The sequence below is a fragment of the Xanthomonas sp. AC360 genome, from assembly GCF_979258225.1.
Genome location: NZ_OZ409846.1, coordinates 629,447 through 744,789 on the forward strand (window position 1 = coordinate 629,447; position 115,343 = coordinate 744,789).

94 protein-coding genes, 2 tRNA genes, 3 rRNA genes, 2 other RNA genes and 2 pseudogenes (2 of these 103 running past the window's edge) are annotated in these 115,343 nt (G+C 64.7%); 41 read left to right on the plus strand and 62 right to left on the minus strand.

All coding sequences use genetic code 11. The features are described 5' to 3' along the window. Nucleotides 1-417, minus strand: partial view of a GNAT family N-acetyltransferase gene (locus ACZZ0O_RS02755; protein ID WP_055847672.1) — the 5' portion only. Its footprint begins 105 nt before the window's first position; only the first 417 of its 522 coding nucleotides appear in the window; the start codon lies at nt 415-417; its stop codon lies beyond the left edge, outside the window. A 241-nt stretch (nt 418-658) separates the two neighbouring features. Between ACZZ0O_RS02755 and ribA the strand changes: the two genes are divergently transcribed. From ribA to ACZZ0O_RS02775, 4 genes are all read left to right on the plus strand, one after another. Continuing rightward, complete coding sequence (gene ribA / locus ACZZ0O_RS02760; RefSeq protein WP_463592157.1) at nt 659-1,792, plus strand: GTP cyclohydrolase II RibA; 1,134 nt, start codon at nt 659-661, stop codon at nt 1,790-1,792. Nucleotides 1,793-2,062: 270 nt separating this feature from the next. Continuing rightward, nucleotides 2,063-2,134, plus strand: a non-coding RNA gene (locus tag ACZZ0O_RS02765) — sX9 sRNA. Between the two features lie 225 nt (nt 2,135-2,359). Next, complete coding sequence (locus ACZZ0O_RS02770) at nt 2,360-2,836, plus strand: PH domain-containing protein (RefSeq protein WP_055850214.1); 477 nt, start codon at nt 2,360-2,362, stop codon at nt 2,834-2,836. Further along, nucleotides 2,833-4,341, plus strand: a complete 1,509-nt coding sequence (locus ACZZ0O_RS02775; protein WP_463592158.1) for a PH domain-containing protein — start codon at nt 2,833-2,835, stop codon at nt 4,339-4,341. Before ACZZ0O_RS02770 ends, ACZZ0O_RS02775 begins: the two co-directional genes overlap by 4 nt. 96 nt (nt 4,342-4,437) lie before the next feature. Here ACZZ0O_RS02775 and ACZZ0O_RS02780 read toward each other — a convergent pair whose 3' ends face one another. Then, nucleotides 4,438-5,496, minus strand: a complete 1,059-nt coding sequence (locus tag ACZZ0O_RS02780; protein WP_463592159.1) for a CDP-glycerol glycerophosphotransferase family protein — start codon at nt 5,494-5,496, stop codon at nt 4,438-4,440. Here ACZZ0O_RS02780 and ACZZ0O_RS02785 point away from each other — a divergent pair, their 5' ends adjacent. Next, nucleotides 5,497-6,321, plus strand: a complete 825-nt coding sequence (locus ACZZ0O_RS02785; RefSeq protein ID WP_463592160.1) for a glycosyltransferase family 2 protein — start codon at nt 5,497-5,499, stop codon at nt 6,319-6,321. It abuts the gene before it with no gap. A 199-nt stretch (nt 6,322-6,520) separates the two neighbouring features. Here the strand turns inward: ACZZ0O_RS02785 and ACZZ0O_RS02790 are convergent, their stop codons facing one another. From ACZZ0O_RS02790 to def, 5 genes are all read right to left on the minus strand, one after another. After that, on the minus strand, nt 6,521-7,798 hold the full coding sequence (locus ACZZ0O_RS02790; protein ID WP_463592161.1) for an O-antigen ligase family protein: 1,278 nt from the start codon (nt 7,796-7,798) through the stop codon (nt 6,521-6,523). 152 nt (nt 7,799-7,950) lie between these two features. After that, nucleotides 7,951-9,672 (minus strand): ArnT family glycosyltransferase, encoded by a 1,722-nt coding sequence (locus tag ACZZ0O_RS02795; RefSeq protein ID WP_463592162.1) that lies wholly within the window; start codon nt 9,670-9,672, stop codon nt 7,951-7,953. Between the two features lie 49 nt (nt 9,673-9,721). Beyond that, nucleotides 9,722-11,032, minus strand: a complete 1,311-nt coding sequence (gene rsmB, locus ACZZ0O_RS02800) for a 16S rRNA (cytosine(967)-C(5))-methyltransferase RsmB (protein ID WP_463592163.1) — start codon at nt 11,030-11,032, stop codon at nt 9,722-9,724. Next, nucleotides 11,032-11,955, minus strand: a complete 924-nt coding sequence (gene fmt / locus ACZZ0O_RS02805) for a methionyl-tRNA formyltransferase (protein ID WP_463592164.1) — start codon at nt 11,953-11,955, stop codon at nt 11,032-11,034. The genes rsmB and fmt overlap by 1 nt, the downstream gene beginning before the upstream one ends. A 303-nt stretch (nt 11,956-12,258) precedes the next feature. Next, a complete protein-coding gene (gene def / locus ACZZ0O_RS02810; protein ID WP_115514054.1) occupies nt 12,259-12,771 on the minus strand; it encodes a peptide deformylase in 513 nt (170 codons plus the stop codon). Between the two features lie 131 nt (nt 12,772-12,902). On the opposite strand from def, the gene ACZZ0O_RS02815 reads away from it, so the two are divergent. From ACZZ0O_RS02815 to ACZZ0O_RS02855, 9 genes are all read left to right on the plus strand, one after another. Next, nucleotides 12,903-14,039, plus strand: a complete 1,137-nt coding sequence (locus ACZZ0O_RS02815; RefSeq protein WP_115554731.1) for a LysM peptidoglycan-binding domain-containing protein — start codon at nt 12,903-12,905, stop codon at nt 14,037-14,039. 71 nt (nt 14,040-14,110) lie between these two features. After that, entirely contained in the window at nt 14,111-15,247 is a 1,137-nt protein-coding gene (gene dprA / locus ACZZ0O_RS02820; RefSeq protein WP_463592165.1) for a DNA-processing protein DprA, read from the plus strand. 43 nt (nt 15,248-15,290) lie between these two features. Next, nucleotides 15,291-15,764, plus strand: coding sequence for a DUF494 family protein (locus ACZZ0O_RS02825; RefSeq protein ID WP_003484452.1), 474 nt, complete (start codon nt 15,291-15,293; stop codon nt 15,762-15,764). A gap of 40 nt (nt 15,765-15,804) precedes the next feature. Next, on the plus strand, nt 15,805-16,527 hold the full coding sequence (locus tag ACZZ0O_RS02830) for a pilin (RefSeq protein WP_463592166.1): 723 nt from the start codon (nt 15,805-15,807) through the stop codon (nt 16,525-16,527). A gap of 40 nt (nt 16,528-16,567) precedes the next feature. Continuing rightward, nucleotides 16,568-17,899 carry an RDD family protein gene (locus ACZZ0O_RS02835; RefSeq protein WP_463592167.1) on the plus strand — a complete coding sequence of 444 codons (1,332 nt, stop codon included), beginning with the start codon at nt 16,568-16,570 and terminating at the stop codon, nt 17,897-17,899. Between the two features lie 182 nt (nt 17,900-18,081). Continuing rightward, nucleotides 18,082-20,595 carry a DNA topoisomerase I gene (locus tag ACZZ0O_RS02840; RefSeq protein ID WP_323516798.1) on the plus strand — a complete coding sequence of 838 codons (2,514 nt, stop codon included), beginning with the start codon at nt 18,082-18,084 and terminating at the stop codon, nt 20,593-20,595. A gap of 8 nt (nt 20,596-20,603) precedes the next feature. Then, nucleotides 20,604-21,167: an L-threonylcarbamoyladenylate synthase type 1 TsaC gene (tsaC, locus tag ACZZ0O_RS02845; RefSeq protein ID WP_463592168.1), complete on the plus strand. Its 564-nt coding sequence runs from the start codon at nt 20,604-20,606 to the stop codon at nt 21,165-21,167. 376 nt (nt 21,168-21,543) lie between these two features. Further along, nucleotides 21,544-22,317: a DUF4124 domain-containing protein gene (locus ACZZ0O_RS02850; protein ID WP_463592169.1), complete on the plus strand. Its 774-nt coding sequence runs from the start codon at nt 21,544-21,546 to the stop codon at nt 22,315-22,317. After that, nucleotides 22,314-22,967, plus strand: a complete 654-nt coding sequence (locus ACZZ0O_RS02855; RefSeq protein ID WP_463592170.1) for a DUF4124 domain-containing protein — start codon at nt 22,314-22,316, stop codon at nt 22,965-22,967. The genes ACZZ0O_RS02850 and ACZZ0O_RS02855 overlap by 4 nt, the downstream gene beginning before the upstream one ends. Before the next feature lie 537 nt (nt 22,968-23,504). Here the strand turns inward: ACZZ0O_RS02855 and ACZZ0O_RS02860 are convergent. Beyond that, entirely contained in the window at nt 23,505-24,281 is a 777-nt protein-coding gene (locus ACZZ0O_RS02860; RefSeq protein ID WP_463592171.1) for an SDR family oxidoreductase, read from the minus strand. A 107-nt stretch (nt 24,282-24,388) separates the two neighbouring features. On the opposite strand from ACZZ0O_RS02860, the gene ACZZ0O_RS02865 reads away from it, so the two are divergent. Then, nucleotides 24,389-24,604: a hypothetical protein gene (locus tag ACZZ0O_RS02865; protein WP_463592172.1), complete on the plus strand. Its 216-nt coding sequence runs from the start codon at nt 24,389-24,391 to the stop codon at nt 24,602-24,604. A gap of 148 nt (nt 24,605-24,752) precedes the next feature. On the opposite strand, the gene sppA is transcribed toward ACZZ0O_RS02865, so the two are convergent. Continuing rightward, nucleotides 24,753-26,654, minus strand: coding sequence for a signal peptide peptidase SppA (gene sppA, locus ACZZ0O_RS02870; protein ID WP_463592173.1), 1,902 nt, complete (start codon nt 26,652-26,654; stop codon nt 24,753-24,755). A gap of 84 nt (nt 26,655-26,738) precedes the next feature. After that, nucleotides 26,739-28,115, minus strand: coding sequence for an MATE family efflux transporter (locus ACZZ0O_RS02875; RefSeq protein ID WP_055847614.1), 1,377 nt, complete (start codon nt 28,113-28,115; stop codon nt 26,739-26,741). Nucleotides 28,116-28,387: 272 nt separating this feature from the next. Between ACZZ0O_RS02875 and ACZZ0O_RS02880 the strand changes: the two genes are divergently transcribed. Then, entirely contained in the window at nt 28,388-29,545 is a 1,158-nt protein-coding gene (locus tag ACZZ0O_RS02880) for a DUF3667 domain-containing protein (RefSeq protein WP_463592174.1), read from the plus strand. Between the two features lie 151 nt (nt 29,546-29,696). Here the strand turns inward: ACZZ0O_RS02880 and ACZZ0O_RS02885 are convergent, their stop codons facing one another. Then, entirely contained in the window at nt 29,697-30,287 is a 591-nt protein-coding gene (locus ACZZ0O_RS02885; protein WP_463592175.1) for a DUF3106 domain-containing protein, read from the minus strand. Continuing rightward, nucleotides 30,274-31,304, minus strand: a pseudogene (locus tag ACZZ0O_RS02890) (hypothetical protein). Before ACZZ0O_RS02890 ends, ACZZ0O_RS02885 begins: the two are co-directional and overlap by 14 nt. Nucleotides 31,305-31,763: 459 nt before the next feature. On the opposite strand from ACZZ0O_RS02890, the gene ACZZ0O_RS02895 reads away from it, so the two are divergent. Continuing rightward, complete coding sequence (locus tag ACZZ0O_RS02895; RefSeq protein ID WP_463592177.1) at nt 31,764-33,986, plus strand: primosomal protein N'; 2,223 nt, start codon at nt 31,764-31,766, stop codon at nt 33,984-33,986. Nucleotides 33,987-34,237: 251 nt separating this feature from the next. Here ACZZ0O_RS02895 and ACZZ0O_RS02900 read toward each other — a convergent pair whose 3' ends face one another. The 3 genes from ACZZ0O_RS02900 to ACZZ0O_RS02910 are packed head-to-tail and all read right to left on the minus strand — an operon-like array spanning nt 34,238 to nt 36,311. After that, nucleotides 34,238-34,891, minus strand: a complete 654-nt coding sequence (locus tag ACZZ0O_RS02900; protein ID WP_463592178.1) for a glutathione S-transferase family protein — start codon at nt 34,889-34,891, stop codon at nt 34,238-34,240. Between the two features lie 2 nt (nt 34,892-34,893). Next, on the minus strand, nt 34,894-35,721 hold the full coding sequence (locus ACZZ0O_RS02905; RefSeq protein ID WP_463592179.1) for an NYN domain-containing protein: 828 nt from the start codon (nt 35,719-35,721) through the stop codon (nt 34,894-34,896). Next, entirely contained in the window at nt 35,718-36,311 is a 594-nt protein-coding gene (locus ACZZ0O_RS02910) for a hypothetical protein (RefSeq protein WP_463592180.1), read from the minus strand. The genes ACZZ0O_RS02905 and ACZZ0O_RS02910 overlap by 4 nt, the downstream gene beginning before the upstream one ends. 117 nt (nt 36,312-36,428) lie before the next feature. On the opposite strand from ACZZ0O_RS02910, the gene ACZZ0O_RS02915 reads away from it, so the two are divergent. Further along, nucleotides 36,429-37,721, plus strand: a complete 1,293-nt coding sequence (locus tag ACZZ0O_RS02915) for an NAD(P)/FAD-dependent oxidoreductase (RefSeq protein WP_463592181.1) — start codon at nt 36,429-36,431, stop codon at nt 37,719-37,721. A gap of 52 nt (nt 37,722-37,773) precedes the next feature. Beyond that, entirely contained in the window at nt 37,774-38,388 is a 615-nt protein-coding gene (locus ACZZ0O_RS02920; protein WP_055847585.1) for a trimeric intracellular cation channel family protein, read from the plus strand. A gap of 146 nt (nt 38,389-38,534) precedes the next feature. On the opposite strand, the gene rpoH is transcribed toward ACZZ0O_RS02920, so the two are convergent. The 6 genes from rpoH to rhlB form a co-directional block, all read right to left on the minus strand. Further along, complete coding sequence (gene rpoH, locus ACZZ0O_RS02925) at nt 38,535-39,410, minus strand: RNA polymerase sigma factor RpoH (protein WP_463592182.1); 876 nt, start codon at nt 39,408-39,410, stop codon at nt 38,535-38,537. A gap of 198 nt (nt 39,411-39,608) precedes the next feature. Further along, nucleotides 39,609-40,334: a uracil-DNA glycosylase gene (gene ung / locus ACZZ0O_RS02930; protein ID WP_115563027.1), complete on the minus strand. Its 726-nt coding sequence runs from the start codon at nt 40,332-40,334 to the stop codon at nt 39,609-39,611. Then, nucleotides 40,331-41,173, minus strand: a complete 843-nt coding sequence (locus ACZZ0O_RS02935) for a response regulator (protein WP_055847573.1) — start codon at nt 41,171-41,173, stop codon at nt 40,331-40,333. The genes ung and ACZZ0O_RS02935 overlap by 4 nt, the downstream gene beginning before the upstream one ends. Nucleotides 41,174-41,181: 8 nt before the next feature. Then, complete coding sequence (ftsX, locus tag ACZZ0O_RS02940) at nt 41,182-42,132, minus strand: permease-like cell division protein FtsX (RefSeq protein ID WP_463592183.1); 951 nt, start codon at nt 42,130-42,132, stop codon at nt 41,182-41,184. After that, nucleotides 42,129-42,815, minus strand: a complete 687-nt coding sequence (ftsE, locus tag ACZZ0O_RS02945; protein WP_003484499.1) for a cell division ATP-binding protein FtsE — start codon at nt 42,813-42,815, stop codon at nt 42,129-42,131. Before ftsE ends, ftsX begins: the two co-directional genes overlap by 4 nt. Before the next feature lie 75 nt (nt 42,816-42,890). Further along, nucleotides 42,891-44,609 carry an ATP-dependent RNA helicase RhlB gene (gene rhlB / locus ACZZ0O_RS02950; protein WP_055847567.1) on the minus strand — a complete coding sequence of 573 codons (1,719 nt, stop codon included), beginning with the start codon at nt 44,607-44,609 and terminating at the stop codon, nt 42,891-42,893. Nucleotides 44,610-44,807: 198 nt separating this feature from the next. Between rhlB and trxA the strand changes: the two genes are divergently transcribed. Both trxA and rho read left to right on the plus strand, forming a co-directional pair. Then, nucleotides 44,808-45,149 carry a thioredoxin TrxA gene (gene trxA, locus ACZZ0O_RS02955; RefSeq protein ID WP_046964286.1) on the plus strand — a complete coding sequence of 114 codons (342 nt, stop codon included), beginning with the start codon at nt 44,808-44,810 and terminating at the stop codon, nt 45,147-45,149. 217 nt (nt 45,150-45,366) lie between these two features. After that, nucleotides 45,367-47,241: a transcription termination factor Rho gene (gene rho / locus ACZZ0O_RS02960; protein ID WP_463592184.1), complete on the plus strand. Its 1,875-nt coding sequence runs from the start codon at nt 45,367-45,369 to the stop codon at nt 47,239-47,241. Nucleotides 47,242-47,481: 240 nt separating this feature from the next. Here rho and ACZZ0O_RS02965 read toward each other — a convergent pair whose 3' ends face one another. Genes ACZZ0O_RS02965 through ACZZ0O_RS02975 form a run of 3 tightly spaced genes read right to left on the minus strand, consistent with a single transcriptional unit; the run spans nt 47,482 to nt 51,108 of the window. Further along, nucleotides 47,482-48,354 carry an energy transducer TonB gene (locus ACZZ0O_RS02965; protein WP_463592185.1) on the minus strand — a complete coding sequence of 291 codons (873 nt, stop codon included), beginning with the start codon at nt 48,352-48,354 and terminating at the stop codon, nt 47,482-47,484. A 59-nt stretch (nt 48,355-48,413) separates the two neighbouring features. Next, entirely contained in the window at nt 48,414-50,153 is a 1,740-nt protein-coding gene (gene aceK, locus ACZZ0O_RS02970; RefSeq protein WP_323539410.1) for a bifunctional isocitrate dehydrogenase kinase/phosphatase, read from the minus strand. A 13-nt stretch (nt 50,154-50,166) separates the two neighbouring features. After that, nucleotides 50,167-51,108 (minus strand): LysR substrate-binding domain-containing protein, encoded by a 942-nt coding sequence (locus ACZZ0O_RS02975; protein WP_115514078.1) that lies wholly within the window; start codon nt 51,106-51,108, stop codon nt 50,167-50,169. 102 nt (nt 51,109-51,210) lie between these two features. Here ACZZ0O_RS02975 and ACZZ0O_RS02980 point away from each other — a divergent pair, with 102 nt between their 5' ends. After that, nucleotides 51,211-51,495: a hypothetical protein gene (locus ACZZ0O_RS02980; protein WP_463592186.1), complete on the plus strand. Its 285-nt coding sequence runs from the start codon at nt 51,211-51,213 to the stop codon at nt 51,493-51,495. 79 nt (nt 51,496-51,574) lie between these two features. On the opposite strand, the gene ACZZ0O_RS02985 is transcribed toward ACZZ0O_RS02980, so the two are convergent. The 5 genes from ACZZ0O_RS02985 to ACZZ0O_RS03005 form a co-directional block, all read right to left on the minus strand. Continuing rightward, complete coding sequence (locus tag ACZZ0O_RS02985) at nt 51,575-53,806, minus strand: NADP-dependent isocitrate dehydrogenase (protein WP_463592187.1); 2,232 nt, start codon at nt 53,804-53,806, stop codon at nt 51,575-51,577. Nucleotides 53,807-54,181: 375 nt separating this feature from the next. After that, on the minus strand, nt 54,182-54,736 hold the full coding sequence (locus ACZZ0O_RS02990; protein WP_463592188.1) for a hypothetical protein: 555 nt from the start codon (nt 54,734-54,736) through the stop codon (nt 54,182-54,184). A gap of 107 nt (nt 54,737-54,843) precedes the next feature. Further along, nucleotides 54,844-55,137, minus strand: a complete 294-nt coding sequence (locus ACZZ0O_RS02995) for a LysM peptidoglycan-binding domain-containing protein (RefSeq protein WP_463592189.1) — start codon at nt 55,135-55,137, stop codon at nt 54,844-54,846. Nucleotides 55,138-55,240: 103 nt separating this feature from the next. After that, nucleotides 55,241-56,056 (minus strand): NADPH-dependent 7-cyano-7-deazaguanine reductase QueF, encoded by an 816-nt coding sequence (gene queF, locus ACZZ0O_RS03000; RefSeq protein WP_463592190.1) that lies wholly within the window; start codon nt 56,054-56,056, stop codon nt 55,241-55,243. Nucleotides 56,057-56,225: 169 nt separating this feature from the next. After that, nucleotides 56,226-57,542, minus strand: a complete 1,317-nt coding sequence (locus ACZZ0O_RS03005; RefSeq protein WP_115529067.1) for a M20 family metallopeptidase — start codon at nt 57,540-57,542, stop codon at nt 56,226-56,228. 306 nt (nt 57,543-57,848) lie between these two features. Between ACZZ0O_RS03005 and ACZZ0O_RS03010 the strand changes: the two genes are divergently transcribed. The 3 genes from ACZZ0O_RS03010 (at nt 57,849) to ACZZ0O_RS03020 (ending at nt 65,703) form a co-directional block, all read left to right on the plus strand. After that, nucleotides 57,849-59,090: an efflux RND transporter periplasmic adaptor subunit gene (locus ACZZ0O_RS03010; protein WP_463592191.1), complete on the plus strand. Its 1,242-nt coding sequence runs from the start codon at nt 57,849-57,851 to the stop codon at nt 59,088-59,090. Between the two features lie 93 nt (nt 59,091-59,183). Beyond that, nucleotides 59,184-62,432: an efflux RND transporter permease subunit gene (locus tag ACZZ0O_RS03015; protein WP_463592192.1), complete on the plus strand. Its 3,249-nt coding sequence runs from the start codon at nt 59,184-59,186 to the stop codon at nt 62,430-62,432. Nucleotides 62,433-62,562: 130 nt separating this feature from the next. Continuing rightward, a complete protein-coding gene (locus tag ACZZ0O_RS03020) occupies nt 62,563-65,703 on the plus strand; it encodes an efflux RND transporter permease subunit (RefSeq protein WP_463592193.1) in 3,141 nt (1,046 codons plus the stop codon). Between the two features lie 887 nt (nt 65,704-66,590). Here the strand turns inward: ACZZ0O_RS03020 and hglS are convergent. The 11 genes from hglS to ACZZ0O_RS03075 all read right to left on the minus strand — a co-directional run bounded on the left by hglS (nt 66,591) and on the right by ACZZ0O_RS03075 (nt 75,316). Beyond that, a complete protein-coding gene (hglS, locus tag ACZZ0O_RS03025) occupies nt 66,591-67,958 on the minus strand; it encodes a 2-oxoadipate dioxygenase/decarboxylase HglS (protein ID WP_115555142.1) in 1,368 nt (455 codons plus the stop codon). Nucleotides 67,959-68,107: 149 nt separating this feature from the next. Beyond that, nucleotides 68,108-68,725: a hypothetical protein gene (locus ACZZ0O_RS03030; protein ID WP_463592194.1), complete on the minus strand. Its 618-nt coding sequence runs from the start codon at nt 68,723-68,725 to the stop codon at nt 68,108-68,110. Between the two features lie 29 nt (nt 68,726-68,754). Then, nucleotides 68,755-69,336, minus strand: a complete 582-nt coding sequence (locus ACZZ0O_RS03035) for a hypothetical protein (RefSeq protein ID WP_463592195.1) — start codon at nt 69,334-69,336, stop codon at nt 68,755-68,757. Nucleotides 69,337-69,592: 256 nt separating this feature from the next. Further along, a complete protein-coding gene (locus ACZZ0O_RS03040; protein ID WP_115563040.1) occupies nt 69,593-70,351 on the minus strand; it encodes an HAD family hydrolase in 759 nt (252 codons plus the stop codon). 37 nt (nt 70,352-70,388) lie between these two features. Further along, nucleotides 70,389-70,793, minus strand: coding sequence for an EF-hand domain-containing protein (locus ACZZ0O_RS03045; protein WP_193552637.1), 405 nt, complete (start codon nt 70,791-70,793; stop codon nt 70,389-70,391). A 238-nt stretch (nt 70,794-71,031) separates the two neighbouring features. Further along, nucleotides 71,032-71,388, minus strand: coding sequence for an EF-hand domain-containing protein (locus ACZZ0O_RS03050; protein ID WP_055850209.1), 357 nt, complete (start codon nt 71,386-71,388; stop codon nt 71,032-71,034). 225 nt (nt 71,389-71,613) lie between these two features. Then, the gene (locus ACZZ0O_RS03055) at nt 71,614-71,991 is read right to left on the minus strand and encodes a hypothetical protein (RefSeq protein WP_323522603.1); all 378 of its coding nucleotides are present in this window, start codon (nt 71,989-71,991) and stop codon (nt 71,614-71,616) included. A 191-nt stretch (nt 71,992-72,182) separates the two neighbouring features. Then, nucleotides 72,183-72,377: a CPXCG motif-containing cysteine-rich protein gene (locus tag ACZZ0O_RS03060; protein ID WP_055847510.1), complete on the minus strand. Its 195-nt coding sequence runs from the start codon at nt 72,375-72,377 to the stop codon at nt 72,183-72,185. 144 nt (nt 72,378-72,521) lie between these two features. After that, nucleotides 72,522-73,196, minus strand: coding sequence for a M15 family metallopeptidase (locus ACZZ0O_RS03065; RefSeq protein ID WP_463592196.1), 675 nt, complete (start codon nt 73,194-73,196; stop codon nt 72,522-72,524). 228 nt (nt 73,197-73,424) lie between these two features. Beyond that, complete coding sequence (locus ACZZ0O_RS03070) at nt 73,425-74,342, minus strand: hypothetical protein (RefSeq protein WP_463592197.1); 918 nt, start codon at nt 74,340-74,342, stop codon at nt 73,425-73,427. 173 nt (nt 74,343-74,515) lie between these two features. Further along, nucleotides 74,516-75,316, minus strand: a complete 801-nt coding sequence (locus ACZZ0O_RS03075) for an N-acetylmuramoyl-L-alanine amidase (protein WP_463592198.1) — start codon at nt 75,314-75,316, stop codon at nt 74,516-74,518. A gap of 499 nt (nt 75,317-75,815) precedes the next feature. Between ACZZ0O_RS03075 and ACZZ0O_RS03080 the strand changes: the two genes are divergently transcribed. The 6 genes from ACZZ0O_RS03080 to ACZZ0O_RS03105 all read left to right on the plus strand — a co-directional run bounded on the left by ACZZ0O_RS03080 (nt 75,816) and on the right by ACZZ0O_RS03105 (nt 81,773). Then, nucleotides 75,816-77,222, plus strand: a complete 1,407-nt coding sequence (locus ACZZ0O_RS03080; protein WP_463592199.1) for an SH3 domain-containing protein — start codon at nt 75,816-75,818, stop codon at nt 77,220-77,222. Beyond that, complete coding sequence (locus tag ACZZ0O_RS03085) at nt 77,219-78,316, plus strand: dipeptide epimerase (protein ID WP_463592200.1); 1,098 nt, start codon at nt 77,219-77,221, stop codon at nt 78,314-78,316. Before ACZZ0O_RS03080 ends, ACZZ0O_RS03085 begins: the two co-directional genes overlap by 4 nt. 304 nt (nt 78,317-78,620) lie before the next feature. Further along, entirely contained in the window at nt 78,621-79,397 is a 777-nt protein-coding gene (locus ACZZ0O_RS03090) for a L,D-transpeptidase family protein (RefSeq protein ID WP_463592201.1), read from the plus strand. Further along, nucleotides 79,394-80,701 (plus strand): APC family permease, encoded by a 1,308-nt coding sequence (locus ACZZ0O_RS03095; RefSeq protein WP_463592202.1) that lies wholly within the window; start codon nt 79,394-79,396, stop codon nt 80,699-80,701. Before ACZZ0O_RS03090 ends, ACZZ0O_RS03095 begins: the two co-directional genes overlap by 4 nt. A gap of 86 nt (nt 80,702-80,787) precedes the next feature. After that, nucleotides 80,788-81,285 (plus strand): hypothetical protein, encoded by a 498-nt coding sequence (locus ACZZ0O_RS03100; protein WP_463592203.1) that lies wholly within the window; start codon nt 80,788-80,790, stop codon nt 81,283-81,285. Nucleotides 81,286-81,440: 155 nt separating this feature from the next. Beyond that, nucleotides 81,441-81,773 (plus strand): hypothetical protein, encoded by a 333-nt coding sequence (locus tag ACZZ0O_RS03105; RefSeq protein WP_228324696.1) that lies wholly within the window; start codon nt 81,441-81,443, stop codon nt 81,771-81,773. 54 nt (nt 81,774-81,827) lie between these two features. Here ACZZ0O_RS03105 and yiaA read toward each other — a convergent pair whose 3' ends face one another. After that, nucleotides 81,828-82,262 (minus strand): inner membrane protein YiaA, encoded by a 435-nt coding sequence (gene yiaA, locus ACZZ0O_RS03110; protein ID WP_055847483.1) that lies wholly within the window; start codon nt 82,260-82,262, stop codon nt 81,828-81,830. A 181-nt stretch (nt 82,263-82,443) separates the two neighbouring features. Here yiaA and ACZZ0O_RS03115 point away from each other — a divergent pair, with 181 nt between their 5' ends. After that, nucleotides 82,444-83,622: a PQQ-dependent sugar dehydrogenase gene (locus tag ACZZ0O_RS03115; RefSeq protein WP_055847481.1), complete on the plus strand. Its 1,179-nt coding sequence runs from the start codon at nt 82,444-82,446 to the stop codon at nt 83,620-83,622. Nucleotides 83,623-84,054: 432 nt separating this feature from the next. Here the strand turns inward: ACZZ0O_RS03115 and ACZZ0O_RS03120 are convergent, their stop codons facing one another. The 3 genes from ACZZ0O_RS03120 to tsaD form a co-directional block, all read right to left on the minus strand. Further along, nucleotides 84,055-86,226 (minus strand): glycoside hydrolase family 3 N-terminal domain-containing protein, encoded by a 2,172-nt coding sequence (locus ACZZ0O_RS03120; protein WP_463592204.1) that lies wholly within the window; start codon nt 86,224-86,226, stop codon nt 84,055-84,057. 160 nt (nt 86,227-86,386) lie between these two features. Beyond that, a complete protein-coding gene (gene folB, locus ACZZ0O_RS03125; RefSeq protein WP_115529083.1) occupies nt 86,387-86,764 on the minus strand; it encodes a dihydroneopterin aldolase in 378 nt (125 codons plus the stop codon). Nucleotides 86,765-86,846: 82 nt separating this feature from the next. Next, complete coding sequence (gene tsaD / locus ACZZ0O_RS03130; protein ID WP_463592205.1) at nt 86,847-87,905, minus strand: tRNA (adenosine(37)-N6)-threonylcarbamoyltransferase complex transferase subunit TsaD; 1,059 nt, start codon at nt 87,903-87,905, stop codon at nt 86,847-86,849. A gap of 278 nt (nt 87,906-88,183) precedes the next feature. On the opposite strand from tsaD, the gene rpsU reads away from it, so the two are divergent. From rpsU to ACZZ0O_RS03155, 5 genes are all read left to right on the plus strand, one after another. Then, a complete protein-coding gene (gene rpsU / locus ACZZ0O_RS03135; protein ID WP_002808376.1) occupies nt 88,184-88,399 on the plus strand; it encodes a 30S ribosomal protein S21 in 216 nt (71 codons plus the stop codon). A gap of 252 nt (nt 88,400-88,651) precedes the next feature. Continuing rightward, complete coding sequence (locus tag ACZZ0O_RS03140) at nt 88,652-89,098, plus strand: GatB/YqeY domain-containing protein (protein ID WP_463592206.1); 447 nt, start codon at nt 88,652-88,654, stop codon at nt 89,096-89,098. A gap of 435 nt (nt 89,099-89,533) precedes the next feature. After that, complete coding sequence (locus ACZZ0O_RS03145) at nt 89,534-90,496, plus strand: YihY/virulence factor BrkB family protein (RefSeq protein WP_463592207.1); 963 nt, start codon at nt 89,534-89,536, stop codon at nt 90,494-90,496. Between the two features lie 84 nt (nt 90,497-90,580). Then, nucleotides 90,581-92,329, plus strand: a complete 1,749-nt coding sequence (gene dnaG, locus ACZZ0O_RS03150) for a DNA primase (RefSeq protein ID WP_323516845.1) — start codon at nt 90,581-90,583, stop codon at nt 92,327-92,329. Next, a complete protein-coding gene (locus ACZZ0O_RS03155) occupies nt 92,329-92,826 on the plus strand; it encodes a phosphatase domain-containing protein (RefSeq protein WP_463592208.1) in 498 nt (165 codons plus the stop codon). Before dnaG ends, ACZZ0O_RS03155 begins: the two co-directional genes overlap by 1 nt. A 45-nt stretch (nt 92,827-92,871) precedes the next feature. Here the strand turns inward: ACZZ0O_RS03155 and ACZZ0O_RS03160 are convergent. Beyond that, a non-coding RNA gene (locus tag ACZZ0O_RS03160) (sX9 sRNA) lies at nt 92,872-92,948 on the minus strand. 87 nt (nt 92,949-93,035) lie between these two features. On the opposite strand from ACZZ0O_RS03160, the gene ACZZ0O_RS03165 reads away from it, so the two are divergent. Beyond that, nucleotides 93,036-94,082 (plus strand): bile acid:sodium symporter family protein, encoded by a 1,047-nt coding sequence (locus ACZZ0O_RS03165; protein ID WP_055847460.1) that lies wholly within the window; start codon nt 93,036-93,038, stop codon nt 94,080-94,082. A 236-nt stretch (nt 94,083-94,318) separates the two neighbouring features. After that, nucleotides 94,319-95,899, plus strand: coding sequence for a thioredoxin family protein (locus tag ACZZ0O_RS03170; protein WP_463592209.1), 1,581 nt, complete (start codon nt 94,319-94,321; stop codon nt 95,897-95,899). Between the two features lie 66 nt (nt 95,900-95,965). Here the strand turns inward: ACZZ0O_RS03170 and cyoE are convergent, their stop codons facing one another. From cyoE to ACZZ0O_RS03190, 4 genes are read right to left on the minus strand one after another with little or no spacing between them, the layout of a single operon-like run. After that, a complete protein-coding gene (gene cyoE, locus ACZZ0O_RS03175; protein ID WP_463592210.1) occupies nt 95,966-96,862 on the minus strand; it encodes a heme o synthase in 897 nt (298 codons plus the stop codon). 2 nt (nt 96,863-96,864) lie between these two features. After that, nucleotides 96,865-98,028 carry a COX15/CtaA family protein gene (locus ACZZ0O_RS03180; RefSeq protein ID WP_055847452.1) on the minus strand — a complete coding sequence of 388 codons (1,164 nt, stop codon included), beginning with the start codon at nt 98,026-98,028 and terminating at the stop codon, nt 96,865-96,867. Nucleotides 98,029-98,038: 10 nt separating this feature from the next. Continuing rightward, nucleotides 98,039-98,614, minus strand: a complete 576-nt coding sequence (locus tag ACZZ0O_RS03185) for a hypothetical protein (protein ID WP_115554777.1) — start codon at nt 98,612-98,614, stop codon at nt 98,039-98,041. A 27-nt stretch (nt 98,615-98,641) separates the two neighbouring features. Further along, nucleotides 98,642-99,367, minus strand: coding sequence for an SURF1 family protein (locus ACZZ0O_RS03190; RefSeq protein WP_463592211.1), 726 nt, complete (start codon nt 99,365-99,367; stop codon nt 98,642-98,644). Nucleotides 99,368-99,427: 60 nt separating this feature from the next. Here ACZZ0O_RS03190 and ACZZ0O_RS03195 point away from each other — a divergent pair, with 60 nt between their 5' ends. Then, nucleotides 99,428-99,646, plus strand: a complete 219-nt coding sequence (locus tag ACZZ0O_RS03195) for a twin transmembrane helix small protein (protein ID WP_005996896.1) — start codon at nt 99,428-99,430, stop codon at nt 99,644-99,646. Between the two features lie 103 nt (nt 99,647-99,749). Here the strand turns inward: ACZZ0O_RS03195 and ACZZ0O_RS03200 are convergent, their stop codons facing one another. The 6 genes from ACZZ0O_RS03200 to ACZZ0O_RS03225 are packed head-to-tail and all read right to left on the minus strand — an operon-like array spanning nt 99,750 to nt 104,517. After that, entirely contained in the window at nt 99,750-100,625 is an 876-nt protein-coding gene (locus ACZZ0O_RS03200) for a cytochrome c oxidase subunit 3 (protein ID WP_463592212.1), read from the minus strand. Nucleotides 100,626-100,662: 37 nt separating this feature from the next. After that, nucleotides 100,663-101,259, minus strand: coding sequence for a cytochrome c oxidase assembly protein (locus tag ACZZ0O_RS03205; RefSeq protein ID WP_115514114.1), 597 nt, complete (start codon nt 101,257-101,259; stop codon nt 100,663-100,665). Continuing rightward, complete coding sequence (locus ACZZ0O_RS03210) at nt 101,256-101,429, minus strand: hypothetical protein (RefSeq protein ID WP_003484652.1); 174 nt, start codon at nt 101,427-101,429, stop codon at nt 101,256-101,258. Before ACZZ0O_RS03210 ends, ACZZ0O_RS03205 begins: the two co-directional genes overlap by 4 nt. After that, nucleotides 101,410-103,014, minus strand: a complete 1,605-nt coding sequence (gene ctaD, locus ACZZ0O_RS03215; protein ID WP_046964238.1) for a cytochrome c oxidase subunit I — start codon at nt 103,012-103,014, stop codon at nt 101,410-101,412. The genes ACZZ0O_RS03210 and ctaD overlap by 20 nt, the downstream gene beginning before the upstream one ends. 41 nt (nt 103,015-103,055) lie before the next feature. Beyond that, a complete protein-coding gene (gene coxB / locus ACZZ0O_RS03220; protein WP_311239990.1) occupies nt 103,056-104,024 on the minus strand; it encodes a cytochrome c oxidase subunit II in 969 nt (322 codons plus the stop codon). Nucleotides 104,025-104,040: 16 nt separating this feature from the next. Further along, a complete protein-coding gene (locus ACZZ0O_RS03225; protein WP_055847435.1) occupies nt 104,041-104,517 on the minus strand; it encodes a DUF2244 domain-containing protein in 477 nt (158 codons plus the stop codon). Nucleotides 104,518-104,795: 278 nt separating this feature from the next. Between ACZZ0O_RS03225 and putA the strand changes: the two genes are divergently transcribed. Next, nucleotides 104,796-107,996, plus strand: a complete 3,201-nt coding sequence (gene putA, locus ACZZ0O_RS03230; protein ID WP_463592213.1) for a bifunctional proline dehydrogenase/L-glutamate gamma-semialdehyde dehydrogenase PutA — start codon at nt 104,796-104,798, stop codon at nt 107,994-107,996. Nucleotides 107,997-108,396: 400 nt separating this feature from the next. On the opposite strand, the pseudogene ACZZ0O_RS03235 reads toward putA, so the two are convergent. From ACZZ0O_RS03235 to tyrS, 7 genes and pseudogenes are all read right to left on the minus strand, one after another. Continuing rightward, a pseudogene (locus ACZZ0O_RS03235) lies at nt 108,397-108,903 on the minus strand (DNA-formamidopyrimidine glycosylase family protein); the annotation flags it as partial. A gap of 494 nt (nt 108,904-109,397) precedes the next feature. Further along, nucleotides 109,398-109,512, minus strand: a 5S ribosomal RNA gene (gene rrf / locus ACZZ0O_RS03240). Between the two features lie 169 nt (nt 109,513-109,681). Next, nucleotides 109,682-112,562, minus strand: a 23S ribosomal RNA gene (locus ACZZ0O_RS03245). A gap of 228 nt (nt 112,563-112,790) precedes the next feature. Continuing rightward, nucleotides 112,791-112,867: transfer RNA gene (locus ACZZ0O_RS03250), tRNA-Ile, on the minus strand. A gap of 19 nt (nt 112,868-112,886) precedes the next feature. Next, nucleotides 112,887-112,962: transfer RNA gene (locus tag ACZZ0O_RS03255), tRNA-Ala, on the minus strand. A 94-nt stretch (nt 112,963-113,056) separates the two neighbouring features. After that, nucleotides 113,057-114,603 (minus strand): 16S ribosomal RNA (locus ACZZ0O_RS03260). The 16S, 23S and 5S rRNA genes sit together here with 2 tRNA genes alongside, the layout of an rRNA operon. Nucleotides 114,604-115,331: 728 nt before the next feature. After that, on the minus strand, nt 115,332-115,343 hold the 3' end of the coding sequence (gene tyrS / locus ACZZ0O_RS03265; RefSeq protein ID WP_463592214.1) for a tyrosine--tRNA ligase. Its footprint extends 1,200 nt past the window's final position; 12 of the gene's 1,212 nt are visible here — the last part of the coding sequence; the start codon falls outside the window, past its right edge — the gene reads right to left on this strand; it ends in the stop codon at nt 115,332-115,334.

A 115,343-nucleotide genomic window follows, 5' to 3' on the forward strand; every position in this document is an offset into this window, starting at 1 on the left:
GGTGAAGCCGAACTGTTCGTGCAGCGCGACGCTGGCCTGGTTGCTGGCGTCGATGCCACCGACCAGCACATGCACGCCACGCTGCTCGGCCGCGGCGATCAGCGCTTGCAACAACGTGCGCCCCAGGCCTTTGCCGCGATGGTCCTGGTGCACATAGATCGAATGTTCGACGCTGTACTTGAACGCCGGCCAGGCGCGAAAGGTGCCGTAGCTGGCAAAGCCCATCAGCGTGCCATCGGCATCTTCGACACCGATCACCGGAAAGCCGCCCGCACGCTTGGTGGCGAACCAGCCGACCATGCTCTCCGGCAGACGCGGCCGGTAGTCGTACAACGCGGTCGAGTTGGCGATGGCCTCGTTGAAGATGTCCAGGATCGCGCTGGCGTGACGCGCTTCGCTGCAGTCGATAAGACGCATGGGATCCGCTGAGCTGAGAGGTGATCGAATTAGAAAGCATTGCCGGGCGCTGAACAACGCGCGCGGCGCACAACCAATCGGCGCCTGTGCTGTCACTCAATCGCAGCCACTGGATGCAGCGTTCCACCCGATGGTGGCAACCGCCAGTTGCGAACCACGCGACAATGGCGGCATGCGGCCGGCACTGGCGCGGCGGCGTCCGCCTTGAAGCGGCCGTGGCAATCCCCATCTGGAGTCGTGCATGAGCAGCCCCGTCCCCTCCCCCAGTGCACAGGCCTTCGGCGACCCGGCAGCCATCCGCTGCGAGCGCGCCGCATCCGAGTTGCGCGCCGGCCGGCCGGTGCTGTTGACCGCCGCCGATGGGCAGGCGCGTGCGGTATTGGCGTTGGACAGCAGCACGGCGCAGTCGTATGCCGCGTTCGCACGTGCCGCACAGGGCCGTCACTATCTGTTCGTCACGCCGACCCGCGCCCAGGTGCTGGGGCTGACCGCGCCGCAGGGCGCGCGCGTGGCCCTGGCCGACTACAGCTACGACCAACTCGCCGCATTGGCCTATCTGCGCGACACCCCGGTGCCGGCGCAGTGGGCGGCCGGCGATGCGCTGGATGCCGGTGGGGTGGAGATCGCCCGGCTGGGATTGCTGCTGCCTGCCCTGCTGGCCGTGGAGCTGCGCGACGTGCACGCCCACGCCGCCTTTGCCGGATGCCAGTCGCTGAGCCTGGACGACCTGAGCAGTGGCTGCACCAAATCGGCAGCGGCCGGCTTTGAGCTCGTCACCCGCACGCCGGTGCCGTTGCGCGGCCTGGGCATGAGCGAATTCGTGGTGTTCCGCGGCGGCGTCGCGCAGCGTGACCAGGTGGCGATCGTGGTGGGCCAGCCCGACCTGTCGGGCGCGGTACCGGTGCGCGTGCACTCGTCGTGCCTTACCGGCGACCTGTTCGGCTCGCTCAAGTGCGACTGCGGCGACCAGCTGCGACACGGCCTGGCCAAGTTGAAGGATCTCGGCGGCGGTGTGCTGCTGTATCTGGATCAGGAAGGCCGCGGCACCGGCATCGCCGCCAAGATGCGCGCCTACGGCTACCAGCATGCCGGCCTGGACACCATCGATGCCGATGCGCAGCTGGGCTTCGGCCCGGACGAGCGCCGCTACGGCAGCGCGGTGGCGATGTTGCGCGGCCTGGGCATCGGCCGCATCCGCCTGCTGACCAATAACCCGGCCAAGGCCGAGCGGCTGCGCGCCGCGGGGATCGCTGTCGAAGATCGCATCCCGATCACCGGCGATATCACCCCTGAAAACGAGCAGTATCTGCGCACCAAGGCCACGCGCGCCGGCCATGCGCTGGATGTGGATGCGCTGATTCTGGCTGCGCAGTAAGCGCGGGCAGCAGGCTGCCTGGCTAGGTGCCGCTGGCACGCAGGCGGTGCGTGCCGGGGCCGATGCATCCGGCCATCGGCGCCTGATGCGTGCCTACTTTTGATGTCTGCTTGACGAAGTTCCTTGTTTCGATCGCCATCGCTGCGTGCCATCGGCGTGGGTGTCGGTCTGGGAGACCCGCCGTGTAGCGCAAACGCGCGCACTGATGAGGATCGCCTAACGAAACGACTGCGCACCCACCAGGCGGGCGCGGCCGGTGATCGGTGCTGCATGTACACACACTCCGGTTCTGAGCGTGCCGTCCACACCCACCTGACGACTGCTCGCTACGTTTCGTTAGCCGGTCAAAGGGCAATCTCGACTCCCGAACGTGTTTGCCCGCTGCACCACGACGTCCTCTGTCAGCCGTCCAACCCAGTTCCCCGCAACCCAAGGCCAGAGCGGATGCGCCCTGACCGGGCACCCGGCTATGCTTGCGCACCGCTTCTGCAGGCACGCCTCGTGCACGACGCTCCACCGCCGCACCCCGACATCCTGGTCAGCGCCGCGCCTGCCGACACACCGCCGGTGGACCACGCGCACTGGCAGCAGTTGCCACGCCGTGGCGCCTACGTGGCCGCGGTCAATGGCGCACTTGGCGGTGGCTGTGCCGGCCTGATCGCGGCCGGTGTCATCGTCACTGCGCTGCACGCCTGGCACTACTGGCCGGCGGTGCTGGGCGTGACGCTGGTGCTGGCGATGCTGTGCGCATGGCTGGCGGTCAAACGGCACCGACTCACGCTGTGGAAACTCGACCAGCATGGCCTGGCGCTGCAACGCGGGCATCTGTGGCAGAGCGACACGCGCGTACCGATCTCGCGCGTGCAGCACGTGGATCTGCGCCGCGGCCCGATCGAACGCGCCACGCGCCTGACCACGCTGGTGGTACACACCGCCGGCAGCCGGCTCAATGCGGTGGCGCTGTCCGGCCTGGATCAGGCCGATGCCGAACATCTGCGCGACCGCCTCGCCCGCCAGCTCGATCACCACGACGACGCGCTGTGAATGCCATCGAGCACCCCGGCCACGACGAGCAGCGCCTGCATCCACTGTCGTGGGTGTTCGTGCTGCTGCAGCAGATTCGCCAGTTCCTGATTCCGTTGGTCGCCTTGGTCGTGTTCGGCAGCCGCGACGGCAGCCGCGATTTTGCCGACCACATCGCCACCGCCGTGGTGATCGCCGTGCTGGTGGCGATTTCGGTGCTGCGTTACTTCACCTATCGCTATCGCATCGGGCAAGACAGCGTGGCGATCCGCAGCGGCCTGCTGGAGCGCAGCCGGCGCGACATTCCATTCGCCCGCATCCACAACGTGGTGGTGCATCAATCGCTGCTACACCGGTTGGCCGGCGTGGCGGAAGTGCGGCTGGAATCGGCCGGCGGGCACAAACCCGAAGCGGAAATGCGCGTGCTGCGACTGGACCAGGCGCTGGCGCTGGAAGATCTGATACGGCGCCGCGCCCACCACGCCGATGCAGCTGCAGCTGCCGTGCAGACCGACGACCGCACCACCTTGTTGCGCCTGCCGATGGGCGAAGTGATTCGGCTGGGCCTGATTTCCAACCGCGGCATGGTGGTGGTCGCCGCCAGTTTCGGCGTGATCTATCAGATGATTCCGCGCCGGGTGGCGTCCAGCTTTATCGAGACCAATGGCGAGATCGCATACCGCTACGTCAGCCAGATCCATCCGGGCGCGGCGGTGACCACGATCCTGGTGGCGATCGCCGCCGTGGCGGTGCTGCTGGCCATGCGCGCGCTCTCGGTGGCCCTGGCCGTGGCGCAATACCACGGCTTTCATCTCAGCGAATCGGAGCGGCGCCTCACCGTGGAGCGCGGCCTGCTGACACGTATCCGCAGCAGCGTGGCACTGCGACGGATCCAGTCTTGGACGGTGTACGAAAGCCGGCTGCATCGCCTGTTTGGCCGCCGCCAGTTGCGCGTGGATACCGCCGTGACCAACACCGGCGACAACCACGATAGCGCGCTGAAAGAGCTGGCACCGATCGCCGAGCCGCAGCGGTGCGATGCCTTGTTGCAGCGTCTGCTGCCGGGTATTGCGTGGCCGCCGGCGCAGTGGCAGGCGATCGCCACGCATTGCTGGTGGCGGCTGAGCCTGCCGACGCTGCTGATGTTGCTGCCGCTGGTGGCCGGGCTAGCGTGGCAGTTCGGCAGTCAGGCTGCGTGGCTGCTGCTGTGGCTGCCGTGGAGCGCCTTCAAGGCGCATCGCCAAGTGCACCGCATGGGCTATGCGGTGGACGCGCGCTATGTGGCGGTGCGCGGCGGCTGGTGGAAGCGCTGGTGGCGGCTGGCCGAACTGGACAAGCTGCAGGCGCTGCAGCTGCAACGCTCGCCACTGGATCGCCTGACCGGCACCGCCACGCTGTGGCTGGACACCGCCGGCGCCAGTCCCACCGGCCCGGCCTTGCGCTTGCGCTTTGTGCCTTTGGCGCAGGCGCAGGCGCTGCAAACGCAACTTGGCGCCGCGCTGGCACGGCGCAAGCTGCGTTGGTGATTGGTGATTGGTGATTGGTGATTGGTGATTGGTGATTGGTGATTGGTGATTGGACCAGCCTCGCTGATCGGCAGGGAGATCGCCCACGACCGACGATCAGCGCTGCGCCGGACCCCAATAGCCGAGCTCGCGCCGAATCTGCAGGCCACGCCACAGGGCGCCCAGCGGCTTGCGTCGCAGCGTGCCGAGCTTGCCGGCGATGAAATCCTCAGTGGCGGCAATCACCCGTTCGGACGATCTGCCATCGCGATACGGATGGATCGCATCGGCATAACTGGCCAGCGCGCTGCGTAGTTCGGCATCCGGCGCCAGCGCGCGCGCCAGTTGCTGCGGCAACTGCGCCGGCTGCTGAAAGTCCAGCATATGCGGCTGCGGCACGCGGTTGCGGAAGGTCACCACCGGTTTGTGCTGCACCACGAACTCGGAGACGATCGACGAGGTATCGGAGACCAGCACATCGGCCGCACGCTGCGCCGCCACGACCTCTTCGGGCTCGACGAACCGCGCATTGGCACCAGCCAGCGCGCGATAGCGGTCGAACAATTCCGGCGCGCATTTTGGATGCAAGGTGAGCAGCCAGTAGTGCGCACCGCGCGCGATATCGGCGGCGATTTCCTCATACAGCACAGGTGCCGCACTCAGGCGCTCGGTAAAGGTGGAACCGAACAGGATCACCGGCCGCCCGTTAGCGGGCGTACGCAGCGTGGCGCTGTGCCCGCCGTCATCGCGAAACACCGGATCGAGTTTGGGCCAGCCGGTTTCCACCACCGCAAAATGGCCTTCGCGCGCCGCCAGTGCACGAAACGGCGCAGTGGTGGCCGGGCCTTGCGTGCAATACAGATCGAACAAGCCGCGCACGCGGAAATGGCCGCGATTGTCCTCTCGCTTTTGCACGTTGAAGCCGTGGAAAAGCTGCACCTTGGCGCCAGAAATAAACGGCGGCACCCAGTTGGCCGCACTGAACACCGCACGCGGACGCAGGGCCAGCGCCTCGCGCAACCCCACTTCGCGCACGCCCGGCAGCACCAGTCCGCGTGCACCGCCTTCATACCAGGCGGCAACCGTGTCGCCGCGGGCCTGTAATGCCTGCGCCAATGGCGCCAGAATAGGCAACGCGTAACGCTCCGTTGCGAACAGCAGGTAATCGGCCATCACATGTCCTCTTCGACCGCACCCGACGAACGGCCTTGCATTAGCGCCTGCATTATCGCGTTCAACGAGGCCGATCGCCTACGCGACTGCCTGACCTCGCTGGCGTTCTGCGATGAGATCCTGGTGGTCGACTCCGGTTCCAACGATGCCACCGCTGCCATTGCCAGCGCGCATGGCGCGCGCGTGCTGCAACGCGCCTTCGATGGCTACCGCAGCCAGAAGGCGTATTGCGTCGCGCAAGCCGGCCACGACTGGGTGCTGTGCCTGGATGCGGACGAACGCATCAGCGACAGCTTGCGCGCATCGATCCTGGCGGCACGCGATGCCGGCTTTGCCGACGCGGCCGGCTACCGTTTTGCGCGGCTCTCCGAGTATTTCGGCCGCTTCTTGCGCCACGGCAATGCGTATCCGGACCGCGTGCTGCGCCTGTTCGACCGACGCCGTGGCGGCTGGCGCGGCAAGCGCGAGATCCACGAAGCGGCCAGCGTCGATGGTGCCGTGGTCACCTTGCGCGGCGACCTGGTCCACTACCCCTATCGGTCGCTGATGCAGCAGCTGGCCAAGACCCAGCGCTACGCACAGATGATGGCCGAGCACGACTACGCCCGCGGCAAGCGCGCGACCTGGAGCAAGCTGGTGTTGGCGCCGGCCTGGCGCTTCTGGCGCGGCTATCTGCTGCGCGGCGGGTTTCGCGATGGCTGGCACGGGCTGATCTACGCCTACGTGCGTGCCAACTACGTGCGCCAGAAGACCATCATGCTGTGGCTGCTACAGCACAACCAGCCGGTACAGGACCCGCCGCGTGCTGCGGATCAACACATCGACTGAGCGCGGTCAGCACGGCTGCTGCGCTCATCGCCAGGCGGCGCGACCGATGCGCTCGGTGGCCACGTACCCGTCGCGCAGATGAATCGCTTCGCATGGGCGGGCAGACGCATGACGGCTTGCCCAGGTCTGGATGCTTGTTGGCCGCGCTCAGCCGATCAGGTTCCGAACACGCAAAGCGTGTCCGACTCACCACCGCTCGCTACGCGTTGCCGACAGCCTTCGGTATTGCCGGCTGTGCCTGACGCGCGGCCAGACCCACCAATACGCCGACCATCGCCGAGTAGAAGCTTGCCGACACCTGATGCGCGAACATCGACTGGGTCAATCCGCACAGCGCATAGCTGATCACGATCATCACCCCGGCCGCCGCCGGCCCGCGGAACTGCACCTGCCCGCTGCGTCGATGCAAGCGCACGAACACCCACAGCGGCACGCCATAGACCGCAATCAGCAGCAACAGCCCGGGCACGCCCTGGGTGGCACCCCATTCGGCCAGATCGTTATGCGCATGGCCCAGATGGCAGCGCAGCAGCCAGGTGCCGCTGGCACAGACCGGCAACTCGCGCATCGCATCATCGAACCGACCTACACCGACGCCGGTCAGCGGATGCGCGCGCAAGGTATCCCAGGCCACATGCAGGCGTTCGATGCGGGCCCCGGCAGACGAATCGCTGTCGCCCACTTCGTAGCGTTGCAGATCGCTCTGCAACTCGCCCAGGCGCATCTGGTCGGTCAATGCGGGCACGCTGACGACCACACCCACCGCCAGCACCGCGCCACCGACGAAGGTCAGCAGCCGCATGCGCGCGCTATGCCACGGCGCGCCCCAGGCCAGCACGCCCACGGTGGCCAGCAACGCCAGCCACACGCCGCGGCTGCCGCTGAGCACGATCACCACCACCGCTGCGACCGCCGCAGCGACCAGCCAGCGCACAGCGCCGACCGGACGACAAAACGCCACCACCACCAGCAACATCAGCGCGATGTCGGCAAACACAATCGCATTGGTAAAGCCTTCTGCACGGTCGGCGCCATTCATCACCTGCAGCAATGCGATCAACATGGCTGCAAACACCCCGGCTAATGCGCCCCGCCACAGCCAGACCTGGCGTGGTTGCAAGGCGTAAGCCCATAACGCCGCCCAGGGCAGCACCAGAAAGCGCGAGCGGTTGTCGACATCGCGCAGGCCGTGCTCGAACAAGGCGATCGACAGCAGCGACATTGCGATCACGACCACCGTCAGCCACCCCACCGCGCGCAACGCGCCGCTGCGCGCCGCGATGCCGGCACCCAGGCTGCGCCAGCCGACCAGCGAGCCAAGCAACAGGCACAGGCCGAACGGCAGCAAGCCGCTGGGCATGCTCACCACCAACGCGGTCAGCGTGAACACCCCCAGCTCGGCGATGCCCACGCCCGCGCGCGATGCCACGGGTGCGGACTGCGGGAGCGAAGTGGGCTGGGTACGCAGTGAATTCATTGAAAGATCGGTGGCGGAAGGGGGCGAGACAGGCACTGCGCGTCAGCGACGCCGCCCAAGCTAACGATGTCCCGCATGAATGACTGCTAGACAATCGCCAGTCACTGCAGTGGCGTGATGCAGGCAGGACCTGAAATGCGCGCGTGAAGGGCTCATTCGACGTCCAGGTTGCCCTGTTCCTTTTCTTCGACCGCGCGCTCCGTGGAGCTGGCCACGCAGTCGCCGCGCACCGCATCGCCCGGTACCAGCCACCAACGACGTCGATTGGCCACACCGACCAGCTGGCTGCGACTGCGGTCTACGCAGCCCAACAGCGCTGTCTCCTGCGCCATCAGCCAACGCTGCCCCGGTTGCTCGGCCTGCCAGGCCACGCCGCGTCGCAGCTGTTCTTCCCATGGCACCTTGAAGCCGAAGGTCTGCGCCGGGCGGTCGGCCATCAGCAGGTTCTGCTCCTTCCACGCCACCAGGCCGAGCTGGGCATCCGGGCCGATACGGCGCCCGACCTCGCGCATCACCGCACCGGCCGAACTGGAATCGTTGAAGATCGGGTAGCAGACCAGCCCGAACGCCACCCACCACGCGCCCAGCAGCGACACCACCGCCAGCGCGGAGCGGCGCACGCGCAACAGCAGCAGGCTCGCCACGCCCCAGGTGCCCACCGCCAGCAGAAGCCAGCCCAGCGGGTCGGTGGCTTCGCTGCCGACCCCGCGGCTGTCCATGATCTTCTGCTCGAATCCGGGGTGCCCGATCAGCATCGCCGCCCCGCCTGCGGCGAAGACCACAGTCAGCAGCAGCGCAAAACCGAACAGCACCCGCTGCACCCCGACCCGGCGCAGCAAACCCGCGGCCAACGGCGCCAGCGCCAGACAGAACATCGGCAACGCCGGCAGGATGTAGACATCGCGCTTGCCGCTGGGGATGGTGAAGAACACCAGCACCAGCAACCACCACGCCAACGGCAGCAGATAGCGCGCATCGCGCCGGCGCAACCGCCGCCGCCACGCCGGAATCGCCCATGGCAACAGCAGGACGGTCGGCATCCACATCGTGGCCATGCTCTGCAGGTGGTACCAGATCGGCTGCGCGTGATCCCACGAACTGGCGTAGCGCTTGGCGGTCTGGCGCAGCAGGATGTCGTTGAGATACACGCGGTATTCGGGCTGGCCGGCGGTCAGCGCGGTGACCATCATCGGCACGAACCACAACGCGATCGCCACGAAGAAGAACAGCGGCCCGAGCCAGAAGCGGCGGTCGCGCACATGCACGCGCACACCCGGCCAACCGCGTGCGGCGGCAATGCCGGCCGGGATCAGCATCAGCAGCGCGATGATGCCCACGCCCTTGGTGATCACACCCAACCCGGCGGCAAACCAGCCCAGCGTCCACCAGCGCCAGGCCGGGCCCATCAACAGGTGCCGCAGCAGCCCGTAATTGGCCAGGGTGATCCAGAACACCACCAGCGGGTCGATCTGCGCCTTCTTGGCCTGAAAGGTGAAGTGCAGGGTGAACAACAGCAGCCACGCGGCATACACCCCCACTCGCCGGGTCCACAGCCGCCGTCCCAGGTCGTACACACAGGCCAGCGTGCCCAGCGCCGCGAGCAGCGACGGCAGCAGGAACGCCACCCGCCAATTGCCCAGCAGCGTGTAGAACAGCGCCTGCAGCCACATCAGCATCGGCGGCTTGTCCGAATACAGCTCGTTGCCGCGATGCGAGAACAACCAGTCCCCGCTCAGCACCATCTGCTTGGCGACCAGCGCAAAACGCGGCTCGTCCGACGGCCAGGGGTCACGCAACCCCAGTCCGGCACCGATCACCAGCACCGCGGTGATGGCCAGCAACCAGAAATCCTTTGAAGCACGGGTCTTGAGCATGGCGGGCGGCAATGGGACGCGAAAAGGGAGCGCCGGCATCGGCGCGCGATCAGGACGCTTTTAGCAAAAGCGCGTAGAAGAAACCGTCGCAGTGCTGCTCGCCGGGAAACCGCTGACGTCCCGGGCCCGCCGCATGGCCGAACTGCGCACCCAAGGGCTGCGCCTGCGCATCGGGCGTGCGTTGCAGGAAGGCCTCGACCTGCCCCTGGTTCTCGCGCGCCAGCAGCGAGCAGGTGGTGTAGAGCAGCTGGCCGCCCGGACGCAACGTGCGCCACGTCGCATCCAGCAAGCGCGCCTGCAGGGCGCACAGCGCATCGATGTCGTCGGCGCGGCGGTGCAACAGCACATCCGGCTGACGACGCACCACGCCGGTGGCCGAACACGGCGCATCCAGCAGTACCGCATCGAAGGGCTGACCGTCCCACCATGCCGCCGGATCGGACGCATCGGCGGCATGCAGCGCGACCTGCGCGTTCGGCACGGTGCGCTGCAACGTCTGTTGCACGCGTTCCAGCCGGCGCGCATCCACATCCAGTGCGGTGAGCTGCAACTGCGGGTAACGCTCCAGCAGATGCGCCGCCTTGCCACCGGGCGCAGCGCAGGCATCGAGTACCCGCGCCGCCGGCGTCAGCGTCAGCGCGTCGGCCACTTGCTGCGCGGAGCCGTCCTGCACCGAGACCTCGCCGTCGGCAAAGCCCGGCAACTGGCTCACCGGCACTGCACTGTGCAACCGCAGCGCATCAGGCAGCACCGTGTCGATCTGTGCGGCGATGCCCACCTCTGCCAGCAGCGCCACATAGGCGGCTGGGTCGGTGCGCCCGCGATGCACGCGCAGCCACATCGGCGCCATCTGCGCGCTTGCGACGAAGATCGCTTCGGCCTGCTCGCCCCAATCGGCACGCAGCTGCTTGCGCAACCACGACGGCCAACCGGCATCGTCCGAGACTGCCGGAAATCCTTCGCGCTGCGCACGCCGCAGGATCGCGTTGACCATGCCGGCCTGGCGCGGCCGGCCCAGCGCGCGACACGCCTCCACGGTGGCCGACAGCGCCGCGTGCGCGGGCAGTTGCAGCACGTCGAGCTGAGCGAAGCCGGCCATCAACAATGCCTTGAGTTCGGCATCGCGCGGCGGCAGCGGGCGTTCCAGCCATTGCCGCAAGGCGACGTCGTAGGCCGGGCGGCGCCGCAGCACTGCAAAACAGATCGCCTCCACCAGCGCGCGATCGCGCGGATCGGCAATGCCAGGCAGCGCAGCGGTCAGTTCGGCCTTCAACGAACGGCCCTGGTCGAACACGGCTGTGAGCACCTTCGCGGCTGCCAGCCGTGAGGCGACGCCGGCCGCCGCGGTGTCGGCGGCCATCAGCGCAGCGCCGGCAGGTCGCGGCGCGCGTTGAGGTAATCGGCAGCGGTGATCGCCTTGCCGCCCTCACGCTGCAACACGCGCACCCGCAGCGCGCCCTGCCCGCAGGCGATATCGATGCCCTGCTTGCTGGCGGCCAACAAGGTGCCCGGCGACTGTTGATGGGCCAACTCGAGCGCAACCGCGCCATGCAGACGCACCCGCTCGCCGGCCAGCGTGGCTTCGGCCACCGGCCACGGATTGAACGCACGCACGCGCCGCGCCAGTTCCTGCGCCGGCTGCGCCCAGTCCAGCCGCGCCTGCGCCTTGTCCAGCTTGTGCGCGTAGGTGACGCCCTCGCCCGGCTGCGCTTGCGCCACCGGGCGAATGCCGGCACGCAGCAAGCCCAGGCCATCGGACAGCACCTGCGCACCCAGCGCGGCCAGGCGGTCGTGCAGCTGGCCGCCGGTTTCCTGCTCACCGATCTCGATGCGTTGCGACAACAGCACCGGGCCGGTATCCAGACCGGCTTCCATCTGCATCAGGCACACGCCGGTTTCGGTATCGCCGGCCTCGATCGCACGCTGGATCGGCGCGGCGCCACGCCAGCGCGGCAGCAGCGAGGCATGCACATTCCAGCAGCCGTGGGTCGGCGCAGCCAGCACCGCCTTGGGCAGGATCAGCCCGTACGCCACCACCACCATCAGATCGGCATTGAGTCCGCGCAGCGTGGCCAGCGCCTCGGGCGAGCGCAGCGTCTGCGGCTGGTACACCGGAATGCCGCGCGCGATCGCCTCCAGCTTCACCGGCGACGGCGTCAGCCCGCGACCCCGACCGGCCGGCCGATCCGGCTGCGTATACACCGCCACCACTTCATGTCGTTGCGCGGCAACGCGTAACGAGGCGACAGCGAAGTCCGGCGTACCGGCGAAGACAATTCTCATAGGGCTGGGATTCGGGAGTCGGGATTGGGGATTGGCAACGGCGGGTGACGCAGCCGAATGGAATCGGCGGGCCGATGAGTAGGGATTGGGGAAGTGGGATTGGGAATTGGCAACAGCGGTTGGCTGGTGCTTTCAGTCGCCGGGATGGACAGGCCGGACTTCAAACCAGGTCTATGCAGAGACACACGATCTCGCGCCCCATGCATGTCAGGTTCGTTGAACAAACGGCCTATACGCCGGCATCAACACGTGCACGGGGACCGCATTCGCCAATCCCCACTCCCGAACCCCCACTCCCCGCCCTCAAGCCACATGCTTGCGCATTTTGGCCAGCTTCTTGCGCACCATTTCGCGTTTGAGCGGCGACAGGTAATCCACGAACAACTTGCCGTCCAGGTGGTCCATCTCGTGCTGGATGCACACCGCCAGCAGGCCATCGGTGCTCAGCTCGTGAGGCTGCCCATGGCGGTCGAGATAACGCAGGGTGATCGCATCGGCGCGGCTGACATCGGCAAAAATGCTTGGCACCGACAGGCAGCCTTCCTGATACACCTGCTCGCCCTGCCTGGTGATGATTTCCGGGTTGACGAACACCTGCGGGGTGTTCTTTTCCTCGCTGACGTCGATCACCAGGAAGCGCTTGTGCACATCCACCTGACTGGCAGCCAGGCCGATGCCGGGCGCCTCGTACATGGTCTGGAACATGTCATCCAGCAGCGTCTGGAACGCCGGGCTGGTGACTTCGGTCGCATCGACCGGCACGGCTTTGGTGCGCAGCCGCGGATCGGGAAATTCGAGAATAGGGAGCAAAGCCATGGGGTTACCCGTCCAGAAACACCGGCGCGGCGCCGGCAAGACGGGGTCATTCTAGCGCAATGCTTGCGTGGCGCCCCGGTTTCTGGACTATAGTGCGCGGACCTGTTGGGGAATCAGGCAAGAAGGCACTCATGTTGAACCGACTTCGTACGGTCGTCGCTGCGGCGATGCTGACCGTCGCGACCTACGCTGCCGCGCAAGCGGTGGGCGAGCATCCAGACACCTATGTGGTCCGCAAGGGGGATACCCTTTGGGACATTGCTGGGCGTTTTTTGCAAAAACCATGGCTGTGGCCGGAAATTTGGCAAGCCAATCCACAGATCCAGAATCCGCACCTGATCTATCCGGGTGACGTGATCAGCCTGGCCTACCTGGACCGTGTGGGGAAAGGCACGATCCAGCCCGGCCCGCGCCAGGAAGCGCCGATCAACGCGATTCCGCTGGCCGATGTCGAGCCGTTCCTGAAGAATCTTCGCGTGGTCGAAGACTTCGACCAGCTGCCCTACGTGGTCGGCCTGGAAGGCGGACGCTCGCGCGCCACCACCGGGCAGGTCGCTTATGTGGTCGGTCTGGAAGACGCGCAGCCGGGCCAGCGCTTTGCGGTGGTGCGTCCGACCGTGAAGTTCAGCCTGCCTAAGCACAACGAAGACCTGGATATGGCGGGCAACATCACCGCCGGCTCCGGCAACATCTGGAAGAACTTCATCGCGCCGAGCACGCGCCGTGAGTTCCTCGGCTATGAGATGGCGCAGGTCAACGTCGGCACCATCACCCGTAGCGCGGCGGGCGGCAATTCCAAGGCGGCGACCTTGCTGTTGCAGGACAGCGGCCGCGAAGTGCGCGCCGGCGATCGCATCGTGGCAGTGGAAGCGCAGCCGTATGATTTGCAGTTCATCCCGCATCCGCCGTCCGACCAGGCGCTGCAGACCGAGCTGCGCGTGCTGGCCATTTCCGACGCCTTCATCGTTGGCGGTACCCGCGACGTGATCGCCATTTCCGGCGGCGCGCGCGAAGGCATCAACAACGGCACGGTGTTCTCGATCTGGCGCAAGGGACGCACCGTCAGCGACCGCGTGAAGCATTCGCGCTTCTCGCGTACCGATGACGATTTCAGCGGCCCGTCCGGCTCCACCGTCGGCCTGCCCGATGAATATGCCTCGCACGCGATGGTGTTCCGCACCTTCGACAAGGTCAGCTATGCGCTGGTGATGGAAAGCGTCAAGCCAACCGGCCTGGGCTACTTCGTCAAGCATCCTGACGCGCAGTAACCTGAAAGTCCGATGCGGTAATGCGACGGCGCCTGAGGGCGCCGTCGTCGTTTTCGGCACAGGCTGTGCGCATGGCTCCCACCTCTCCCGATCTGCGCGCAATGTTGATGTTGCTGTTGGCTGGCGGCCGCAGCCCACCGCGTCGCGCGCTGCTGAGCTCTTTCGCCAGCCTGTCCGACGTTCTGACTGCCGGGCCCGGCGCCTGGCGCGCGGCCGGCTGTGACGACCTGCAATCGGAACGGCTGCAGACGCCCGACCCGCAAGCACTGGATGCGGCGCTGCGCTGGTGCGAACAGCCCGGCCACCACCTGATCGGCTGGCGAGACCCGGACTACCCGGCACTGCTGCGCCACATCGCCAACCCGCCGCTGGCGCTGTTCGTGGACGGCGACCCCAACGCACTCTGGCATCCCGGCGTGGCCGTGGTCGGCAGCCGCTCCGCCACCGCTGGAGGACGCGACCACACCCGCGCCTTCGCATCGAACCTGGCATCTGCAGGGCTGGGCATCGTCAGCGGGATGGCCGCCGGCGTGGATGCGATCGCACACGACGCCGCGCTCGCCCAGCCTGACGGCATCACAGTGGCGGTGGTCGGCACCGGTGCCGACGTGGCTTACCCCGCGCATCACCAGGCATTGCGCGATCGCATTGCGGCACGCGGCGCAGTGGTCAGCGAATACCTGCCCGGCACCGGGCCGGTGGCCGCGCATTTTCCGGCGCGCAACCGGATCATTGCCGGGCTGGCGCTGGGCACCTTGGTGGTCGAAGCGGCGATGCGCTCGGGCGCGCTGATCACCGCGCGCCTGGCGGCCGAGGCCGGGCGCGAGGTGTTCGCCCTGCCCGGCTCGCTGCACAACCCGCTCGCGCGCGGCTGCCACCACTTGATCCGCCAGGGCGCAACGCTGGCGCAGGAACCGGCCCAGGTCATCGAGGGACTACAACTGCTGTCGGGCGAGTTGGCCACCGCCTTGCGCGAGCGCCTGGCCGCCCCCACTCAGGTGCCCAGGACGACGCGCACTACCACTTCCACGCGCCCGGACCCCGACTACCAGCGCTTGTGGCAGGCACTAGGCCACGACCCTACCCCTATGCATTCTCTGGTCGAACGCACCGGATTGACGGCCGCCGCGCTGTCCTCCATGCTGCTCATCATGGAACTGGAGGGAGACGTGGTCACCGAGCACGGTCGCTATACCCGCAATCCCTAGTTTCTTCACCTCCACAGCGTCGCGCGACGCAGGCCGAGGGGCAATGAAAGAGAGCATTCTCGATGTACTGCTGTACCTGTTTGAACATTATTTCAGCGAAGACGCGGACCTGGTCCGTGACCGTGACTCGCTTCAGAATGGCCTGATCCAGGCTGGCTTCAGTCCCGCAGAAATCAGCAAGGCGTTCGACTGGCTGGACGCGCTCTCCGAGCAGCGCCCAAGCGTGGCGCGTCCGCATGTCGACGGCCCCGTGCGTATCTATCACGGCCCGGAGCTGGACAAGCTCGATGTCGATTGCCGTGGATTTCTGCTGTTCCTCGAACAACACCGCATTCTCGATGCCGACCAGCGCGAGTTGGTGCTGGACCGCGCCATGGCGTTGGACCAGGACGAGCTGGATCTGGACGACCTCAAATGGGTGGTGCTGATGGTGTTGTTCAACCAGCCGGGCGCGGAAGCGGCCTATGCCTGGATGGAAACCCAGATGTTCCTGGACGAGCCTGAACCCGTACACTGAAGGCTGAAGCCGCCACGGACGTGCGTGCGAGGGGACGGGGATGAGCAGTTGGTATTACGCCGAAGGCAACCGCCAGCGGCGTGGCCCGGTGGCCGACGAGGTTCTGCTGGGCCTGTATCGCGATCGTCAGATTGCCCTGGACACGCTGGTCTGGCGCGAAGGGCTGGACCAGTGGCTGCCGCTGGCCGCCTGTGCCGACGCGCTAGGCCCGCCGATTTCCACGGATCTGCATGCCGCTACGGTCCCGCCGCCATTGCCAATGGCAGCAGCGGGCGCCCCGCCGGTCAACCCTGCGTCACCGCACCTGCGGCAGCCTGCCAAGGGGCCAGCATGGCCACTGCTGTTGGTGTTGGGCGCGGTGGCAGGCTTGTTTGTGGTCGTTGCCATGATCGGCATCTTCGCGGCGATCGCATTGCCGGCCTACAAGGACTATCAGACCCGCGCCAAGGTCACCGCGGCAGTTGCTGCATTGGCGCCATTGAAGCCGCAGATCGCCGACTTTCTCGCGCGCGAAGGGCGGTGCCCGGAGAATGGGGATACCGGCTTCCAGACGCCCGAGCACTACGCCAACGGCACCCTGACCAGCGTGCAGATCGGCCGTTTCGACACCAGCGCCTGCGGTGTCGAGGCCCTGCTGCATGCGCCGGGCTCGCCCAAGATCGACGGCAAGGCGCTGTGGCTGGATTTCGATGCGGATGCCGGTACCTGGCAGTGCAGTTCCGAGATCGACGACAACCAAATTCCGCAGGACTGCCGCGGCTGACCGGTCGCTGCACGCACAACGCATCATCCAAGGGGACATCATGACGCAGTGGTACTACGCCGATGCACAGCGGCAACGCCAGGGGCCGGTCGACACGGACACGCTTGCCGCGCGCCTGTCGCAGGGCATCATCGATCACACCAGTCTGGTCTGGCGCGAAGGTCTGCCGCAGTGGGTGACCCTGAGCGAGGTTGCGTCCGAACTGGGCCTGGACACGCTGGCGCCAGCATCCCCGCCCATTGCAGCCGATGCGCCGATGCCCGAACAGGGCGAGGCTGCGCCGGCCGTCGCACTGCCTGCTGACACCGCGCCCCGGGATGCGGCACCGGTTGCCGCAGCCCCGGCGACGGACCTCCCGTCGCAGGCCTGGTCGAGACAGGCAGAGCCTGCCGCGGCTGATGCTAATGCGGATGCGCTGCCCGGACCCGGACCATCTCCGACTCACTCCGACGCGACGCCGGAAGCCGTGTCCTGGACGGGCGCGCCTGTGGACGCCGCAGACCATCCGCCGCACACGGCTGAGCACGCGCCAGCAGGTCAATTGACCGCCTCTGCGCCGGTCGCGTCCGAGGGCAACGAGTCGTGGCCCGGCACGCCTGGCGCTGTGGATCCCGCCGTGCATGCGCCAACCCCAGCGGCGACCGCTGCTACCACCCCACCGCCCACAGCCCCGGCCGCCAGACCGTTGCCAAGTGCCTGGGACACCCCGGTAGCCGCATTGCCCGCTGCTGCAGTCGTCACCCATGACGCGCCAGTAGTCTACGCGGGCCTATGGCGGCGTGTGGCGGCCAGCATCCTGGATAGCCTGATCACCACCTTCGCGGTCTATCTGATCGTGATTCCGCTGGTGTTCGTCGTGGCGCTCGGCACCAGCATGGGCGATTCCGCGTCGTCGATGGACGACGGCAGTGCGCTGGGCATCGCCATTGTGGTGATGTCCTACGGCATCGGCCTGGCCATCCCCACGCTGTATTTCGCCTGGATGCAATCCAGCCGGCTTCAGGCCAGCCTGGGCAAGCTCGCCTGCGGCATCAAGGTCGTGCGCGCCGACAGCAACGGAGCGCGGGTCGGGTTCTGGCGCAATGTGTTGCGCTATCTGGCCTACATGCTGATCAGCGTCCTCACCCTTGGGATCGGCGCGGTCGTGGCAGCCTTCATGGCCGGCATGTCGCAGCGCAAGCAGACTCCGCACGACAAGATCTGCGACACGCTGGTTGTGGACCGCTGGGCCTTCACCGACCGACCGGAGCTGCAGTCGCGCGGTCTGGACACGGTGTCGATCGTGGTGCTGGCCATTTACGGGGTGATACTGGTGTTGTCGATCGTGGTCGTGGTGATCATGCTGGCGACGATCGGAATGAGCCAGAGCTAGCAGTTCGCCGCGCCCGCCGCTTGACACGGCGGCGTCCGCCGTGATCTTTCTAATAAGAGAACTGAACGCCCGGGAGTACTCCCCGGGCGTTAACGTGTGGGAAACGGCCGATCTGCTTCCCTCAACCGGCCAATTAGGCCACGCTACCTGCCCCCCGGGCTCCGCCCCAAGAATTTGCCACCATGCCCAAGCACCTGCTCATCGTCGAATCGCCCGCCAAGGCCAAGACGATCAATAAATACCTCGGCAAGGACTTCACCGTCCTGGCCTCGTATGGGCACGTGCGCGACCTCGTCCCCAAGGAGGGTGCGGTCGATCCGGATAACGGCTTTGCGATGCGTTACGACCTGATCGAGAAAAACGAGAAGCATGTCGAAGCCATTGCCCGTGCCGCCAAGAGCGCCGACGACATCTATCTGGCGACCGACCCGGACCGCGAGGGTGAGGCGATCAGCTGGCACATCGCCGAGATCCTGAAAGAGCGCGGCCTGCTTGAGAACAAGACCATGCAGCGGGTGGTATTCACCGAAATCACGCCGCGCGCGATCAAGGAAGCCATGCTCAAGCCGCGTGCGATCGCCGTCGATCTGGTGGACGCGCAGCAGGCTCGCCGCGCACTGGACTATCTGGTCGGCTTCAACCTGTCGCCGGTGCTGTGGCGCAAGGTGCAGCGCGGGCTGTCGGCCGGCCGCGTGCAGTCGCCGGCGCTACGCATGATCGTCGAGCGCGAAGAAGAGATCGAAGCCTTCATCGCGCGCGAATACTGGTCCATCGATGCGCATTGCCGGCATCCGTCGCAGCCGTTCAACGCCCGCCTGATCAAGCTGGACGGGCAGAAGTTCGAACAATTCACCGTGACCGACGGCGACACCGCTGAGGCTGCGCGTCTGCGCATCCAGCAGGCCGCGCAAGGCGTGCTGCATGTCACCGATGTGGCCAGCAAGGAGCGCAAGCGCCGCCCTGCTCCGCCGTTCACCACCTCCACGCTGCAGCAGGAGGCGTCGCGCAAGCTCGGCTTCACCACCCGCAAGACCATGCAGGTGGCGCAGAAGTTGTATGAAGGTGTGGCGCTCGGCGACGAAGGCTCGGTCGGTCTGATCAGCTATATGCGTACCGACTCGGTGAATCTGTCGCAGGACGCACTGGCGGAGATCCGCGACGTGATCGCGCGCGATTTCGGCACCGCGTCGTTACCGGATCAGCCCAACGCCTACACCACCAAATCCAAGAACGCGCAGGAAGCCCACGAAGCAGTGCGCCCGACCTCCGCGCTGCGCACGCCTGCGCAGGTGGCGCGTTTCCTGTCCGACGACGAGCGCCGCCTGTACGAATTGATCTGGCGCCGCGCAGTGGCCTGCCAGATGATTCCGGCCACGCTCAATACCGTCAGCGTCGATCTGTCGGCCGGCAGCGACCACGTGTTCCGTGCCAGCGGCACCACCGTGGTGGTGTCGGGCTTCTTGGCGGTCTATGAAGAAGGCAAGGACACCAAGAGCAGCGAGGACGAGGACGAAGGCCGCAAGCTGCCGCTGATGAAAGCCGGCGACAACATCCCGCTGGACCGCATCGTCACCGATCAGCATTTCACCCAGCCGCCGCCGCGCTTCACCGAAGCGGCGCTGGTCAAGGCGCTGGAGGAATACGGCATCGGCCGTCCGTCCACCTACGCCTCGATCATCCAGACCCTGCAGTTCCGCAAATACGTGGAAATGGAAGGCCGCAGCTTCCGCCCGACCGACGTCGGCCGCGCGGTGTCCAAGTTCCTGTCCGGGCATTTCACCCGCTACGTGGACTACGACTTCACCGCCAATCTGGAAGACGATCTGGATGCGGTGTCGCGCGGCGAAGCCGAGTGGATTCCGTTGATGGAGAAGTTCTGGGGCCCGTTCAAGGAACTGGTCGAGGACAAGAAGGATTCGCTGGACAAGACCGACGCCGGCAGCGTGCGCGTGCTTGGCGCCGACCCGGTCAGCGGCAAGGAAGTGAGCGCGCGCATCGGCCGTTTCGGCCCGATGGTGCAGATCGGCACCGTGGAAGACGAAGAAAAGCCCACGTTCGCCTCGCTGCGTCCGGGCCAGAGCATCTATTCGATCTCGATCGAAGATGCGCTGGAACTGTTCAAGATGCCGCGCGCGTTGGGCCAGGACAAGGAGCAGGACGTCAGCGTCGGCATCGGCCGGTTCGGGCCGTTTGCACGCCGTGGCACCGTGTATGCGTCGCTGAAGAAAGAAGACGACCCGTACACCATCGATCTGGAGCGTGCGGTATTCCTGATCGAGGAGAAGGAAGAGATCGCGCGCAACCGGGTGATCAAGGAATTCGACGGCAGCGACATCCAGGTGCTCAACGGCCGCTTCGGCCCGTACATCAGCGATGGCAAGCTCAATGGCAAGATCCCGAAGGACCGCGAGCCGGCGTCGCTGACCTTCGAGGAAGTGCAGCAGTTACTGGCCGACACCGGCAAGCCGGTGCGCAAGGGCTTCGGCGCCAAGAAGGCCACGCTCAAGAAGAATGCAGTGAAGGATTCGGCCAAGGTGGCCAAGGATGCCGCTGCGAAAGACGCGGCAGCCAAGAAGACTGCGGTGAAGAAAGCGGCCACCAAGACCGCTGCGAAGAAGGCGCCGGCCAAGAAGACTGCGGCCAAGAAAGTCGTCAAGCGCGTGGTCAAGAAAACCGTGAGCAAGGCGGCAGGCTGAGGCCCCGCATGCACCACACGCTAGGCCTGGACAGCGCCGTCGCCACCCTGCAGAAGGGTGGCGTGATCGCCTACCCGACCGAAGCGGTCTGGGGGCTGGGCTGCGACCCGGCACAGGAGGCCGCAGTGCTACGCCTGCTGGAGATCAAGCGGCGCCCGGTCGACAAGGGTGTGATCGTGGTGGCATCCGGCATCGAGGTGCTGCGCGACTGGGTCGATCTCGACGCGCTGGAGCCGGCCCGCAGGGATGAAGTGTTGGCCAGCTGGCCCGGCCCACATACCTGGATCCTGCCGATCACCACCCGGGCGCCGCGCTGGGTCACCGGCACGCACGATGGGCTGGCCGTACGCATCAGCGCGCACCCGGTCGTGGCAGCGCTGTGCGCGGCCTGGGGCGCACCACTGGTATCCACAAGCGCCAACCTGGCCGGCGAGCCACCAGCACGCAGCCGCGAGGCCCTGGACCCGGCGCTGCTGGCGACCATCGATGGCGTGGTGGCAGGCGATGTCGGCGGGCTGGCGCAGCCCACCCCGATCCGCGATGCACGCACCGGTCAGAGCCTGCGCGACTGAGCTTGCGGTATGTGGGCGGCCTCTGGCCCTGTAGCAGCGGGCATCTGGCGGGTGAGAGACGACCGGCACCATGAAGATCGTGCACGGCGCCGACGCGCCGACCGAAGGTCACCGCTTCAATCACAACAAGCTGCTGCTGGCGTGCACCGACGTGATGTCATGGCGAGGGCGCTTTCAAACCGGCGTACACAGATCACCGTGCCCCAGGTCTAGCGCCAGCGCTCACTGACAACTTCACGTAGCAGGCCGCCGGACGGCGACATCGCCACGCCCCAGACGCAGAATCCACCGGCCCGCCCGATTTCCCGCACGCGGGCCTGAGCAGCGCCCGTCCGCACACTTTGCTGCGCGGCCGCCAAGCGCGCACACTCGGAGCATGCGCACTCTTCCAACCTTTTTGTTGCTGGCCTGCGCGCTGCCTGCCTTGGCAGCGAGCACCGCCGCCAAGCCGGACCCGAACGTGCGGGTCTACCGCTGCGTCAGCAGTACCGGGACCGTGGCTCTGCAGGATGCGCCGTGCAGCAGCGGTCGCCAGCAGGTGCTGGACATGCAGCGCCCGCAGGACCCGCCGCCGCGACCGCAACGCGTGGAGGCACCTGCCCCCGTTCCGGCTGCGCCGCCGCGCGAAGTGCGCATCGTTACCGTGCAACCGCCGCAGCCGATGTACGAGTGCACCACCGAAGACGGCGAGCGCTATACCAGCGACAGCCCGGAAGGCAATCCGCGCTGGGTGCCGACCTGGGGGCCGGCCTATGTGGGCAATGCGGTTGGCCCGCCGATCAGCGGCGGAGGCATCCAGCGTCCACCGATCTCGGTCAACCCGCGCCCGGCGATTGCGGTGCAGGGCGGCGCCGGGCGGGGCAGCATCCGCGGCAGTGCCAGCTTTGGCGGCGGTAGCTATCAGGGCGGCTATCAAGACAGTTACCGCGGCGGCGGCTACGGCGGCACGGTGATCGTGCCTTACGGCAATGTGCAGATCCGCGACGAGTGCCATGCCCTGCCCGAACAAGAGGTCTGCGCGCGGCTGGCAGACCGCCGCTGGGAGTTGATCCGTCGGTACAACAGCGCGCTGCAGAGCGAACGCCAGGATCTCAGCCGCGAACAACGTGGCATCGAAGCGCGTCAGCAACGCGACTGCGGCGGCGCATGAGCCGCGCCTTGTGGCTGATGCTGTTGCTGGGTTGGGTATCGGGCGCCACCGCCCAGGACGTGGCCATCTACCGCTGCACCGATCCCTCCGGCGCGCTCACCGTGCAGAACATGCCGTGCCCGAAGGGCATGCAGCAACAAAAGAAAATGATGACCGCACCGGCGGCGGTGCCGTTTGCACCGGGCGGCACGCCTGCACCCGCACCAGTACGTGCTGCGCCAGCTGCGAAGCCAGCGCCCGCCGCACCTGCTGCCGTGCCGACTGCGCCGGCAGCCGCATCGACGCCAGCGCCGCTGACGCCCACCTCCACGCTGCCTCCGCCGCCGTTGTTCGAATGCACCGCACACGACAATGGCCGCTACTTCACCGAAGACCGCGAACCGGCCACACGCTGCCTGCCGATGCAGACCACCAATCTGGCCGGCGGGCCGGCAACCGGCGGCGGCAGCGCCTGCGAAGTGGTTACCGACCGCTGCGCACCGGTGCCGGATCAGAGCCTGTGTGAAGCCTGGCGCAAACGCGCCGAGCAGGCCGAAGCGACCTGGCGTTTCTCCGACGAGGCGCAATCGGCAGAGCGCAAGCAGCGCTACGACCAGATGCGCCGGGTGCTGGACGAAAGCCGCTGCGCCAATCCATCCGCTGCGCCCTGACTGACTCTGCAGGGCTGAGTGCGGGAAGGCGATCGATGGCGAGTGCGTCATGCCTGCACATCACCGATACCCCCATCCGCCCTTCGGGCACCTTCCCCCGCGATGCGGGGGAAGGGATGCATCTCCTGCCAAACGCGGGGTTCCTTCTGCTTACGTAGCAAAGACTCCCCTCACTGGCGGCAATATGCGGCCAACGTCTGCCATCATCACAGCGCGCAAGGAGCTGACAGGCGTCACGCGAGCCCGTGCTTGCGGCAGGTACCGGTTGGGTGCGGAAGCAGATCGGTGGCGAGTGCGTCATGCCTGCACATGACCATGCCCCCATCCGCCCTTCGGGCACCTTCCCCCGCGATGCGGGGGAAGGGATGCATCTCCTGCCGACGCGGGGCTCCTTCTGCTTACGTAGCAAAGACTCCCCTCACTCGCGGCAACATCCGGCCAACGTCTGCCATCATCACAGCGCGCAAGGAGCTGACAGGCGTCACGCGAGCCCGGGCTTGCGGCCGGCACCGGTGGCCGCATCGTGTGCCGGTGAGGCTAGAACCCGTAGCGCAGAAACCCGCCATCCACCGCGATGCATTCGCCGGTGATGTAGCTGGCGGCAGGCAGACACAAAAAGCCCACGGCTGCGGCGACTTCTTCGGGTTCGCCAATGCGGCGCATCGGGGTGCGGTCGATCACCTGTTCGTAGTAATCCGGATCCGACAACGGGCCAGAGGTGCGGCGCGTGCGGATGTACCACGGCGCGACCGCGTTGACGCGGATACCGTCCTCGGCCCATTCCACCGCCAGGTTGCGCGTCATCTGCTGCAGCGCGGCCTTGGTCATGCCGTACGGCGCGCCGCTGCGCACATGGGTGATACCCGAGACGCTGCCCACATTGACGATGGACGAGGCGGCATGCCGGGTCAGCAGCGGATGCGCATACCGCGACAATTCGAACGCGGAAAACACGTTGGTTTCGAAGATGCCGCGCCACTCGTCTTCGGTGTAATCGATCGCGGCGCGGGTGATGTTGCCGCCGGCATTGTTGATCAGCAGATGCAGTCCGTCGGCGTGGTCTTCCACCCAGTCCAGGATCGCGCGACGCTCTTCATCGTCGGACACATCGGCCGCCAGCCCATGCAGCTCACGCTCGGGAAACTCTTCGGCCAGTTCGTCGCGTGCCTGCGCCAACGCATCGGCATCGCGCGCCACCATCAGCAGATCCGCCCCGAAGCCGAGCAGTTCGCGTGCGATGGCCAATCCAATGCCGGCACTGGCGCCGGTGATGAGCGCGGTCTGTCCATCCAGCCGCCAACGCTGCGTTGTCACGTGGGTGATCCTCTTTCAAAACGCGGAAAAACGGTCGCTGCAGCGCAGTTGACGCGCAGCTGCGGCACCGGCGTTAGGATACCGCCACCGCTCGCGAGGTCACGACGATGAAACTTCACTGGATGCTTGCCGCCGTTTTGACGTTGCCGCTGGCTGCCTGTCAGCGCCCGCAACCGGCGCCCACCGACCAAAAGCCCGACCCGCAGGCGACCGCCTTGCGCGACCACATCCAGCAGCCACTGAACAAGGCGCACGCGGTGCAGACCGCTACCGACCAGGCCGCGGAAGATCAGCGCAAGGCCATCGACGCGGCCACGCAGTAAGCGCGAGGCGCGATAGGCGCGATCAACACCGCGACGCCGCTGTCAGGCGGCTCGCATGAGGTGAGCGTCAGGCATCAGGCGACACAAAAACAACAACGCCGGCACAAGGCCGGCGTCGTCGCTACGTCCAGTGGCGTGGTTTGCCGCTTTAGAACCCGCAGAAGCAATACGCCAGCGCCTTGACCGGCGTGCCACCGGCCTTGCTGTCGTGCACGGCGCTTTCGACGAAACGCAGCTGCGTGTCCACTTCCGGTAGCGAGCGCGCCAACATGGCGCGCGCCATGCCCGAGTCGCTCAGCATCCACGCACCCATGCGGCTGCCGGCAAATCCGCTCATGAACTGCGAGAACGGCGTGGCCGGCTTTTCCACGTAGTGCACGCGGAACTTGCCCTTGCTCAATTTGGCGCGATTAGCCGCATCGGCCACCGCGTCCTGCATGCCGCCGAACGCATCCACCAAGCCATGCTGCTTGGCCTGCGCACCGCTCCACACACGCCCACGGGCGACCTTGTCGATGGCTTCCACCGACTGGTGACGCGCCTGCGCGACCTTGCCGGTGAAATCGGCGTAGCCCTTGTTGATCACCGCCTGGATGACCTGCCCGGCGGCCGGGTCCAGTGGACGGGTGATGTCGAACGCACCGGCAAACCGCGTGGTGCCCACGCCGTCGGTGTGCACACCGATCTTGTCCAGCGCGCGGGTCAGATTGGGCACCATGCCGAAGATGCCGATCGAGCCGCTGATGGTCGACGGGTCGGCATAGATGCGATCGGCGTTCATGCTGATCCAGTACCCGCCCGAAGCGGCCAGATCGCCCATCGACACCACCACCGGCTTGCCGGCCTGCTTGAGCGCGACCACTTCGCGACGGATCTGCTCGGAGGCGAACACTTCGCCGCCCGGCGAATCCACGCGCAGCACCACCGCCTTGACCTTTTCGTCGTCGCGCGCCTGGCGCAGCAACGCGGCGGTGGATTCGCCACCGATGCGGCCGGCCGGCTGCTCGCCGCCGCTGATCTCGCCGGCCGCCACAACAACGGCCACCTGCGGACGGCTATCCATCGGCGAGCGCTGCGCCTGCAACTGACTCAGATAATCGTTGAAGCCGATACTGCGGAAGCCGCTGTCGGCATCGCTGTCGGCCACGCCGCGCTTGGTCAGCAGCGCATCGACGTCCTCGCGGGTCTTGAGCCCGTCGACCAGTTTTTGCTGCAGCGCGAACTTGGCCAGATCGCCACCTGCCGCCACCACGCCTTCAGGCAGCGTGTCGATGCCGGCGGTCAGCTGCGCCGGGGTGAGCTTGCGCGCGGTGCCGACGTCGGCCAGGTAACGCTGCCACACATCGTTCATCCAGAACAGGTCCGCTTCCTTGGCATCGGCCGAGGCTGCGTCGAGGATGTACGGCTCGGCAGCAGACTTGTATTCGCCCACACGGAACAAGTGCACGTCCACACCGAGCTTGTCCTGCAAGCCTTCGCGGAAGTACTGGCGATAGCGCCCAAGCCCTTCCAGCAGCACGCTGCCCATCGGATCCAGATAGACCTCGTTGGCCTGCGCGGCGAGCAGGTACTGGCCCTGACTCATGCTCTCGCTGAAGGCCACGATCTGCTTGCCGGAAGCACGCAGCTTCTGCAATGCGGCGGCCACTTCGCGCTGCGAAGCGAAGCCGGACGGCTGCAGCTTGTCCAGATTCAACAACACCCGCTCGATCTTACGGTCCTTGCCGGCCGCTTCGATCACCCGCACCAGGTCGCGCAACTGCACCTCTTCGGCGCTCTTGTCGCCCACGGCCTTGGCCAGCGAGCGGCTCACCGGGTCGGCGCTGAACTGCTCGACCAGGGTGCCTTCGGGGTTGATGACCAGGGTGGTGCGCTCGGCCAGCGGCTTGGTGCCGTCGCCGCGCGCCATCGCCACCACAAGCACCAGCAGCAACAGGAACAGAAAACCGAAGAACACCAGATTGAAGATCAGGCGCCGGGTGAAATTCATCACGTCCCACAGGCCGACGAAGAAACTGGCGATGGGACTGCGACGCACGGGGTGGTTCATGGAAAACTCCGTCGAAAAGACGCTGCATGTACGTAATGCTGCCCAGCATACCGGCTGCACACCGCCCACGGCATGCGCTGAAAGTCAGGGGGTCGCGTCGGCAGTCAGCCGCCGGCTGGTCTGCCGGAAACGCAGGCCCATCAGAATCGACGCGGTGGTCAGGCCCAGGATCAGGCCGATCCACATGCCTTGCGGCCCCCAGCCCAATCCCAGGCCGAGCCCGGCGCCGATCGGCATGCCCACGCCCCAATACGAGAACATCGCCAGGAACATCGGCACGCGGGTGTCCTTGAGCCCGCGCAGCGCGCCGGCCGAGAGCACCTGGATGCCGTCGGGAAACTGGAAGGTGGCGGCAAACAGCAGCAACACCGACGCCAGCGCGGCCACCGTCACATCGTTGGTATACACACCGACGATGGCGTCGTGGCCAAGCAGCAGCGCACTTGCCGACAACGCCTGCGTGCCCAGCACGATGGCGTAACCGGCCCAGGTGGCACGCCGAATGGCCAACGGATCGCCACGCCCCACCGCGTGACCGACGCGCACGGTGGTGGCCTCGGCCACGCCCATCGGCACCATGAAGCACAGCTGCGCCACATTGATGGCGATCTGGTGCGCCGCCGCTTCGGTCGAGCCTAGCCGGCCGATCAACAGCGCAGTGACGATGAACAGGCCGCCTTCCATCAGCACGGTGATGCCGATCGGCAGGCCGGTGCGCAACAGATCGCCGATGGCGCGCCAACGCGGCCCTTCCAGATGGGTGAATAACTCCAAGTGCGCAAAGCGCCGCGCGCGCCATAGATACAGCGCGAACACGCTGGCCTGCACCCACATGGTGATGGCCGAGGCCATGCCCAGGCCCTCGGCGCCGTGCTCGGCAAAGCCGAACTTGCCATAGGTCAGCACATAGCCCAGCGGCGCCAGCACCAGCAAGCCGCCAAACCCCAGCAGCATGGTCGGCAGCGTCCAGTGCATGCCTTCGCTGAGATAGCGCATGCAGAAGTAGAACGTCAGCGCCGGCACGCCCCAGCGCACCGCGTGCAGAAAGTCGGTGGCACCCGGCACGATGTCCGGCGCAATCCCGAAGGTGGGCAGCAGCGGCGGCACCACGCTCAGAAACGCGAACATCAATGCGCTCAGCCCCAGCGACAGCCACAACGCCTGGCGAAACAACGGGCCAATCTCGCGCTCGCGCCCGGCGCCACGCAATTGCGACACCGAGGCGGTCAAGGAAATCAGCGTCCCGATCGGCACCAGCATCGGCAGCCACAGCAGCGCGGTGCCGATGGTCACCGCCGCCAGCGTCGCAGTGCCGTGGTGGCCGGCGATGACGTTGTCGACAAACCCGATCAAGCCGGTAGAGACGTGACCAAGCACCAACGGCAAGGCCAGCAGGCCGGTGGTGCGCACTTCCGCGGCGAAGCCTGGCGTCGCGGACGCGGGGGCAGGAGAAACAGACATGACACACCGATTGCTGCGCGGACTACGGCCGTGCCGGGAGGCGCTGGCACCGGGTCGCGTGGGGCCGCTATCTTACGCGTACTTTCCGATTGCGCCCTGACGCGCGCCTGGGCAGTTCCCGCCGCGCTCGCTGCTATGTGCGCGGCAACAAAAGCAGCTGCCGATGTTTCCAGGCAGCCGCATGCTGACGCTGTACCGTGTGCCAGGCGTGGACCTTCGCGGTATCGCATCGGGCACACGGCCTCTCCATCACCGCCAACTGGACCTGGCTCATGTCACTGCACCCGACCGCATTGCATCCATCGGACTGTGAAAACTGTTCCACCGCATTGCAAGGCGCTTTTTGCCACGCCTGCGGGCAAAGCGCGCATAGCCCGGTGCGCAGCGTCGCGCACGCGGTGGAAGAAGTCTTCGAGTCGTTCTGGCATCTGGATGGGCGGATCTTCCGCACCTTGCGCGATCTACTGGTGCCCGGCCGCGTGGCACTGCGGTTTCTGAGTGGGCAACGGGTGCGCTATGTCGCGCCGATGCGGCTGTTTCTGGTGGTGAGCCTGTTGACCTTTTTCATTGCACGCATCGCAGTGCATGCCTCTGACGAGGACGTCGCGGCGCCCGGCACCACGCACAGCGCCGTACCGAAGAATTTTGCGCATGCGCGCACGCCGGCGCAGGTGGAAGCGGTGCGTGCGCAGATCGTCGGCACGCTCACCCAGACCCGCAAGGTAGTGCCCGCAGGCATCGCGCGCGACGGCGTGGATGCCGGCATCGCCCGCGCCGAAAGCGAGGCGCGCAAGCGGCTAGCGCAACTGCACCAAGGCGCGCGACTGGAAAGCGCTGCACCGGCGGTCGATGCCCCAGACAACAGCACGTTCTTTTCGCTGGGAGGCAAACCCTGGGACCCGGTCAGCAACCCGCTGACCGTTGCGCCGTTGCCGCAGTTCGCCAACCGCTGGCTCAACGTGCAGCTGGACCACATCCGCGCCAACCTGCCGCGCCTGCGCAGCAATCCGCAACTGCTCTACAACGCGTTCTTCGCCGCGGTGCCATCCACCTTGCTGGTGCTGGTGCCGTTGTTTGCGCTGTTGTTGCGCGTGTTCTACCTGCGCAGCGGGCGGGTGTATCTGGAACATCTGGTGGTGGCGCTGTACAGCCATGCGTTTCTTTGCCTGAACCTGCTGGCGATGCTGCTGCTGTCGCTGCTCAGGGAATCGGTGACGCAGGTGGCTCCCCCGATCGCCTGGAGCATCGGCCTGCTCCAGTTCGGGCTGGCAGTGTGGATGCCGCTGTATCTGCTGGGGATGCAGCGCCACGTGTACGGCCAATCGTGGTCAGCCACGGTGCTGAAATACTTCGGCCTGGGCAGCATTTATTTCGTCGTGGTCACGTTTGCTGCTGCGTTCTTGATGGTGGCGAGTCTGGCGCGTCTTTGATGCTGCGCACTGCAACTGCGGCGCTGCAGTCGCACGGGCCAGACAGCGCGGTGCAATCCGGGATGCGCGGCTGACCCCTGCGTTATTCGCACAACGCAGGTCGATGAGCACTTGCCGCTCCAACGCGCGGCAATGCACCGCGCATCGGCGATCAGCGCGCCAGTTGCCGCTTCAGCCAGGCGCTGCGGGTGGCCGGGGCTTCGGCCAGCAAGGCGTCGCGTAACCCATCGCGGTCCTGCGGCGGGGTGCGTTGGGCGAGGACCGCCAGCTGTTCCAGCTGGCCGGCATCCAGGCTGCGCAGCACCGCCAGCAGGCGCTCGCGCTGGTCGACCGGCACATAGCCGATCAGCGGCTGTAGCTGCGGATAGAACGCGCCCACCTGCGACCCCAGACGCCAGCCATCGCGATGCAGGCGATCCATCGCGTTGAACTGGGTGCGCAAGGCGCGTTGCTGGTCCTCGGGCAGGCTGTGCAGCCGTTCGCGCGCCTGCCGCAACACCACGCGGTCGGTGGCGGTCAGGTCTTTCCACGCGGCATAGCGCGCACGCAGGTCGGCCTGCTGTGCCGGCGTCAGTGCCGCCCAGCGCGCACGTTGCTGCGCGGCGCTTGGCGCTGCCGACAGGGCGGGGGCGCTGGCAGGTTCGGTGTGCCCGCTTTCGTCCAATGCCGCTGGCAGGGCCTGCGCGCCGGCGATGCCGGCACTGGCGAGCATCAGCAGGCCGAACCACTTAGTTGTCGTCATCGACCGTCTCCAGAGGGGCGGAAGGCTGCTCGGCCGCAGTGGCATGCGCGCCGGATTCGTCCGCCGGCACCGGGTGGCCGGCGGCGTACCAGGCGTAAAAGTCGGCCGCACGCGCCAACTCCAGGTCCGGGTCGGCCAGCATCGTCTGGTCGCGCGGATCCATGCCCGGGGCGGTAGGAGCCTCCGGCAGGTCGGACGCCGGCAGCTCTTCCACCACCACTGGCGCGGCGTCGGTGACATGCAGCACGCCGGCCGGCGCCTGCGAGACCGGCTCGGGCGGCAAGCTGGGCCGTCGGTGGGTCCACCACCAGCCCAGCACCGTCAGCAGCAGCACCAGCGCGAGCCCCCCAGGGCAATACCGGCGTGGCGCCGATCCAGCTGTGGCCAGTGCCACTGCCGCTTGGGGCGGACCTGTGCCGGGGTGGCGCGGCGTGGCGCGGGCGGCGCCTCTGCCGGGATGGCGGGTTGTAGCGCGACGCCGGCCAGCGAGGCGTCGCGCAATTGGCTGAGCCGGGTCAGCTGGGACGGGGTGAGATCGCGCAGCTCCGTTTGCGCCGCCTCGGCCAGCACCCGCCACGCCTGTGCATCTGGATTGCCGGCCGCATCGCGTGGACAGGCACGCGCCAGCGACTGCCGATAGTCCGCCACCGCGATGCCCTGTACGTCGCTGGCGGCCTCCTCTTCCAGCCCGGCCACGATCCGCAGCAGCAGCGCCAGCCGGTCGGGGGTCTGCATCCGGCCCAGTACGGTGAAGGGCGGCAGCCAGGTGCCAGGCATGGGCTCGCGGCGCAGTGGCGGCGCGGTTGCCAGCAGGCTCCAGAAGCGCATCGGCCAGCCGGCCATCGGCCGTCCCGCTGCCTGGCTGCTGAAAGCGCGCAGGGCAGCCGCCAACGCCCGCTCGGCTGCCGCCACGTCGCCGCATTGCAGCTGCGCCAGTACCAAGCCCCGGCGTTCCACACCCCGCAGAAAGGCTGATAGTGCGGCGGGGGTAACGGGGGCGTCGGGGACTACGGTCATGTGAACTCCAGCATCGGCCGGCATGATACCGACGCACGTCCGCTACGCCGACCGCTTGACAGATCGCACGATCCTCGATCCGGTCGCGAGCGCTACCCGCGTACGTTGTGCACAGCGGCAGACACACCGATACGCGACCGTCTGTCAACTGTTGTTTTTTCTTTGTTGCAATCGTGTTTCACGCCTAAGCTATTGATATATATTCAATTTCGTTGTGTGGCGAAAAAATGTCCAAGAGGTTGCCAAGGCAAGTGAATCCGCCTTCACCGCGTGGAGCACGAGACTAATTCACAGGCTTATCCACAGGCAGTGTGGATAAACCCGTTTCCTCAGGCCTCACATAGGTTTACGTCGTATTTATCACTTGGGTCACAGAAAGGCGCTGCAAGTGATCACACCGTCTTCACGAGTGGAATTGCGCAAGGCGGGGGTGCTGGACAGTGTCGGTAGACTGAGCACATGCCTTCCACCGTCCTCACTTTGCGCGTCGCCTTGCCGGTGCCGCTGCCCCAGCTGTTCGATTACCTGCCACCTGCCGACGCCCCGCTGACCGATCCAACGCAGGTCGGTTGCCGTGTGCGGGTTCCATTTGGGTCGCGCGAATTGATCGGGGTAGTGGTGGAGATCGGCCAGCTGGCATCGGCCGATGGCCTGCGCCCGGCACTGGCCTGGTGCGACCAGGCGCCGCTGCTGGTGGATGAACTGGCCCGCTCGCTGCAGTGGCTGGCCCGTTATACCCATGCTCCCCTGGGCGAGGCCCAGGCCAGTGCCCTGCCCGGCCCGCTGCGTCGCGGCGAGCCGCTGGCCGACACCCATGCCTGGGCCTGGCAGCTCACCGAGGCCGGGCGTACCGGGGCGAGCAGCCTACGCGCGGGCAGCCGGCCCGCCCTGCTCGCCGCCCTGTTGCAGACCGGTGCGGTGGGCGAAGAACAGCTGGACCCGCTGCTGCCACAGTGGCGCGAGGCCGCACGCAGCCTGGCCAAGCGTGGCCATGCCGAACGCGTGGCGGTGCCGGCCGATGCCATCGCGCCGCGGCCCGGCACTGGCCCCGCACTCAACGACGAACAACGCGCTGCCGCCGCCGCGATCCGGGCGCACACCGGCTTTGCCACCTATCTGCTCGACGGCGTGACCGGCAGCGGCAAGACCGAGGTCTACCTGCAGGCGATTGCCGACTGCCTGGCCGCCGGCAAGCAGGCGCTGGTGCTGGTCCCGGAAATCGGCCTGACCCCGCAGACGCTCGGCCGCTTCCGCGCGCGTCTGGGCGTGCCGGTGCACGCGCTGCATTCGGGCCTGTCAGATGGCGAACGCGCCCGCGTCTGGGCGGCGGCCTGGCGCGGCGAAGCCAAACTGATCGTCGGCACCCGTTCGGCGGTGTTCACCCCGCTGCCCAACGCCGGACTGATCGTGATCGATGAGGAACACGACGGCAGCTACAAGCAACAGGACGGCATCCGCTACCACGCCCGCGACTTTGCTCTGGTGCGCGGCAAGGCGCTGGACGTGCCGGTGATCCTGGGCAGCGCGACCCCGTCGCTGGAAAGCCTGCACAACGCCTATTCCGGCCGCTACCAGCACCTGCGGTTGTCGCAGCGCGCCGGCGACGCACGCCCGCCGCGTGTGCGTGTGCTGGACGTGCGCAAGCGCCCGCTCAAGGACGGCTTGTCGCCGGAGGTGCTGGCCGGTATCGGCGCCACCCTGGCGCGCGGCGAGCAGGTGCTGGTATTCAAGAACCGCCGCGGCTATGCGCCGGTGCTGCTATGCCACGACTGCGGCTGGACCGCTGCCTGCCAGCGCTGCAGCACGCCGCTGCACCAGACCCCGATGACCGTGCACGCCGGCGGCCGCCGCCTGCAGTGCCACCACTGCGGCGCCCGCCAGCAGGCGCCGCTGGCCTGCCCGGCCTGCGCCAGCCTGGCCTTGCAGCCGCAGGGCATCGGTACCGAGCGCCTGGAAGAACGGCTGACCGAGGCGTTTCCGGCGTTCCCGGTGGTGCGCATCGACCGCAGTACCACCCAGCGCCGCGACAGCCTGGAAACCCAGCTCGCCGGGCTCGGCACCGATGCCGGCATCCTGGTCGGCACCCAGATCCTGGCCAAGGGCCACGACCTGCCGCGGTTGACCATGGTGGTGGTGGTCGGCATCGACGAAGGCCTGTTCTCCGCCGACTTCCGTGCCGCCGAAAAACTCTCCCAGCAGCTGATCCAGGTGGCAGGGCGCGCCGGGCGCGCCGATCGCCCCGGCGAGGTCTGGCTGCAGACCCACCATCCCGAACATCCGCTGCTGCAGACCCTGGTCAATGGCGGCTACCACGCCTTCGCCGATGCCGAACTGCAGCAGCGCGAGGCCGCCGGCTTCCCGCCGTTTGCGCATCTGGCGCTGTTCCGCGCCGAAGCCAAGGATGTCGCGGCGGCCAACCAGTTCCTGATGGCGGTGCGCGAACTGGCCACGGCCGACACCAGCGCACAATCGCCCGCGTTTGCAGAGGTGGAGTGCTACGGCCCGATGCCTGCGCCGATGCCGCGCCGCGCCGGTTTCCAGCGCACCCAGTTGTTGCTGTCCGCACAGCAACGCTCGGCGCTGCATCGCCTGCTCGATGCGCAGCTTCCGGCCATCTATGCGCTCCCGCAGGCGCGCCGCGTGCGCTGGTCGCTGGATGTGGACCCGATCGATCTGTATTAGCGCAGGGCGTATCGCAGACGGAGTTGCAGCCAGACGCACGTGGCGCGGTGTACCCAGGTTCTGTAGGAGCGCACCTGGGCGCGAGGGCATTCCCGGTCACGTTGCGTCGCGCCCAGGTGCGCTCCTACGACAACGCGCGCTATCAGCGCCGCGCGATGTACAAGGCCCACGTCACTTGCAGAAGCATGTGGGGTCGGCGGCGCGTTCGGTGCCTGCAATGAACAACGCTGGCCTGAGCGGTGGCTCGAAACTCAAGTCAGCGCCGTCATCACGCCGCGTTGGTATGCAGGCCGTGTGCGCAAGCGCTGATACCACGCGTGCAAATGCGGCAACGCAGGCCGTTCGATCGGCATTTCGAACCATGCATAGATGAAACTGCCCAGCGGAATATCGCCCATCGCGAAGCGCTCGCCGGACAGATACGGCTGCTGCGCCAATGCCGCATCGGCGCGTGCCAGCAGCTCGCCCGACTGCGCCAGTGCTGAAGCGATACGTGCGGCATCGCGCTCGGCCTCGGGTGTGCGCAGCACGCCCCAGAACAGGTCGCGAAACACGCTGGCAAAGGTGGAGGTGGTCCAGTCCATCCAGCGATCGCCCACTGCGCGCTCGGCCGGCGATGGCGGATACAACGCCGGTGCGTACTGCGCGGCGAGGTACCGCACGATCGCATTGGATTCCCACACCACCAACTCCCCATCCTGCAAGGTCGGTACCACGCCGTTCGGATTCAGCGCGCGATAGGCCGGCGTGTCATTGCCGCCAAAGGCGCCGCCCACTTCGATCGACGTATAGGCCACACCGGCTTCTTCGGCACACCACAACACCTTGCGCACATTGGTGGAATTACGACGCCCCCAGAGCGTGATCGTCGGCTGTGCAGCGGGAGCCATCGCGTCGTGCGTCATCGTCATTTTCCGGTGGCGGGTTTGGCTGTTGCGCGCGCTGCACGCTTAGAGCTGGCTTGTGGTTCCGGTGCAACGGCAGGCACGGCAGTTTTCGCACGATTGTCGCTGCCCTTGGGCGTATCGCGCACCCACAAGGCCTGCTCGTCCAGCTTGAGCTCGAACAGGCCGATCGCGCGCACCAGATCGCTGAGTTTGCGATAGCCGTAATTGCGTGGATCGAACGAAGCCTGGTTAGCCACCTGCTTGCCCACCGCGCTCAACAAGGCCCAACCATCGTCCTCGCATGCGCTGACGATGGCGTTGCGCAGCATCTGCACCAGGCGCGTATCGCTGCGCAGCGCGGTGGCATCCTTGCGCCCGGCCGCGGTATCGCGGGCCGCGGCGGCTTGCTCGCCCAGCGCTTCCACATAGGTGAATTTGGAGCAGGCATTGACGAACGGCGCCGGGGTTTTCTTCTCGCCAAAACCATAGACCTTCATGCCATCGGTGAGCAGACGCATCACCAACGGGGTGAAATCCGCATCGCTGGAGACGATCGCAAACCCATCCAGATTGCGCGCGTACAGCAGGTCCATCGCATCGATCACCATCGCCATATCCGAGGCGTTCTTGCCGGAGCTATAGGCAAACTGCTGAATCGGCCGAATCGCATAATCGTGCAAGGCCGCTTCCCAGCCTTTCAGGTGCGGGCTCTTCCAGTTGCCGTAGGCGCGGCGCACGTTGGCCACGCCATAACGCGCCACTTCCGCCAGCACCACATCGATCTTGCCGGCCGGCGCATTGTCGGCATCGATCAGCAAGGCGATCCGTTTGTCGGGATTGTCGGTCATGCGCGTTCCTCCAAAGACGTGCCCGCGTCGGTTTGCATCTCCGATTCGGTTTCTATTTCCGATTCGGTTTCTATCTCTGATTCGGTTTCGGTTTCGGTTTCGGTTTCGGTTTCGAGCTCGCTATCGTCCGCGGCCGGCAGCGCGAAGTGCCTGCCATCGCGCATGATGAGTTCTCCGTCGGTCAGAATCTCCTGCTCGGAGTCGGCACTGACCCAGGTGGCCTGCACGCGGCCGGCGCCGCGATCGCCTTCCACATTGAACACAAACTCCTCGCTTCCCTCCGCCAGACTCGTGCGGTACAGATCGACCCGCATCGTGTGGATCTGGCCGATATGTTCCTGCACCACGGCGTCGGCTTGCAGTGCAGTACGCGCCTGATCGGTAAACAGCGACCAGCCGATGCCGAGCAGCCACACGCTCGCTGCCAGGACCACGATCCCGAACAGCGTTGCGCAAGCCAGCACGCCGATCAGGCCGATCGCCACGCTGCTGAGCTTTTTCCTGGCCACAGGCGCGGGCGGGGCAGCCGGCGCTGCGGTGGGCATGGCGGCTGGCGGCAGCGGTGGCAAGGGCGGTGGCAATGAGGACATGCGATGGCCGTCAGAAGTGGATGCGACATGATGCCGCAGCCACGCGGCGCCAACGCGTCATGTTCATTGGGAATTTGGCATTCTGTCGTGCCCGCGTTGCCTTCCATCGGACCTACGATGACCTCATCTCCCTCCCCCGCCTCCTTGCATCTGGTTGTGGTCGGCGGCGGTTTCGCCGGCTTGTGGGCGACCCGCGCGCTCGATGACCCCGCCATCCGCATCACCTTGATCGACCGGCAAAACCACCATCTGTTCCAACCGTTGCTGTACCAGGTCGCCACCGCCGGGCTGTCGGCACCGGATATTGCCGCACCGCTGCGCCACATCCTGCGCGAGCAGCGCAATGTCGAAGTGTTACTTGGCGATGTGGCCGAAATCGCGCCAACCCGTCGCGAAGTGGTACTGACCGATGGCAAGACGCTCGGCTACGACATGCTGCTGCTGGCCACCGGCGCCACCCATGCCTACTTCGGCAACGACCAGTGGGCCGAACATGCGCCCGGCTTGAAGACCCTCTACGACGCGCTGGTGCTGCGCCGCAAGCTGCTGCTGGCCTTCGAGCGGGCCGAGGCCGAATCCGACCCAGCCGCGCGTGCGGCCTGGCTGAGCTTTGCGGTAGTCGGCGGCGGCCCCACCGGTGTCGAGCTGGCCGGCACCCTGGCCGAGATCGCACGCCACACGCTCAAGAACGAATTCCGCCACATCGACCCGCGCCAGGCGCGCGTGCGCCTGGTCGAAGCCGGCCCGCGCGTGTTGCCGTCGTTCCCCGACGATCTTACCGACAAGGCGCGCAAGCAGCTGGAGCGGCTGGGTGTGGAAGTCCACACCGGCACGCCGGTGACCCATATCGATGCGCTGGGTTACCAGCTTGGCGACAGCTTCGTCCCCGCGCGCACCGTGGTATGGGCCGCCGGCGTGGCCGCCTCGCCGCTGGCGCGCACCCTGGGCGTGCCGCTGGATCGCGCCGGCCGCGTGCTGGTGGCGCCGGACCTGAGCGTGCCCGGCCACCCGGAGATCTTCGTCGGCGGCGATCTGGCGTCGGTGCAGCAGAACGGTCGCCCGGTGCCGGGCGTGGCGCCGGCAGCCAAGCAGATGGGCAAGCACATCGCCAAGGCGATCCGTGCGCGCCAGCGCGGTCAGGAGGCGGCCGCGTTCCGGTATCAGGACTTCGGCAACCTGGCCACCATCGGCCGCATGGCCGCCATCGTGCACGTGGGCAAGCTGAAGCTGTCCGGCATCGTGGCGTGGTGGTTCTGGCTGGCCGCGCACGTCTACTTCCTGATCGGCTTCCGCAACCGCTTCGTGGTGTTGGTGAACTGGGCGATGGCGTACTGGAGCTACCAACGCGCCGCACGCATCATCTTCGGTGGCGCAACCGACGACCCGCCGCCCAACACCAAGGACGGATGACAGCGCCACCGGCCGTGCGCGATGCTGTGCGGCCTGATTCGACGGTCTACGTGTGGCAACTGTCCTGTTCCTGCTGGATCTGCTCGGCACCTTCGTGTTCGCCCTGAGCGGCGCGACCGTGGCAGTGCGCAACCGCCTGGACCTATTCGGCGTGCTGGTGCTGTCGTGCGCGGCCGCTGTCTCCGGCGGCATCGTGCGCGATGTGTTGATCGGCGCCACCCCGCCGGCGGCACTGGTCCACCCGCAGTATCTGCTCACCGCCTGCCTGGCCGGCGTCGCCGGGTTTTACTGGCACGCGGCAGTGGAGCGCCTGCGCAACCCGGTGCAGATTTTCGACGCGGCGGGTCTGGCGCTGTTTGCGGTCTACGGCACCAGCAAGGCGCTGGACTACAACCTCAGCCCGTTGAGCGCCACGTTGTTGGGCATGCTCAGCGGCATCGGTGGCGGCATCGCACGCGACCTGCTGGTCGCCCGCACGCCGGTAGTCTTGCAAGCGGAGTTATATGCGGTCGCCGCGCTTGCCGGTGGCGGCCTGGTGGCCGTCGGCCACGTGCTCGGCGTGCCGCAAGCCTGGTCGCTGGCAACCGGTGCCGGCGTGTGCTTTGGCCTGCGCTTTATGGCGATCCGTTATGGCTGGCATCTGCCGGTGGCCCGCTTGCCGGAATAGTCGTCATCGGCCAAAGCCGCGATACCGTCCGCATCATCCGGACGGTGCATCAGCTTCTACGAGACTGTTTGCGCTGCCGACCCGCAACGCAAACGGCCCGGATCAACCGGGCCGTTCGTGCAGCATGTACCGCGTGATCGAACCGATCAGGCGACGAACAGTGCCTTCATCTTCTTCAGCGCGTTCGCCTCGATCTGGCGGATACGCTCGGCCGACACGCCGTATTCGTCGGCCAGCTCCTGCAGCGTCACCTTGGACTCCGAATCCAGCCAGCGGCGCTTGACGATATCGCGCGAGCGCGCATCCAGACCGGCCATGCCTTCGCGCAGCAACTGCAGCTGGTTGTCTTCGCTGTCGTGCCGCTCATAGGCCTGCGACGGGTCTTCTTCGTTGGCCACCAGATAGCTGACCGGCGACGGCGGACCATGATCGTCATCTTCATCCGACGACGCGTCGAAGCCGATATCCCGGCCGGACAGACGCGACTCCATCTCCATCACTTCACGCTCGGAGACGTTCAGGTCCTTGGCGACCGCGGTCACTTCGGAGGCGTTGAGCCAGCCCAGACGAGTCTTGGACTTGCGCAGGTTGAAGAACAGCTTGCGCTGCGCTTTGGTCGTGGCGACCTTGACGATGCGCCAGTTCTTCAAAATGAACTCGTGCATTTCGGCACGGATCCAGTGCACCGCGAAGCTGACCAGGCGCACGCCCATTTCCGGGTCGAAGCGCTTGACCGCCTTCATCAAGCCGATATTGCCTTCCTGGATCAGGTCGCCCAGCGGCAGGCCGTAGCCGTTGTAACCGCGGGCCACGTGCACCACGAAGCGCAGATGGGAATGGACCAATTCACGCGCTGCGTCCAGGTCCAGCTCGTCGCGGAAGCGGCGGGCCAGATTCTGTTCCTCATCGACCGACAGCACCGGAATCTGGTGCACGGCACCGATGTAGGCGTCCAGCGAACCGAGCGCACTGGGAATCGGGAGATTGTTTGCCACAAGGGCAGTCGAGGTAGTCTGGTTCATAGGCACCATCTTAGCAGTCGAACTATTGGACTGCTGGGTACAGAAAGAGTTCCCAGCGTTCCATTTATAGGACGTTCGGGCTTTCAGCCTTGGCGGCGTTCTACCGCGCAGCTCCCCGAATTCAAGCCCTACGCTACCACTGCGCCCCTGCCCAGACCGTGACAAACCTGTGGCGAAATGCGCGTGCGCAAGGGTTGTTCAGCCGGCGGCCGACGTTGTATCCAACGCGTTGCGCGGCGGCAATGACCAATCGACCGGTTGGATACCGCGGCGCTGCAGATGCTCGTTGGTCTTGGAGAAATGCTTGCATCCCAGAAAGCCGCGATGCGCCGACAACGGCGAAGGATGCGGCGCCTTGAACACGCGGTGGCGTGCCTGGTCGATGACCTTGCCCTTGGACTGCGCGTAGCTGCCCCAGAGCAGGAACACCAGGCCTTCGCGCTCGCGGTTGAGCGTCTCCACCACATGGTCGGTGAAACCTTCCCATCCCTTGTTCTGGTGAGCGCCTGCCCGGCCCTGTTCCACCGTCAGCACCGCATTGAGCAGCAACACGCCCTGGCGCGCCCACGGCATCAGATAGCCGTGATCGGGCCGCGGGATGCCGAGGTCGTCCTGAATTTCTTTGTAGATATTGAGCAGCGACGGCGGCACCGGCACGCCGGGCAGGACCGAAAAACACAGCCCGTGCGCCTGGCCCTCACCGTGGTACGGATCCTGGCCCAGGATCACCACCTTGACCTGCTCGAACGGGGTGGCATCGAAGGCGGCAAACATCTGCGGGCCGGGCGGGAACACCCGCGCGCCAGCCGCCTTGCGCTGGCGCAGAAAGGCCGACAGCTCCTGCATCTCCGGGCGCAGCAACCAGTCACCCACCTTTGCCTTCCACGACGGTTCCAGCTGGATACGCCCTTCCACTTCGGTCATAGGGTGATGGCCTGATCTTCCAGGCGTGCCAGCCGCAATTGGAACAACACCTTGGTCACCAGCAGGCGCTCTTCGATGGGTTTTTGCACCAGATCGTTGGCGCCAGCGCGCAGCAGTTCGGACTGGTTGCGCGGATTGGTGTCGCCAGTCATCACCAGCACCGGCAGGCGGCGCTTGCCGTAGGCGAAATCGATGCGGATGCGCTCGACCACATCGCGGCCGTTGAGCTCGCCTTTCAGGGTCACGTCGGTCAGCACCACGTCGATACGGCGCTCGGTGCGGCCCAGCGATTCGGCGGTGAGCAGCGCAAACGCATCCTCGGCGGTGAGCACGTGCACCACTTTCAGGCTCTGGCGCTCGAGCATGCGCTTGGTCGCCTCGGCCACCACGCGGCTGTCTTCGATGTAGAGCACGGTGGCGCCCACTACCGGCTCGGGCTGCACATAACCGCGGATAAAGGTCGCCAGGGCTTCATGGCCCAGCGCCTTGTCGAAATAATCGGTGACGTACTCGGTAAAACGACGCTCGACCAGATGCTGCTGCGCATCGCCGGAGACCACGATCACCGGCACATAGGCCTGGCCGGCCGCTTCGCGCACGCTGCGCGCCAGGGTCAGGCCATCGCCATCGGGCAAGGACAGCGAGGTGGTCACCAGATCCACCGCACCGGACTCCAGCGCAGCGCGCGCTTCGGCAATGCTGGCGCAGCCAATCACCTGCACATTGGGCAGGTCGCGCCGGAGCACGTCGGCAATGAGCTTGCGTACCAGCTTCGAACCATCGACGACCATCACACGTGGTGCGTCGCTGATCAGGTGTTTGAGATCTGGTGGATGCATGGCAGGCCTCAGGTCTCGGTGGGACGGGTCTGACGAAGGAAATGGCCGGTCACCAGCCAGGCGCCCAGCCAACCCAGCACCAGGGTGCCGATCAGCACCATCACAGAATGCAGCAGATCCAGCCCGTGCAGGGTAAAGGAACTGCCGTAGCTATCGGCCAATGTGGCCAATGGCGCGCGCAATGCCAAGCCCGAGGCGGCGATGAGAGCGAGCGCAACAGCGCCAGCGCCCAGCCCGTACCACGCACCCAGATACAGGAACGGGCGACGGATGAAGCCATCGCTGGCACCGAGCAATTGCAGCACGCCAATCTCTTCGCGCCGCGACTGAATGTCCAGCCGCACGGTGTTGCCGACCACCAGCACCGCGCCGATGCCAAGCAGCGCCGACAGCACCTGCACCAGGCGTTCGCCGAAATGCAGCCAGCCATCCAGACGCTTGCGCCACAACGCGTCGTGCTGCACCTGGTCGGTCTGCGGCAAGGCCTGCAACGCGCCGGCCAGCTGCGCGTCGTCGGCCGCATCTGTGGGGGTGACGATCAACAGCGTGGGCAGCGGATTCTCGCCCAGCGCATCGGCGGCTTCGTCGAGTTTTGCGCTCTCGCGCAACGCGGCCAACCCCTGCTCCGGTGTGCGCAGCGTCACCTGGGCCACGTCGGGGCGCGCACGCAACTCGCCGGCAAGCGCTTGCGCGGCATCGGCGGCGACATCGACCTTGAGGAACAGATTGATTTCGCGCGACTGCTGCACGCTGCCGGCCAGCAGCTTGACGTTGTCCAGCGCGATCGACAGCCCCAGCGGCAGCGCCAGCGCCAAGGCCATCACCACGATGGTCAGCAACGTTGCCCAAGGCTTGCGCATCGCGCGGCCCAGGCTGAAGGCGATGCTGTGCAGGTGGTGGTCGATCCACACGCCGAAGCGCGACGGCGCCACGGATTCGGTATTGGCGAGCTTGCTCATTCGGCCAGATCCTGCGGCGAGATGTCGTCGACCAGGCGGCCGTGATCCAGGATCAGCACCCGCTTGCGCATCTGCTTGAGCAAGGCAAGGTCGTGGCTGACCACCAGCACGCTGGTGCCGCGCGCGGGCAGTTCGGCAAACAACTGCATGATTTCGGCGGCCAGTGCCGGGTCGAGATTGCCGGTAGGCTCATCAGCCACCAGCAGACGCGGCTCACCGACGATGGCACGCGCAATCCCCACGCGTTGCTGCTCGCCCGCCGACAGCTGCGACGGCAAGGCTTTTTCGCGATGAGCCAGGCCGATACGTTCCAATGCAGAGCGCACGCGCTTGCCGATCTCGGCGCGACGGGTGCCGCGCAGGATCAACGGCAACGCCACGTTCTCGGCGATGCTGCGGTCGTTGAGCAGACGATGGTCCTGATAGACCGCGCCCACCTGACGACGATGCAGCGGAATCTGCCGGCCACGCACCTTGAGCAGGTTGCGCTCGCCCAACAGCACGGCGCCCTGGCTGGGACGCTCGCTGAGGTGGATCAATTTGAGCAAAGTACTTTTGCCGGCGCCGGAGTGGCCGGTCACGAACAGCATCTCGCCATCGGCCACTTCGAAGCTGACATCAGTCAGCGCCTGGTGGCCCCCGGCGTAGTGCTTGCTGACGTTGTCGAAACGCAGAACGGTCATCCAGCGATTATGCCGGAGCGCCAGCGCTTACGTCGCATCGCCGAAGACCGGCGATGCGATTGATGCCGCCAGTGGTCAGTTGCCCGAGACCAGCGAACGCAGACGGCGGCCGATCCTGCTCAGCAGCGACGGGCTGCCGCCTGGCTTGGCGGCGGCACGCACTGGCTTGGCGACCACCTGGGTCGGCTTGCGCGGCGCGGCGGGTGCGGGCACTGGCGTGGATGCGACCGGCTCGGCGCCTTCGACCGGACGGCCGTTGCGACGGCGACGACGCTTGCGCGGTGCGCGCTCGCCCTCGACGTCGATGGTGGACGGTGCAGCCGCTGCGGCGTCAGCAATCACCGGTGGGACCGCTGCAGCCGCTGCAACAACTGGAGCCTCGCCCTCGACGCGCGGCTTGCGACGCGGACGCGGCTTGCTATCGGCACTGCCGCCGTCGCGACGACTGCCGCCACTGCCACTGCGCGAGGCGCCGCCCGGACCGCTGCGACCGCCACCGCGGCGCTGTTCTTCGGCCGCACGCTGCTCGCGCGCCTCGCGGAAGATGGTGCCCACGCTGTCGCCAGCGTCTTCATCGACCTCTTCGCCTTCCACCGCCACGCGCGCCGCACGCGGCAACGGTGTCAGCAGCTCGGTGGTCACCGGCTCAACCGGGATCTTCTGATCGATGTAAGCCTCGATATCCGGCAGGCTCATCGCGTAGCGCTCGCAGGCGAAGCTGATCGCATCGCCCTCTTCGCCCAGGCGCGCGGTGCGGCCGATGCGGTGCACGTAATCTTCGGCATCGAACGGCAGGTCGTAGTTGTAGACGTACTTGACCCCATCGATATGCAGGCCACGCGCGGCCACGTCGGTGGCGACCAGGATCTCCAACTGGCCCTTCTGGAAGCGGTTGAGCAGCGACTCGCGCTTCTTCTGCGGCACGTCGCCGGACAACACACCGACGCGATAACCATGGCGCTCCAGGGTGCGTGCCACGCGCTCGACGAACGCCTTGGTGTTGACGAACACCATGGTGCGCGCACCTTCGCTGCGCGACAGCAGGCCCAGCAGCAGCGTCTGCTTCTCTTCGTCAGACGGGAAGTAGATGCGCTGCCGTACGCGTGCGGCGGTGATGGTTTCGGTCTCAACCACGAGCTTTTCCGGCTCGTTCATGTGCTCGTAGGCCAACTCCAGCACGCGGTGGCTCAGCGTGGCCGAGAACAACAGCGTCTGGCGGGTGCCACGCTCGGGCATGCGCCGCAGCAGGAAGCGGATGTCCTTGATGAAGCCCAGGTCGAACATGCGGTCGGCTTCGTCCAGCACGCAGATCTCGCAGGCATGCAGCGAGACCACCTTGTGCTGCTTGACGTAGTCGATCAGCCGGCCCGGGGTGGCGATGATCACATCCACGCCCTGCTGCAGCAGCTCGCGCTGCTTGTCGTAGTCCACCCCGCCGTAGACCAGCGCAAAGCGCAGGCCCAGGTCGGCGCCGAACTTGACCGCGTCCTTGTGGATCTGGATCGCCAGCTCGCGGGTGGGCGCCAGGATCAGCGCGCGCGGGTCTTCCGGCTTGCGGTCGGCCAGCGCCGGGCGGATCAGCAGGCGGTTCATCACCGTCACCAAAAACGCCAGCGTCTTGCCGGTGCCGGTCTGGGCCTGGCCGGCGACATCGCCGCCGGGCAGCGCGACCGGCAAGGTCAATGCCTGGATCGGGGTACAGCGGGTAAACCCGGCGCTCTCCAGCCCGGCAACCAACGCCGGCTGTAGGTCGAACGAGGAAAAAGTCAAATCGGTCAGCGGTTTGTCGCTCATTATTCCGTCTTCGTGAGGCGCCCTGGGCAGCCCGGGCGCGGCTTGCATCGATGCCGACAGCGTCGCAAACTGCGGCTCTTGTGGCGGACAGCGCGGCTTCAGGACTGACACTTGATTCAGTCGCGCAATGCCCCAGTTTAACGCAATGTGGCGGCCTGCCCGATCCGGGTGGGCCGTTTGGTTTCCAGGAGACCCAACGTGAGCGACAAGGTTCAACATGTCGGCGATGCCGACTTCGACACAGCAGTACTGCAATCCGGCGAACCGGTCCTGGTGGATTTCTGGGCCGAATGGTGTGGCCCGTGCAAGATGATCGCACCGGTGCTGGACGATCTGGCCGATACATACCAGGGCAGGCTCAAGGTTGCCAAGGTCAATGTGGACCAGAACCGCGCCCTGGCCATCAAATACCACGTGCGCTCGATCCCGATGCTGTTGCTGTTCAAGGACGGGCAAGTGCAGGCGAGCCAGATCGGGGCGGTCGGCAAGGGCCAGCTGACCCAGATGATCGACAAGACCCTGGGCGGCGCCGCTGCCTGAGTGAACGGGCGTCCAGCGATGGGCGCCCTGCGGTTCGCCGGTAGTTAAACCCTGCCACGGCGGACGCTTGCGCGGTTACGCGTCGCGGTGATAGTGTCAGTTGGTCCGGCACACGTTCGTGCGCCGCCGTACCCCTCTAGAAACTTCTTCTAGACTCCCATCTACCAATAGTTCGCCCCCCAGCCGGGCGCTCGCACCTTAGCGAGGAATCACGCACTTGTCCGATCATCCTTCCTCCGATACCGGGAGCAGCGTCGACGCTCCCGTCGAGAAGCGCGTGCGCAAGCCGCGCGTGAGCAAGACCGCCGCCTCCCATGACGATGCCGGCGCACAGCAGTCCAATCTGCCCTTGCCCGCCAGTCCCGCACCCGACGCTCCACGCGCCCCGCAGGCACCGTCGCACGCTGCCGAATCGGCATCGGCGCAGACGTTCGGCGATGGCGCAGGCGCCGGCAGTTCGCCCGGTAACAGCGGTAATAGCCAGGGCGGCGACAGCCACGGCGAGTCCCGCGAAGGCGGCCAGTCGCAGCAGCAGCGCTTCAATCAGGCGCAGCAACAGCAGAACCAGAATCAGGCGCAAAGCCAGGGCCAGCCCCAAGGTCAGGGTCAAGGCCAGCAGCCGGGCCAGGGCCAGAACGCTGGTCAGAACCAGCAAGGCCAGGGGCAGGGGCAGAACCAGCAGGGCAACCGCCGTGACCGGTTCCGCAACCGTCGCGACCGCGGCCCGCGCGATCGCTTCGGCAACGAAAGCGGCGGCATGCCCTCCTCCGATGGCAGCAACGAGCCGTTCATCGCGCGTCCGCATCCGGCCGTGCCGGAAGGCTTCCCGGTGTATTCGCTGAGCGATCTCAAGCGGATGCCTGCGCAGAAGCTGCTGGACATCGCCGATCAGCTCAACATCCAGGAAGGCGTGGCGCGCGCGCGCAAGCAGGACGTGATCTTCGCCCTGCTCAAGGTGCTGACCCGTCATGGCGAAGGCGTTGCTGCCGACGGCGTGCTGGAAATCCTGCCCGACGGCTTCGGTTTCCTGCGTGCCGCCGAAGCCAGCTACCTGGCCGGCCCGGACGATACCTATATCTCGCCCAGCCAGATCCGCCGCTTCAATCTGCGCACCGGCGATCATTTGTCCGGCCGCATCCGCTTCCCCAAGGATGGCGAGCGCTATTTCGCGCTGTCGATCGTGGACACCATCAATGGTGAGCCGCTGGAAGCGAGCAAGAACAAGGTGCTGTTCGAGAACCTGACCCCGCTGTTCCCGCGTCGCCGGTTCCGTCTGGAACGTGGCGATGGGTCCACCGAGGACATCACCGGCCGCATCCTGGATCTGATGGCACCGCAGGGTAAGGGTCAGCGTGCGCTGATCGTCTCCCCGCCCAAGGCCGGTAAGACGATGATGATGCAGCAGGTGGCCACGGCCATCACCAGCAACCATCCCGAAGTGCACATGATCGTGTTGCTGATCGACGAGCGCCCGGAAGAAGTGACCGAAATGCAGCGCACCGTGCGCGGCGAGGTCATCTCCTCCACGTTCGACGAGCCGGCCGCGCGCCACGTGCAGGTCGCCGAGATGGTGATCGAGCGGGCCAAGCGCCTGGTCGAACACAAGAAGGACGTGGTGATCCTGCTCGACTCGATCACCCGCCTGGCACGTGCCTACAACAACGTGGTGCCCAGCTCCGGCAAGGTGCTCACCGGTGGTGTGGACGCCAACGCGCTGCACCGCCCGAAGCGTTTCTTCGGTGCGGCACGTAACGTGGAAGAAGGCGGCTCGCTGACCATCATTGCCACGGCGCTGGTCGAGACCGGCAGCAAGATGGACGAGGTGATCTACGAAGAGTTCAAGGGCACCGGCAACAGCGAAGTGCATTTGAACCGTCGCATCACCGAAAAGCGCGTCTACCCTGCGATCGATATCAACCGCTCGGGCACACGTCGCGAAGATCTGTTGATCGAGCCGGAGCTGCTGCAGAAGATCTGGATCCTGCGCAAGTTGCTGCATCCGATGGACGAAATCGCGGCGATGGAATTCCTGCTGGACAAGATGAAGACCACCAAGTCCAACGACGAGTTCTTCAGTTCGATGAAGCGCTGAGGTCGGTCTGGATTAGCGCGGCGAGAAAGCCCCGCACTGCGGGGCTTTTTTGTGGGCGGCGTTCGCGTGAGAAAGCACGTCTTCCGAGCTCGCTCGAACTGGCGCGGCCGTTGCCGATCAACTGCTGTGTTGACCGAGAGCTCGACGGTCGTACGTGGTGCAAGCGGCCGTCGGAGGGCTGATCTGATGGCGGGCCGACTGCGCGACACCCACCGCGCCGATTCGGAACCGCCAGTCGTCTCAGCCTTCCTGCAGCGGCGTGATCAGGCGTACGCCTTCGCCGCGGACGGAAAACAATCCCGATCCCGGCAGTGCGTCCGGGCTGTCGGTCGTCGCGGCTGCGTCGTTCTGCATTCGCCACGACGCGGTCTGACGCGGGCCCGGCAGATACGACTGCCATTTTTTCTGCTTGGCATCCAGGTCCTTCTCGGACGCTGCGATGTCGAACGTCACCGGCACGCGCATCTCCCAGAACGGCGCATTGCGCTCAGACCCGGCAGTGGCCGGAGTGAAGGTCCAGCTGCGCGCCTTGGCGATGGAGGCGTCGGCAAATTCCTTGCGCCAGCGCGCACGCTTGGACTCGGGAACCAGTGCGGTGAGGTTGACCTGTTCGGCAACCACATCTTCCACCTTGCCATCGCGTCCGATCTTGAGCAGCAGGTAGACCACGCCGGTAGCGCCGCCCCTGAAGGCATTGACCGGATAGGGCGGCGGCGCCATGCCGTTGGGTTGTGCGCTGATGCCCTGCGGGGTCTGGCCGCCGAAATGCGCGCTGCGGATCGACACCCGATATTGATTGTCATCGCCAGGCTTGGCGACCAGCAGCAAGCTCATCGGCAGCCGCGCCGGCAAGGCATTGCCATCGTCCTTGACCGGATCGAACCGCCACGCTGCCACCGAGTGCTTGATGCGCTCGCGGACAGCTGCAGGCAAACGCTCCTCGTCGACGAGCGCCACCGCGGTCACGGTGCCGTCGGGGGTCAGCGTCAACTCGCCGGTGACATTCATGCTCGCTTCGATCTGCGCACGCGCAGCGTCCGGTTTGGCGTGCGCCACGCCCATCGCTGCCAGCGAAAAAAGGATGCCCAGACCTATACGTTGCTTCCACTGCATTGCCGTCCTCCATTGATTAATCGAAGTTTTTAACAGCCTGCCGGTGCAAACGGAATGGTCTAGGCAAGCCGCCGCGACTCCGCATACGGCGGGGTATCCGGATAATCGTCTTCGCGCAGCCGGGCTTGCAGGTTGCGCCACCACTGCGGGTCGAACAGTTCCGGGTGGATGTGTTTGACCGCCTCCAGTTGCGAGGCCGGCAAGCCCATGAACAAGGCGAAGCGTTCGGGAAACACATCGCGCGGGCCAACGTGGAACCAGGGTTCGGCGGCGAGTTGTTCTTCGTAGGTGGTGGGCGTGGGCCAGTCGCGAAAGGTGCAGTCGGTGATCAGGCACAGTTCGTCGTAGTCGTAGAACACCGCGCGCTGATGGCGGGTGATGCCGAAGTTCTTTAGCAGCATGTCGCCGGGAAAGATGTTGTTGCGCGCCATGTCCTTGATCGCCTGGCCATAGTCCAGCGCGGCGGCATGCGCGGCTTCGGGGAGTTGTTCGCGCAGGTACAAATTGAGCGGGCGCAGCCGCCGTTGCACGTAGCACAGCGCAATCAATACATCGTCGCCGTCCTCGCTCAGGCTCATCGCGCAGCTGGTCTGCAGCTCTTCCAGCAGCGCTGGCGAGAAGCGCGCCTTGGGAAAGCGCAGAAATCGGTACGGCTGCGCGTCGAGCAGGCGGCCGATGCGATCGAGCTGGAAGACCAATTCGTATTTCCCTTCGACCTGCGCGCGGCTCATGGTTTTGGGATAGGCGAAACGGTCGCGAATGAGCTTGAACACCAGCGGATAACTGGGCAGCGTAAACACCACCATGACCATGCCGGGTGTGCCATCGGCATGCACCAGCTGCTCGGACGGCTGCGCCTGAAAATGGCTGAAAAACGTGCGATAGCGCTCGGTCTTGCCCTGCTTGGCGCGGCCCAGCATGGTGTAGAGCTCGTCGACCGGCTTGTGGGTCAGCAGGCTGCGCAGAAACACCACCGCATCGCCGACCGTGGACAGATCGGCCTGAAAATAACTGCGCGAGTTACTGAACAGTTGTGCGACATCGCTGCGCTTGGTCAGCACCGCTTCGGCGCGCAAGCCGGCACCGTCGTTGATCAGCGCGATCACGCACGGCGAAAACCGATGCTCGCCGAACACACGCCCGACCAGATACGCGCGACGTTCGCGATAGAACACCGTTTCCAGCAGTTCGACGCTGCGCACCGGGTGCTCGCCCCAATGCGCCAGATCGTCGAGCAGACGCACCGCAATGGCCGCCGCGCAGCGGGTGCGGTGCGCATACGGCACGGCGAATGCGTAATCGCCCAGCACGCGCACCAGCATGTCGGTCAGCCGACCCGGCGACACGGCGTAGGTATGCCGTGCGACCGGCATGGTGATGGCATCGGTGGGCTCGATATCCAGCGCGATGAATTCGATATCGGCGTCCACGCCATGGGTGCCGAAGTAACGCCGCGTCAGCGTGTTGTAGAAAGTCTTGTACAACTCCTGATCGATCAACCCGGCCAGCAACGTGGCGTAATGACTGCGTGCGCGCATCCACAACGCGCGGTCGTGCGCCTGACCCAGCAGCACGGCGCGCAGGCGCAGCATGCATTCGGTGATGTACTGGTCGTAGAGCGCGATACGTGCAACGGCGTCATCGCGCGCAGCGCTCCAGTCGCGCGCTTCGAAGCGCTGCTTGGCACGTGCGGTGATCTCGGAAAACCGCGCGTGGTAATCCTCGAACGCTTCGTACACGGCGTGCGCGATCGCCAGCGCACGGCGTTCGGATTGCGGTGGTAGCGGGAGCTGGCTCATGGCGGCAGTGTACTCAGCGCTTGCGGCGACGCGAGGCGGGCAGCGCAGCAGGCGGGCCGACCGCTGCCTGCTGCGCGTGCGCGGCATGTTCGCGCGCCTGTGTTTGCAGCCATGCGCGAAACGCGAGAAAGCCGGTGTGTGCGGCCGACCGTGGCGGGTACACCAGGTAATGCGACCAGCTGGTCTTGAGCCGTTGCGCGGACAGCGCCACCAGCTGACCGGATGCCAGCAACAGGCGTGCGCGCGTCACCCGCCCCATCGCCACGCCGACGCCATCTAACGCGGCACGGTGATGGGACTCGGAGTCGTCGAGCACGGCGGCATAGCGACGTGGCGGCTCGCCACCGAAGGTTGTAAACCAGCGCGGCCAGTCGCCATCCGGGTCGCCCAGCAGCGGCCATTGCTGCAGCGGCTGCGCATCGATGCCACCCATGCGCGCGATCAGCGCAGGGCTGGCCATCGGCACCAGCCATTCGTCGAACAACGGTTCGGCGATCACGCCTGGCCATTGCCCGGCGCCGATGCGCATGGCCGCATCCACGTCCGGCTGGCGCTCGAAATCCACCAGTCGCTCGCTGGAAAGCAGATTGATCTCGATGGTGGGATGGGCTGCCAGAAAATCGCTCAGGCGCGGCACCAGCCATGCCGAGGCCATCGACGGGGTGATGCTCAGGGTGAGCGTGTCTTCGCGGCGCGCGGCGAACGGCTGGAACGCCTCGGCAATCGCATCCAGATGCGGTGCGATGCGGTCGAGCAATTGCTGCCCCTGCGGCGTGGCGCTGACGCCGCGCGCGTGCCGCTGCAGCAACCGATAGCCCAGGCGCTGCTCGAGCGCACGCACCTGGTGACTGAGCGCGCTGACGGTGAGATGCATCGACGCGGCAGCGCGCGACAGATTGCCCAGACGCACCGCACTGACGAAGCCCTGCAATGCGTGAAGCGGCGGACGCGACATGGCTCACCCTTGAATGGAATTCAACACAGACTTGCAAAAGCCTCGCTTTTGCAAGGCCCAGCCTGCGCCTACTGTGGCTTCCACTCAAGTGGGAGCAGGATCATGCGCATCTTTACCGAGTTGCTGTTCCAGCACGGGCACATTGCCGACGTGGCGCTTGCACGGCAATTGGCAGAAGCAGGCACGGCAGTGGAAGCCAAAGCCGAGGTCGAGGCCGGAACCGAAATCGAAGCCGAAGCCGAAGCCGAAGCCGAAGCGGCAGAGCAGACCGCGCGACGCGCGCCGGTGGCGAGCGCGGCGACACCTCAGCAGCACGCCGAGCACCGCATGGCGCGGCGTGCACGCCGCTTGGTCCGGGCAATGACCGCGCTGTCGCCCTTTCGCTGAAACGACAAGGCCCACCTGTCAACGAGGCGGGCCCTGCATATCGCACTGACTGCACGCACCGCCATGCGGTGCGCGGGGATCAGGCCTTCAACGTCGCCAGTACGTCATTGAAGGTCTTGCTCGGGCGCATCGCCTCGCTGACCTTGGAAAGGTCCGGGTGGTAGTAGCCACCGATGTCCACCGGCTTGCCCTGTGCGCCGTTGAGCTCGGCCACGATGGTGGCTTCGTTCTCGGTCAGCGCCTTGGCCAGCGGTGCGAACTTGGCCTGCAATGCGGTGTCTTCGGTTTGCGCGGCCAGGGCCTGCGCCCAATACATCGCCAGATAGAAATGGCTGCCGCGGTTGTCGAGCTCGCCCACCTTGCGCGCCGGCGACTTGTTGTTGTCCAGGAACTGGCCGTTGGCCACGTCCAACGCCTTGGCCAGCACGGTGGCCGACGGGTTGTTGTAACGGTTGCCCAGATGTTCCAGCGACGCGGCCAGCGCCAGGAATTCGCCAAGCGAATCCCAGCGCAGGCAGTTCTCTTCGACGAACTGCTGCACGTGCTTGGGCGCCGAGCCGCCGGCGCCAGTCTCAAACAGGCCGCCACCGGCCATCAGCGGCACGATGGAGAGCATCTTGGCGCTGGTGCCCAGCTCCATGATCGGGAACAGGTCGGTGAGGTAATCGCGCAGCACGTTGCCGGTGACCGAGATGGTGTCCTGGCCCTTGCGGATGCGCTCCAGCGAGAAGGTGGTGGCTTCCACCGGCGGCAGGATGCGGATATCCAGGCCGTTGGTGTCGTGATCCTTGAGATATGTCTCGACCTTGGCGATGACCTGCGCGTCATGCGCGCGCGCCTTGTCCAGCCAGAACACGGCCGGGGTATCGCTCAGGCGTGCACGCTCGACCGCCAGCTTCACCCAGTCCTGGATCGGTGCGTCCTTGACCTGGCACATGCGCCACAAATCGCCGGCTTCCACCGCATGCTCGAACACCGTCTTGCCATTGGCATCGGTGACCTTGACGGTACCGGCAGCCGACAGCTGGAAGGTCTTGTCGTGCGAGCCGTATTCTTCGGCCTTCTGCGCCATCAGGCCGACGTTCGGCACCGAGCCCATGGTGGACGGGTCGAAAGCGCCATGCGTGCGGCAGTCGTCTATCACCGCTTGATACACGCCGGCATAGCAACGGTCCGGAATCACTGCCTTGGTGTCTTGCAGCTTGCCTTGCGCATTCCACATCTGGCCGGAGTCGCGAATCATCGCCGGCATCGAGGCGTCGACGATCACGTCGCTGGGCACATGCAGGCTGGTGATGCCCTTGTCCGAATTGACCATCGCCAGGCCCGGACGCTGCGCATATTCGGCCTGGATATCGGCCTTGATCTGCGCCTGCTGCGCGTCCGGCAACGTGCCGATGCGTGCGTACAGATCGCCGATGCCGTTGTTGGGATCGAAGCCGACCGACTTGAGCGCGTCGGCGTGCTTGCTCAGCGTGTCCTTGTAGAACTCGCCGACCACTACGCCGAACAGCACCGGGTCGGAGACCTTCATCATGGTGGCTTTCAGATGCACCGAGAACAGCACGTCGCGGGCCTTGGCGTCGGCGATCTGCGCATCGATGAAGCTGGCCAGCGCGCGCTTGCTCAGCACGGCGGCATCGACGATCTCGCCGGCCTTCACCGCAACCTTGTCCTTGAGCACGCTGCTGCTGCCATCGGCAGCGACGAATTCGATCTTCAGCGTGCCGGCCTCGGCCAGCGTGGTGGACTGTTCGCTGCCGAAGAAATCGCCGTCGTCCATGTGCGCCACGTGCGACTTGGAGTCGCTGCTCCACTTGCCCATGCGGTGCGGATGCTTGCGTGCGTAGTTCTTGACCGACAGCGGTGCGCGGCGATCGGAATTGCCTTCGCGCAGCACCGGATTCACCGCACTGCCCTTGACCTTGTCGTAGCGCGCCTTGATGTCTTTTTCCGCGGCGTCCTTGGGCTCGTCCGGATACGCCGGCAACCCATAGCCCTGGGCCTGCAGTTCCTTGATCGCGGCCTTGAGCTGCGGCACTGAAGCACTGATGTTGGGCAGCTTGATGATGTTGGCTTCCGGCGTCGTGGCCAGTTCGCCCAGTTCTGCGAGGTCGTCGGCGATCTTCTGCGCGTCGGTCAGGCTCTCGGGGAACAACGACAGAATGCGACCGGCGAGCGAGATATCGCGCGTTTCGACCACGATCCCGGCGGTATCGGTGTAGGCATCGATGATCGGCAGCAGCGACTGCGTGGCCAGGAAGGGAGCTTCGTCAGTGAGCGTGTAGAGGATCTTCGGTGTCTTCGACATGAGGTGCGATGGCTCTTGTGGTCGGGAGGAGCGCCGATGCCCGGCGACGTTGACGTTGGCGTGCACGACGGGGGTCGCTAGCGGCACGCCGATCGGCCAGCGCGGCGGACGCGGCATTGGATCAGCACGGCATTGTCGCGTCTGAGCCGCGCCCGGGTAAAGCGACCACAGGCGGACGCTTCATCCCGCCACACGGCCAATCGACATGGATGCAGCTGTAACGAATCCATTGCCGAATGAATGCATAGCAAAAAGGCGCAATCTTGCGATTGCGCCTTGGGCTGCGGTTTGATGCAGGCGGAAGTTGCCGGCCACTGACATGAAGACGCCAGTGTGCAGCGCGCCATGTCCACAGATGCTCACCGCTTAAGGCACTTATTTGACCGTAATGGTCTGCGGGCTACCTGCTGGTTTACCGTCGACCATGACCTGCGCGGTGTACGTGCCTGCGGGCCAGCCATCGGGTTTGCTGAAGCTGAGATTGGTGGTTTCTGCACCCGTGGTGGTCAGCGTGGCGTTCTGCTCGCCGGCCACTTGGCCGTCTTGGTAGGTGAGCTTGGCCGAGACCGCTACGTTGCTCGCGCTGCCATCGGTCTTGACCGACACGATGATGGTGTCCTTGGCGCCAACGGTGGCGGACGGTGTCACTGTCTTGTCGGCGGCGACCTTGGTCCCGACTACGACACTGGAGACGCTCACCGCAGAACCCATCGCGGCTGCGGTGTCGGTGCTGGCGGCGCCAGTCGCGGTGCTCTGCCCGGCTTGGTCGCTGGCCGGCGGCGTGGCAGCCGGGCCCGGCATCGCCTCAGTGGCAGCGCCGGAGGTGGGATCCTTCGAAACGCTGGCGTCTTCGTCTTTCTTGCAACCGGATAAAGCGAGCACGCCGGCAAGCGCAATCACGAGCGTGCTTGAAACGGATTTGGTACGCATGGATCAATCTCCGATGATCGAAAAGATCGTTGTTTCTGGAATGTTTTTGCAAGACGCGCACGCGCCGTGCCACGCGCCTTGCAATGCAGTGGCGATCGCGTAGGCAGCTACGCTTTGTGCGGCAAACGCAGGACCTGACCCGGGAAAATCTTGTCCGGATCCTTGAGCGTTTCGCGGTTGGCTTCGAAAATGCGCGGCCACAATGCGCCATCACCCAAGTGACGTTTGGCGATGCTGGACAGACTGTCGCCTGCCTGCACAGTGACCGATTCCTCGACCAGCTCTGCGGTGCTTTGCACGCTGGTGCGCACGTTGGGAAAATCCGGCGCAGGCATCACGTCAGCGGTGCTATCGACCGACGACGTCACATTGGCGAAATCTGCTTTTTTATCGGCACTCATTGCTGCGTTCCTTCGTGCATCACGAGGATTGCAGGGTGCGCGGAGCGCTGTTAAGCATGGATCGCGCCGCCGTGAAGCTGGCGCGATCCTCGAACGCGACCGATTACTGGCGCAAATCGCGAAAGATCGACAGCGGCGTGGGCACGCTGGGCGAGCTACGCAGCGGGTTGATATCCAGCCCGCCACGCCGGGTGTAACGCGCCTCGACCACCAGCCACTCAGGGGCGCAACGGGTCAGCACGTCATTGAAAATGCGCTCCACGCATTGCTCATGAAACTCGGCGTGGTCGCGGAAACTCACCAGATAGCGCAGCAGGCCTTCGCGGTCGATCGGCGCACCCCGATAGCGCAGCGTGACGCTGGCCCAATCCGGTTGGCCGGTCACCGGGCAATTGGATTTGAGCAATGCAGAAGTCAGCACTTCTTCCACGGCCGCCGCTGTCTGCGTATGCAGATACGCCGCATTGGGCGGGCCGTAATCGTCGATGCTGACATCCAGGGTATCGATCGACTCGCCTTCGCCCACCGCATCGATCGGCGGCAAACCGAATTCCACCGATACATCGGCGCCGGCGCGCGTGGACAGGTCGGTGACGATGCGTGCGCGCACCGCTTCGGCACTGTTGAAGCGCGTGGCATTGAGCGAGTTGAGATATAGCTTGAGCGATTTGGATTCGATCAACGACGGCGAATCGAAGGGCACATGCAAGGTGGCCGTGGCCACGCACGGCTTGCCCTGTGCATCCAGCCAGCTCAGCTCGTAGGCGTGCCAGCGATCGCGGCCGATGAACGGCAACGCGCCGGTCAGGCCGATCGCCTCGCGCCCGGCCGCGCGCGGAATGGGAAACAGCAGCGACGGATCGTAGCCGCTGGGGTACGCGACCTCACGACCGAGGGTGGAATCTTCTGGGGTATTCATCGCGCCATTTTAGGCCGAGCCGACTGGCCGTGAGCTATATGGCGAACGCTGGAGCACCGAACTGGCGACGGCAGCAGCGGATCTTCAAGCAGCCCGCCGACCCACTTGATTGGCGACGGTCAGCGGGAATCGTGCAACTACACACGATTCCCGATTCCCGATTCCCGATTCAGCCTGTCTCACCTTGATGCAGATAATCCAGCGACACCTGCAACAGCGCGCGCAGGCCCACGTCCAGCGAGGACTCGTCCAGCAGGAACTGCGGCGAATGGTTGCTGGGCGCGGTGGCCGGGTCGATGCCCTTGGCGGTGGAGCCGACGAAGAAGAACATCGACGGCACCTGCTGGGCGTAGAACGAGAAATCTTCGGCGCCCATCTGCAGCGGCGGCTCGTATACGTTGTCGGCGCCCACCACGGCCTGCAGGCTGGGCAGCATCTTGGCGGTCAGGGCCGGGTCGTTGACCGTAGCCGGGTTGCCGTCCTGGTCGGGCACCTTCGCATCCACCTTGGCGCCGTGTGCGGCGGCGGTGTGCTCGGCCACGTTTTTGAGGTCGGCAAAGATCTGCTGGCGCATGCCTTCGTCGAAGGTGCGGATGGTGCCGACCATTTCCACGTCGTCGGGGATGATGTTGTAGCGGATGCCGCCCTTGATCGCGCCAAAGCTCAACACCGCCGGCTGCTTGGACAGGTTGGCGCGGCGGCTGATCACCGTTTGCGCGGTGGAAATCATGTCGGCGCTGGCCACGATCGGGTCGATGCCGTTCCACGGCGCCGAACCGTGGGTCTGACGGCCGATCATCTTGATCGCAAAGCGGTCAGAGGCCGCCATCAGCGGGCCGCTGCGCACGGCGATCTTGCCGGCCTGCACGCTGGAGAACACATGCAGGCCGAACACCGCCTGCGGCTTGAAGTCGGCAAACAGGCCCTCCTTGAGCATCAGCGAGGCGCCGCCTTCTTCGTTGCCGGGCGCGCCTTCTTCGGAGGGCTGGAAGATCAGCATCACTTCGCCGGGCAGCTGGTCGCGCATGCCCACCAGCGCTTCGGCCACGCCGAGCAGGATGGCGGTGTGGGCGTCGTGGCCGCAGGCATGCATCACCCCGACCTGCTCGCCGCGGTACTCGGCGGTGGCCTTGGAGGCGAAGGCCAGCCCGGTCTGCTCTTTGACCGGCAGCGCGTCCATGTCCGCGCGCAGCGCGATCCTGGGGCCGGGCTTGCCGCCCTTGATGATCGCCACCACGCCGTGATGGGCGATGCCGGTGCGCGGCTTGAGGCCGAGCTTGCGCAGCTGCGCGGCCACGGTGGCGGCGGTGCGCTCCTCGCGGTTGGACAGCTCCGGGTGCTGGTGGAAGTCGCGGCGCCACTGCACCACCTTGGGCTGCAACGTGCTGGCGACGGTCTGGACCTCGGGCCGTGGCGCGGCCTGTGCGGCGGCAAGCGTAGGCAGGGCCAGCAGCAGCGCGCTGGTCAGCAGGCGGGAATGGCGCATCGAGAATCCTCCAATGAATGGCCTTCACTGTAGTGCACCGCACCGCCAGAGCGCAGCGTGGCCGGTGGCGAAGGCCTGGTTGGCCGGCGCCACCGGCTCCCGGGCCATGGTGGGGGCCGATTCAGCCCGGCGGTCAACCGCAGCGCCTCTGACGCGTTGCCGCTGCACGCATCCGTGAACCATGCAGGCGTTTCGTTCGATGAGCCGTTACTTCAGTAACGCTCAATTGCCCGGACGCAACGATATGCTTCGCAATGCCGCCCCACGGTCGCCCCAAGCGCCCGGCCCGCCCTCAGGAGTTGTCGCATGTCGCGTTTTTGGAAGATCACACTGCTGGTCGTAGCGGTGCTCGTCGTGGTGTTTGTCGCAATGCGGATGGTGGGCGGGGGCAATCGCGGCAAGCAGGCGGACGCGCCGGATGGCAATGGCACCGAAAACAGCGGCCCGGTGCCGGTGACGGTGGTGCCCGCCACGACCCAGGACGTGCCGGTGTACGCCAGCGCGCTGGGCACGGTGACCGCGCTCAACACGGTCACGATCAGCCCGCAGGTCGGTGGCCAGCTGATGAGCCTGAATTTCAAGGAAGGCCAGGAAGTGAAGAAGGGCGAGCTGCTGGCCCAGATCGATCCGCGCACCTTGCAGGCCAGCTACGACCAGGCGCTGGCGGCCAAGCGGCAGAATCAGTCGCTGCTGGCGACGGCGCGGGTGAACTACCAGCGCTCCAACGACCCGGCCTACAAGCAGTACGTCTCGCGCACCGACCTGGACACCCAACGCAACCAGGTGGCGCAGTACGAGGCGGCGGTGTCGGCCAACGATGCACAGATGCGCTCGGCGCAGGTGCAATTGCAGTTCACCCGCGTCACCGCGCCGATCGACGGCATTGCCGGCATCCGTGGCGTGGACGTGGGCAATATCGTCAGCGCCAGCTCCACCATCGTCACGCTGACCCAGATCCGCCCGATCTACGTGTCCTTCAACCTGCCCGAGCGCGAGCTGCAGGCGGTGCGCAGCGGCCAGGCGGCTACCCCGCTGGATGTGGCAGCGCTGGACCGCGGCGATGCCCATGTCATCAGCGGCGACGGCAAGCTGGATGTCATCGATAACCGCATCGCCGCCGACAGCGGCACCTTCGGCGCGCGCGCGATCTTCGACAACACCGACAACGCGTTGTGGCCGGGGCAGTTCGTCAACGTGCGGCTGCAGCTGCGCACCATCTCCGGCGGCACCGTGGTGCCGACCCAGGCCGTGCAGCGTGGCCCTGAAGGCGATTACGTCTACGTGGTGGGCAACGACAACACCGCGCAGATGCGCACCGTGGTGCAGGGCGTGGAAGTGGACGACAGCCATGTGCAGGTCACCAAGGGCCTCAAGCCCGGCGAGCGCGTGGTCACCGAAGGCCAGTTCCGGCTCAAGCCGGGCAGCAAGGTCAGCGCGCTCAAGCCGGGCGAAACTCCGCCCGAGCCCACCGAAGCCGAACTCAAGGCGGCGCAGGACAAGCAGAAGGGCGGCGGCAGCGGCGGCCGACGTGGCGGCGGCCCGCGCTAATGCCTGACCACTGGCGACGGGACGCCCCGTCGCCAGTGCGCGTCGGCGCCCTGCGCGCCGGCACCGATTGACGTCTTCAGCAAGGACTCCCCCGTGGGCTTTTCGACCATCTTCATCCGCCGCCCCATCGCCACCTCGTTGTTGATGGCGGGCGTCCTGCTGCTGGGCATCCTGGGCTACCGGCAATTGCCGGTGTCGGCATTGCCGGAAATCGACGCGCCCAGCCTGGTCGTGACCACCCAGTACCCCGGCGCCAACGCGACCACCATGGCCTCGCTGGTGACCACGCCGCTGGAACGCCAGTTCGGACAGATCTCCGGCTTGCAGATGATGACTTCCGACTCCTCGGCGGGCCTGTCCACGATCATTCTGCAGTTCTCGATGGACCGCGACATCGACATCGCCTCGCAGGACGTGCAGGCGGCGATCCGCCAGGCCACCCTGCCCTCGTCGTTGCCGTATCAACCGGTCTACAACCGGGTCAATCCGGCCGATGCGGCCATCCTCACCCTCAAGCTCACCTCCGATTCGCTGCCGCTGCGCGAGGTCAACCGCTACGCCGATGCGATCCTGGCCCAGCGCCTGTCGCAGGTGCCGGGCGTGGGCCTGGTGTCGATCGCCGGCAACGTGCGCCCGGCCGTGCGCATCCAGGTCAACCCGGCGCAGCTGTCGAACATGGGCCTGACCATGGAGTCGCTGCGCAGCGCGCTGACCCAGACCAATGTCAGCGCGCCCAAGGGTTCGCTCAACGGCAAGACCCAGTCCTACAGCATCGGCACCAACGACCAGCTCACCAATGCGGCGCAGTACCGCGAGACCATCATCAGCTTCGCCAACGGCCGCCCGGTGCGGCTGGCCGATGTGGCCAACGTGGTGGATGGGGTAGAGAACGACCAGCTCGCCGCGTGGGCCGATGGCAAGCCGGCGGTGCTGCTGGAAATCCGCCGCCAGCCGGGCGCCAACATCGTGCAGACGGTGGAGCAGATCCGCAGCATCCTGCCGCAGCTGCAATCGGTGTTGCCGGCCGACGTGCATCTGGAGGTGTTCTCCGACCGCACCGAAACCATCCGCGCCTCGGTGCACGAGGTGAAGTTCACCCTGGTGCTGACCATCGCGCTGGTGGTGGCGGTGATCTTCGTGTTCCTGCGCCGGCTGTGGGCCACCATCATTCCCTCGGTGGCAGTGCCGCTGTCGCTGGCCGGCACTTTCGGGGTGATGGCGTTCGCCGGCATGTCGCTGGACAACCTGTCGCTGATGGCGCTGGTGGTGGCGACCGGGTTCGTGGTCGACGATGCGATCGTGATGATCGAAAACATCGTGCGCTACATCGAACAGGGCAAGACGGGCCCGGAAGCGGCCGAGATCGGCGCCAAGCAGATCGGCTTCACCGTGTTGTCGCTGACCGTGTCGCTGGTGGCGGTGTTCCTGCCGCTGCTACTGATGCCGGGCGTCACCGGGCGGCTGTTCCATGAATTTGCGTGGGTGCTGTCGATTGCGGTGGTGATCTCGATGCTGGTGTCGCTGACGCTGACGCCGATGATGTGCGCCTACCTGCTCAAGCCCGACGCCCTGCCCGAAGGCGAGGACGCGCACGAACGCGCAGCAGCGGCGGGCAAGACCAATCTGTGGACGCGCACGGTGGGCGCGTACGAGCGCAGCCTGGATTGGGTGCTGGCGCACCAGCCGCTGACCCTGGCGGTGGCGATCGGCGCGGTGGCATTGACGGTGGTGCTGTATGTGGCGATCCCCAAGGGCCTGCTGCCCGAGCAGGACACCGGCCTGATCACCGGCGTGGTGCAGGCCGATCAGAACGTGGCCTTCCCGCAGATGGAGCAGCGCACCCAGGCGGTGGCCGCCGCGCTGCAGAAAGACCCGGCGGTGACCGGCGTGGCCGCCTTCATCGGCGCCGGCACCATGAACCCGACCCTCAACCAGGGCCAGTTGTCGATCGTGCTGAAGACGCGCGGCGACCGCGACGGCCTGGATGAAGTGCTGCCGCGCCTGCAAAAGGCCGTGTCCGGCATTCCGGGCGTAGCGCTGTTCCTCAAGCCGGTGCAGGACGTCACCCTGGACACCCGCGTGGCCGCCACCGAATACCAGTATTCGATCTCGGACGTGGACAGCACCGAGCTGGCCACCTGGGCCGGGCGCATGACCGAGGCGATGCGCAAGCTGCCCGAGCTGGCCGATGTGGACAACAACCTGGCCAACCAGGGCCGTGCGCTGGAGCTGACCATCGACCGCGACAAGGCCAGCATGCTCGGCGTGCCGATGCAGACCATCGACGACACGCTGTACGACGCCTTCGGCCAACGCCAGATCTCCACCATCTTCACCGAGCTCAATCAGTACCGCGTGGTGCTGGAAGTGGCGCCGGAATTCCGCAGCAGCACCGCATTGATGAATCAGCTGGCAGTGGCCAGCAACGGCAGCGGCGCACTGACCGGCACCAATGCCACCAGCTTCGGCCAGGTGACCTCGTCCAACTCGTCCACCGCCACCGGCGTGGGCAACCAGAACACCGGCATCGTGGTCGGCGCCGGCAGCATCATTCCGCTGGCCTCGCTGGCGCAAGCCAAGGTCACCAACACGCCACTGGTGGTGAGCCACCAGCAGCAGCTGCCGGCGGTGACCATCTCGTTCAATCTGGCGCCGGGGCACTCGTTGTCGCAGGCGGTAGCAGCGATCGAAAAGGCACGCGAAGACCTCAAGATCCCGACCCAGGTGCATGCGCAGTTCGTCGGCAAGGCGGCCGAATTCACCGGCAGCCAGACCGATATCGTGTGGTTGCTGCTGGCCTCGATCGTGGTGATCTACATCGTGCTGGGCGTGCTGTACGAAAGTTACATCCACCCGCTGACGATCATCTCCACCTTGCCGCCGGCCGGTGTCGGCGCGTTGCTGGCGTTGATGATGTGCGGGCTGAGCCTGTCGGTGGACGGCATCGTCGGCATCGTGCTGCTGATCGGCATCGTCAAGAAGAACGCGATCATGATGATCGACTTCGCCATCGACGCCCGCCGCGAAGGCGCCAACGCGCATGAGGCGATCCGCCGCGCCTGCCTGCTGCGTTTCCGCCCGATCATGATGACCACCGCCGCCGCCATGCTGGGCGCGTTGCCGCTGGCACTGGGCACCGGCATCGGCTCGGAACTGCGTCGCCCGCTCGGCATCGCGATTGTAGGTGGCCTGTTGCTGTCGCAGCTGGTGACGCTATACACCACCCCGGTGATCTATCTGTACATGGAACGCGCCGGCGAGCGCTTGCGGGCATGGCGCGCGCGCCGCGCTGCACGCCGCGATGGCGCAAACACCGCACCCACCTCGGAGCGCCCTGCATGAGGACTGGTGCAGCGATTGCTGATCGGATTGCCGGCCTGAGGCCTCGCCTGCCCACACGCGCACTCGGGCGTTGCGTTGGCCTTGCTTGCCGATTCCCGATTCCCGATTTCCGATTCCCGGCGCCACAGGCATGAACATCTCCGCGCCCTTCATCAAGCGCCCGATCGGCACCTCGCTGCTGGCGATCGGTTTGTTCGTGATCGGATTGATGTGCTATCTGCGGCTGGGCGTGGCGGCGTTGCCGAACATCCAGATCCCGGTGATCTTCGTGCACGCTACGCAGTCCGGCGCCGATGCCAGCACCATGGCCTCCACCGTCACCGCGCCGCTGGAACGCCACCTGGGCCAGCTGCCCGGCATCGACCGCATGCGCTCGTCCAGTTCGGAGAGCAGCAGCCTGGTGGTGCTGGTATTCCAGAGCAATCGCAACATCGATTCGGCCGCGCAGGACATCCAGACTTCGATCAATGCATCGCAATCGGACCTGCCTTCCGGGCTCGGCACGCCGATTTACTCCAAGGCCAATCCGAACGACGACCCGGTCATCGCCATCGCCTTGACCTCGGACACCCAGTCGGCCGATGAGCTCTACAACGTGGCCGACTCGCTGCTGGCGCAGCGCTTGCGCCAGATCACCGGCATCAGCTCGGTGGATATCGCCGGTGCGTCCACGCCGGCAGTGCGCGTGGACGTGGACCTGCGTGCGCTCAACGCACTCGGGCTGACCCCGGACGACCTACGCAACGCGGTGCGCGCCGCCAACGTCACCTCGCCGACCGGATTCCTGTCCGACGGCAACACCACCATGGCCATCATCGCCAACGATTCGGTGGCCAAGGCCGCCGATTTCGCGCAGTTGGCGATCTCCACCCAATCCAACGGGCGCATCGTGCGGCTGGGCGATGTGGCCACCGTCTACGACGGCCAGCAGGATGCGTATCAAGCCGCCTGGTTCAACGGCAAACCGGCGGTGGTGATGTATGCCTTCACCCGCGCCGGCGCCAACATCGTCGAGACCGTGGACCAGGTCAAAACGCAGATTCCCGAGTTGCGCGCCTACCTGCAGCCCGGCACCACGCTCACGCCCTACTTCGACCGCACGCCCACCATCCGCGCCTCGCTGCACGAGGTGCAGGCCACGCTGATGATCAGCCTGGCGATGGTGGTGCTGACCATGGCGCTGTTCCTGCGCCGGCTCGCGCCCACGCTCATTGCCGCGGTCACCGTGCCGTTGTCGCTGGCCGGCTCGGCGCTGGTGATGTACGTGCTGGGCTTCACCTTGAACAACTTGAGCCTGCTGGCGCTGGTGATCGCCATTGGCTTTGTGGTCGACGACGCAATCGTGGTGATCGAAAACGTCATGCGACATCTGGACGAAGGCATGCCGCGCCTGGAGGCCGCCCTGACCGGTGCGCGCGAGATCGGCTTCACCATCGTGTCGATCACTGCCTCGCTAGTGGCGGTGTTCATTCCGATGCTGTTTGCCAGCGGCATGGTCGGCGCGTTTTTCCGCGAATTCACCGTGACCCTGGTAGCGGCGATCGTAGTGTCGATGCTGGTGTCGCTGACCTTGACCCCGGCGCTGTGCAGCCGCTTCTTGTCGGCACATACCGAGCCCGAAAAACCCGGCCGTTTCGGCGCCTGGCTGGACCGCATGCACGAGCGCATGCTCACCATTTACACCGTGGCGCTGGACTTTTCGTTGCGCCACGCACTGCTGCTGTCACTGACGCCGTTGCTGTTGATCGCCGCCACCATTTTTCTGGGCAGCGCAGTCAAGAAAGGCTCGTTTCCCGCGCAGGACACCGGCCTGATCTGGGGCCGCGCCAATTCCAGCGCGACGGTGTCGTTTGCCGACATGGTCAGCCGCCAGCGCCGCATCACCGACATGCTGATGGCCGACCCGGCGGTGAAAACCGTGGGCGCGCGGCTGGGCTCCGGCCGCCAGGGGTCGAGCGCCTCGTTCAATATCGAGCTGAAAAAACGCAATGAGGGCCGCCGCGACACCACCGCACAGGTGGTCGCACGCCTGAGCGCCAAAGCCGACCGCTACCCCGATCTGGACCTGCGCCTGCGCGCCATCCAGGACCTACCCAGCGATGGCGGTGGCGGCACCAGCCAGGGCGCGCAATACCGCGTGTCGCTACAGGGCAACGATCTTGCACAGCTGCAGCAATGGCTGCCCAAGCTGCAGGCGGCGTTGAAGAAGAACACACGCCTGCGCGATGTCGGCACCGACGTGGATACCGCCGGGCTGCGTCAGAACATCGTGATCGACCGTGCCAAGGCCGCGCGCCTGGGGATTACGGTCGGTGCGATCGACGGCGCGTTGTATGGCGCCTTCGGCCAGCGCTCGATTTCCACCATCTACTCCGATCTCAACCAGTACAGCGTGGTGGTCAACGCACTGCCCTCGCAGACCGCCACGCCCAAGGCGCTGGATCAGATCTTCGTGCCTAACCGTGCCGGGCAGATGGTGCCAATCACCGCGGTGGCCACCCAGACCCCCGGCCTGGCGCCGCCGCAGATCATCCACGAAAACCAGTACACCACGATGGATCTGAGCTACAACCTCGCCCCGGGCGTGAGCACCGGTGAGGCGGATCTGATCATCAAGTCCACGGTGGACGGATTGCGCATGCCCGACGGCATCCGCCTCAGCGGCGACAACAGCTTCAATGTGCAGCTCAGCCCCAATTCGATGGGGGTGTTGTTGCTAGCTGCCGTACTCACCGTCTACATCGTGCTGGGCATGCTCTACGAGAGCCTGATCCACCCGGTGACCATCCTGTCCACGCTGCCGGCCGCCGGCGTGGGCGCGCTGCTGGCGTTGTTTCTCACCAACACCGAGCTGTCGGTGATCTCGATGATTGCGTTAGTGCTGCTGATCGGCATCGTCAAGAAAAACGCGATCATGATGATCGACTTCGCCTTGGTGGCGCAGCGCGTGCATGGCATGGATGCGCGCGCGGCCGCACGCGAGGCGTCGATCGTGCGCTTCCGCCCGATCATGATGACCACGATGGTGGCGATCCTGGCGGCGGTGCCGCTGGCGGTGGGTCTGGGAGAAGGCTCGGAACTGCGCCGCCCGCTTGGTATCGCGATGATCGGCGGCCTAGTGTTTTCGCAGAGCCTGACCTTGCTCAGCACCCCGGCGCTGTATGTGATCTTCTCGTGCCTGAGCGAGCGTTGGAAAGCGCGCCGCGCGCGTGCGCGCGCACGCCGTGCAGAACGCGCGGCGGCACGGCGCCCGGCGGCGTCGGCGCACTGAGGCTGCGCTGACAAATACCGAAGAGTAGTGATTGAACGGTGTGGATGCGTTGCGGTTGTGGAGCGGCTGATCTGCGGCTTGGCTGCAAGGCCCTTGCCCGCCCACCATCGCAGGACACGCTGCAAGTACGTCCTTGTAAGCTCTTACGCGGCATCCATGCCGCGTAAGGTCCCGCGACGGTGAGCGGGCAAGGACCAGTCGAGAGTGTCGGTGTGCACGGTTTTAAACAAAGCTACCGATCAACTCTCTGGTGCGGTGTCCTCGCCGCTCGCGGGACCGTGTGGCGGCATCGATGCCGCCACCGAGCCTCCACTGACGGATGCACGGCGTGTCCCACGAGCGGTGAGGGCATCGCGCCCTCGACACACTCCGCTTTGGAACATCCAAGCGACGCTGAAGCTCAAGATCCCGGTCGCCTTGAGAGGTCATCGAACGGTGTTGAGATGCCGTCGGGTGCAGAGCAGATGGTCTTCGGCTGCGTTGCAGCGCCCTTGCCCGCCCACCATCGCGGGACACGCTGCGAGTACGTCCTTGTATAAGCTCTTACGCGGTATCCATGCCGCGCAAGGTCCCGCGACGGTGGGCGCGCAAGGACCAGTGGAGATGGCGGTGTGCGTGGTTACAAGCAGGGGATGGAGCGCGGTAGTTCGATTGGGTGCGGTCTGATCAGCTTAGGTCTATCCGATCGATGTCACTTCCCTCCAACACCAAATCATTCGTCAAAGCTGGGGCGTGTGGCCAACACGCTGCCGCTATCGAGACAGCGTTGAGAACTTTATCAGTCGCCCTTCGTCGTGCATGCAGTTGGGCGATATCGCATGCAGCAACTGAAACTGAGGGATACCGCTACCTCACACACCCACCTGATACCGTCGATTGGTGCTGCCTTACACCACCAACGCCAGCAACGATGCGCGTTCCAGCTGCGCATACAGCGCGAACTCGTCATGCACCTGCGCGCCCAACGCCTGCTCGAAACTGCGCTTGCTCGAATGCGCGGCGTACGCGCGCTGCTCGGCGCCGCCCAGATTGGACTGGAAGATGCCGGCTGCGCTGACCGGTAAAAAATCTTCGTAGATGATCGGATCGGCACTGACCAGGCCGAGCGCGATGGCAGTTTCCGCCGGCATTGCAGCTACCTGGGCCGGATCGGCGCGGCCGGCATCGGTCAGCGCGTAGCGGAAATAGCCCAGCCCTTCCTGACGCAGCAGCGCTTCGTCGTCGGGAAAGGCCACGAACGCGGTTTGCAGGCGTGTGGCGTAATCGACACCGGTGCTGCCGGCACCCTCGGCATCGCGCGCCTGCGCCAATAGCGCGTCGTACAGCGCGCGGCCCTTGGGCGTCAGCGCAAGCCCGCGCTGTTCGATCTCGCCAAAGCGCGCGGTGTGCGTGCCGTGCTCGGGCTGCCCGCCGTCGCCGACAAAGCCTACCGGCTCTTCCAGCGCCTTGAAACTGGTCTGGCGCAGCAGGATCGGCACGCGCCGACGCGGCGGCCCTTCGATCACCGCCTTCGCATCGATACCGGCCCGCTGCATCTGCGCCTGCGCCGCATCGATATCCAACGTCCGCGGCGTCAGATGATTGATATGCGGGCCGTGGAAACTCACCACATCGGCAATCAACTTGTGCGCATCGCTCAGCGCGCGGTAAGTGGGCAACGACACCGTGGCATCGCCATGCCAGCGGAAGGTTTCCAGCGCTTCGGCCACGAAGCGCCGCGCCTGCTCGGCATCCAGCCCGCCGACACGCTCGCGCTGTTCGATCAACTCCACGACACCGTTGGTGAAAATCTGCCGCTGCTCCAGGATCTGCGCGGCCTGCGCGCGCAACGCGGCGTCCTCGATCAGTTCCAGCCGCAGCAGCGAGGTGAACACGCGGAACGGATTGGCCGACAGCGCGGCCTCGTCGATCGGGCGGAACGCGGTGGAATGCACCGGCACGCCTGCCACGGAGAGGTCGTAATAGCCCACCGGGTGCATGCCCATCACCGCGAACAGGCGACCCAAGGTGGCCAGTTCGGCCGCCGTGCCGACCCGGATGGCGCCGTGCCGCTCCAGATCCAACCGTGCGCGCTCATCGTTGCGCTGCAGCCGCGCCGCCAATGCCGGATCGGCATCCAGTACCTGCGCGTTGACCTGCGCCACCAGCGTCATCAGGTCGCCGTACAACGGCACCTCGGTGCGATACATGTCCGACATCGCCTGCGCGAACAGGCTGCGAATGTGATCGGGAGAGACAAACACGGTATCGCGCATGGCGTGGTCTTGGCAGAGGCCGGCCGATGCCAGCGTTAGCGCATTCTCGCCGACCACGCCCTGCGGCGACCAGCTGCACGGCAGCATCGCATCGGCGCGTTGGCGCGTAGACAGCCGGGTGCGCCTGGGCTGGCGACACGCCTTGCGCGTTACAACCCCGCCTGCGCTGCGGCGTCGGCCGCTTCGCTGGACTCGCGCGCAGCCTCCAGCCGCTGCGCACGATCGCCGAGCTGGCGACGCAGCAGCGCGTCCAGGGTGATCGGCCGTTCCCAACGGTCGTAACTGGCGACGATGGCATGCCGCAGCGCGCGGACATGCGCGCTATCCGGCTCCACCGACAGCCGTGTGATCACGCCTTCCCACCCGTCATGATGATCGCGTGTGTAGGCGCGCACGCTGTCGCGGCACGACAGCTGCACTGTGTGGGCCCACGCGCAGGCGAAATAGATGTCGCCGGCATGCCAGCCGTGCACCTGCAGCAGTGCCTGCACGTAGCCGCGCGGGGTCTGGGTGTAGCGCGCCACCTCATCGATAAAACTGTCGGGGTAGCGCTGCGCATAGCTACCCATGTCGGCCAGATGCTGGTCCACCCAGGCATCGCCGGTACCGGGCATCACCGCCGGCACGGCCTCCTGCGCTTTGCTACCGCCAACCGGCGCAGGTACGCCCTGCGCGGCCGCCAGCACCGGAACCAGCAGAGCCGCCAGCAATGGCAGCGATCGCAACCGAGGTGAGCGTAAGACAGGCATGCCCCGATGATGCCGCATGCTCGCGCCGGTGTCAGGCCATACGCGTGTCAGCGCAGATCGTAGAAGCCGATGGTGCGCACTTCGCGGCAGCCGCTCAGATCGCAAGAGCCCACGTAGCCGGGACCGATGTACCGCTGGCGCGCATCGCGGTTGTGCGGGCTGCTGTAAGGGTCCGGCCCATACAGGCCGTTGCCGTAGTAGATCTGCCCGTACGGACGGTTGCGCGATGCCCCAAACCGCACTTCGCGGCCATAGCCATAGCCATAACCGCTATAGCCACCGCCGTAGCGGACGTCGGAATATCGATCGGCCGAAAACGCAGAACTGCGGTCGCTTGCAGTCGGGCGGGACTGCAATTTCGCGATGCTCTCACCGTGCGCATCCACATAGCCTTGTTCGCTGTCGAAGCGGACGGTGCGGAAATACACGATCTCCCCACCCACCTTGCGCGTGCGAAGACGCACATAGTCGCCCGCATCTTCGTAGTACGGCTGCCCGTCGCGAAAGATCACCTCGCTGGGGTTGATGATTTCTTCTTCGAGCTCGGCAGCCACAAGCGGCGTGGTGCCGGCGAGCAGCCCCAGCGCAACGGCCAGCACTACACGATGGGTGACGGACAACATGTTCATGGGCAATCCCTCCAAAGTCGGCCATGCACGCCTGCTGGCCGGAACGTCCTGTTGACGGGCGCTGCAATGTGCCCGTATGTCGATTCATAGCATCTGCAAACCGGCGACGCAGTAACGACCGCCCTGGCCACTGCAGCTGACGTGGAAGATCCAGCCATTACCACGGCAGTGCGACCGTTTAAGGCGCGTCGGCACGGAGTACGTATCCCAAGCGGTCGCGACCGTTCCTTCTAACCGCAGACGCGTGCCGCGACGCTTAGCTTAGCGCGTGCCGCCCAGCCAGTGCATCCAGCGCATGCACGGCGGCCGGCCAGCCTGCGGCATCGGGCACTTCGCGCATGCGCGGCTCGTCGGCAGCGACGCTGTGCTCTTGCTCATGCGCCCAGGTCACCGCGTAGGGGGTGTAGATGCCCCAGCCGCCGATCGCCAGTACCGGCTCCACATCGGAGCGCAACGAGTTGCCGATCATCACGAAGCGCTGCGCCGGCAGGTCGAATTCGCCGAGCACGCGCGCGTAGGTCTGGGGGTCCTTTTCGGACACCACTTCGACTCGCGGGAACAGATCGGTCAGGCCGGACTGCGCGATCTTCTGCTCCTGATGGAACAGGTCGCCCTTGGTGATCAACACCACCGCATAGTCGGCGGCGATGGCGCTGACCGCCTCACGCACCCCGGCGATCACGTCTACCGGATGCTGCAGCGTGGCGCGTCCGATCTCGACGATGCGCTGAATGTCGCGCGCGTCGATGCGGGCGTCGGTCAGTTCGATGGCGGTTTCGATCATCGACAGCGTCATGCCCTTGGCGCCGTAGCCGAACACCTTCAGGTTGCGCCGCTCCACCGCCAGCAGATGCTGCTGCATGCGACTGTCGCCCAGGTCGAGATAGCCGGCCAGGATCGCTTCGAAATCCGCTTCGGCGCTGCGGTAATAGTCCTCGCTTTTCCAGAGGGTATCGTCGCCATCGAAGCCGACCAGTTGAATCGCCTGGCCGTCGCGCTGTGCAAAAGAAGTCATCACGCAAGTCTAGCAGCGCACCAGCGCGCTGCTGCGGTCAGTCGCCCGCGGCGTCGCCCGGTCCGGGTTGATAGCTGGCAAATTCATCGCGCGACAGGCGTCCGTCGCCGTTACTGTCGAAGTCGCCGAACTTCTCGCGCAGGATCGGGTCGGCAGCGGCCTCTGTCGGCGTCAGCGAGCCGTCGGCATCGCGATCCAGGCTGCGGAAGCTGCGCGGTGCCAGCGTCCCGGCAGGCGACGCCACGGAGGACTCGGCACCGCTCCGGGCGCGAGGCGGACCAGAGGGATCGGTGGGTAACAGCGGAGTCGTTGCAGGAGGCGGCGGCTCGATCGGCAAGGGCGACATGGCCGGAGCATTGCTGCCAGGCGGCACAAGCGGTTGCTGCGCGGTGGCCGGCGGCAACTCCGGCGGCGCGGCGAACGCGAGCAGCGGACTGCACAGGCCGGCCAGTAAGGTAACGCGCAGCTGCAACATAGGAAGAAGGCCAGAGTTGGACCGTTTCACCGTAGCGGGGATGACGTAAAGAAAACGGGAGCAACCCTGGCAGGCCGCTCCCGCGTGTCCATCCTGTTCGATGGCGCGCCTGCTCTACGGCACGCGGCTCATTCGCTGTTTCTCATCTAGACGCTACTCCTCTTCGATCGATGGAAATCCAAGGAGTGTCTCGCGACTGTGCCGATCAGTTCCCCTGCGAGCCGGCTGCGCCACCACCCTGCTGCTTGGCGACGAATGCCTTGTACTCATCCGGGGTCAGCTTGCCGTCGGTGTTGCCATCGGCCTGGTCGAAAATCTGTGCGAGCCCTGCGTTGACCTGCGCTTCCTGCTTGCTGATCGCGCCGTCGCTGTCGGTATCCACGCTGGCCCAGGTCTGCCCACCACCGCCGGAATTCGAACTACCGGTCGGAGCTCCGGTTGCCGAACTTCCCGACTGCGCTGCGGCATCCTGAGAGGTGCTTTGCGCCATGGCCGGCAGCGCCAGAGCGGCAGCAAGAGCGGCAGTGGCGGCGAGCAGCGAGATGCGGTTGCGATTCTTCATTTGGGTGGTCTCCTTGGCTTGGGAATGCACGGTGTCGCCGCACATGGCACCACCCTACCCATCGCAAATGAACGCTCAACCTGCGCTGATTTCCGGCAAAACATCCTTTTAACCACAGCGCCGAGCGTTGTGCGTAGCCGCCTGTTAGCGGCTGGTGAGTCAAACAGAAGCAGCGCATTCAACGTGGAAATTTTTGCGAACTGCGCCGCATTTTTTCGATACGTCTCAGGCGTTCGGGGTATCGTCGTCCCAGCTTCCAGAACTGAACAGTTTCCAACCCAAGACAACGCCGGCGATCGCACCGGCCACTTCGAGGACGACGCGCGAGCCCAGTTCGTTGGGGTCGTGAATCTTTGCCAATGCCAGCCGCGCATACAGCGGCGACTCCAGCCGGACGATGCTGGTGTAGACGAGATTCCAGATGTCGTAGCCGGCACCGATGGCCACGGCAAGCAGGCAGGCGATTCCCAGCGTGTGGCCGTGGGTGAATTGCAGACGTCGGCCGATGTACTCGACTGCGGCGAACAACAGCACCCCAAGCACCAGCGCGATCAAGCCGGCCTCCAGCGAACCGAGCAGGCCGAAGTGCAGGGGCAGGTTCATCGTGACGATCCAGGCAGCAGGCGTGCCAGTCTAGCGGCTAAGGGCAAGGGATCCGGGCGCAAGCCGAATTGGTGGACGAGCGCGCGAACGAGGCAGCAGCGACTGCGTGCCAGGCGTCTGCATGAAGGAGAGTACGGCAGGTCACCCGATCTGCTGCCTCTGAGAGCAAAGGTCTGGTAGGCAACGCCGCTTCAGTCGTCCTGACCACGCGCGGTCACCTGCGCCTCGCCATCCTCGTCCCATTGCACGTTGACCGAAATCGGCTTGCAGCACACCTGGCAATCTTCGATGTACTGCTGATCGCCACCACTGAGATCCAGCGTCAGCGTAATCCACTCCCCGCAATACGGGCAGGCAATATCCAAAAAGCGTTCCGGGTCGGACATGACGATTCCTCAAGCGGCAGGCGCACCGTGACGGTTGGCCGACCAAGCGGCAAACACCGCGCCAAAGACCGCAGTGTACGAGTGATGGACCGACTGCACGCGTAGAACCAGACCGGCAGCCGTTGCGGCCGAGCGTGGGCGCGCTCAGTCCACCGGTACATCGTAAGCGGTATCAGGCGTGGGCTCGGGGCGGAAGGTGAAATGCCACCATTCCATCGGATAGTTGGCAAATCCCTCGGCGGCCATCGCACGCAACAGATGCTGGCGATGCGCACGCTGCGCGCTGCTGATCTCGGGTGCATCGGTATGCGCACGCGGATCGAAGAAATCGAAATCGGTGCCCATCTCCACCGCATCACACGCACCGCGCCGGCAGTCGAGCAAGCCCAGGTCCAGGGTCGCGCCGCGGCTATGTCCAGAGGTCTCGGCGATGTAGTCGCCCAACAGCGCCCGCTTGTCCACACGTGGGTAGTACGGCGGCTTGGTCGATTGATCCTGCAGATCCGCCGCCCATGCCACGAATGCATGCACCGCACGCACAGGCCGATAACAGTCGAACACCTGCAAGCGATATCCCGCTACCTTGAGCGTACGCGCCACCTTCGCCAACGCCTCGGCTGCCGGGCGTAACAGATAACACCGCGGTGCGAGATACCCGGGCACCACGCGTCCGGTGAAGTTATCGCTTCCCGCATAGCGCATGTCGACGACGATCTCCGGCGCAAGCGTGCGCACATCGATCAGGCCAGCTTCTGCTGCAGTGGCCGCCGGCGAAATGATCGGCGCTGCGGTGGCAGCGAAGCATGTGCTTACCAACAAACCTGTAAGTAACAGCAACCGCAATGCAGGCTTCTGGCAGGCCGACGGTGCAGTTGGAATGTTCACTGGAGGGGTGTGCGCCATTTGCGAAGCATAGGCGATCGATGCATCAACAAACGCCTGAGCAATCTATTCCTTGAGAAGGACAGATACTGACAGAAGGCACTTGAGAGCCTAGCGTCGCGCAGCGGGATGGTCGTGAAAGACACGAAGGTGCTCGAGCAGTGCTCACTGATCCAGCGGCGGGGTGTACTGCTGCTTGGACGCGTCGAAGGTGTAGGTCACCGTATCGGCTCCGTCCAGGACACGGACCTTGCCTGGACCGGAGACGGCAGTGCCTGTCATGACAACGCGCAGCGTCGGCATCGAGCCAGTTTTGTTCGGCTCAAAGCTCAGCGTACCGCTGCTGGAGGCGCATTTCATCGTCCCGCCGTCGTCGCACGCTGCGCTGTTGTCTTCACCGGTCGCAACGGTACCCAAGTAAACCCAGCCCTTGTAATCGCCGAGGTCGTTCTTGTTAGGGTCGAAGCTGAAAATAGCGAAGCCCAGGCTGCTGACGCCGGTTGCGAACCGTGTGGTCGGCACCGCCAGAAGCAGGTGGCCGTCCTTGGTTTCGGTGCTTTGCGATTTGCGTTTCTCATCGAGTGGATCGGCTTTCTCGTTCGCGCCGAAATCGCCGGCCCACTGCTGGGCGTGGAACAGCGTCCAGGTCGGCTTGCCGTCCACTGCGTCCAGCACATACGTCGCTTGGCTAATGCTGACCCCAACGCCGGGATCTGGGCCGTCGCTTTCCTCTGCCTTGCCATACTTTCCGGGCCCGGCATTGGCGAAGCCGGTGTAGTAGTGCTTGCCGCCCAAGTCGAAGCGATAGCCATACCAGAAAGTGGCCAGCGCACCGTTGTCGACGGTGTAGGACGCTGAGCCGTCGCCCTTCATTCCATAAACGTCGTTCAGCACTTGCCCAGGAGCCGGCACCTCGGTGGCCACCTGCTGGGGCTGCGCTGCGGGAGACGTCGTCGGTGTTGCGGCTGCCGTCTCGGTAGGCGCAGGCGGCGCGCCGGCCTGTGCCGTGTCGCTGGCCTTGTCCGAACAACCGGCAAGGACCAGCATCGTTGCCGCCCACAGTGCTGTCTTCCTGAGACTCATCACGCGACATCCTTTCAATTATTGGCAGGGGAAAATCCTATCAAGAATGCGCTGCAGATCCAGTGGATTTACAAAAGCTCAGCAATCACGAAAGGCACCCAACTCCTTCCACACCTAACGCGGCCCGCTCTGCCGCCAATGGAACCCGCCTTCCCACGCGACGACGCGCCCCGTCACTTGGCTTCGAGCTCGCCCGGAGTCAGTGGCACAGCGGGCGAAGTGGTGAGTCGTGTCAACGCATGCAGGATCCGCAGATCCTCGGCATCCAGCGTACTGGCGCTATTGCCGCGATAGTGGTGATGGAAGGCCTGCAGCGTGGCGGCGGGGTCGTCGAGGCTATAGCCCAGTAACGCAAGCGCCTGCCAGGGATCGAAGCCTGCCGGTGCAGACGGCGCGTCCGGCGCGGGCCAGCGGCCAAAGCCGGCATCGGCCAGGCGTTTCCAGGGAAACAGCGGGCCCGGGTCGTTCTTGCGTGTAGGAGCGACGTCCTCATGCCCGACGATCTGGGTGCGCGGGATCCGCAGACGCGTGCACAGGTCTTGCAGCAAGACCAGCAGGCTGTCGATCTGCGCTGGCGCGAACGCTTCGCTGCCGTCGTTGTCCAGTTCAATGCCGATCGAAGCCGAATTGATGTCGGTGATGGTGCCCCAGCGACCGGAACCGCCATGCCAGGCGCGCTGCGCGTCGCTGACCAACTGGTAGCGCTGCCCATCCTCGCCGATCAGGTAATGCGCACTGACGCGGCCGCCGCTGTTGCGCCCACGCAACGTGCTCAGGCTCTGCTGCACCGAGTGCTGGTCGGTGAAGTGCAGCACGATCAGGATCGGCCGCCGGGTGTCGTAATTGGGCGACGGCACCCACTGCGCAAGCGGGTTGCGCTGCGGCGCATGCGCGCAAGCACCCAGCGACAACGCAGCCAAGCAGACCAGTGCCCGCAGCCAGGCCGATGAGCACGATTGGGAAATAGGCGACATCGGGTTTCTCTTGACGGGCATTCAGGGCGGCTGACACCAGCTGGCAACCAATCGCCAGATGGGCACAGACACGGTCGACTGCAGTGTACGAGAGGAGATACCGATACCGCGTCGTGGCCGCGTCCGCTGACAGCGGCTGCAATCGTGTGTGACTGGTCGCAAACCTTCGCCCGCGACCGGTGCGGCATGCAGCTTTCGGCCATGTCATCGTCTGCCGAGTGCCGCACGTGCTGGTGGCAAGGCAACGCGCCAGCGTTGGCGCGGCGGCAAGGCGCACGGCAACGACCACTCGACCGACGCGTCTCCCATGGCAGCAGCACGTCATCACACCCTTGGAATCGCGCGACGTTGCGGAGCAATCACCACTGGCAGTCTCCGCACCGCGAGGCGTCCCGCGTACACTCCTGATCAGGCTCGCAGTTGCAGCAAATGGAGGCCGGCACGCTGTTGTTCTCTCCACGCTGCACTGCACGCCACATGCATTCATCCAGAGTTTTTCATGCCACTGTTGCGCCGCCTGCTGACGTTGCTGCTGATCGCACTCGCGCTGCCGTGCGGCGCCGCGCCCGCGAGCATGCCCGCTTCGCAAGCCGCACCCTTCGCCGTCAGCGACGCGCAGCTGACGCCGGACTACTGGATCCAGCGCCGCGGGAATGCGCAGGCGCCGCACTTGAACGCCGCACAGATCGCAACCTTCAATGCCCGCCTGTTGCGCGACGATGCGTCCATGCACGATCTGTCGCAGCTGCCCGAGGTCATGCCCGGCGCTGCAGTGCGAGCGCGGATCGAGGCGCTGTCGGCGCCACCAACCCGTGCGTTGTACGGTACGGATGGACAGCGTATCGACGCAGCGCGCCTGTCGGAGCTGCGCCACACGCTGGCATTGGACGCAATTCCTGAAAACGTGGCGCCGCACTTCGCACTGGTCGTCCAGCGTGCGGCACTGCGCACCTTCCCTACCTCCCAGCGCGTGTTCACCAGTCCCGACGATCTTGATATCGACCGCTTTCAGGAGTCCGCGCTGTATCCAGGCACGCCGGTGGCCGTGCTGCACACCAGTGCCGATGGCGCGTGGCGGTTTGTGCTTGCGGCCAACTACGCGGCGTGGATCGCTGCCGACAAGATCGCCGAAGGCAGTCGCGAGCAGGTGCTGCAGTACGCGCACCGCAGCCCACGCATACTCGTCACCGGTGCACGCGTGCAAACCGCGTACACCCCCGAACTGCCTGCCCTCTCGGCACTGTCGCTGGACATGGGCACCAGCCTACCCCTGCATGCCGACTGGCCACCACAACAGCCGGTCAACGGACAACTGCCGCTGGCTGGCCACGTAGTGCAACTCCCAGTGCGCGATGCCGATGGTCGCTTGCAATTTCTGCCTGCCCTGATCCCGCGTGGCGCCGATGTGCGCGTTGGTCCCTTGCCCGCGACCGATGCCGCATTGCTGCGCCAGGCGTTCAAGTTTCTGGGCGAACGCTACGGCTGGGGCAACGATTACGACGCCCGCGATTGCAGTGGGTTTGTGCTGGATATCTATCGCAGCCTGGGGATAGCGCTGCCGCGCAATACCGGCGATCAGGCGCGCAGCCCGGCGCTGCGCACTGTTGCGTTCGATGCACGCGCGCCGCGACCGCAGCGTCTGCAGCAGCTGGCGCTGCTGCGCATCGGCGACCTGATCTATATCCCCGGTCACGTGATGTTGGTGATCGGGCATGAGCGCGGCACACCGTGGGTGATTCACGATGTAGCCGGCGCCAACTATCGCGCTGCCGATGGCAGCGTGCAGCGCGCGCGCTTGAACGGCGTTTCGGTGACGCCGCTGTTGCCGTTGCTGGCCACCGATGGCACTCCCTTCATCGATCACATCACTCGCATCCAGCGCATCGCGCCGATCGGCCCCCCATGAAGATCACCGGCTTCCGCCTCGGCATGCTGCGCGTGCCATTGAAAACACCGTTCAAGACCGCGGTGCGCACCGTGCAGGCGATCGAAGACGTGGTGGTGCTGCTGCAAACTGATAGCGGACATATCGGGTACGGCGCGGCGCCGGCGACCGCGCCGATCACCGGCGACACGCACGGCAGCATCATTGCCGCGATCCAGCAGTGCATCGCACCGCGTTTGATCGGCCAGGATGTAGCCGATCTCAATCGGCTGTGCGGTCTGGTGCACCATGCGCTGGAACGCAATACCAGCGCCAAAGCCGCGGTGGAAATCGCGCTCTACGATCTATGGGCGCAGTCCTTCGGTGCGCCGCTCTATCAGTTGCTCGGTGGCGGCACGCCGCGCATCACCACCGACATCACCATCAGTGCCGATCGCATCGACATCATGGTCGCACAGGCGCAGTCGGCATTGGCGCGCGGCTATCGATCGCTGAAGATCAAAGTGGGTAAGGACAGCGCATCGGATGTCGAACGCGTCAAGGCGATCCACGCAGCCGTCGATGGGCGCGCATCGCTGCGCCTGGATGCCAATCAGGGCTGGACACCCAAACAGGCGGTGCGCAGCATGCGCGTGCTGGAAGATGCCGGCATCGTGCTGGAATTGCTCGAACAACCGGTCAAGGCGGCCGATGTCGATGGCCTGGCCTTCGTCACCGCGCGTATCGACACCCCGGTGATGGCCGACGAAAGCGTGTTCTCACCATCGCAGGTGATCGACCTTCTCCAGCGTCGCGCGGCCGACATCGTCAACATCAAACTGATGAAGACCGGCGGCCTGTCCAATGCCATCCGCATCGCCGATATCGCTGCGTTGTACGGCGTGCCGTGCATGATCGGATGCATGATCGAATCCAGCATCAGCGTTGCTGCAGCCGTGCATCTGGCGGTGGCAAAAGCCGACAGCATCACCCTGGCCGATCTGGATGCGCCGGCGTTGGGGCAGTTCGACCCCACCGAGGGCGGCGTGCAGTTCGATGAGGCGCAGATCCATATCGACGATTCGCCGGGTCTGGGTATCCGCCGTATCCGCGGGTTGGAGCTTTTGCCCGATTGACCTGACCGTTGCAAGCGGCATGCCGGGCGGCAAGTAACCGAGCACGCGATTAGGAATATGCGCATTTCCTAACCAGCCGCTTGCGCGATCCATGCCGTAGCAAAACGACGCACGCAGCGATCGTGATTCCAGCGCAGCACTGCAAAGACGCACATGCAGTCGACATCGCCATGCGCCACACACGCGCATTGCTGGGTACAGTAGGCCTGCCCCACCCGACACCATCGGTTACGGTAGGCGTGCCGTCATCCACACAGATGCATCGCCACTCTCACCAGTTCGTCCCCTGCCGTCCGGAGCCCGCATGCGCCTTGCCATCCTGTTGCGATCCACCCTGCTCCTGGCGCTGGCACTGTGCAGCAATGGCGCCGCCGCAGGCGAACCGATCGAGGCGCTGCAGCAGGCACGCGCGCTGATCGTGGTGACCACGCCGGACTGGAACAGCACCCAGGCGCGGCTGCAGACCTTTAAGCGTGTCGATGGCCAATGGACGCCGGCCGCGCCAGGCTTCGCGGTCGCACTCGGCCGGCATGGCAGCGCCTGGGGCGAAGGTCTGCACCCGGCGCAATCGCAAGGCCCACAGAAGCGCGAAGGCGATGGCCGCAGCCCGGCCGGGGTCTTTGCCATCGGCCCGGCATTTGGCTATTCCGCCAGCATCGACAGTGCCATGCCGTATCAGGCCATGAGCGCCACGCATTACTGCATGGATGTGCCCAGCTCGCCGCTGTACAACCGCATCGTCGATGCCGCGCAGGTCGGTGACGCGGCGGTGGCCGGTTCCACCGAGCCGATGCGCCTGGACCTGCGCCATCCCGGCGATGCGCGGTATCGCGAAGGTTTCGTCATCGCGCATAACCCCAACAATATTGCCGGGCACGGCAGCTGCATCTTTGCGCATCTGTGGCGCACTCCGGGGCAGTTCACCGCCGGCTGCACGGCGATGCAGCCGGCAGACATGCAGCATCTGCTGGCATGGTTGAAACCCGCGGACAAGCCGCTCTTCGTGTTGCTGCCGCGCGCCGACTACGCGCGCCTGCAAGCGCAGTGGCAGTTGCCCGATCTGGTCGAGGCCGCACCATGAGCACGCCGGCGCCCCCGTCCGATAGCCCCGGCCTGGTGCGCGTGGTCAGCCGCTGGCAGATCGTCGGCCTATCGATCAACGATGTTATCGGCAGCGGCATCTATCTATTGCCCGCAGCCACCGCGGCACTGCTGGGGCCGATGAGCCTGTGGGCGGTGATGCTGGCCGGGCTGGCGGTGGCCTTGCTGGTGCTGTGTTACGCGCAGGCGGCAAGCTATTTCGATACGCCCGGCGGCAGCTACCTCTACACGCGCGAGGCGTTTGGCCCCTTTGTCGGGTTTCAGATCGGCTGGATGATCTGGCTCACCCGTATCAGTTCGGCGGCGGCCTTGAGCAACGGGCTGGCCGATGCGGTGGCGCGGTTCTGGCCCACCGCTTCCACCGATGCATGGGCGCGCACCTTGGTCGTGGTCGGCTCGCTAGGTGTGCTGACCGCGATCAACGTCATCGGCGTCAAGTCGGCTGCGCGCACCGGCATCGCCCTGGTGATCGGCAAACTGGTGCCGTTGCTGTTGTTCGTGGCAATCGGGCTGTTCTATGTGGATTGGTCGTGGGCGTTTGCCGGCAAATCTCCTGACCTGCGCGACCTGGGCAATCTCGGCGAGGCCGCCCTGCTACTGCTGTTTGCGTATGCAGGTTTCGAAAACATTCCTGCAGCGGCCGGCGAATACCGCAACCCGCGCCGCGACGTGCCATTTGCGCTCATCACCATGATCGTCACGGTGACCGTGATCTACGCCGCCGTACAGGTTGTCGCGCAAGGGACGCTGCCCAATCTTGCGGCCTCGCCCACCCCGTTGGCGGATGCGGCCAGCGGCTTCGGCGGCGAGGCGCTGGCGCTGATTCTCACCGTTGGCGCCACCATTTCCATCCTGGGCACGACCAGCAACACGGTGATGCTCGGTCCGCGCTTTCTGTTCGCGCTCGCGCAGGACGGCTACGGACCGGCGTTTCTGGCGCGCGTGCATCCGCGCTTTCATACGCCCGCAGCCGCGGTGCTCACCCAGGGCGTGTTGTCGCTGGCGCTCGCGTTGTCGGGCTCGTTCACCCAGCTGGCACTGCTCTCGATGGTCACGCGCTTGTTCGCCTACATCGGCACGGCGGCGGCGGTGATCGTACTGGCGCGCCGCTATCGGCAGCGCACCGACACGCTACGGTTGCCGGGAGGCCCACTCATTCCCATCGCTGCGTTGTTACTGTCGCTCGGCTTGCTGGCCAGCGCCAGCTGGCAAAATCTGGCAGCGGCAGGCGTGGCATTACTGGTGGGCTGGGCGTTTTACCTGTTTCCGCGCAAGACGGTGTAGCAGCTTCGCAATACGCTCGCGCCGCGCTCACGCAGGTCTAACCGGGCACGCTCAACGCTGCGCTCTCACTTGCATGGGAGCTTGCGATGAAACTGCGTCGCGTCTACAGCACACCCGATCTTGAAAGCGCGCAACGCGTACTGCAGTCCGCACGCAGCGCCGGCATCGACAATGAGGCGTTGTCGCTGATCGCCCGCTCGGATATCGAACTGCACGACGTGCCGGACGAGCGCAAGGACGCCAAGACCGATTTTGTGCCGGCCGCAGCGCGCGGCGCGGCCACCGGTGGCGCGGCCGGGTTGGTGGCAGGCCTGGTGGCAGTCGCTGTGCCGCCAATCGGCCTGACCCTGGCCGGCGTTGGCGTCATGGCACTGGCCGGCGCGCTGGTGGGCAGTTGGTCGTCGGCCCTGATCGGCGCCACCGTGCCCGACCCGGTGCGTCGTCAGTTCGAGGACGAAATCAAAGCCGGCCGCATCTTGGTCGTCATCGATGCCGACGAACAGGCGCTGCAGGCCGCGGAGCCGTCAATCGTCGCTGCCGGCGCCAAACCGCTGCCGTATGAGGCAGCGTCGGCAGCGGTTTGAAAGGCATCGCGTGCACCCAAGCGCAGCCCATTCGCTACCGACTAACGCATCACCGCATCTGCGGCGCGTCTTGATCCCACCATCACCCCGCGTGCCGCGCTGTTAACACCCCGCTACCTAAGTTGGTCCGCACATTCGCAATGACGGAGACGAGCATGAACGTGCCGTATCAGATTCCAGGCCGCGCACCGGACGAAGACCGCAGCCAGAACGTATCCAGCTATTGGCGTGAACGTTTTACTGAAGAGCCGTATTACACCGAAGGCGACCGTTACGAAGATTACGAAAGCGCTTATCTGGTCGGGCATGAAGCACGGATCCGCGAGAATGCGCGCGCCTACGATCAGGTCGAAGCCGAACTGCATCGCGATTGGGAAGCCAAGCGCGGCACCGATGGCTTGAGCTGGAGCAAGGCCCGTCACGCCGTCAAGCGCGCGTGGGAAAACGCAGCGGATTTCGTCTCGGGCGACAGCAAGTCAAAGCCGTAAACAAACAACGCCACCGTCGAGGTGGCGTTGTTGTATCAACAAGAGAGTTGTCCGTCAGTCGAGCGGTGGCGGTGCGACACGCGAGGTGTGCTGGGTTGCGTCTGCATCCATCGCATCGCGCGTATTTTTCTGCACGGCGACTGCGCCAAACAGGCTCAACGCATACGCCATTGCATAAAAGCCTTTTTCGCTCAGCAGCAACGTTGCGTTGATCAAGCCGATCGCCAGCAGCACCAGGGCGATGATCAGCGAGAACCAGCAGATGGCATAGTAAAGACCCGTCACCGGAATCCCGTCCGCGCGGTCACGCACGCTTTTTTGCAATGACACCGAGGCGAACAGACCAAACAACAGCAGCGTGAAGTAGTAGCCCTTCTCGTTGAGCAACATCTGCGCGTTCCATAAGCCGATCAGATACGCAGCGCTGCCTGCCAACAAGGCAGCCCACGACGCAGCGATAAAGGCGGGCGAGGTTTTTTGCGTGGCCATGGAAACTCCTTTTCATGGTGAAACTGCAGGATGAAACAACGATGTGAGACGCGGCCGACCTGCGGAGAGTGATCTGCGACAGAGCGGCCCTGCTAGCGTCGTGTAAGGTACTTGAAAACCCGACGCGGAACACGTTGTGGGAGGGCTGCAGCGTGACCGTGCCTATCCCCTGGAGGACCTCATGTCTATCCGTCGTCTGCTTGCTCTGGCCTGTTCGGCCACCCTGTTCGCCACCGGCGCCGCACTGGCCGCACCTGCGGCCGCCCCGGCCGCCTCCATTCCCAAGGCGCAATGGCCATTCCAGGCCACCACCGTTGCCGACTTCGACGAACCCTGGGCGATGACCTTCCTGCCCGATGGCACGCTGTTGGTCAGCGAAAAGCGCGGTGCATTGATGCGTCTGGACCCCAAGACCAATCGCAAGAGCGCCGTGACCGGTGTGCCGGCGGTCGCTTACGGCGGCCAGGGCGGGTTTGGCGATGTTCTGGCCCATCCGCGCTTCGCCAAGAATGGCCTGGTCTATGTGAGCTACGCCGAACCGGGCCAGGGCGACATCCGCGGCGCGGCAGTCGCGCGGGCCAAGCTCACACTGGATGCTACCGGTGGCGGCACCTTGTCCGACCTCAAGGTGATCTGGCGTCAGAGTCCCAAGGTGTCCGGTAATGGCCACTTCGGCCACCGGCTCGCGTTCGGCCCCGATGGCAAGCTGTGGATCACCTCCAGCGAGCGCCAGAAGTTCGATCCGGCGCAGGACATGAAAGCCAATCTCGGCAAATTGATCCGCCTTAACGACGACGGCAGCGTACCGGCCGACAATCCGTTCGCCGCGCAGGGTGGCGTGGCTGCACAGGTGTGGTCGCTGGGGCATCGCAACATCCTGGGCATCGCATTCGACGGCAGGGGCCGGTTGTGGGAACACGAGATGGGCCCGGCCGGCGGCGATGAGCTCAACCTGATCCAGCGCGGCGCCAACTATGGCTACCCGATCGTCTCCAATGGCGACCATTACGACGGCAGGCCGATTCCCGACCACAACACGCGCCCGGAGTTTGCCGCGCCCAAGATCAGCTGGACGCCAGTGATCTCGCCGGCAGGTTTTGTGATCTACAACGGCGCGCAGTTCCCGGCGTGGCGCGGCCAGGGCTTTATCGGCGGCCTGTCGTCGATGGCGCTGGTGCAGGTCTCGCTGGGCGATCAGCCACGCGAAGTGGCCCGCTACGACATGGGTGCACGCATCCGCGAAGTGGAGCAAGGTCCCGACGGCGCGCTGTGGTTGCTGGAAGACGAAGCCAGTGGCAGCACCGGGCGTCTGCTCAAGCTCACGCCCAAAAGCAAGGCTGCGGTCGAAAACGACGCGTAAGCGGCGTGAGATAGGCCAGTGCCGGCACTGCCTGCGCGTCGATGCGCGCAGGCAGTGCACCGCGGCATCTCGGCGCGCGCTCTGCCGTCCGTCAGCAGTCACATCAATGGCGGCGATTCTGTCCCGCCGGCGCGCTGCATGCACCACAAACGCAATCTGTCACTGCCCGCGTAAGCCTGTGCGCTATCGCGCTGAGACGCGCTTGTTTTCGCAGCGACGATGGCCTCAACGCGTGATGCGTGGGTGCGCCAATCTCAACACGCACCTGCGCTGCGACCGCAGGCCAGGCCACGCTCCCGCTGCCCCATCACGCGCTACCTGCCGCTAACAGCACAAGCGGCAGTCAGTGGCGTTGGTCACGTCTTGCACGCGGTCTCATTGCAACAGACTGCCTATCGACGCGACGGCACATCATTGCCTTGACCAGCGCGCTCAGGCGCCAAGCAACTCGAACGCCACCGCTTCGCCACTCTTGGCCGACGCGCACACCCACACATCGAATACGCCAGGCTCGGCACCGAACACGCCCTTGGGATTGGTAAACGCCAGCGCTTCGCGCGTCAGCGTGAACACCACATCCTTGTGTTGGCCGGGTTGCAACAACACCTTGCGGAAGCCCTTGAGCTCGCGCACCGGGCGCACCCGGCTTGCCACGCGATCGTGCACATACAACTGCACCACTTCTTCGCCGGCCACAGTTCCGGTATTGGTCACGCGCGTGGTGATGGTCAGCGAGTCGTCCCACCCAAGTTGCGCGGCGCTCAACTGCGGCTGCGCATAGGCAAACGTGGTGTAGCTCAGGCCATGCCCAAACGGGTACAGCGGCTCGTTGGGCATTTCGCGCCAACGCGCCTTGTATTCGGACAATGTCGGCAGCTCGGGACGGCCGGTGCGCAGATGATTGTAGAAATACGGCTGCTGTCCGGTGACCTGCGGAAAGCTGATCGGCAGGCGCGCGGACGGGTTGTAGTCGCCGAACAACACATCGGCCACACCGGTGCCGGTCTGGGTGCCCAGATACCAGGTCACCGCAATCGCCTCGGCGTCGCGTACGGCGCCATGCAGTGCCAACGCGCGGCCGTTGCGCAACAGCACCACGATGGGCGTGCCGGTGGCGGCAACCGCCTCGGCCAGCGCCTGCTGCGCCGGCGGCAACGTAATGTCGGTGCGCGACTGCGCCTCGCCGCTGAAGCGCTGCGGCTCGCCGAGTGCCAGCACCACCACATCGGCGGCCTGTGCGGCATCGATGGCCGCCGAAATACCGCCCGGCAGCGCCTCTTCCAGGCCACAGCCCTGCACAACGCTCAGATCTTCGGTGCCGACCACGGCGCGCACGCCCTGCTCCAGGGTCACGTAACGCGCCTTGTCGCCGAACAATGTCCAGCACCCTTCGATGTTCTCGCGGTCCTGCACGAACGGGCCAATCAACGCGATCCGCTGCCCGTTCTTCTTCAGCGGCAGCAGCGCGCCGTCGTTCTTCAGCAACACGATCGAACGCCGCGCCGCATCGCGCGACAACGCATCGTGTGCAGGCAAGTGAGCATTATCGGCTTCGCGCGCCGGGTCCAGCGAGCGATACGGATTGTCGAACAGGCCAATGGCCTCTTTCAGCTGCAACATGCGACGCACGCTGGCATCCAGCGTGGCCATCGGCACCTCGCCGCTTTCCACCAGCGACGGCAGATGCGCGGCATAAAAACCGCTCTGCATGCTCAGGTCCAACCCGGCCAGAAACGCCTTTTTGGTCGCGTCGCGCTCATCGGCGGCGTAGCCGTGCGCGATCAATTCCATATCGGCGGTGTAGTCGGAAATCACCACGCCCGGAAACTGCCATTCACCGCGCAAGATCTCGGTCAGCAACTCGTGGTTGGCGCTGGCCGGCACGCCATTGATGTCGTTGAAGGAAGACATCACAGTCAACGCGCCGGCATCGAAAGCGGCCTTGAACGGCGGCAGATGCACATCGCGCAGCGTCTGCGGCGCGATATCGACGGTGTTGTATTCCATGCCCGCCGCCACTGCGCCATAGGCGGCAAAGTGCTTGGGCGTGGCCAGCAGGCAATCGTCGGCGGTGAGGTCGCTGCCCTGAAAACCGCGCACGCGCGCGGCGGCAAACGCGGCGCCAAGTAATACGTCTTCGCCGGCGCCTTCCGCACCACGGCCCCAGCGCTGGTCGCGCGCGATGTCCACCGCCGGTGCGTAGGTCCAGTGCAGGCCGGCGGCAGTGGCTTCGATCGCGGTGGCGCGCGCGGTGCGCTCGGCCAACTCGGGCTCGAAGCTGGCCGCTTCGCCCAACGGGATCGGGAACACCGTGCGCATGCCGTGAATCACGTCGGCAGCCAGAATCACCGGAATGCCCAGGCGGCTTTCTTCGACCGCCACCTTCTGGATCTGCACGCCCAGCGCGGCGCCAACGCCATTGAACAGCGAGCCCACCCGGCCCTCGCGGACCTGCTGCAGCACCTCGTCGGCGTTAAGCACATTGGCTTCGGGATTCACGTCTGGTGCGAACGGCCGCACCATGTCGGCGAACACACCCAACTGTCCGACCTTCTCTTCGACGGTCATCCGGGCAATCAGGGTTTCGATGCGATCAGCAGCCATGAGATCCTTGAGAAAACGTTTACATGGCCGGCAATTCTAGCCTGACGCGACCGCGATGATGCAAGTTTCGGGAGCGGATATTCGGGATTGGAGACATCTAGCGCACGCTTTGCGGACGCAGTGTCGCTAGGAATCGACGTCATCGCGTGCCCGCAGTCCGCTACGAGTGGTCTTTAATCTTCAGGTCCGGCCGTGCGCGCTCGATGATCACGCCCACCGCCTGCGCGCCGCGCACCGCGCCGGGCTTGCTCAGTTTCAGCCGCAGCCAGTGCACGCCAAACTCGTCCAGCACGATCGCCGCGCAGCGCTCGGCCAGCGTTTCGACCAGCCCGAAGTCGGAGGCCTGCACGAATTCGATCAGGCGCTTGCTCACCGCCTTGTAGTTCAAGGTGTCGGCAATGTCGTCGCTGGCCGCCGGAATGCGGTTGTCGAACCCCATCTCCAGATCGAACCGCAAGGTCTGCCGGATCCGCCGCTCCCAGTCGTAGATGCCGATCAGCGCATCGATGTCCAGACCTTCAATAAACACTTTATCCATAGGGAATCGGGAGTCGGAAATGGGGGATGGGGAGGAGCAAGAGAAGCGCGCGCGACGGACAGGGTCGGAGTAAAGCTGTTAACTATTCCCGATCCCCTAGTTCCGATTCCCGCGCCGCCAGCGGCGGCAAGCTCGCCATATCCCAGCGCGGCGTCACATGCACCTCGGCCCCGGCACGCTCGCCAGCCTCAAGGCGCAGCGCGCCGGCGAAGGCGATCATGGCACCGTTGTCGGTGCACAGGGCCGGCCGCGGGAAGCAGACCCGGCCACCCCGACGCTGCGCGGCCTCGTGCAGCTGCGCGCGCAGGCGCTTGTTGGCGCCCACCCCACCGGCCACCACCAGCGTAGTGCAGCCGGCCGCATCCAGCGCGCGCAGGCATTTGATCGCCAGCGTCTCCACCACCGCATCTTCGAAGCCACGCGCAATATCCGCCCGCGTGGTGTCGGATTGGTCGCTGGCGCGCCAGGCCAGCAGCACCTGGGTCTTGAGCCCGCTGAAACTGAAATCCAGGCCCGGCCGGTCGGTCATCGGCCGCGCGAACTTATAGCGTCCCGGCGTGCCGGTTTCGGCCAGCGCCGCCAGCTGCGGCCCGCCCGGATACGGCAGGCCCATCATCTTGGCGGTCTTGTCGAAGGCCTCGCCCGCCGCATCGTCCAGGGTCTCGCCCAGGACCTCGTAATGCCCGAGCGCCTTCACCGACACCAGCTGGGTGTGCCCGCCGGAGACCAGCAGCGCCACGAACGGCGGCTGCGGCGGGTCGTCCTCCATCAACGGCGCCAGCAGATGGCCTTCCATGTGATGCACCCCGATCGCCGGCACGTCCAGCGCCCAGGCCAGCGAGCGCGCCACGCCGGCACCTACTAAGAGTGCGCCGACCAGGCCTGGGCCGGCGGTATAGGCCACCCCATCCAGGTCGTCGATGCGCAACCCGGCCTCGTCCAGGGTCTGGCGGATCAGCGGCAGCAGCTTGCGCACATGGTCGCGGCTGGCCAGTTCGGGCACCACGCCGCCGTATTCGGCATGCAGCGCGATCTGGCTGTAGACCGCATGGGCGCGCAGCGCCGGCACGCCGGACAAGGCGGTGTCGTAGACCGCCACGCCGGTCTCATCGCACGATGATTCGATCCCAAGGACTTTCACGGCAGCTCGGCAGACAGAACAAGCGTCTATTTTCGCAGCTTTTGTGCTGCGCAGATGCGCCGCTGGCGATATGCTGCGCGCCCGCATCCGCAGCGCCGGATCGGGCGCAAACGCACGCTCTGGCGGGCTTCTCGACACAAATTTCGGCAGGGGCTTGCAGGTCGTTGGCAAGTCGTTATAATGCGCGGCTCGCCGGGGCAACCCGGAAATTCCGTCACGCGAGTCCGCTCGCACCCGCCCGGGGCTCCCGGACGGAAATCCCATTATCTGGAGAACCCATGCCCAGCGTTAAAGTCCGCGAGAACGAGCCCTTCGAATTTGCGCTCCGCCGTTTCAAGCGCACCTGCGAAAAGGCCGGCGTGCTGGCCGAAACCCGCAAGCGCGAGTTCTATGAAAAGCCGACCCAGGAGCGTAAGCGCAAGGCTGCCGCTGCTGTGAAGCGTCAGTTGCGTCGTTCCTCGCGCGACGTCACCAAGCGCCAGCGCTTGTACTGATCGAACGCGGTTCTTGCCGGTGGGTCTGCGCTGTAGGCGCGACTCATCGAAAGAGAACCCAAGAGCCGGCACGCGTAAGCGTCGCCGGCTTTTTGTATTGGTTCGCTGACCGGATCGAAATCCGTCATGGGCGATGCGTCGCCGGCCTCGCGCCGGGCACAGCCCTCTCGCCCGCCCCGTCTGTTTCGCCGATGCGCGTTGCCAGCCGCAGCGCGTCGCCCCCCCCCTCACCACGTAACCAGGAGTCACCACATGCCCCTCAAGCAGCAGCTCACCGATGACATGAAGGCCGCCATGAAGTCCGGCGACAAGCACAGCCTGGGCGTGATCCGGCTGATCAACGCCGCGATCAAGCAGAAGGAAGTGGACGAGCGCATCGAGATGGACGACGCCGCGGTGATCGCCGTGCTCGACAAGATGGTCAAGCAGCGCAAGGACTCGGTCACCCAGTTCGAAGCCGCCGCACGCGAGGACCTGGCGCAGATCGAGCGCGAGGAAATCGTGGTGATCGAACGCTACCTGCCGGCCAAGATGGGTGAAGCCGAAATCATCGCCGCCATCCAGGCCGCCATCACCGAAACAGGTGCCAGCAGCCCGGCCGACATCGGCAAGCTGATGGGCGCACTCAAGCCCAAGCTGGCCGGTCAGGCCGACATGGGCCTGGTCTCGACCCTGGTCAAGCAGCACCTGGCAGGCTGATCCACGCGTCCGCATTGCCCTGCGCCAACGGCCGGGGCACTGCGGACGGTGTGTGGTGTCGGGCTGTAACGCGTCGGTGATGCGTCATCGGCCGGTTTCCCCTTGCAGATGCTGGCCCCAGTTGGGTTGCCGCAGTCCGGGCTGGCTCCCGCGCGTCACCGCCGTTGCAGGCATCGCCCGCCAAACGCCGCGTATGTCGCAGCCCCAGCGCTGTCACCAACGACGCGACCCAGCGGCTGCATCGCATGCTGCGCCCATGTATCGCGCGCAAACCCATTCACGCAGCACCGCCACGCGCGTGCTTTCACCCCTCCTTCGAGCAGGCCCTGCTAGAACGGGTGCGCCAGCGCAGGCGTAGGCAAGGTTCTTCCGCATACCGACCTTGCTCCGACCCACCTGCGCGCACAACGGTATGCGCCAAGGATGTTCCCGCCGGTGACGACGCTTTCAACCGCCTATCTGCACAAGCATGTGAGCCGCCTGCAACGCAGCGTGCCGATGGCCCTGCTGAACCGTTTTATCGAAATCGACGTCATGACGCAGGCCGCGTCGCTGTCGTTTTACGCACTCTTGTCGCTGGCACCCCTGCTGGTGCTGCTGTTGTGGCTGACGGCCTCGTTGTATCCGCCTGCGCAGGAGGCGTTGGTGCAGCAGGTTGCGCAACTGGCGGGCAGCAGCGCGGCCGAAGTCGCCCAGACCATCATCCGCAACGCCACCGCTCAGCCTGGCGTGGGTTCACTCGCAGGCTTGTGGAGCACGCTACTGCTGTTCATCGGCGCCACTGCGGTGTTTGCGCAGTTGCAGAACGCCCTGAACCTGATTTTCCGTACCGACAAAGAGCGGCTGGACGGCCTGATGGCGTGGCTGAAAAAGCGCGTGTTCTCGTTCGGCGTGATCCTGGCGTTGGGCTTTTTGCTGATCGTGTCGATGATCGCCACCACTGCGTTGCAGGTGGTGTTTGCGCGCCTGCCGTCGGTGCTGCCGGCCGTGGGCTACATCACCACGCTGGCCCTGTATTCGTTGGCGTTCGCGTTTTTGTATCGCTATCTGCCCGACCGCACGGTCGATTGGCGTCAGGCGTTTCTGGGCGGCATCATCACCGCACTGCTGTTTGCACTGGGCCGTTATGCCATTGGCGTGTATATCGCCACTGCGGCGCCCGGCAGCGCGTACGGCTCAATGGGCACGCTGGTGATCCTGCTGGTGTGGATGTATTACGCCTCGGTGGTGTTCTTCGTCGGTGCATTGATCACCGCGGTGATCGACGAGCGGGTGCGCTCGCATCGCAAGTTGCGCGAAGCAGGCGTGGACCCGGAGCACCCGCCGATCATGGTGCCGCCAGCCGATGCGCAGGCGGTTTCCGCAGCCCCACATCCGACGTCGTCGCAGCACAGCTGAGCGTGAGCTGATGCGGGCATCGCTAGCGCATACCGACGTCCTCTAAAACAAGGCGGCCGCTGGCCGCTGCGATATCCTAGCGGGATGGCCCGCATCCCCGACGCATTCATCGACGAACTGCTTGCACGCACCGACATCGTCGAAGTGGTGGGCGGCCGCGTGCCGCTCAAGCGTCAGGGCAAGGAGTATTCGGCGCGTTGCCCGTTCCACGACGAACGCTCGGCCTCGTTCACGGTCTCGCCGACCAAGCAGTTCTATCACTGCTTCGGCTGCGGCGCGCATGGCACAGCGATCAGCTTTTTGATGAATTACGACCGCCTCGAATTTCTCGATGCGGTCGACGAGCTGGCCAAGCGCGCCGGCATGGAAATACCGCGCGACACGCAGCAGCGCACGCCGCAGCAGCAGGACGACAGCCGCGAGCTGTATTCGGCACTGGAAGCGGCCACCAAGTTCTTCCAGCGTCAGCTCGAAGGCAGCGCGCGCGCGGCCGAGTATCTGGATGGGCGCGGCGTGGATGCCGACAACCGCGCGCGTTTCCAGATCGGCTATGCGCCCGATGGCTATAGCGCATTGAAGGACACCCTGGGCACCGATGCGCGCCGCATGAGCGTGCTCGAACGTGCCGGGCTGTTTTCCAAGAACGACCGCGGCCATGTCTACGACAAATTCCGCGATCGGGTGATGTTCCCGATCTTCGACCGCCGCGGCCGGGTGATCGCCTTCGGCGGTCGCATCATGGGCGCGCCGGCCGATGGCCGCGACCCGGGTCCGAAGTACCTCAATTCGCCGGAAACCGCACTGTTCCACAAGGGCCGCGAGCTGTATGGCCTGTGGCAGGTGCGCCAGGCCAACCAGAAGATCGAGCGGCTGATCGTGGTGGAGGGCTACATGGACGTGGTCTCGCTGTTCCAGTTCGGCGTCACCCAGGCGGTGGCCACGTTGGGCACTGCCACCACGCCCGAACATGCCGAACTGCTGTTCCGCAATGCGCCGGATGTGTACTTCTGCTTCGATGGCGACAACGCCGGGCGCAAGGCTGGTTGGCGCGCGCTCGAATCGGTGCTGCCGCGCATGAAGGACGGCCGCCAGGCGTTCTTCCTGTTCCTGCCCGATGGCGAAGACCCGGACACCATCGTGCGCAAGGAAGGTGCGCAGGCGTTCGATCAGCGCCTGAAACAGGCCACGCCGCTGTCGCAATTCTTCTTCGACGAAATGTCGCGCGAGATCAATCTGCACACGCTCGATGGCAAAGCGCGCCTGGCCGAGCGTGCCAAGCCGATGCTGGCGCAGATTCCCGAAGGCGCGTTTGGCGATCTGATGAAGCAGGAACTGGCGCGCATGACCGGCGTCGGTGCGAGCATGTCCGCGCAGCAGTCCTCGTCCAAAGCGCGGCCGCCTGTGCGCATGGCGGCGCCCACGCAGAAACGCAGCCTGGTGCGTGCGTCGATCGCCATCCTGTTGCAACAACCCTCACTGGCGATGAGCCTGGAAGGCGACCACGACTTTTCCGGTTTGCGCCTGCCCGGCATCGAGCTGTTGATGGAGCTGCTGGCGCTGGTGCGGCAACGGCCGGAAATCAGCACCGGCGCGCTGCTGGAACACTTCGCCGACCGCGAGGAACTGGTTGCGCTGCAGAAGCTGGCCGCGCAGGAGCTTCCCGGCGACGAGCACAGCTGGGCGATCGAGTTGCACGACGTCGTCGCCCAACTCGACAAACAGTTACTGCGTCAGCGCGTGGAAGAACTGCAGACCAAACAGCGCGCGCAGGGCCTGGACAACACCGACAAATACGAAATGCGCGAGTTGCTCAAAGCGCTGGCAGCATTGTGATGCTCCAGTGCCTACGCCATGCGGCCTGGTGCATTGCGCTGCTCAGCGGCGCCGCGCTCGCACAGACAACGCCCACAGGCACCACCCGCAATCTCATCAGTTCCGGCCAGCCCACGCAGGCGGACCTACGTGCTGCTGCGGCCCAGGGCGTCACCACCGTGATCGATCTGCGCTCTCCCGAGGAGCCACGCGGTTACAACGAAATCGCAGCCGCCGACGCACTGGGCCTGCGCTATGTCCGCCTGCCGATCCGCAACGCCGATGCACTCACGCCAGAGACCGCACGCGCCTTGCAGCGGGTGCTCAATCAACAACAGCAGGGCACGGTGTTACTGCATTGCGCCAGCGGCAATCGCGCCGGCGCGCTGCTGGCCCTGCTCGCCGCACGCGAAGGCGCCAACCCCGAACAGGCGCTGCAGATCGGGCGCGAAGCCGGCATGCAGCCATCGCTGGAAGCGGCGGTACGCAAACAACTCGGCGCCGAACCGCAGCGCTGAGACCCCGCGGGGACACTGGCGGCAACAACGACGCAGGCTTAGAGCGGCTAACAACACGTAGCGAGCAGTCGTCAGGCGGGTGTGGACGACGCGCTCGGAGCTGGCGTGTCCGAGTGGTACATGCCGCACCGAGCACAGGCCGCGCGCGCCTGACGGCTGCGCAGTCGTCGTGTTGACCGCTCTTAGGCAGCGCCCGCACGCGTCGTAGAATGATCCGCTCCCCGCGCACGTTCGCGCGATACCGTCGGATCTCGATGAAGAAGCTGCTGGCGCGGTTGCGCATTGACCCTTTCACCCTCGCGCTGCTGTGCACGGTCACGCTCGCCTCGTTGTTGCCGGTCTCCGGCGCTGCCGCCGCGATCATGGACGATGTCACCGATGTGGCGATCGCTGCGCTGTTCTTCCTGCATGGCGCACGGCTGTCGCGCGAAGCGGTCAAGGCAGGCGCGCTGCATTGGCGCCTGCATCTGGTGATCCTGGCCTGCACGTTCGTGCTGTTTCCATTGCTCGGCCTGTTGTTCAAGCCAGTGGCGCATATCGCACTGACGCCGGAGCTCTACATCGGCGTGCTGTTCTTGTGCGCACTGCCCTCCACGGTGCAGTCGTCGATCGCCTTTACCTCGATGGCGCGCGGTAACGTGCCGGCCGCTGTTTGCGCGGCCTCGCTTTCCAGCTTGCTGGGCGTGTTTTTCACCCCGTTGCTGATGGGCGCGATGGTCGGCAGCCAGGGCGCGATGGCGCACCCGGCCGAGGCCATCGGCAAGATCCTGCTGCAACTGCTGGTGCCGTTTTTGGCTGGCCATTTCATGCGCCCGTGGATCGGCGGTTGGGTCGAGCGCCATCGCGCGGTGCTGCGCTATACCGACCAGGGCACCATCCTGCTGGTGGTCTACACCGCCTTCAGCGCATCGGTGAACGAAGGACTGTGGCAGAAGACCCCATTGCCGGCATTGCTCGCGGTGCTGGGCGCTGCGGCGCTGTTGCTGGCAGTGGCCATGCTGTCGATCACCTTCCTTGCGCGCCGGCTTGGTTTCAACCGCGCCGACGAAATCGCCATTGTGTTTTGTGGCTCGAAAAAGAGCCTGGCTACCGGCGTGCCGATGGCCAAGGTGATGTTTGCCGGTGGCGGCCTGGGTGCGATCGTGTTGCCGATCATGCTGTATCACCAGTTGCAGCTGATCGTGTGCGCGTTCGTGGCTGCGCGCTACGCGCGTAGCGCGCCGGGCGATCCGCCGCCGGCCACCGGCCGCCACTGAAGCGGGAACCCCGGCGATCAGGCGGCGCCGATGCGACCGCCTGCGCTCGCTCGATTGGCCGTGCGCTGGCCGTCGAACGCACCCAGACCGGTGCGCTGCGCGTAACAACAATTCGCATCGGATGCCGTTGCCGGCGTGTGTGCAGAGATACAACGGTCATGACCTCCATCGGCGCGGGCGCAGCCTCGCTCGCCAGAGTCGCTGACCCATCCCCTGCCGCCTCCCCTGGTGATCCCATGAAGCTGTCCCGCCGACGCCCTTCCCCGTCCTTGATCGCACTGCTTGCGGTGCTTGCGACCCTGACCGCCTGCAACAAGCCCGCGCCACCGTCGGCGCCCGCACACATCACACCCGCCGCCGCACCTGCCGCAGACACCGGGATCGCCTGGCACGAAGGCGACATCGAAGACGCGTTTGCCGAAGCCAAGGAAAGCGGCAAGCCGATCCTGCTGTACTGGGGCGCGGCCTGGTGCCCACCATGCAACCAGTTGAAGGCCACCTTGTTCAAGGATCCGGCGTTCATCGCGCGCACGCGGCAGTTCGTCGCGGTGCACCTGGATGGCGACTCCCAAGGCGCGCAGGCCTGGGGCGAGCAATTCGGCATCAAGGGCTACCCCACCATCATCGTGCTACGCGCGGACCGCAGAGAAATCACCCGTCTGGCCGGCGATAGCGACAACGCCCGTCTTGCCGATGTGCTGCGGGTGGCCGCCACCAGCACCACCACCGTCAAACAGCTGTTGGACAAGGCGCAGCGCGCACCACAGGAACTCAGCGCGGACGACTGGGCCGTGCTCAGCAACTATGCCTGGGGCAGGGACGACCGGCTGATCAAGGCCGATGACGCCGCCGGATTGCTCGCACGCCTGTCCAAGGCCGCCCCGCAACCGGCACTGCAACACCGGTTTACGCTCTCGGCGCTGGCCGCAGCGGAAAAGCCCCCCGCGCCAGACCCGGCCTATCGCACCCTGTTGGAGGCGGTCCTGGCCAATCCGGCCGAACTGCGCGCCAACCTCGGCACGCTGAGCTACGTCGCCGCGCGTCTGGTCGGTGCGTCCAGCACTGACGCCGGCGAACGTGCCGCCCTGTCGGCCAAGCTCGATCAGGCATTGGACACCGTCTATGCCGATACCAGCGTACCGATCAGCGACCGCCTGGACACCGCGTACGCGAAAGTACAGCTTGCACGCCTTGCGCAAGGGCAGCCGACCGAGACCAAGCCAAAGGGGCCACAACCGCCGTTGCCGGCAGCGGTGGTCGCTGCCGTGCACCAGCGCGTGCAAACGGCAGTGGACGCGGCCAAGACCGTCGAGGAACGGCAATCCATCATCAGCGACGCGGCTTCGTTGTTGAGCGAGGTAGGCGACAGCAGCGCTGCCGAACAACTGCTGCTGGCCGAACTGGGACGCAGCAAGACTCCGTACTACTACATGCCGGAACTCTCCCAGCTCGCCGAAGACCGCGGCGATCGCAAGACCGCGCTGTCCTGGCTCAAGAAGGCCTATGAAACTGCCGATGGCCCCTCGATCCGCATGCGGGTCAGCATGATGTATGTGGACGGGCTGATCCGGCTGAGCCCCGACGACACCGCCGGCATCGAAGCAGCTGCCACCCAGGTGATCGGCGATCTGGCCACACAGTCCGATGGCTACCGTCAGCGCACCCGTCAGCGCTTCGACCGGCTGGGCACCTCATTGAAAACCTGGAGCAAGCAGCATCACCAGGAAGGCAACGCGGTGCTGGCACGACTCCGGCAGAAAATGCAAGCCAGCTGCGACAGCAAGAACACCAGCGCGTGCAGTAGCTGGCTAAGCTGAGCCAGCACAACCCGGCAGGCATCTGCGCAGCGGCAATCGGGCTGCCTCAGATGTCTGCCGCGGTTCTCACCGCACCCACGGCAACAGCAGGTGATCCACCATCAGGAAGGCGAACAACGCCATCAGATACACGATGGAATAGCCGAACATCTTCATCGAAAACAATTCGTCCGGCGGGTCCAGCATGCGCCACGCATACCAGAGGAATACCGCGTTGAGCACCACCGCGCCGCCGAGATAAAACACCCCACTCATGCCCACTGCCACCGGCAGCAGCGTCACAACCGCCAACACGATCGTGTAGATGAGGATCTGCTTGCGCGTGTGCGGCACCCCGTGGGTCACCGGCAACATCGGGATCGCCGCCTTGGCGTAATCGGCACGCCGGAAAATCGCCAGCGCCCAGAAGTGCGGCGGCGTCCAGATGAAGATGATCAGCACCAGGATCGAGGCATTGATCCAGTCGGCCGTGGTCGGCAGCCCGGTGACCGCCGCCCAGCCCAGCATCGGCGGCGTGGCGCCGGCCAGCCCGCCGATCACGATGTTCTGCGAGGTCGCCCGTTTCAGGTAGACGGTGTAGATCACCGCATAGCCGATCATCGAAGCGAAGGTCAGCACCGCGGTGATGACGTTCACCCAGACCACCAGCATGGTCATGGAGATCACGATCAGTACGCTGGCAAACACCATCACCTGCCACGGCCGCACCTTGCCCACCACCAACGGACGCCAGGACGTACGCGCCATCTGCGCGTCGATCTTGGCATCGAGTAATTGATTGATTGCTGCCGCCGCCGAGGCGGCCAGCCAGATCCCCACAAACCCCAACGTGCCCGCACGCACCTGTGCCCAGGTCGGTACGCCGGGAATGGCCAGGAACATGCCCACCAGCGCGGTGAACACGATCAGTGCCACCACCTTTGGTTTGGTCAGATCCCAATAATCGCGTGCACTGACAGCCATGCTCATTCCGGCGCGCGCAGCCGCGCCAGTAGCGACACCAGCACGAACAGCAATGCCACCGCGCCACCGTTATGCAGCACCGACACTTCCAGCGGCAAGGCCAGCTTGACGTTGAGCATGCCCAGCGTCACCTGCACCGCCACCAGCACCGCCAGCGCCGTCGCCCACACGCGCATCCCCGGCGAACGCGACAAGCGCCACGCCAGCCACCACAGATACAGGGCGGTCGCGATCGCCCACAAGCGATGCGCCATCTGGATGGCGATACGCGCCGCGCCATCGAGCACGCCGCCTTCGTAATCCACACCGATCCCGCGCCACAGCGTGAAGCCTTCGCGGAAATCATGCGTCGGCCACCACTGGCTGACGCAACGCGGGAAGTTGTCCGCAGACCAGCTACCGCCGCCGCAGGCCAGCGCCGCATAGTTGGAGCTGACCCAGCCGCCCAGCGCGATCTGCAGGCCCAGCACCGCCACGCCCAGACGCAGCAGCCACTTCAGCCGTGAGGCGTCGGCCAGCGTGATCGGCAAATGGGTCGCCCGCCACGCCATCCACACCAGCAGCGAAAACATCAGCATGCCGCCGAGCAGATGGCCCATCACCACGATGGGCTTGAGCAGCAGCGTCACCGTCCACATGCCCAGCAGCGCCTGGAAGATCACCACCGCCAGCGTCAGCACGCCGGCACGTGCCAGATCGATATTGCTCCAGCGCAGCGCCGCCAGCAGCAGGATCGCCTCGCCCGCGGCTGCCACACCCATCGCCAGCGTGTGCCAGCCAGACATGTACAAGGGGATCGAGAGCGCCACCAGCGCCGCCGCCGACACGACCTGCGCAATGCCCATGCGGCGGCGACGCGCGGCCAGCAGCGCCAGTACCAACACTTCCACGCCCAGCGCGCCGGCCAGGAAGCGGTGCACCTGCTCGCGCCAGGCCTTGTGCGATTCCAGCGGGCGAATCTTGCTGGCCACATGCGTGTTGGCTTCGTCGGCAGTCTGCGGCCAGGTGACGCGGCCATAGCAGGTCGGCCAGTCCGGACAGCTCATGCCGGCATCGGACAGGCGCACGAACGAGCCGAACAAAATCGTGCTCGCAGTGAACAGCGCCGCAAGCCAGGCCATGCGGTGGAAGTGGCGGAACAATGCCGGTGGCGCAAACAGATTCATCGAGACGGGCTCACATCAATTTCAGCAGCTTGACCAGATCCGCACGCAAGCCGGCCGGGTCAAAACCCGGGGCATAGCGCAGGATCACGAAGCCGTTGGGGTCGATCACATACACCGGCACGCCGGCCGCATCGTTGCCACGTGGCAGTGCGCGCCGCAGCGATGCATCGTCACGCAGGACGCGCAATGCCGGCATCGGCGGCAGACCGGCGGGCGGCGTGCCGATCCACAGCACCTCCACCTTGTCGGCGCGATGCCCAAGCAGCTGCCAGACCTTGTCCAGTTCCGCGGCCAATGCCACGCATTGCTGCGCACAGTCTGCCGGTGGGGCGAGCGCGATCCGCCAGATGCGTTCGCCAGGTGCCCACGCGTACGGTTTCCCGTCCGCGCGCACCGGCACCAGCGCACGCAGGTCGGCGGGCGGATTGAGCAATTGTCCGTTGTTGCGCATCGACGCCGGCTGCCAACCGGAGAAGCGCAGCACGCCGGCCAGCAACATCGAGCCGAAGAACAGCACTGCCAGGGCAATCAGCATCCTGCGGCCGCGTTTGACCGAGTGCGGCGTGGCCGATGTGGGAGAGGTCATGCTGGCGATTTTCTCATGCCGCGCGGGTCAGTGCCCGCGCCGCCGACGGCGCCGCGCACGCCAGGTCAGCAGCGTTGCAGTGGCCAGCACCGCCGCGGCAAGACCGAACCATTGCACCGCGTAACCCAAGTGCCGCGCGGGTGGCAACGTGTTCGGAAGCATCTCCAGATCGCGCTCGTAACCGACCGGCACCACTGGATCCAGGCGCAATACCTGCGACGAAATGTCGCGCCTTCCCAGCGTGCTGCGCACCGCCTGCACATCCAGCCGTGTCGCCAGCCAGGTATTGGACGTGGCGGTCGGCGCCAGCGCCGGCCCGATTGCCAGACCGGATGACGGCGGCGCGCTCAGCAGCCCCTGCAGGTCCCGCGTACCTTCCAGTGCAGTGATGCTCGGCAATTGCCGATTCGCCGGCAGCGGCAACCAACCCAGGTCGACCAGCAGCGTATGCGATGTACCTTGCGCCGCGGCGAGCTGGTAGACGCGCACACCGGCACGTCCGGCATGCAATTGATTGTCCAGCAGCACCTGCTGCGGCAAAAACCGTACGCGTCCGCTCACCCACGCCAACTCCTGCCGCGCGGCCTCTGCCTGCACCAGGGTCAACGGTGTCTCGCGCACATGCGCGGCGCGTTCCAACAACGCTTGCTTGCTGTGCATGCGCTGCAATTGCCACTGCCCGAGCGCAACAAACCCCACGCTGACCAGCACGGCCAGCGCCCAACCCAACACCGCCGTGTGCTTGCGCGTCATGACAAGCGACGCAAAAAAGCGTGCAATGCCCGGACCACGTCGACGACCACCGGGGCTGTTGTGAACGATTCGCTCAAGACGCTGCTGATTGTCGCCTTCCTGATCGTGATCCTGTGGAACCTGGGTGCCGGTCTGTACTACCTGCTCACCGATCGCGGCCAGACCAAACGCACCGTCAACGCACTGACCTGGCGCATTGGATTGTCAGTTGCATTGATCGCCATCGTGATCATCGGCATCTACACCGGCTGGATCAAGCCGCATGGCATCGGACGCTGAGGCGGCCGGGAATGGAGAATCGGGAGTAGGGAATCGTAGAAGCAAAAGAAGGCTCGCTCTGGCGATTCCCGATTCCCGATTCCCGATTCCCGATTCCCGATTCTCAAAGCACATACACGAACAGGAACAGCGCTAGCCACACCACGTCGACGAAGTGCCAGTACCATGCGGCCGCTTCAAAGGCGAAGTGGTTATCGCGGCTGAAGTGGCCCTTGGCTGCGCGTAGCCACATTACCGCCAGCATGATCGTGCCTAGCAGCACATGCATGCCGTGGAAGCCGGTGAGCATAAAGAACGTGGAGCCGTAAATTCCCGAGCCCAGCGTGAGATTGAGTTCGGTGTAGGCGTGGATGTATTCCTCTGCCTGCAGGAACAAAAACACGCAACCCAGCAGCACCGTCAACCCCAACCACAGCAGCAGCGCACAGCGCCGGCCGCCTTTCAGTGCGTGATGCGCAATAGTCAGCGTCACACCGGAGCTGAGCAGGATCAGCGTATTGATCAGCGGCAATCCCCAGGCCGGAATGGTCTGGAATTGCCCGCCGATCGTGCCCGGACCATTGGTCGGCCAGGCAGCGGAATAGCCGTTCCACAGCAGCTCGTTGGTCATCACGCCATCGCCTTCGCCGCCCAGCCAGGGCAGCGTCAGCACGCGCGTGTAGAACAAGGCGCCGAAGAAGGCGCCAAAGAACATCACCTCGGAAAAAATAAACCACACCATCCCCATGCGGAACGAGCCGTCCACCTGGCGGTTGTAGTTGCCGGCGTTGGACTCGCGAATGACATCGCCAAACCACATGAACAAGGTCGCCAGCAACATCGCCATGCCGGCGAAGAATGTCCAGCGCCCCCAGGCCGCATCGTTGAGCCAACTGGCCACGCCAATCATCATCACGAACATCGCAATCGACCCGACAAAAGGCCATTTGCTCTGGGTCGGGACGAAATACGCATCGGCGTTGGGACTGTGATCGGCCATGGCGTTGCTTCCGTGTCGTGGTACGAGTGGATGAAGGTTACGGCGCCGCGCGCGGCGTGCCGGACACGGCACCGCCCTGCAGTTCCGAGGTCAGCGCGTCGTTGCGATAGAACGTGTAGGACAAGGTGATCGTAGTGACTTCCGCAGGCAACGCAGGGTCCACGATGAAACGCAGCGGCATGTCGCGCGTCTCCCCGGCCTGCAGCGTCTGCGCGGTGAAACAGAAACATTCGGTCTTGTTGAAGTAGCCCGACGCACGCGCCGGCGCAACCGACGGCACTGCGCTACCCACCACCGCCCGCTTGCTGTCGTTGCGCGCGAAATACAGTGCCTCGTTGAGCTCCCCCGGCACCACGTCCATCGTCATTTGCTCGGGATGGAACGTCCAGGGCAGTTTGGAATTGACCCCGGCATCGAACTCCACCCGCACCGTGCGTTTGCCAGCGCCCACCGCATTGGATGCACCCTCGCGGGTGCTACCCGGTGCGCGCTCCATGCGAATGCCGAAGACTTTTTCGCACGCGATGCGGTACAGCGGCACCAGCGAAAAGGTCAGCACGAAGACGCCTAGCACCACGCCCAGCAGCTTGAACAAGCCGGCGGTTGGCGCATGCGTGGGCGCGCGCGCAGTCATCGGCCGATGACGCCCGAGGCAATGAAGCCGGCATAGATCAGCAACGCAATGATCCCCACCGTGATTGCCGTGCGGCGTACCGCGCGGCGCTGCTGCGCCTGCCGTTCGGCAGCGGAAAGTAGACGCGTCACCGCCGGCTCCGACGCCGACTCAGTGGCCGATGTCTTCATGCGCAAGATCTCCAGGCTTGATGACCGGCGGCACGGTGAAGGTGTGTGCAGGCGCCGGCGAAGGCACCGTCCACTCCAGCCCCTTTGCACCTTCCCAGGCACGCGCATCGGCGCGAGCACCGCTACGTAGCGACGCAAGCAAAATGGCGGCCATCAGGAACGGCGTAGCAAACATGCCGAACGCACCGATCGAACTGACCAGATTCCAGTCGGCAAACACCACGTTGTAGTCGGGGATGCGCCGCGGCATGCCGGCCAGACCGAGGAAGTGCTGCGGGAAGAACAACAGGTTGACGAAGATCATCGTCCACCAGAAATGGAACTTGGCCCAGGCCTCGTTGTACATGCGCCCGGTCCACTTCGGCCACCAGTAGTACACCGCTGCAATCAAGGCAAACACCGCACCGGTGACCAGCACGTAATGGAAATGCGCCACCACAAAATACGTATCGTGATACTGGAAGTCCGCCGGTACGATCGCCAGCATCAGGCCGGAAAAACCACCGATGCTGAAGAGGATCACAAACGCCACGGCCCACAGCATCGGCGATTCGAACGTCAGCGAGCCTTTCCACATCGTGCTGACCCAGTTGAACACCTTCACCCCGGTCGGGATGGAGATCAACATCGTGGCGAACATGAAATAGATCTCACCACCGAGCGGCATGCCCACGGTGAACATGTGGTGTGCCCACACAATGAAGCTCAAAAACGCGATCGCGGCGATCGCATAGACCATCGCCTGATAGCCGAACAGCGGCTTGCGGCTGAAGGTGGGGATGATTTCGCTGACCACACCGAACGCCGGCAGGATCATGATGTACACCTCCGGGTGCCCGAAGAACCAGAAGATGTGCTGGTACATCACCGGGTCGCCACCGCCGGCCGCGTTGAAGAAGCTGGTGCCGAAGAACTTGTCGGTCAGCAACATGGTGACCGCACCGGCCAACACCGGCATGACCGCGATCAGCAGGAACGCGGTGATCAACCAGGCCCAGCAGAAGATCGGCATCTTGAGCAGATCGATGCCCGGCGCACGCATGTTGAGCACGGTGGCGATGATGTTGATCGCCCCCATGATCGAGCTGACGCCAGCCACGTGGATCGCGAACACGCTGAAGGCCACGTTGTAGCCACCCTGCAGCGACAGCGGTGGATACAGCGTCCAGCCGCCGGCTGGTGCACCACCGGGCAGGAACAACGTCAACAACAACAAGGTAAAGGCGACCGGCAGCAACCAGAACGACCAGTTGTTCATGCGCGGCAATGCCATGTCCGGCGCGCCGATCTGCAACGGAATCATCCAGTTCGCCAGACCGACGAAGGCCGGCATCACCCCACCGAAGATCATCACCAGTGCATGCACGGTGGTCATCTGGTTAAAGAATTCGGGCTTGACGAACTGCAGGCCGGGCTGCATGAGTTCGGCGCGGATCACCACGCTCATCGCCGCGCCGATGATGAACATCACGAAGGAGAACAGCAGGTACAGCGTGCCGATGTCCTTGTGATTGGTCGAAAAAAACCAGCGCTCGACGAAGCCGGGCTGATGGTGTCCGTGGTGATCGACTGCGGTATGCGCCATGACGGAACGACCTCTGTGAAGCGGTGCGGTTGCGAGCGGTATTAGAGAGCGGCGGTCGGTGCGGCAGCTTGTGCTGCCGGTGCCGCCGCGGGTGCAGCCTCACCGGTAGGTGCTGTCGCTGGTGCTGCGGGCGTGGGCGCTGCTGCTGGGGCTGCTGCCGTCGATGCCGCGGGCGCTGCAGGTGTGGCGCTGCGACGTGATGCCAGCCAACGCTGGAACTCGGCCTTGGGCAGCGCTTCGACCACGATCGGCATGAAGCCATGATCCTTGCCGCACAACTCCGCACACTGGCCGCGATACACACCCGGCTGCTCGATATTGGTCCACGCCTCGTTGACGATGCCAGGGATGGCGTCCTGCTTCCAACCCAGTGCAGGCACCCACCACGCATGGATCACGTCGTCGGCGGTGATCACGAAGCGGATCTTGGTATTGACCGGCAGCACCAGGCGATTATCGACATCGAGCAGATAATGCGGTTGCGACGCCGCAGTAGGGCGCTCGCCGCTCTGCCGGATGCGGTCCGATTCGCGCGCCAGGCGGCTGGTGAATTCCACGCCCTGGCCCAGATACTCGTACTTCCACATCCACTGATAGCCGGTGACCTTGACGGTCATTTCCGACTCGCGGGTGTCGTACATCGCGATCAGTTTGGCCGTTGCCGGCCACGCCATCGCAATCAGCACCAACACCGGAATCACCGTCCACAGCACCTCGGCCCGCGTGTTGTGGCTGAACTGTGCAGCCACCGCGCCCTTGGACTTGCGGAACTTGAACATCGCATAGCCCATCGCCCCGAACACCAGGACGCCGATCACCACGCACACCCACAGCGCCACCATATGCGCCTCGTAGGCCATGCGTGCGGTCTGCGTCACCCCGCGGCCCATATTGAGCTGCCATTCCTTTGGATCAGCCGATTGCGCCCAGGCGCCCGGTGCGCCGACCAGCGCTGCCATCGCCAGGCCCAACCTTGTGTACGTCGACTTCCAGCTGCTGCGTTGCGTCATTGCCTAGACCCTTACGTCATCGGTGACGGCCATTGGCGGCCGCGAGCAAGCGTTTCAGGGTATCTGCCAGTTCCACACGTTCGGCCGGCCCGAGAAAACTTCCGATCTCGATCTGCCTGCCGCTGCTCACCAACAGCACCCTGTCGTCGCGTTCCATGCATAACCGCACCCAGTGCGGATGTGCCTGAAACGCTGGTGGCGCATGCCCGGACGGAAACACCTCAACTGCGGTCTCCCCTACCCGGATCGCTTCTTCGCGCTCGCCACTTCGCCACAACTGCCGCAGCGCCAGCGCCACCATTCCACTGTGCAACAGGGCGAATACCGGCGCGAATACATTACCGGTCCACCACCCCAGGCCCGCAAAGACCCACATCGTTCCGGACAGAACTGCGAACAGCAGCACGAATTGCCTGGCCGATAGCGCCCGCGGAGGTCGCAACCGCAATTGCGTCCCAACCCCTTCGGACATCAACGGCAGCACTTCGATCATTGGCAACACGCAGCGGACTGCGGGAACAGCCCGATGGTAGACCCGCGCGAACGCATGCGGCAAGCGTTTCCGCCGATCAGCAAATTGCTGCAGTGCAGCTAAAAATGCGCATAAATCAAATACTTCACTCAAACAGCGGACGGCACAGGCCCGTGAGCGGGTCCACCATCACATCCTTGGGCGACCTGCACAAAACGGCGGGAAAGCTGCCGCTTCCACACAAGTGTGCGGGTGCTCCGGCTCTCTAGAATGCGCAAGGATTCCCAGGCACCTTTCGCATGAACGCTCAGCTCGACTCGCTTGCCTCCACCGCCGACGCGCACTCGCTGCTCGCGCCCGAGTTACCGGCCGCGCCCGGCGCATTGCGCGCTGCCATCACCGCTGCCTGGCTCAAGGACGAAGCCGAGCACGTGCACGAACTACTCGACCAGGCGCGCTTGCCGGCCGCAGAGCAGGCCAAGGTGCAGGCACTCGCCGCCGATCTGGTCACCCGGGTGCGTGCACGCGCACAGGATCAGGGCGCGATCGAAGCCTTCATGCGCCAGTACGATCTGGGCAGCGAGGAGGGCGTGCTGCTGATGTGCGTGGCCGAGGCATTGCTGCGTATTCCCGACCAGGACACCGCAGACAAGCTGATCCGCGACAAGCTCGGCGATGCGGACTGGAAGAAGCACATGGGCGGCAGCGACTCGGTGCTGGTCAACGCATCGACCTGGGGCTTGATGCTTACCGGCAGGCTGGTGCAACTCAACGACCTTACCCGCGCCGATGTACCCAGTGCCTTCAAGCGTCTGATCGGCCGCGTCGGCGAGCCAGTGATTCGTCTGGCCGTGCGGCAGGCGATGAAGATCATGGGCCACCAGTTCGTCATGGGACGCACGATCGGCGAGGCGTTGTCGCGTTCGCGCAAGGGCGACAACGCCGATTACCGCTATTCGTTCGACATGCTCGGCGAAGGCGCATTGACCATGAAGGATGCGCAGCGCTATTTGCAGGCGTATCGCGATGCCATCCATGCGATCGGCCGTAGCGGCAGTTTCGTCGGCACCGATGTGTTCGCCGCGCCCAGCATTTCGATCAAGCTCTCTGCGCTGTATCCGCGCTACGAACATGCCAAGCGCGCACGCGTGATGGCCGAACTTGTGCCCGGCGTGCTGGAACTCGCGCAGCTGGCCAAGTCGTATGGCATCGGCTACACCGTCGATGCCGAAGAGGCCGATCGCCTGGAGCTGTCGCTGGACATCATCGAAGCCACCTTTTCCGACCCGTCGCTGGATGGTTGGGAAGGCTATGGACTGGCGGTGCAGGCGTATCAGAAGCGCACGCCCTATACGATCGACTTCCTGGCCGACCTGGCGCGGCGCGTTGGCCGACGCATTCCGGTGCGTCTGGTCAAGGGCGCCTATTGGGATGCGGAGATCAAGCGTGCGCAGATCGAAGGCCATCCCGGCTACCCGGTGTTTACGCGCAAGCAGAACACTGACGTCTCCTACCTGGCCTGCGCACGTCGCATGTTTGCGCACAGCGACGCGCTGTATCCGATGTTCGCCACTCATAACGCGCAGACCATCGCCGCGGTACGTGCGATTTCAGCGGGTAAAACGTATGAGCATCAGAAACTGCACGGCATGGGCGATGACCTGTATGCCGAGGTGATTCCTGCCGATCGTCTGGGGCTGCCGTGTCGTGTGTATGCACCGGTCGGCTCGCATGAAGATTTGCTGCCCTACCTGGTGCGTCGTCTGCTCGAAAACGGCGCCAATTCCAGCTTCGTCAATCGCATTACCGATGAGGACGTCGCCATCGAAGACCTGATCCGCGATCCAGTCGAGGCGGTGTCGTCGTTTGTCTCCATCCCGCACCCCAAGATCCCGCTGCCGACAGATCTGTTGCGCAGCCAGAACCAGAACAGGAAGAACTCCATGGGCGCCAATCTCGCCAACGACAACGATCTGCGGCAGCTGGCCGAGCAACTCAACGCCGCCGTCAAACCGTGGAAGGCAGCGCCGCTTGTACCGGGCGCGGTGATCAGTACCCAGAGCGAAGCAGTGCTGAACCCGGCCGATCGCCGCGAGACGGTTGGGCACTGGCAACCAGCCGATCCCGCGACGGTGCAGAAGGCGCTGGCGTCAGCCGCTGCAGCCCAACCGGGCTGGAACCGCACCCCGGCGGCAAGCCGCGCCACCATCCTGGAACACGCCGCCGACCTGCTCGAGGCGCGCATGCCCGAGTTCATGGCGATCTGCGTCAAGGAAGCGGGCAAGACGCTGCCCGATGCCGTGGCCGAAGTGCGCGAGGCAGTCGACTTCCTGCGCTACTACGCCGGCCAGGCACGCGCACAATTTGGCTCACCCGAGCGCCTGCCCGGACCGACCGGCGAGTCCAATGAACTGCAATTGCACGGTCGCGGCGTGTTCGTCTGCATCAGCCCCTGGAATTTCCCGCTCGCGATTTTCCTGGGCCAGGCCGCCGCCGCGCTCGCTGCCGGTAACAGCGTGATCGCCAAACCCGCCGAGCAGACCAATCTGATCGGCTACGCGGCAGTGAAGCTGCTGCACGAAGCCGGCGTACCGGAAACCGCCGTGCAATTCCTGCCTGGTGACGGCGCCACCGTGGGTGCTGCATTGACCAACGATCCGCGCGTGGCGGGCGTGGCGTTCACCGGTTCCACCGAAACCGCGCGCATCATCAATCGAACCCTGGCCGCGCGCGATGCCGCTATCGGCGTGCTGATCGCCGAGACCGGTGGCCAAAACGCCTTTATCGCCGACTCGTCATCGCTGCCCGAGGCCGTGGTGAAGGATGCAATTTCCAGCGCATTCATCTCCGCCGGTCAACGCTGCTCGGCGGCGCGCGTGTTGTTCGTCCAGGACGACATCGCCGACAAGGTCATGACCATGCTCGCCGGTGCGATGGGCGAGCTGAAGATCGGCGACCCCGGCGTGCTTTCCACCGACGTTGGCCCGGTAATCGATGCAGATGCGCTCAAAATCCTCGACGATCACGCATCTCGTATGGACCGTGAGGCACGCCTGATCGGAACCACCAAGCTAGACGATGGCACCGCACACGGCAGCTTCTTTGCCCCGCGCGCCTATGAGCTGACGTCGCTCACCCAGTTGCAACGCGAGGTTTTCGGTCCCGTCCTGCATGTGATTCGCTGGAAAGCCGACCAGCTCGACACCGTTATCGACCAGATCAACGCCACTGGCTACGGCCTGACCTTGGGCGTGCATTCGCGCATCGACGACACCATCGAGCGCATTACATCGCGCGTCGCCGTTGGCAACGTCTACGTCAACCGTAATCAGATTGGCGCCGTCGTCGGTGTCCAGCCCTTCGGCGGCCAAGGCCTTTCCGGCACCGGCCCAAAAGCCGGCGGCCCGCACTATCTGCTGCGCTTCGCCACAGAGAAGGTTGTCACCGTCAACACCACCGCAGCAGGCGGCAACGCCTCGCTGCTGACACTGGGTGATTGAAGAAGGGCTGGTTGATCCAAAGCCAGGCAAGAAAAACCCCGCGAGAGCGGGGTTTTTTATGCCTGGGATAGAAACAGGTCAATCAAGTGCCGCCGATTCACGTATGAAGCGGCCAGCAAGCCAGGCGCCTTGGGTCGCCAATCGAGATTGGCGTCGTTGAATGCATCGGGTCATCCGGTCATTGCGGCCTGATTTCGCGTCACCGTTCGGCACGCCCTTGTTGAAAAATCCCTTTAGCCGGAGAAATGCCGGCAGCAGCCTCACCTCTGTCGGAATTCGACCCAATACAGCGAGGTTGATCAATAAAGCTCGTTCAATGTGGAATGCATCGGGTCATCCGGTCATTGCGGCCTGGTTTCGCGTCATCGTTCGGCACGCCCTTGTTTAAAAATCCCTTTAGTACGCCAACAACCACCGCTTGATCCATCAGAAAGGTTTTGACTGCAGCGCGACGACCGCGCGATAGCGCATAGAGATAATCGCCAGTAAATGCCTCAGATAATGGCTCCGGACCTAGCGCAGCGAGCAGCTCATGCACCTGCGTATCAGATTGCCACAGCAGGCAACCAAACCGTCGCGGGTCGTTGAAGCGCAGCACACGCCCGTTCTGCAGGCTGATATCCACATGATCATGTGCGCGCGGCAGCGTATCGCCAGGCAATACACGCAAGCTCCCGGACATGCCCAGATGCAGCAACGCACTCCCGCCGGCATCGGTATCCATCAATAGATACTTGGCACGTCGACGGACCTGCGTGATGGTAGCTCCAGGAAGCAAGCGCTCGATCTGCTCGGCAATGGGCCAACGCAGATCTGGCCGACGCAGGATCACCCCATGGATGCGCTGCCCAACCAGATGCGGCGCAAGGCCGCGCACCGCAGTTTCGACTTCAGGCAATTCCGGCATCAGCGCATCCAGCAACAGCCGGTCATGCACCGGCACGGCACGATATGGAGGTTGGCATGCTGAAAAGCAATCAAGCGGCGGTCGGCCAGTCACCGGATAGCGGTCTGCAGGAGCAGCCGAGGGTTTGCGAGCGAGAGTTTATGAGCGACGCATGTGGTGTGCGTCGTCGTCCAGCTTATGCCGAGCACGCTCGCCGGCATGTTCGCGGCGACAGCGGCACCTTCCGCTGGCATGAGTCGCCCCCCGTGCAGCGCGGGAGGCACCTCACGGGCGGTACCTCATCTATTTGCAGGTCGCGTGCGGCTGGAGGTCAGCATGCAGAAAAGCAATCGAGCGGCGATCAGCTAGCTACCAGATAGCGGTCTCCAGGAGCACAGGCGAGGGTTGACGAGGCACGCAGCCCGGTGCGGGTATGGGTGGATTGCGGGGTTTTTCCTAACGACCAGGCAAAAAGAAACCCTCAGTCCAGTTGGACTGAGGGTTTCGGGTAAAGCCCCTGGCGATGACCTACTCTCGCATGGCTTGAGCCACACTACCATCGGCGCAGCTGCGTTTCACTTCCGAGTTCGGGATGGGATCGGGTGGTTCCACAGCGCTAATTTCACCAGGGAGACGGTTGGAGTGTCGCCAGTCGGAGCTTCGTGGCAAACGGATGCACATGGGTGCAAGCGTTTGCGTTGAAGCGCCTACGGCGCTCGTCTCGCATAGTTAACTTGTGACGTAGCTTGCGTTTGCGGATCTACCAACGTTCGTTGGGACCAAGGCAACTTGAGGTTATATGGTCAAGCCGCACGGATCATTAGTATCAGTTAGCTCAATACATTGCTGTACTTACACACCTGACCTATCAACCACATAGTCTATATGGTTCCTTTAGGGGGCTTGTGCCCCGGGAAGTCTCATCTTGAGGCGCGCTTCCCGCTTAGATGCTTTCAGCGGTTATCGCTTCCGAACATAGCTACCCGGCAATGCCACTGGCGTGACAACCGGAACACCAGAGGTTCGTCCACTCCGGTCCTCTCGTACTAGGAGCAGCCCCTCTCAAACTTCCAACGCCCATGGCAGATAGGGACCGAACTGTCTCACGACGTTCTGAACCCAGCTCGCGTACCACTTTAAATGGCGAACAGCCATACCCTTGGGACCGACTACAGCCCCAGGATGTGATGAGCCGACATCGAGGTGCCAAACACCGCCGTCGATATGAACTCTTGGGCGGTATCAGCCTGTTATCCCCGGAGTACCTTTTATCCGTTGAGCGATGGCCCTTCCATACAGAACCACCGGATCACTAAGACCTACTTTCGTACCTGCTTGATCCGTCGATCTTGCAGTCAAGCACGCTTATGCCTTTGCACACAGTGCGCGATGTCCGACCGCGCTGAGCGTACCTTCGTGCTCCTCCGTTACTCTTTAGGAGGAGACCGCCCCAGTCAAACTACCCACCATACACGGTCCCTGATCCGGATAACGGATCTAGGTTAGAACGTCAAGCACGACAGGGTGGTATTTCAAGGATGGCTCCACTGCAGCTAGCGCCACAGTTTCATAGCCTCCCACCTATCCTACACAGACGAACTCAACGTTCAGTGTAAAGCTATAGTAAAGGTTCACGGGGTCTTTCCGTCTTGCCACGGGAACGCTGCATCTTCACAGCGATTTCAATTTCACTGAGTCTCGGGTGGAGACAGCGCCGCTGTCGTTACGCCATTCGTGCAGGTCGGAACTTACCCGACAAGGAATTTCGCTACCTTAGGACCGTTATAGTTACGGCCGCCGTTTACTGGGGCTTCGATCAAGAGCTTCGCCTTGCGGCTGACCCCATCAATTAACCTTCCAGCACCGGGCAGGCGTCACACCCTATACGTCCACTTTCGTGTTTGCAGAGTGCTGTGTTTTTGATAAACAGTCGCAGCGGCCTGGTTTCTGCGACCCTCTTCAGCTATAGCTCGCATGAGCCACCAAAAAGGGTGCACCTTCTCCCGAAGTTACGGTGCCATGTTGCCTAGTTCCTTCACCCGAGTTCTCTCAAGCGCCTGAGAATTCTCATCCTACCCACCTGTGTCGGTTTACGGTACGGTCTTCGTGAGCTGAAGCTTAGGAGCTTTTCCTGGAAGCGTGGTATCAGTGACTTCGCCATAAAGGCTCGTCTCGGTGCTCGGTCTTAAAGAATCCCGGATTTGCCAAAGATTCAAACCTACCGCCTTTCCCCGGGACAACCAACGCCCGGTACACCTAACCTTCTCCGTCCCTCCATCGCACTCACGCGAGGTGCAGGAATATTAACCTGCTTCCCATCGACTACGGCTTTCGCCCTCGCCTTAGGGACCGACTAACCCTGCGTCGATTAACGTTGCGCAAGGAAACCTTGGGCTTTCGGCGTGCGGGCTTTTCACCCGCATTATCGTTACTCATGTCAGCATTCGCACTTCCGATACCTCCAGCAGACTTCTCAATCCACCTTCGCAGGCTTACGGAACGCTCCTCTACCGCGCATAAAACAAGTTTTATGCACCCCAAGCTTCGGTTCACTGCTTAGCCCCGTTAAATCTTCCGCGCAGACCGACTCGACCAGTGAGCTATTACGCTTTCTTTAAAGGGTGGCTGCTTCTAAGCCAACCTCCTGGCTGTCTGTGCCTTTCCACATCGTTTTCCACTTAGCAGTGAATTTGGGACCTTAGCTGTGGGTCTGGGTTGTTTCCCTTTTCACGACGGACGTTAGCACCCGCCGTGTGTCTCCCGGATAGTACGTACTGGTATTCGGAGTTTGCAATGGTTTGGTAAGTCGCGATGACCCCCTAGCCATAACAGTGCTCTACCCCCAGTAGTATTCGTCCGAGGCGCTACCTAAATAGCTTTCGAGGAGAACCAGCTATCTCCGGGTTCGATTAGCTTTTCACTCCTAATCACAGCTCATCCCCGTCTTTTGCAACAGACGTGGGTTCGGGCCTCCAGTACCTGTTACGGCACCTTCACCCTGGCCATGACTAGATCACCCGGTTTCGGGTCTACTGCCCGCGACTATGCGCCCTTATCAGACTCGGTTTCCCTTCGCCTCCCCTATACGGTTAAGCTTGCCACGAACAGTAAGTCGCTGACCCATTATACAAAAGGTACGCAGTCACTCTTGCGAGCTCCTACTGCTTGTACGCACACGGTTTCAGGATCTATTTCACTCCCCTCTCCGGGGTTCTTTTCGCCTTTCCCTCACGGTACTGGTTCACTATCGGTCGGTCAGGAGTATTTAGCCTTGGAGGATGGTCCCCCCATATTCAGACAGGGTTTCACGTGCCCCGCCCTACTCGTCTTCACTGGAGTGGCCCTTTTAAATACAGGGCTATCACCTTCTATGGCCAATCTTTCCAGATTGTTTTTCTAAAGCCATTCCAGCTTAAGGGCTGTTCCCCGTTCGCTCGTCACTACTTAGGGAATCTCGGTTGATTTCTTTTCCTCCGGTTACTTAGATATTTCAGTTCACCGGGTTCGCTTCCAGCAGCTATGAATTCACTGCAGGATACTGCCGAAGCAGTGGGTTTCCCCATTCGGATATTGCCGGATCAAAGCTTGTTGCCAGCTCCCCGACACTTTTCGCAGGCTACCACGTCCTTCATCGCCTCTGACCGCCTAGGCATCCACCGTGTGCGCTTATTCGCTTGACCATATAACCCCAAGTTGCCTCGGAGCTATATGTACGTGTTGTGTGGGGTACAAAGCCACCAACGCGAACATACGACTCAATTACTTAGGGACTCGAAGTCCCCGCCTTAGCCTCAACGACACGTTTAGATAGATATCTCAAACGCTCGCTACGTCACAAGTTATAAAAGAACATGTATCAGCCTCAACGCTGATCCATATAAATTCTTAAGTGTGCACTACATTCAGAGTGGTGGGTCTGGGTAGACTCGAACTACCGACCTCACCCTTATCAGGGGTGCGCTCTAACCACCTGAGCTACAGACCCGAAGTCTTTTCACTCAATATGGTGGAGCCTGTCGGGATCGAACCGACGACCCCCTGCTTGCAAAGCAGGTGCTCTCCCAGCTGAGCTAAGGCCCCAAAAGGGACTTCGCATACCGACCTGTGCCGGTATGAATCTCTGAATGCAGGTAATTTGTGAGGACGCCCGACAGGACGAATGACGTCATGCTCAAAAGGAGGTGATCCAGCCGCACCTTCCGATACGGCTACCTTGTTACGACTTCACCCCAGTCATCGGCCACACCGTGGCAAGCGCCCTCCCGAAGGTTAAGCTACCTGCTTCTGGTGCAACAAACTCCCATGGTGTGACGGGCGGTGTGTACAAGGCCCGGGAACGTATTCACCGCAGCAATGCTGATCTGCGATTACTAGCGATTCCGACTTCATGGAGTCGAGTTGCAGACTCCAATCCGGACTGAGATAGGGTTTCTGGGATTGGCTTGCCCTCGCGGGTTTGCAGCCCTCTGTCCCTACCATTGTAGTACGTGTGTAGCCCTGGTCGTAAGGGCCATGATGACTTGACGTCATCCCCACCTTCCTCCGGTTTGTCACCGGCGGTCTCCTTAGAGTTCCCACCATTACGTGCTGGCAACTAAGGACAAGGGTTGCGCTCGTTGCGGGACTTAACCCAACATCTCACGACACGAGCTGACGACAGCCATGCAGCACCTGTCTCACGGTTCCCGAAGGCACCAATCCATCTCTGGAAAGTTCCGTGGATGTCAAGACCAGGTAAGGTTCTTCGCGTTGCATCGAATTAAACCACATACTCCACCGCTTGTGCGGGCCCCCGTCAATTCCTTTGAGTTTCAGTCTTGCGACCGTACTCCCCAGGCGGCGAACTTAACGCGTTAGCTTCGATACTGCGTGCCAAATTGCACCCAACATCCAGTTCGCATCGTTTAGGGCGTGGACTACCAGGGTATCTAATCCTGTTTGCTCCCCACGCTTTCGTGCCTCAGTGTCAGTGTTGGTCCAGGTAGCCGCCTTCGCCACGGATGTTCCTCCCGATCTCTACGCATTTCACTGCTACACCGGGAATTCCGCTACCCTCTACCACACTCTAGTGACCCAGTATCCACTGCAATTCCCAGGTTGAGCCCAGGGCTTTCACAACAGACTTAAACCACCACCTACGCACGCTTTACGCCCAGTAATTCCGAGTAACGCTTGCACCCTTCGTATTACCGCGGCTGCTGGCACGAAGTTAGCCGGTGCTTATTCTTTGGGTACCGTCAGAACAATCGGGTATTAACCGACTGCTTTTCTTTCCCAACAAAAGGGCTTTACAACCCGAAGGCCTTCTTCACCCACGCGGCATGGCTGGATCAGGCTTGCGCCCATTGTCCAATATTCCCCACTGCTGCCTCCCGTAGGAGTCTGGACCGTGTCTCAGTTCCAGTGTGGCTGATCATCCTCTCAGACCAGCTACGGATCGTCGCCTTGGTGGGCCTTTACCCCGCCAACTAGCTAATCCGACATCGGCTCATTCAATCGCGCGAAGCCCGAAGGTCCTCCGCTTTCACCCGTAGGTCGTATGCGGTATTAGCGTAAGTTTCCCTACGTTATCCCCCACGAAAGAGTAGATTCCGATGTATTCCTCACCCGTCCGCCACTCGCCACCCATAAGAGCAAGCTCTTACTGTGCTGCCGTTCGACTTGCATGTGTTAGGCCTGCCGCCAGCGTTCACTCTGAGCCAGGATCAAACTCTTCACTTAAAATTACATGTCCGAAGACAAATTACTTTAGCTGCAGAAGTTCAACCACTGACAACTTATCGCTTGCAAAGCAATTAATATGTTGCTTTTTGATTAAACGTCTGCAAGATGGACAATCATCCTTCCTGCAGGCGTCCGCACAAATTACCTGCGCACACTGTCAAAGAACATTGGGAAGTGGCCTCAGCGCCGTTCCCGTCAGCTTCGTCGTTTCCGTCGAAGCGAGCCGCCCATTATAGCGGACTTTTTCTTGCCGTCAACACCTTGTTTCCGAGGTGGTTGACGCTGCTTCGTTTCAACCCGAAGGTTTTCTGCGAAGCGAGCCGGCCATATTAGCAGGCTTTTCATCTCCGTCAACCCCTCGTGAAGAGGAAGTTGTCGCCGCTGCACCTCAATCCGCCGTAGCGTCTTTCCGTGTAGCGAGCCGCCCATCATAGCCGGCTTTTCCGTTTCGTCAACACCCTAATTTCAGGGAATTTTCGAACCCTTTCGCTCTGGTTCCGCGTTTGCGGAGTCCGTTGCGTCGGGGGAGGCGAACTATATGCCTACGAGACAATTTTGGGAAGCCTTTTGTGAAAAAAATTTCACGAGGTTGCCAAATGCTTGCGCTGGCACTCGTTTGGTCTCGCAGGACACATTGAAAGGCAACGGATGGGTCGCGACTCACATATATAGAGTGTTGCGACAGCGACCCAATGTTGCGGCTGTGCAGCAACGCTGCAGCCGGCTCACGCAGCGAC

Bases quoted from the DNA above. Each gene is read 5' to 3' on its own strand.
- ACZZ0O_RS02875 (WP_055847614.1), bottom strand. From the start codon at position 28,115: ATGTCTGTTTCTCCTGCCCCCGCGTCCGCGACGCCAGGCTTCGCCGCG.
- ACZZ0O_RS02830 (WP_463592166.1), top strand. From the start codon at position 15,805: ATGAGCAGTTGGTATTACGCCGAAGGCAACCGCCAGCGGCGTGGCCCG.
- ACZZ0O_RS03040 (WP_115563040.1), bottom strand. From the start codon at position 70,351: ATGACTTCTTTTGCACAGCGCGACGGCCAGGCGATTCAACTGGTCGGC.
- ACZZ0O_RS03010 (WP_463592191.1), top strand. From the start codon at position 57,849: ATGTCGCGTTTTTGGAAGATCACACTGCTGGTCGTAGCGGTGCTCGTC.
- fmt (WP_463592164.1), bottom strand. From the start codon at position 11,955: ATGAGAATTGTCTTCGCCGGTACGCCGGACTTCGCTGTCGCCTCGTTA.
- ACZZ0O_RS03030 (WP_463592194.1), bottom strand. From the start codon at position 68,725: ATGCGGCATCATCGGGGCATGCCTGTCTTACGCTCACCTCGGTTGCGA.
- ACZZ0O_RS02825 (WP_003484452.1), top strand. From the start codon at position 15,291: ATGAAAGAGAGCATTCTCGATGTACTGCTGTACCTGTTTGAACATTAT.
- ACZZ0O_RS03120 (WP_463592204.1), bottom strand. From the start codon at position 86,226: ATGGCTGCTGATCGCATCGAAACCCTGATTGCCCGGATGACCGTCGAA.
- ACZZ0O_RS03095 (WP_463592202.1), top strand. From the start codon at position 79,394: ATGAGCACGCCGGCGCCCCCGTCCGATAGCCCCGGCCTGGTGCGCGTG.
- dnaG (WP_323516845.1), top strand. From the start codon at position 90,581: ATGGCCCGCATCCCCGACGCATTCATCGACGAACTGCTTGCACGCACC.
- ACZZ0O_RS03165 (WP_055847460.1), top strand. From the start codon at position 93,036: ATGATCCGCTCCCCGCGCACGTTCGCGCGATACCGTCGGATCTCGATG.
- ACZZ0O_RS03170 (WP_463592209.1), top strand. From the start codon at position 94,319: ATGAAGCTGTCCCGCCGACGCCCTTCCCCGTCCTTGATCGCACTGCTT.
- ACZZ0O_RS03180 (WP_055847452.1), bottom strand. From the start codon at position 98,028: ATGAATCTGTTTGCGCCACCGGCATTGTTCCGCCACTTCCACCGCATG.
- ACZZ0O_RS03060 (WP_055847510.1), bottom strand. From the start codon at position 72,377: ATGTCCGACCCGGAACGCTTTTTGGATATTGCCTGCCCGTATTGCGGG.
- folB (WP_115529083.1), bottom strand. From the start codon at position 86,764: ATGGATAAAGTGTTTATTGAAGGTCTGGACATCGATGCGCTGATCGGC.
- ACZZ0O_RS02835 (WP_463592167.1), top strand. From the start codon at position 16,568: ATGACGCAGTGGTACTACGCCGATGCACAGCGGCAACGCCAGGGGCCG.
- ACZZ0O_RS02880 (WP_463592174.1), top strand. From the start codon at position 28,388: ATGTCACTGCACCCGACCGCATTGCATCCATCGGACTGTGAAAACTGT.
- ACZZ0O_RS03140 (WP_463592206.1), top strand. From the start codon at position 88,652: ATGCCCCTCAAGCAGCAGCTCACCGATGACATGAAGGCCGCCATGAAG.
- ACZZ0O_RS02975 (WP_115514078.1), bottom strand. From the start codon at position 51,108: ATGTCGCGTCCGCCGCTTCACGCATTGCAGGGCTTCGTCAGTGCGGTG.
- ACZZ0O_RS03205 (WP_115514114.1), bottom strand. From the start codon at position 101,259: ATGACTGCGCGCGCGCCCACGCATGCGCCAACCGCCGGCTTGTTCAAG.
- rhlB (WP_055847567.1), bottom strand. From the start codon at position 44,609: ATGAGCGACAAACCGCTGACCGATTTGACTTTTTCCTCGTTCGACCTA.
- ACZZ0O_RS03070 (WP_463592197.1), bottom strand. From the start codon at position 74,342: ATGAGTCTCAGGAAGACAGCACTGTGGGCGGCAACGATGCTGGTCCTT.
- ACZZ0O_RS02910 (WP_463592180.1), bottom strand. From the start codon at position 36,311: ATGTCCTCATTGCCACCGCCCTTGCCACCGCTGCCGCCAGCCGCCATG.
- ACZZ0O_RS02840 (WP_323516798.1), top strand. From the start codon at position 18,082: ATGCCCAAGCACCTGCTCATCGTCGAATCGCCCGCCAAGGCCAAGACG.
- def (WP_115514054.1), bottom strand. From the start codon at position 12,771: ATGGCTTTGCTCCCTATTCTCGAATTTCCCGATCCGCGGCTGCGCACC.
- ACZZ0O_RS03055 (WP_323522603.1), bottom strand. From the start codon at position 71,991: ATGAACCTGCCCCTGCACTTCGGCCTGCTCGGTTCGCTGGAGGCCGGC.
- ACZZ0O_RS02815 (WP_115554731.1), top strand. From the start codon at position 12,903: ATGTTGAACCGACTTCGTACGGTCGTCGCTGCGGCGATGCTGACCGTC.
- hglS (WP_115555142.1), bottom strand. From the start codon at position 67,958: ATGCGCGATACCGTGTTTGTCTCTCCCGATCACATTCGCAGCCTGTTC.
- ACZZ0O_RS02935 (WP_055847573.1), bottom strand. From the start codon at position 41,173: ATGCATCCACCAGATCTCAAACACCTGATCAGCGACGCACCACGTGTG.
- ACZZ0O_RS03100 (WP_463592203.1), top strand. From the start codon at position 80,788: ATGAAACTGCGTCGCGTCTACAGCACACCCGATCTTGAAAGCGCGCAA.
- ribA (WP_463592157.1), top strand. From the start codon at position 659: ATGAGCAGCCCCGTCCCCTCCCCCAGTGCACAGGCCTTCGGCGACCCG.
- ACZZ0O_RS03225 (WP_055847435.1), bottom strand. From the start codon at position 104,517: ATGATCGAAGTGCTGCCGTTGATGTCCGAAGGGGTTGGGACGCAATTG.
- ftsX (WP_463592183.1), bottom strand. From the start codon at position 42,132: ATGAGCAAGCTCGCCAATACCGAATCCGTGGCGCCGTCGCGCTTCGGC.
- ACZZ0O_RS03035 (WP_463592195.1), bottom strand. From the start codon at position 69,336: ATGAACATGTTGTCCGTCACCCATCGTGTAGTGCTGGCCGTTGCGCTG.
- queF (WP_463592190.1), bottom strand. From the start codon at position 56,056: ATGAATACCCCAGAAGATTCCACCCTCGGTCGTGAGGTCGCGTACCCC.
- ACZZ0O_RS02790 (WP_463592161.1), bottom strand. From the start codon at position 7,798: ATGAATTCACTGCGTACCCAGCCCACTTCGCTCCCGCAGTCCGCACCC.
- ACZZ0O_RS02990 (WP_463592188.1), bottom strand. From the start codon at position 54,736: ATGCGTACCAAATCCGTTTCAAGCACGCTCGTGATTGCGCTTGCCGGC.
- ACZZ0O_RS02915 (WP_463592181.1), top strand. From the start codon at position 36,429: ATGACCTCATCTCCCTCCCCCGCCTCCTTGCATCTGGTTGTGGTCGGC.
- ACZZ0O_RS03085 (WP_463592200.1), top strand. From the start codon at position 77,219: ATGAAGATCACCGGCTTCCGCCTCGGCATGCTGCGCGTGCCATTGAAA.
- yiaA (WP_055847483.1), bottom strand. From the start codon at position 82,262: ATGGCCACGCAAAAAACCTCGCCCGCCTTTATCGCTGCGTCGTGGGCT.
- ACZZ0O_RS02855 (WP_463592170.1), top strand. From the start codon at position 22,314: ATGAGCCGCGCCTTGTGGCTGATGCTGTTGCTGGGTTGGGTATCGGGC.
- dprA (WP_463592165.1), top strand. From the start codon at position 14,111: ATGGCTCCCACCTCTCCCGATCTGCGCGCAATGTTGATGTTGCTGTTG.
- ACZZ0O_RS02785 (WP_463592160.1), top strand. From the start codon at position 5,497: ATGTCCTCTTCGACCGCACCCGACGAACGGCCTTGCATTAGCGCCTGC.
- ACZZ0O_RS03200 (WP_463592212.1), bottom strand. From the start codon at position 100,625: ATGGCCGATCACAGTCCCAACGCCGATGCGTATTTCGTCCCGACCCAG.
- rpoH (WP_463592182.1), bottom strand. From the start codon at position 39,410: ATGAACCAGACTACCTCGACTGCCCTTGTGGCAAACAATCTCCCGATT.
- ACZZ0O_RS03210 (WP_003484652.1), bottom strand. From the start codon at position 101,429: ATGAAGACATCGGCCACTGAGTCGGCGTCGGAGCCGGCGGTGACGCGT.
- rsmB (WP_463592163.1), bottom strand. From the start codon at position 11,032: ATGGCCGCCGACACCGCGGCGGCCGGCGTCGCCTCACGGCTGGCAGCC.
- aceK (WP_323539410.1), bottom strand. From the start codon at position 50,153: ATGAGCCAGCTCCCGCTACCACCGCAATCCGAACGCCGTGCGCTGGCG.
- ACZZ0O_RS03050 (WP_055850209.1), bottom strand. From the start codon at position 71,388: ATGAAGAATCGCAACCGCATCTCGCTGCTCGCCGCCACTGCCGCTCTT.
- ACZZ0O_RS02895 (WP_463592177.1), top strand. From the start codon at position 31,764: ATGCCTTCCACCGTCCTCACTTTGCGCGTCGCCTTGCCGGTGCCGCTG.
- ACZZ0O_RS02985 (WP_463592187.1), bottom strand. From the start codon at position 53,806: ATGTCGAAGACACCGAAGATCCTCTACACGCTCACTGACGAAGCTCCC.
- ACZZ0O_RS03105 (WP_228324696.1), top strand. From the start codon at position 81,441: ATGAACGTGCCGTATCAGATTCCAGGCCGCGCACCGGACGAAGACCGC.
- ACZZ0O_RS02965 (WP_463592185.1), bottom strand. From the start codon at position 48,354: ATGCAGTGGAAGCAACGTATAGGTCTGGGCATCCTTTTTTCGCTGGCA.
- ACZZ0O_RS03155 (WP_463592208.1), top strand. From the start codon at position 92,329: ATGCTCCAGTGCCTACGCCATGCGGCCTGGTGCATTGCGCTGCTCAGC.
- ctaD (WP_046964238.1), bottom strand. From the start codon at position 103,014: ATGGCGCATACCGCAGTCGATCACCACGGACACCATCAGCCCGGCTTC.
- ACZZ0O_RS03080 (WP_463592199.1), top strand. From the start codon at position 75,816: ATGCCACTGTTGCGCCGCCTGCTGACGTTGCTGCTGATCGCACTCGCG.
- tsaC (WP_463592168.1), top strand. From the start codon at position 20,604: ATGCACCACACGCTAGGCCTGGACAGCGCCGTCGCCACCCTGCAGAAG.
- cyoE (WP_463592210.1), bottom strand. From the start codon at position 96,862: ATGGCTGTCAGTGCACGCGATTATTGGGATCTGACCAAACCAAAGGTG.
- ACZZ0O_RS02850 (WP_463592169.1), top strand. From the start codon at position 21,544: ATGCGCACTCTTCCAACCTTTTTGTTGCTGGCCTGCGCGCTGCCTGCC.
- ACZZ0O_RS02795 (WP_463592162.1), bottom strand. From the start codon at position 9,672: ATGCTCAAGACCCGTGCTTCAAAGGATTTCTGGTTGCTGGCCATCACC.
- ACZZ0O_RS03075 (WP_463592198.1), bottom strand. From the start codon at position 75,316: ATGTCGCCTATTTCCCAATCGTGCTCATCGGCCTGGCTGCGGGCACTG.
- ACZZ0O_RS02995 (WP_463592189.1), bottom strand. From the start codon at position 55,137: ATGAGTGCCGATAAAAAAGCAGATTTCGCCAATGTGACGTCGTCGGTC.
- ung (WP_115563027.1), bottom strand. From the start codon at position 40,334: ATGACCGAAGTGGAAGGGCGTATCCAGCTGGAACCGTCGTGGAAGGCA.
- ACZZ0O_RS03115 (WP_055847481.1), top strand. From the start codon at position 82,444: ATGTCTATCCGTCGTCTGCTTGCTCTGGCCTGTTCGGCCACCCTGTTC.
- ftsE (WP_003484499.1), bottom strand. From the start codon at position 42,815: ATGACCGTTCTGCGTTTCGACAACGTCAGCAAGCACTACGCCGGGGGC.
- ACZZ0O_RS02980 (WP_463592186.1), top strand. From the start codon at position 51,211: ATGCGCATCTTTACCGAGTTGCTGTTCCAGCACGGGCACATTGCCGAC.
- ACZZ0O_RS03185 (WP_115554777.1), bottom strand. From the start codon at position 98,614: ATGACCTCTCCCACATCGGCCACGCCGCACTCGGTCAAACGCGGCCGC.
- ACZZ0O_RS03005 (WP_115529067.1), bottom strand. From the start codon at position 57,542: ATGCGCCATTCCCGCCTGCTGACCAGCGCGCTGCTGCTGGCCCTGCCT.
- ACZZ0O_RS03090 (WP_463592201.1), top strand. From the start codon at position 78,621: ATGCGCCTTGCCATCCTGTTGCGATCCACCCTGCTCCTGGCGCTGGCA.
- ACZZ0O_RS03190 (WP_463592211.1), bottom strand. From the start codon at position 99,367: ATGACGCGCAAGCACACGGCGGTGTTGGGTTGGGCGCTGGCCGTGCTG.
- rpsU (WP_002808376.1), top strand. From the start codon at position 88,184: ATGCCCAGCGTTAAAGTCCGCGAGAACGAGCCCTTCGAATTTGCGCTC.
- ACZZ0O_RS02900 (WP_463592178.1), bottom strand. From the start codon at position 34,891: ATGACGCACGACGCGATGGCTCCCGCTGCACAGCCGACGATCACGCTC.
- ACZZ0O_RS02865 (WP_463592172.1), top strand. From the start codon at position 24,389: ATGAAACTTCACTGGATGCTTGCCGCCGTTTTGACGTTGCCGCTGGCT.
- ACZZ0O_RS02885 (WP_463592175.1), bottom strand. From the start codon at position 30,287: ATGACGACAACTAAGTGGTTCGGCCTGCTGATGCTCGCCAGTGCCGGC.
- putA (WP_463592213.1), top strand. From the start codon at position 104,796: ATGAACGCTCAGCTCGACTCGCTTGCCTCCACCGCCGACGCGCACTCG.
- coxB (WP_311239990.1), bottom strand. From the start codon at position 104,024: ATGACGCAACGCAGCAGCTGGAAGTCGACGTACACAAGGTTGGGCCTG.
- sppA (WP_463592173.1), bottom strand. From the start codon at position 26,654: ATGAACCACCCCGTGCGTCGCAGTCCCATCGCCAGTTTCTTCGTCGGC.
- ACZZ0O_RS02905 (WP_463592179.1), bottom strand. From the start codon at position 35,721: ATGACCGACAATCCCGACAAACGGATCGCCTTGCTGATCGATGCCGAC.
- ACZZ0O_RS03020 (WP_463592193.1), top strand. From the start codon at position 62,563: ATGAACATCTCCGCGCCCTTCATCAAGCGCCCGATCGGCACCTCGCTG.